General features: G+C 44.0%; 104 protein-coding genes, 1 tRNA gene and 1 pseudogene (1 of these 106 running past the window's edge). 51 read left to right on the top strand and 55 right to left on the bottom strand.

Going from position 1 to position 115,343, the window contains the following annotated elements:
* A protein-coding gene (locus H6G17_RS00520; RefSeq protein ID WP_192153581.1) for an ATP-dependent helicase crosses the window boundary here: on the bottom strand, nt 1-949 show its 5' portion. Its footprint begins 1,493 nt before the window's first position; 949 of the gene's 2,442 nt are visible here — the first part of the coding sequence; it begins with the start codon at nt 947-949; its stop codon lies off the left edge, out of view.
* A 284-nt stretch (nt 950-1,233) separates the two neighbouring features.
* On the opposite strand from H6G17_RS00520, the gene H6G17_RS00515 reads away from it, so the two are divergent.
* Nucleotides 1,234-1,377 (top strand): hypothetical protein, encoded by a 144-nt coding sequence (locus H6G17_RS00515; protein ID WP_192153421.1) that lies wholly within the window; start codon nt 1,234-1,236, stop codon nt 1,375-1,377.
* A 45-nt stretch (nt 1,378-1,422) separates the two neighbouring features.
* Here H6G17_RS00515 and drt2 read toward each other — a convergent pair whose 3' ends face one another.
* Nucleotides 1,423-2,691, bottom strand: a complete 1,269-nt coding sequence (gene drt2 / locus H6G17_RS00510; RefSeq protein WP_192153420.1) for an antiviral reverse transcriptase Drt2 — start codon at nt 2,689-2,691, stop codon at nt 1,423-1,425.
* Between the two features lie 419 nt (nt 2,692-3,110).
* Here drt2 and H6G17_RS00505 point away from each other — a divergent pair, with 419 nt between their 5' ends.
* The 3 genes from H6G17_RS00505 to H6G17_RS00495 all read left to right on the top strand — a co-directional run bounded on the left by H6G17_RS00505 (nt 3,111) and on the right by H6G17_RS00495 (nt 6,747).
* Entirely contained in the window at nt 3,111-4,595 is a 1,485-nt protein-coding gene (locus H6G17_RS00505; protein ID WP_192153419.1) for a TldD/PmbA family protein, read from the top strand.
* Between the two features lie 84 nt (nt 4,596-4,679).
* Nucleotides 4,680-6,020, top strand: coding sequence for a TldD/PmbA family protein (locus tag H6G17_RS00500; RefSeq protein ID WP_192153418.1), 1,341 nt, complete (start codon nt 4,680-4,682; stop codon nt 6,018-6,020).
* Between the two features lie 148 nt (nt 6,021-6,168).
* Nucleotides 6,169-6,747 (top strand): hemerythrin HHE cation-binding protein, encoded by a 579-nt coding sequence (locus H6G17_RS00495; RefSeq protein ID WP_192153417.1) that lies wholly within the window; start codon nt 6,169-6,171, stop codon nt 6,745-6,747.
* An 89-nt stretch (nt 6,748-6,836) separates the two neighbouring features.
* On the opposite strand, the gene H6G17_RS00490 is transcribed toward H6G17_RS00495, so the two are convergent.
* Nucleotides 6,837-8,276, bottom strand: coding sequence for a lipid-A-disaccharide synthase-related protein (locus H6G17_RS00490; protein WP_192153416.1), 1,440 nt, complete (start codon nt 8,274-8,276; stop codon nt 6,837-6,839).
* A 162-nt stretch (nt 8,277-8,438) separates the two neighbouring features.
* Here H6G17_RS00490 and H6G17_RS00485 point away from each other — a divergent pair, with 162 nt between their 5' ends.
* Genes H6G17_RS00485 through H6G17_RS34465 form a run of 4 tightly spaced genes read left to right on the top strand, consistent with a single transcriptional unit; the run spans nt 8,439 to nt 14,673 of the window.
* Nucleotides 8,439-8,687: a hypothetical protein gene (locus H6G17_RS00485; RefSeq protein ID WP_146149751.1), complete on the top strand. Its 249-nt coding sequence runs from the start codon at nt 8,439-8,441 to the stop codon at nt 8,685-8,687.
* A gap of 57 nt (nt 8,688-8,744) precedes the next feature.
* Entirely contained in the window at nt 8,745-10,643 is a 1,899-nt protein-coding gene (locus tag H6G17_RS00480) for a serine/threonine-protein kinase (RefSeq protein WP_192153415.1), read from the top strand.
* 17 nt (nt 10,644-10,660) lie between these two features.
* Nucleotides 10,661-13,828 (top strand): DEAD/DEAH box helicase, encoded by a 3,168-nt coding sequence (locus tag H6G17_RS00475; RefSeq protein WP_192153414.1) that lies wholly within the window; start codon nt 10,661-10,663, stop codon nt 13,826-13,828.
* 5 nt (nt 13,829-13,833) lie between these two features.
* A complete protein-coding gene (locus H6G17_RS34465) occupies nt 13,834-14,673 on the top strand; it encodes an SWIM zinc finger family protein (protein WP_192153413.1) in 840 nt (279 codons plus the stop codon).
* Nucleotides 14,674-14,745: 72 nt separating this feature from the next.
* Here H6G17_RS34465 and H6G17_RS00465 read toward each other — a convergent pair whose 3' ends face one another.
* The 6 genes from H6G17_RS00465 to H6G17_RS00440 form a co-directional block, all read right to left on the bottom strand.
* On the bottom strand, nt 14,746-15,447 hold the full coding sequence (locus H6G17_RS00465) for a Uma2 family endonuclease (protein ID WP_192153412.1): 702 nt from the start codon (nt 15,445-15,447) through the stop codon (nt 14,746-14,748).
* A 174-nt stretch (nt 15,448-15,621) separates the two neighbouring features.
* Nucleotides 15,622-16,014: an RNA-binding domain-containing protein gene (locus H6G17_RS00460; RefSeq protein WP_347276396.1), complete on the bottom strand. Its 393-nt coding sequence runs from the start codon at nt 16,012-16,014 to the stop codon at nt 15,622-15,624.
* Between the two features lie 476 nt (nt 16,015-16,490).
* Nucleotides 16,491-17,075, bottom strand: a complete 585-nt coding sequence (locus H6G17_RS00455) for a Uma2 family endonuclease (protein ID WP_192153410.1) — start codon at nt 17,073-17,075, stop codon at nt 16,491-16,493.
* A 215-nt stretch (nt 17,076-17,290) separates the two neighbouring features.
* Nucleotides 17,291-17,671, bottom strand: a complete 381-nt coding sequence (locus tag H6G17_RS00450) for a phosphomannose isomerase type II C-terminal cupin domain (protein ID WP_192153409.1) — start codon at nt 17,669-17,671, stop codon at nt 17,291-17,293.
* A gap of 223 nt (nt 17,672-17,894) precedes the next feature.
* A complete protein-coding gene (locus H6G17_RS00445) occupies nt 17,895-18,104 on the bottom strand; it encodes a hypothetical protein (protein ID WP_192153408.1) in 210 nt (69 codons plus the stop codon).
* Nucleotides 18,101-19,036, bottom strand: a complete 936-nt coding sequence (locus H6G17_RS00440) for an SPFH domain-containing protein (RefSeq protein ID WP_192153407.1) — start codon at nt 19,034-19,036, stop codon at nt 18,101-18,103. Before H6G17_RS00440 ends, H6G17_RS00445 begins: the two co-directional genes overlap by 4 nt.
* 230 nt (nt 19,037-19,266) lie before the next feature.
* Between H6G17_RS00440 and gatB the strand changes: the two genes are divergently transcribed.
* The 6 genes from gatB (at nt 19,267) to argJ (ending at nt 27,083) form a co-directional block, all read left to right on the top strand.
* A complete protein-coding gene (gatB, locus tag H6G17_RS00435; protein ID WP_192153406.1) occupies nt 19,267-20,751 on the top strand; it encodes an Asp-tRNA(Asn)/Glu-tRNA(Gln) amidotransferase subunit GatB in 1,485 nt (494 codons plus the stop codon).
* Nucleotides 20,752-21,116: 365 nt separating this feature from the next.
* Complete coding sequence (locus tag H6G17_RS00430) at nt 21,117-22,139, top strand: AraC family transcriptional regulator (protein WP_192153405.1); 1,023 nt, start codon at nt 21,117-21,119, stop codon at nt 22,137-22,139.
* 97 nt (nt 22,140-22,236) lie between these two features.
* A complete protein-coding gene (locus tag H6G17_RS00425; protein WP_192153404.1) occupies nt 22,237-24,831 on the top strand; it encodes a TonB-dependent siderophore receptor in 2,595 nt (864 codons plus the stop codon).
* Nucleotides 24,832-24,912: 81 nt separating this feature from the next.
* Complete coding sequence (locus H6G17_RS00420; protein WP_192153403.1) at nt 24,913-25,329, top strand: XisH family protein; 417 nt, start codon at nt 24,913-24,915, stop codon at nt 25,327-25,329.
* Nucleotides 25,317-25,652 carry a XisI protein gene (locus H6G17_RS00415; RefSeq protein WP_192153402.1) on the top strand — a complete coding sequence of 112 codons (336 nt, stop codon included), beginning with the start codon at nt 25,317-25,319 and terminating at the stop codon, nt 25,650-25,652. Before H6G17_RS00420 ends, H6G17_RS00415 begins: the two co-directional genes overlap by 13 nt.
* Before the next feature lie 96 nt (nt 25,653-25,748).
* Nucleotides 25,749-27,083 (top strand): bifunctional ornithine acetyltransferase/N-acetylglutamate synthase, encoded by a 1,335-nt coding sequence (gene argJ, locus H6G17_RS00410; RefSeq protein WP_192153401.1) that lies wholly within the window; start codon nt 25,749-25,751, stop codon nt 27,081-27,083.
* A gap of 34 nt (nt 27,084-27,117) precedes the next feature.
* On the opposite strand, the gene H6G17_RS00405 is transcribed toward argJ, so the two are convergent.
* Both H6G17_RS00405 and H6G17_RS00400 read right to left on the bottom strand, forming a co-directional pair.
* Entirely contained in the window at nt 27,118-28,209 is a 1,092-nt protein-coding gene (locus tag H6G17_RS00405; protein WP_192153400.1) for a response regulator, read from the bottom strand.
* A 135-nt stretch (nt 28,210-28,344) separates the two neighbouring features.
* Complete coding sequence (locus H6G17_RS00400; protein ID WP_192153399.1) at nt 28,345-31,719, bottom strand: PAS domain S-box protein; 3,375 nt, start codon at nt 31,717-31,719, stop codon at nt 28,345-28,347.
* Nucleotides 31,720-32,013: 294 nt separating this feature from the next.
* Here H6G17_RS00400 and murJ point away from each other — a divergent pair, with 294 nt between their 5' ends.
* Complete coding sequence (gene murJ / locus H6G17_RS00395) at nt 32,014-33,615, top strand: murein biosynthesis integral membrane protein MurJ (RefSeq protein ID WP_192153398.1); 1,602 nt, start codon at nt 32,014-32,016, stop codon at nt 33,613-33,615.
* 34 nt (nt 33,616-33,649) lie between these two features.
* Here the strand turns inward: murJ and H6G17_RS00390 are convergent, their stop codons facing one another.
* Both H6G17_RS00390 and H6G17_RS00385 read right to left on the bottom strand, forming a co-directional pair.
* Complete coding sequence (locus H6G17_RS00390; RefSeq protein ID WP_192153397.1) at nt 33,650-33,958, bottom strand: DUF3181 family protein; 309 nt, start codon at nt 33,956-33,958, stop codon at nt 33,650-33,652.
* 154 nt (nt 33,959-34,112) lie between these two features.
* A complete protein-coding gene (locus H6G17_RS00385) occupies nt 34,113-34,385 on the bottom strand; it encodes a 2TM domain-containing protein (RefSeq protein ID WP_192153396.1) in 273 nt (90 codons plus the stop codon).
* Between the two features lie 225 nt (nt 34,386-34,610).
* Between H6G17_RS00385 and H6G17_RS00380 the strand changes: the two genes are divergently transcribed.
* Nucleotides 34,611-36,236: a response regulator gene (locus H6G17_RS00380; protein ID WP_192153395.1), complete on the top strand. Its 1,626-nt coding sequence runs from the start codon at nt 34,611-34,613 to the stop codon at nt 36,234-36,236.
* A gap of 209 nt (nt 36,237-36,445) precedes the next feature.
* Nucleotides 36,446-37,996, top strand: coding sequence for a response regulator (locus H6G17_RS00375; RefSeq protein WP_192153394.1), 1,551 nt, complete (start codon nt 36,446-36,448; stop codon nt 37,994-37,996).
* A gap of 27 nt (nt 37,997-38,023) precedes the next feature.
* Here the strand turns inward: H6G17_RS00375 and H6G17_RS00370 are convergent, their stop codons facing one another.
* On the bottom strand, nt 38,024-38,263 hold the full coding sequence (locus H6G17_RS00370) for a hypothetical protein (RefSeq protein WP_192153393.1): 240 nt from the start codon (nt 38,261-38,263) through the stop codon (nt 38,024-38,026).
* 205 nt (nt 38,264-38,468) lie between these two features.
* Complete coding sequence (gene rpe / locus H6G17_RS00365) at nt 38,469-39,176, bottom strand: ribulose-phosphate 3-epimerase (protein ID WP_192153580.1); 708 nt, start codon at nt 39,174-39,176, stop codon at nt 38,469-38,471.
* A 138-nt stretch (nt 39,177-39,314) separates the two neighbouring features.
* Between rpe and H6G17_RS00360 the strand changes: the two genes are divergently transcribed.
* From H6G17_RS00360 to H6G17_RS00350, 3 genes are all read left to right on the top strand, one after another.
* Nucleotides 39,315-39,464, top strand: a complete 150-nt coding sequence (locus H6G17_RS00360) for a hypothetical protein (RefSeq protein ID WP_192153392.1) — start codon at nt 39,315-39,317, stop codon at nt 39,462-39,464.
* The gene (gene hslO, locus H6G17_RS00355) at nt 39,449-40,345 is read left to right on the top strand and encodes an Hsp33 family molecular chaperone HslO (protein ID WP_192153391.1); all 897 of its coding nucleotides are present in this window, start codon (nt 39,449-39,451) and stop codon (nt 40,343-40,345) included. Before H6G17_RS00360 ends, hslO begins: the two co-directional genes overlap by 16 nt.
* Nucleotides 40,346-40,502: 157 nt before the next feature.
* The gene (locus H6G17_RS00350; protein WP_242038170.1) at nt 40,503-42,644 is read left to right on the top strand and encodes a chromosome segregation ATPase; all 2,142 of its coding nucleotides are present in this window, start codon (nt 40,503-40,505) and stop codon (nt 42,642-42,644) included.
* A gap of 124 nt (nt 42,645-42,768) precedes the next feature.
* Here H6G17_RS00350 and H6G17_RS00345 read toward each other — a convergent pair whose 3' ends face one another.
* Nucleotides 42,769-43,014 (bottom strand): hypothetical protein, encoded by a 246-nt coding sequence (locus H6G17_RS00345; RefSeq protein ID WP_192153578.1) that lies wholly within the window; start codon nt 43,012-43,014, stop codon nt 42,769-42,771.
* Nucleotides 43,015-43,234: 220 nt separating this feature from the next.
* Here H6G17_RS00345 and ggt point away from each other — a divergent pair, with 220 nt between their 5' ends.
* Complete coding sequence (gene ggt / locus H6G17_RS00340; RefSeq protein ID WP_192153390.1) at nt 43,235-44,875, top strand: gamma-glutamyltransferase; 1,641 nt, start codon at nt 43,235-43,237, stop codon at nt 44,873-44,875.
* Here ggt and H6G17_RS00335 read toward each other — a convergent pair.
* Nucleotides 44,872-45,789 carry an isopenicillin N synthase family oxygenase gene (locus tag H6G17_RS00335; RefSeq protein WP_192153389.1) on the bottom strand — a complete coding sequence of 306 codons (918 nt, stop codon included), beginning with the start codon at nt 45,787-45,789 and terminating at the stop codon, nt 44,872-44,874. The genes ggt and H6G17_RS00335 overlap by 4 nt on opposite strands.
* 49 nt (nt 45,790-45,838) lie before the next feature.
* Nucleotides 45,839-47,251, bottom strand: coding sequence for an AtzE family amidohydrolase (locus tag H6G17_RS00330; RefSeq protein ID WP_192153388.1), 1,413 nt, complete (start codon nt 47,249-47,251; stop codon nt 45,839-45,841).
* Between the two features lie 191 nt (nt 47,252-47,442).
* Between H6G17_RS00330 and H6G17_RS00325 the strand changes: the two genes are divergently transcribed.
* On the top strand, nt 47,443-49,137 hold the full coding sequence (locus tag H6G17_RS00325; RefSeq protein ID WP_192153387.1) for an NAD(P)H-quinone oxidoreductase subunit 4: 1,695 nt from the start codon (nt 47,443-47,445) through the stop codon (nt 49,135-49,137).
* Nucleotides 49,138-49,325: 188 nt separating this feature from the next.
* On the opposite strand, the gene crtO is transcribed toward H6G17_RS00325, so the two are convergent.
* From crtO to H6G17_RS00310, 3 genes are all read right to left on the bottom strand, one after another.
* On the bottom strand, nt 49,326-51,017 hold the full coding sequence (crtO, locus tag H6G17_RS00320) for a beta-carotene ketolase CrtO (RefSeq protein ID WP_192153386.1): 1,692 nt from the start codon (nt 51,015-51,017) through the stop codon (nt 49,326-49,328).
* A 72-nt stretch (nt 51,018-51,089) separates the two neighbouring features.
* Complete coding sequence (locus H6G17_RS00315; protein WP_106167713.1) at nt 51,090-51,458, bottom strand: pentapeptide repeat-containing protein; 369 nt, start codon at nt 51,456-51,458, stop codon at nt 51,090-51,092.
* Nucleotides 51,459-51,719: 261 nt separating this feature from the next.
* On the bottom strand, nt 51,720-52,925 hold the full coding sequence (locus tag H6G17_RS00310) for an XRE family transcriptional regulator (protein WP_192153385.1): 1,206 nt from the start codon (nt 52,923-52,925) through the stop codon (nt 51,720-51,722).
* Nucleotides 52,926-53,258: 333 nt separating this feature from the next.
* Between H6G17_RS00310 and H6G17_RS00305 the strand changes: the two genes are divergently transcribed.
* Together H6G17_RS00305 and H6G17_RS00300 are read left to right on the top strand one after the other, a co-directional pair.
* On the top strand, nt 53,259-53,528 hold the full coding sequence (locus H6G17_RS00305) for a hypothetical protein (protein ID WP_192153384.1): 270 nt from the start codon (nt 53,259-53,261) through the stop codon (nt 53,526-53,528).
* Between the two features lie 105 nt (nt 53,529-53,633).
* Nucleotides 53,634-54,224, top strand: a complete 591-nt coding sequence (locus H6G17_RS00300) for a Uma2 family endonuclease (RefSeq protein WP_192153383.1) — start codon at nt 53,634-53,636, stop codon at nt 54,222-54,224.
* A gap of 13 nt (nt 54,225-54,237) precedes the next feature.
* Here H6G17_RS00300 and H6G17_RS00295 read toward each other — a convergent pair whose 3' ends face one another.
* Nucleotides 54,238-54,837, bottom strand: coding sequence for a hypothetical protein (locus tag H6G17_RS00295; protein WP_192153382.1), 600 nt, complete (start codon nt 54,835-54,837; stop codon nt 54,238-54,240).
* 97 nt (nt 54,838-54,934) lie between these two features.
* Here H6G17_RS00295 and H6G17_RS00290 point away from each other — a divergent pair, with 97 nt between their 5' ends.
* Nucleotides 54,935-55,423 (top strand): DUF2141 domain-containing protein, encoded by a 489-nt coding sequence (locus H6G17_RS00290; protein WP_192153381.1) that lies wholly within the window; start codon nt 54,935-54,937, stop codon nt 55,421-55,423.
* 1 nt (nt 55,424) lies between these two features.
* On the opposite strand, the gene purQ is transcribed toward H6G17_RS00290, so the two are convergent.
* Both purQ and purS read right to left on the bottom strand, forming a co-directional pair.
* The gene (gene purQ, locus H6G17_RS00285) at nt 55,425-56,099 is read right to left on the bottom strand and encodes a phosphoribosylformylglycinamidine synthase subunit PurQ (RefSeq protein WP_192153380.1); all 675 of its coding nucleotides are present in this window, start codon (nt 56,097-56,099) and stop codon (nt 55,425-55,427) included.
* A complete protein-coding gene (purS, locus tag H6G17_RS00280; protein ID WP_192153379.1) occupies nt 56,096-56,377 on the bottom strand; it encodes a phosphoribosylformylglycinamidine synthase subunit PurS in 282 nt (93 codons plus the stop codon). Before purS ends, purQ begins: the two co-directional genes overlap by 4 nt.
* A 143-nt stretch (nt 56,378-56,520) precedes the next feature.
* On the opposite strand from purS, the gene H6G17_RS00275 reads away from it, so the two are divergent.
* Nucleotides 56,521-56,916 (top strand): Fur family transcriptional regulator, encoded by a 396-nt coding sequence (locus tag H6G17_RS00275; protein WP_192153378.1) that lies wholly within the window; start codon nt 56,521-56,523, stop codon nt 56,914-56,916.
* Between the two features lie 31 nt (nt 56,917-56,947).
* Here H6G17_RS00275 and H6G17_RS00270 read toward each other — a convergent pair whose 3' ends face one another.
* Both H6G17_RS00270 and H6G17_RS00265 read right to left on the bottom strand, forming a co-directional pair.
* A complete protein-coding gene (locus H6G17_RS00270; RefSeq protein WP_015157116.1) occupies nt 56,948-57,904 on the bottom strand; it encodes an SPFH domain-containing protein in 957 nt (318 codons plus the stop codon).
* 142 nt (nt 57,905-58,046) lie between these two features.
* Entirely contained in the window at nt 58,047-58,481 is a 435-nt protein-coding gene (locus H6G17_RS00265) for an NfeD family protein (protein ID WP_106166717.1), read from the bottom strand.
* A gap of 274 nt (nt 58,482-58,755) precedes the next feature.
* Here H6G17_RS00265 and H6G17_RS00260 point away from each other — a divergent pair, with 274 nt between their 5' ends.
* The gene (locus H6G17_RS00260) at nt 58,756-58,980 is read left to right on the top strand and encodes a ferredoxin-thioredoxin reductase variable chain (RefSeq protein WP_039715191.1); all 225 of its coding nucleotides are present in this window, start codon (nt 58,756-58,758) and stop codon (nt 58,978-58,980) included.
* A gap of 163 nt (nt 58,981-59,143) precedes the next feature.
* On the opposite strand, the gene H6G17_RS00255 is transcribed toward H6G17_RS00260, so the two are convergent.
* Entirely contained in the window at nt 59,144-59,668 is a 525-nt protein-coding gene (locus H6G17_RS00255) for an SRPBCC family protein (protein WP_192153377.1), read from the bottom strand.
* 404 nt (nt 59,669-60,072) lie between these two features.
* Here H6G17_RS00255 and hemF point away from each other — a divergent pair, with 404 nt between their 5' ends.
* Together hemF and H6G17_RS00245 are read left to right on the top strand one after the other, a co-directional pair.
* The gene (gene hemF, locus H6G17_RS00250) at nt 60,073-61,104 is read left to right on the top strand and encodes an oxygen-dependent coproporphyrinogen oxidase (protein WP_192153376.1); all 1,032 of its coding nucleotides are present in this window, start codon (nt 60,073-60,075) and stop codon (nt 61,102-61,104) included.
* Nucleotides 61,105-61,172: 68 nt separating this feature from the next.
* Entirely contained in the window at nt 61,173-61,496 is a 324-nt protein-coding gene (locus H6G17_RS00245; protein WP_192153375.1) for a hypothetical protein, read from the top strand.
* A 23-nt stretch (nt 61,497-61,519) separates the two neighbouring features.
* Here the strand turns inward: H6G17_RS00245 and H6G17_RS00240 are convergent, their stop codons facing one another.
* A complete protein-coding gene (locus H6G17_RS00240) occupies nt 61,520-62,098 on the bottom strand; it encodes a chromophore lyase CpcT/CpeT (RefSeq protein WP_192153374.1) in 579 nt (192 codons plus the stop codon).
* 197 nt (nt 62,099-62,295) lie between these two features.
* Complete coding sequence (locus tag H6G17_RS00235; RefSeq protein ID WP_192153373.1) at nt 62,296-62,793, bottom strand: GNAT family protein; 498 nt, start codon at nt 62,791-62,793, stop codon at nt 62,296-62,298.
* A gap of 233 nt (nt 62,794-63,026) precedes the next feature.
* On the opposite strand from H6G17_RS00235, the gene psb29 reads away from it, so the two are divergent.
* Nucleotides 63,027-63,779 (top strand): photosystem II biogenesis protein Psp29, encoded by a 753-nt coding sequence (gene psb29 / locus H6G17_RS00230; protein WP_192153372.1) that lies wholly within the window; start codon nt 63,027-63,029, stop codon nt 63,777-63,779.
* 74 nt (nt 63,780-63,853) lie between these two features.
* On the opposite strand, the gene H6G17_RS00225 is transcribed toward psb29, so the two are convergent.
* From H6G17_RS00225 to H6G17_RS00215, 3 genes are all read right to left on the bottom strand, one after another.
* Nucleotides 63,854-64,219 (bottom strand): phage holin family protein, encoded by a 366-nt coding sequence (locus H6G17_RS00225; protein WP_015157125.1) that lies wholly within the window; start codon nt 64,217-64,219, stop codon nt 63,854-63,856.
* Between the two features lie 171 nt (nt 64,220-64,390).
* Nucleotides 64,391-64,915: a biopolymer transporter ExbD gene (locus H6G17_RS00220; protein ID WP_192153371.1), complete on the bottom strand. Its 525-nt coding sequence runs from the start codon at nt 64,913-64,915 to the stop codon at nt 64,391-64,393.
* 80 nt (nt 64,916-64,995) lie between these two features.
* Entirely contained in the window at nt 64,996-65,835 is an 840-nt protein-coding gene (locus tag H6G17_RS00215) for a MotA/TolQ/ExbB proton channel family protein (protein ID WP_192153370.1), read from the bottom strand.
* A gap of 240 nt (nt 65,836-66,075) precedes the next feature.
* Between H6G17_RS00215 and H6G17_RS00210 the strand changes: the two genes are divergently transcribed.
* Nucleotides 66,076-66,372 carry a YkvA family protein gene (locus H6G17_RS00210; protein ID WP_192153369.1) on the top strand — a complete coding sequence of 99 codons (297 nt, stop codon included), beginning with the start codon at nt 66,076-66,078 and terminating at the stop codon, nt 66,370-66,372.
* Between the two features lie 220 nt (nt 66,373-66,592).
* Here H6G17_RS00210 and H6G17_RS00205 read toward each other — a convergent pair.
* Nucleotides 66,593-66,665, bottom strand: a tRNA-His gene (locus H6G17_RS00205).
* 118 nt (nt 66,666-66,783) lie between these two features.
* Here H6G17_RS00205 and H6G17_RS00200 point away from each other — a divergent pair.
* The 4 genes from H6G17_RS00200 (at nt 66,784) to cobA (ending at nt 70,171) form a co-directional block, all read left to right on the top strand.
* Nucleotides 66,784-67,164 (top strand): DUF4359 domain-containing protein, encoded by a 381-nt coding sequence (locus tag H6G17_RS00200; RefSeq protein WP_192153368.1) that lies wholly within the window; start codon nt 66,784-66,786, stop codon nt 67,162-67,164.
* Between the two features lie 272 nt (nt 67,165-67,436).
* Entirely contained in the window at nt 67,437-68,132 is a 696-nt protein-coding gene (locus tag H6G17_RS00195) for a manganese catalase family protein (RefSeq protein ID WP_192153367.1), read from the top strand.
* 433 nt (nt 68,133-68,565) lie between these two features.
* Nucleotides 68,566-69,360 carry a sirohydrochlorin chelatase gene (locus H6G17_RS00190; RefSeq protein ID WP_192153366.1) on the top strand — a complete coding sequence of 265 codons (795 nt, stop codon included), beginning with the start codon at nt 68,566-68,568 and terminating at the stop codon, nt 69,358-69,360.
* Nucleotides 69,361-69,400: 40 nt separating this feature from the next.
* Nucleotides 69,401-70,171 (top strand): uroporphyrinogen-III C-methyltransferase, encoded by a 771-nt coding sequence (gene cobA / locus H6G17_RS00185; protein ID WP_192153365.1) that lies wholly within the window; start codon nt 69,401-69,403, stop codon nt 70,169-70,171.
* 30 nt (nt 70,172-70,201) lie between these two features.
* Here cobA and H6G17_RS00180 read toward each other — a convergent pair whose 3' ends face one another.
* The 4 genes and pseudogenes from H6G17_RS00180 to pruA form a co-directional block, all read right to left on the bottom strand.
* Nucleotides 70,202-72,928 (bottom strand): phospholipid carrier-dependent glycosyltransferase, encoded by a 2,727-nt coding sequence (locus H6G17_RS00180; protein ID WP_192153364.1) that lies wholly within the window; start codon nt 72,926-72,928, stop codon nt 70,202-70,204.
* Nucleotides 72,929-72,932: 4 nt separating this feature from the next.
* Nucleotides 72,933-73,394: a GNAT family N-acetyltransferase gene (locus tag H6G17_RS00175; protein WP_192153363.1), complete on the bottom strand. Its 462-nt coding sequence runs from the start codon at nt 73,392-73,394 to the stop codon at nt 72,933-72,935.
* Between the two features lie 78 nt (nt 73,395-73,472).
* Nucleotides 73,473-73,628: pseudogene (locus H6G17_RS34460) on the bottom strand (Uma2 family endonuclease); the annotation flags it as partial.
* 113 nt (nt 73,629-73,741) lie between these two features.
* Nucleotides 73,742-76,792, bottom strand: a complete 3,051-nt coding sequence (pruA, locus tag H6G17_RS00165) for an L-glutamate gamma-semialdehyde dehydrogenase (RefSeq protein ID WP_192153361.1) — start codon at nt 76,790-76,792, stop codon at nt 73,742-73,744.
* A gap of 376 nt (nt 76,793-77,168) precedes the next feature.
* Between pruA and H6G17_RS00160 the strand changes: the two genes are divergently transcribed.
* Nucleotides 77,169-78,251 (top strand): class I fructose-bisphosphate aldolase, encoded by a 1,083-nt coding sequence (locus H6G17_RS00160; protein ID WP_192153360.1) that lies wholly within the window; start codon nt 77,169-77,171, stop codon nt 78,249-78,251.
* A gap of 51 nt (nt 78,252-78,302) precedes the next feature.
* Here the strand turns inward: H6G17_RS00160 and glgP are convergent, their stop codons facing one another.
* Complete coding sequence (gene glgP, locus H6G17_RS00155) at nt 78,303-80,495, bottom strand: alpha-glucan family phosphorylase (RefSeq protein WP_192153359.1); 2,193 nt, start codon at nt 80,493-80,495, stop codon at nt 78,303-78,305.
* Nucleotides 80,496-80,878: 383 nt separating this feature from the next.
* Here glgP and H6G17_RS00150 point away from each other — a divergent pair, with 383 nt between their 5' ends.
* Nucleotides 80,879-82,039 carry a pyridoxal phosphate-dependent aminotransferase gene (locus H6G17_RS00150; RefSeq protein ID WP_192153358.1) on the top strand — a complete coding sequence of 387 codons (1,161 nt, stop codon included), beginning with the start codon at nt 80,879-80,881 and terminating at the stop codon, nt 82,037-82,039.
* 59 nt (nt 82,040-82,098) lie between these two features.
* On the opposite strand, the gene gatA is transcribed toward H6G17_RS00150, so the two are convergent.
* From gatA to H6G17_RS00135, 3 genes are all read right to left on the bottom strand, one after another.
* Nucleotides 82,099-83,550, bottom strand: a complete 1,452-nt coding sequence (gene gatA, locus H6G17_RS00145; protein ID WP_192153357.1) for an Asp-tRNA(Asn)/Glu-tRNA(Gln) amidotransferase subunit GatA — start codon at nt 83,548-83,550, stop codon at nt 82,099-82,101.
* Between the two features lie 94 nt (nt 83,551-83,644).
* Nucleotides 83,645-84,082 carry a hypothetical protein gene (locus tag H6G17_RS00140; protein WP_192153356.1) on the bottom strand — a complete coding sequence of 146 codons (438 nt, stop codon included), beginning with the start codon at nt 84,080-84,082 and terminating at the stop codon, nt 83,645-83,647.
* 91 nt (nt 84,083-84,173) lie between these two features.
* Entirely contained in the window at nt 84,174-84,626 is a 453-nt protein-coding gene (locus tag H6G17_RS00135; protein WP_192153355.1) for a hypothetical protein, read from the bottom strand.
* A 211-nt stretch (nt 84,627-84,837) separates the two neighbouring features.
* On the opposite strand from H6G17_RS00135, the gene H6G17_RS00130 reads away from it, so the two are divergent.
* The gene (locus H6G17_RS00130; RefSeq protein ID WP_192153354.1) at nt 84,838-85,662 is read left to right on the top strand and encodes an alpha/beta hydrolase; all 825 of its coding nucleotides are present in this window, start codon (nt 84,838-84,840) and stop codon (nt 85,660-85,662) included.
* A gap of 11 nt (nt 85,663-85,673) precedes the next feature.
* On the opposite strand, the gene H6G17_RS00125 is transcribed toward H6G17_RS00130, so the two are convergent.
* Nucleotides 85,674-86,768, bottom strand: coding sequence for a glycosyltransferase family 1 protein (locus tag H6G17_RS00125; protein ID WP_192153353.1), 1,095 nt, complete (start codon nt 86,766-86,768; stop codon nt 85,674-85,676).
* Nucleotides 86,769-87,005: 237 nt separating this feature from the next.
* On the opposite strand from H6G17_RS00125, the gene H6G17_RS33810 reads away from it, so the two are divergent.
* On the top strand, nt 87,006-87,134 hold the full coding sequence (locus H6G17_RS33810) for a hypothetical protein (RefSeq protein ID WP_277875894.1): 129 nt from the start codon (nt 87,006-87,008) through the stop codon (nt 87,132-87,134).
* A 68-nt stretch (nt 87,135-87,202) separates the two neighbouring features.
* On the opposite strand, the gene H6G17_RS00120 is transcribed toward H6G17_RS33810, so the two are convergent.
* From H6G17_RS00120 to H6G17_RS00075, 10 genes are all read right to left on the bottom strand, one after another.
* Nucleotides 87,203-88,336: a glycosyltransferase family 1 protein gene (locus H6G17_RS00120; RefSeq protein WP_192153352.1), complete on the bottom strand. Its 1,134-nt coding sequence runs from the start codon at nt 88,334-88,336 to the stop codon at nt 87,203-87,205.
* A 98-nt stretch (nt 88,337-88,434) separates the two neighbouring features.
* The gene (locus H6G17_RS00115) at nt 88,435-89,682 is read right to left on the bottom strand and encodes a hypothetical protein (protein ID WP_192153351.1); all 1,248 of its coding nucleotides are present in this window, start codon (nt 89,680-89,682) and stop codon (nt 88,435-88,437) included.
* 27 nt (nt 89,683-89,709) lie between these two features.
* Nucleotides 89,710-91,587, bottom strand: a complete 1,878-nt coding sequence (locus tag H6G17_RS00110; protein ID WP_192153350.1) for a GtrA family protein — start codon at nt 91,585-91,587, stop codon at nt 89,710-89,712.
* A 233-nt stretch (nt 91,588-91,820) separates the two neighbouring features.
* The gene (locus H6G17_RS00105; protein ID WP_192153349.1) at nt 91,821-92,813 is read right to left on the bottom strand and encodes a methyltransferase domain-containing protein; all 993 of its coding nucleotides are present in this window, start codon (nt 92,811-92,813) and stop codon (nt 91,821-91,823) included.
* Between the two features lie 174 nt (nt 92,814-92,987).
* Nucleotides 92,988-94,145 (bottom strand): methyltransferase domain-containing protein, encoded by a 1,158-nt coding sequence (locus H6G17_RS00100; protein WP_192153348.1) that lies wholly within the window; start codon nt 94,143-94,145, stop codon nt 92,988-92,990.
* Entirely contained in the window at nt 94,102-96,471 is a 2,370-nt protein-coding gene (locus tag H6G17_RS00095; protein WP_192153347.1) for a glycosyltransferase, read from the bottom strand. Before H6G17_RS00095 ends, H6G17_RS00100 begins: the two co-directional genes overlap by 44 nt.
* On the bottom strand, nt 96,468-98,009 hold the full coding sequence (locus H6G17_RS00090; RefSeq protein ID WP_192153346.1) for a class I SAM-dependent methyltransferase: 1,542 nt from the start codon (nt 98,007-98,009) through the stop codon (nt 96,468-96,470). The genes H6G17_RS00095 and H6G17_RS00090 overlap by 4 nt, the downstream gene beginning before the upstream one ends.
* A 59-nt stretch (nt 98,010-98,068) precedes the next feature.
* A complete protein-coding gene (locus tag H6G17_RS00085) occupies nt 98,069-98,587 on the bottom strand; it encodes an acyltransferase (protein WP_242038167.1) in 519 nt (172 codons plus the stop codon).
* 47 nt (nt 98,588-98,634) lie between these two features.
* Nucleotides 98,635-100,014: an ABC transporter ATP-binding protein gene (locus tag H6G17_RS00080; RefSeq protein WP_192153344.1), complete on the bottom strand. Its 1,380-nt coding sequence runs from the start codon at nt 100,012-100,014 to the stop codon at nt 98,635-98,637.
* Nucleotides 100,015-100,033: 19 nt separating this feature from the next.
* Nucleotides 100,034-100,852, bottom strand: coding sequence for an ABC transporter permease (locus H6G17_RS00075; RefSeq protein WP_347276395.1), 819 nt, complete (start codon nt 100,850-100,852; stop codon nt 100,034-100,036).
* A gap of 468 nt (nt 100,853-101,320) precedes the next feature.
* On the opposite strand from H6G17_RS00075, the gene H6G17_RS33805 reads away from it, so the two are divergent.
* The 4 genes from H6G17_RS33805 (at nt 101,321) to chlG (ending at nt 104,131) form a co-directional block, all read left to right on the top strand.
* Nucleotides 101,321-101,455: a hypothetical protein gene (locus H6G17_RS33805; protein ID WP_277875893.1), complete on the top strand. Its 135-nt coding sequence runs from the start codon at nt 101,321-101,323 to the stop codon at nt 101,453-101,455.
* Nucleotides 101,456-101,647: 192 nt separating this feature from the next.
* Nucleotides 101,648-101,839, top strand: coding sequence for a DUF2862 domain-containing protein (locus H6G17_RS00070; protein WP_015157157.1), 192 nt, complete (start codon nt 101,648-101,650; stop codon nt 101,837-101,839).
* An 80-nt stretch (nt 101,840-101,919) separates the two neighbouring features.
* Nucleotides 101,920-103,014, top strand: a complete 1,095-nt coding sequence (locus H6G17_RS00065) for an ArsA family ATPase (protein WP_192153343.1) — start codon at nt 101,920-101,922, stop codon at nt 103,012-103,014.
* A 64-nt stretch (nt 103,015-103,078) separates the two neighbouring features.
* The gene (gene chlG, locus H6G17_RS00060; protein WP_192153342.1) at nt 103,079-104,131 is read left to right on the top strand and encodes a chlorophyll synthase ChlG; all 1,053 of its coding nucleotides are present in this window, start codon (nt 103,079-103,081) and stop codon (nt 104,129-104,131) included.
* 30 nt (nt 104,132-104,161) lie between these two features.
* Here the strand turns inward: chlG and H6G17_RS00055 are convergent, their stop codons facing one another.
* Nucleotides 104,162-104,707: a DUF4385 domain-containing protein gene (locus tag H6G17_RS00055; protein ID WP_199316274.1), complete on the bottom strand. Its 546-nt coding sequence runs from the start codon at nt 104,705-104,707 to the stop codon at nt 104,162-104,164.
* A 207-nt stretch (nt 104,708-104,914) separates the two neighbouring features.
* Between H6G17_RS00055 and speB the strand changes: the two genes are divergently transcribed.
* From speB to H6G17_RS00030, 5 genes are all read left to right on the top strand, one after another.
* Entirely contained in the window at nt 104,915-105,832 is a 918-nt protein-coding gene (speB, locus tag H6G17_RS00050; protein WP_192153575.1) for an agmatinase, read from the top strand.
* A 129-nt stretch (nt 105,833-105,961) separates the two neighbouring features.
* Entirely contained in the window at nt 105,962-106,507 is a 546-nt protein-coding gene (locus H6G17_RS00045) for a thioredoxin family protein (protein WP_192153341.1), read from the top strand.
* Between the two features lie 63 nt (nt 106,508-106,570).
* Complete coding sequence (gene pyrH / locus H6G17_RS00040; RefSeq protein ID WP_192153340.1) at nt 106,571-107,299, top strand: UMP kinase; 729 nt, start codon at nt 106,571-106,573, stop codon at nt 107,297-107,299.
* Nucleotides 107,286-107,834 (top strand): ribosome recycling factor, encoded by a 549-nt coding sequence (gene frr, locus H6G17_RS00035; RefSeq protein ID WP_192153339.1) that lies wholly within the window; start codon nt 107,286-107,288, stop codon nt 107,832-107,834. Before pyrH ends, frr begins: the two co-directional genes overlap by 14 nt.
* A 149-nt stretch (nt 107,835-107,983) precedes the next feature.
* Complete coding sequence (locus H6G17_RS00030; protein WP_192153338.1) at nt 107,984-109,117, top strand: geranylgeranyl reductase family protein; 1,134 nt, start codon at nt 107,984-107,986, stop codon at nt 109,115-109,117.
* A gap of 42 nt (nt 109,118-109,159) precedes the next feature.
* Here the strand turns inward: H6G17_RS00030 and H6G17_RS00025 are convergent, their stop codons facing one another.
* Both H6G17_RS00025 and H6G17_RS00020 read right to left on the bottom strand, forming a co-directional pair.
* Nucleotides 109,160-109,945, bottom strand: coding sequence for an RDD family protein (locus tag H6G17_RS00025; protein WP_192153337.1), 786 nt, complete (start codon nt 109,943-109,945; stop codon nt 109,160-109,162).
* A 60-nt stretch (nt 109,946-110,005) separates the two neighbouring features.
* On the bottom strand, nt 110,006-110,848 hold the full coding sequence (locus H6G17_RS00020; RefSeq protein ID WP_192153336.1) for a hypothetical protein: 843 nt from the start codon (nt 110,846-110,848) through the stop codon (nt 110,006-110,008).
* Nucleotides 110,849-111,074: 226 nt separating this feature from the next.
* Here H6G17_RS00020 and H6G17_RS00015 point away from each other — a divergent pair, with 226 nt between their 5' ends.
* The 3 genes from H6G17_RS00015 (at nt 111,075) to H6G17_RS00005 (ending at nt 115,268) form a co-directional block, all read left to right on the top strand.
* Nucleotides 111,075-112,028, top strand: a complete 954-nt coding sequence (locus H6G17_RS00015) for a stage II sporulation protein M (protein ID WP_192153335.1) — start codon at nt 111,075-111,077, stop codon at nt 112,026-112,028.
* Between the two features lie 239 nt (nt 112,029-112,267).
* The gene (locus tag H6G17_RS00010) at nt 112,268-114,271 is read left to right on the top strand and encodes an amylo-alpha-1,6-glucosidase (RefSeq protein ID WP_192153334.1); all 2,004 of its coding nucleotides are present in this window, start codon (nt 112,268-112,270) and stop codon (nt 114,269-114,271) included.
* Between the two features lie 295 nt (nt 114,272-114,566).
* Nucleotides 114,567-115,268: a hypothetical protein gene (locus tag H6G17_RS00005; RefSeq protein ID WP_192153333.1), complete on the top strand. Its 702-nt coding sequence runs from the start codon at nt 114,567-114,569 to the stop codon at nt 115,266-115,268.
* Nucleotides 115,269-115,343: the final 75 nt, after the last annotated feature.

Below are 115,343 nucleotides of genomic sequence, written 5' to 3'. Positions count from 1 at the left end.
GAATTAAATTTGGTGGTAAATCTGGGTTTTCTGGATCTTGCGCCAGAATTTCTAAGAGTTTGGTTTGCAGGGGTGAAGAGTCTTGAGCTTCGTCTTCAAATACGGCAAAAACTTGCTTTTGTTCGTTGCGTCTGGCGCTAGGATTTTCTAGTACCCGTAGCGCTGCCAAAATCATGTCGTCGTAGTCGATTAAATCGCGCGATCGCATTAGATTCTGATACTGTTCGTACAATCCGGCAGCGATGGTCAAAATTTCATATTCATCTATTGCCTGTTCGCCCAACACTCGCAACTGTTGCGGTTGATATCCAGAGCTTTTCGCTTCGTGAATGACTAAATAAGCTAAGGCTGGTAGTACTTCTGTCCGCAATACCGACTGTCGCCGCAAGCGTTCTGTTTCTTCGCCGTCAAATTGCCTACCTTCGAGTAACCGAGAATACAAGCGGGGATTAGCAGCAATCCACTGTTCTACACAAGTCCGAATCAGGCGATGGCTCTGATTGGGCGTAATTAACGTCGCGCTATCCAAGGGCAATCCCGACAAGTCAGGATAGCGGCTGGCAATATTCAGCGCTAAACCGTGTAGGGTATTGACAGTGAATCCTCTTGGTGGTAAAAATAACTCTTCTCGTAAATATCTGCGAATCTTACCTTTAATATTTGCTGCCGCAGAACGAGTAAAGGTAACAACAACAATCGCACGTTTAGCGTGTAACTGATAGCGGGCGATCGCAATTGCCGTTGCTGCTGCCATTCCCGTCGATTTGCCTGCCCCTGGCACTGCCGAGACTGCCAACTGTCCCCCCTGCCAATCTGCCATCTGTTGCTGTCCTGGGCGCAAGCTGTTGCGGATCTGTTCCCAGTTATTTGTAGGGGCGCACAGCTGTGCGCCCGTACTAGAGTCGGGAGTCGGGATGGATAATTGGTCGGTGAGGTTGGCTTCTGGCATCGGGAATTTTGGACTCAATCTAGATATCTAAATCTAAAAGAGAATTTATGTTTTCAGCGTAATTTTTCAATATTAAGCCTAGATTGTCGTTGGATGACAAGTGAGACTACAGTATTTGTACAGGATAAAGCGATCGCCCTTACCATGTGGGGAGAGTGGGAGAGATGCGATCGCTTTTTGTCTTAAGTTGAGAGCGATCGTATTTCATTGAAATGCCGATTGGGAGCATTAGTCTGATTCATAACTTCGCAGGGTTAAAATATAGGGTATATTCTTGGAAGCTTATGACACTAACCCTTAACCTGCCGCTAGAGTTGGAGCAGTACCTTTTACAAGAAGCCGAGCGGGGGGTTTCCGATAGAGACTGTGGCATTGTAGCTTTTGACAAATTCTATTTTGCTGAAGCAGTTAACTTACTTCAGTCTTAAATAGGTGATGAGGATGGGGAGGAACAGCAGGAGATAGGTCAGTTTTTAAGTAGATGACTCATCAATTGCATCATGAAGCTGCTTCCAATGACTGCGAACTTGACGGCGAATTGCATCTGACTCCATAATTTCAGCAGCTCTCATGGCATAGGTAATAAAATTGCGTCTACCTAAGTGAGTATATTTTTCATACAGCGTTTTTCTATAAACCTGAGATTTTTCAGATTTTAAAGCTACTTTCACTGTTGCACGAACACCTGCTTTCATTTTGCGGTAGTAACGAGCAAGAGCCTGAGAACGTATCAAGCGACGCTGACCATCAAATGTAAAGCCTAGATATTGTAGAGGAGGTAATCCTACAACGTAGCCATGACTATCTCTTCGGAACTCACAGATTTCTGTTTTGTTATGGTTGAGAAATAATTTTTCACTATACTTGCTTATTTCTTCAGCAACGAAGGTTTTTATATCTTCTGTATTATCTGGCTGGCATATTAAAAGAATGTCATCGCAGTATCGGCGATAAATGCCACCTGTATCATTCGCTATCTGCGTCATTAGCCGATCAAACTCAATGAGGAACACATTGGACAAAATAGCACTGATTGGAGAACCTTGCGGAATTCCACATGCAGTCTTATTGGTTTGAATTAGACCTTTACCCCTGATTCTTTCTCGAAATTCTTGCGAAGAACAAATCCGCTGCTGCAATGCTAGTTGCTTATTCTCAATTTTAAATTCTTGAAAAACTGTATCTCGATCGGCGTAAGCATATTTAGTAATAGATTTGTATACTTTATAGTGGTCTAGTGGCAGCTCAGTTACTCCAAGTAGACTGCACCAAGCATTTTTTAGTATTTTATGGTCAATGCTATCAAAAAAGCTAGATATGTCAAACGCTATTGCAGTACATGGTGTTCTCTTAGAAGCCTCATCAAATACTTCTTTAGAAAAATCAATATTACATCTACCTAAAGTTCTATAGGCTAAAACGCACTCATTTAATGATTGCTTCTGGACAGTTTGTTCATACTGCTGGCTCAGACAGTATGAATACCATGCATAAATATGAGAATCAAGGTGACTAGCATAAAGAATCTTGCGTTTCTTCTGCTCTGTCTTTCCATCTTTGGATTTGTATCGACACGCTTTCTTTTTGTAGGACAAGAAAGGAAGAAATGAATGAGTTTCTATGTTTTTTATTTGCCATACATATTTCTCAGCAAAGATACGAGAAACTCTACTATCAAAATGAATATAACCACGAGTTTTGAACCATTTTTCTGATGGTTCAATAAAAGAATTGGATATCATAAAAGTAAGTATGTTACCAAAGCTAAAGAAGCAAGATTGACGGCATCCATGTGACTTCCTTAGCGCACGATAAGTATCCACTCATTAAAGAGTGCCCGTCTTTAAAACTATGTGAGAAGAACTGTTATGCAACACTTCGTCCGTTGGCTTCTTGCGGTAATATTACGCGCTGTGTTATACACCATACCCTGCATACTTTTATACAGGCTACTATAGTATATTTATTTAGAGGTTTTACTGTCAAGATGAAGCTGAGCGCTCGTAAAGTAAATCATCTATCTAACAGCAGTAGTTTGTAGTGCTTGAAATAACGCACCCTACTTTAACGTAGCGATACCCCTACAGCTTGAGCTGATGGTAGTTTGTTAGACTGAAAGTCTAAAGTGTCAGTAAATCCTCAACAAGGACGCTCAAGCCCGATGATGCTATCGACGTATCCGAGTAGCCTACTGCTATCGAGAGAACTGCCTAACCTGGACTATAAATTAAAACGCGATCGCTTTGATGAAACTTGGGAAGCACCCCTTGCTACCCTACTAGGTTTGGGAAGAGCAGCAGGTGCAGATTTTGTAGAATTCTTCTTGGAACGAGTTAACTATATTAACTGTTTAGCAGAAGACGACACGATCGCCAGCATCTCCCCCAGATTATCGACTGGTGCAGGGGTGAGAGTGTTTCGCGGTAAGGCTGATTGCTATGTCAGCACCAACGATTTAACATTTAACGGACTCAAAGCCGCTTTAGAAAAAGGACTTTCCATTCTAGGGTTGCAACTTCCAGCACCCAACGCCTACATCCCTGCGATTAATTTAGAACTACTACGCGACTACGCTACCACTAAAGGAAAAGATAGCTGGTTTGCTAGCTGTAGTTCGATTCGCGAAATGGGAGAAGTGCTGCTAGATGCCAACCAACAGTTACAACTCAAAGCACACCACGTCCAATCGAGACGCGCTACCTATTTCCGCGATTGGCAAGAAGTCTTAGTTGCTTCCAGTGATGGCACATTTGCTAGAGACATTCGCTTGACACAATCGGTAGGATTTAACTTGTTGTGTGCGGATGGCATCCATCGGACTTCCATCGGACAACGGGCAGGTAGTACTAGCGCTCCTAATTTTCTCAGAGCTTGGGATTACAAATCAACCGCTGAGGAAGTGGCAGAATCGGCAGGTAAGATGTTGTATGCCGATTATGTAGAATCGGGTACGTATCCAATCGTGATGGCAAATCAATTTGGTGGCGTAATTTTCCACGAAGCTTGCGGACACCTGCTGGAAACTACCCAAATCGAACGCAAAACCACTCCTTTCGCTGACAAGAAGGGTGAAAAAATCGCTCATGAAAGCCTGACTGCATGGGATGAAGGACTTTCCGACAGTGCATTCGGCACGATTGATATGGACGACGAGGGAATGCCAGCCCAACGGACATTATTGATCGAAAATGGCATTTTGAAAAACTTCTTGAGCGATCGCGCTGGTTCCCTACGTACCGGACACCCTAGAACGGGTAGCGGACGCAGACAAAGTTATACCTACGCCGCCGCCTCGCGGATGCGCAACACCTACATCGCACCAGGTAGCTATACCAACGAAGAAATCTTTGGTTCGATTGATAAAGGGATCTATTGCAAGAAAATGGGTGGTGGTAGTGTTGGCGCGACAGGACAATTCAACTTTGCGGTTGAAGAAGCTTACTTAATTGAAAATGGCAAAATTACCAAACCCCTCAAAGGTGCTACTTTGATTGGTGACGCACAGGAAATTATGAATAAGATTTCTATGTGTTCCCAGGATTTGGGATTAGCGGCGGGTTTCTGCGGCTCTGTTAGCGGTAGTATCTACGTTACTGTCGGACAACCTCATATTAAGGTAGATTCGATTACGGTTGGCGGAAGATGAGAATTTTGTCACGCAAAGACGCAAAGACGCAAAGGATGCTTAGCGTCTTTGCGCGATCGCATTTTAAGTAGATAAGTAAAGAGTATGACGAATATTCAAGAACTTGCAAATTACGTTCGAGATAGTGCTGGTAAAATTGGCGTTCAAAAATTTGATATTTTTGGTTCTTCTGTTGATGAAACTAGCGTGCAGGTAGATTCAGGCGAACCAAAACAAGTCAAAGCTTCAAATCGTTCTGGGGTGACGGTGCGGGTGTGGAATGAAAACAATACCGTAGGAGTTACTAGCACGACTGACGTGTATCCTGAAGGTATCGAACTTGCTTTGAAAACTGCCTATGAAGCGAGTTTTTTTGGGGTTAAAGAAAATGTACCAGATTTTAGCCCAGAAGCAATCGCGCCGATAACTGCTGATACAAAAACTACAGCACCTCAAGCACCTGTAGCTAAGTTAATTGAAACCCTCATCTCGGCTGAAAAAGAACTCTTGGCTGCTCACCCCGCGATCGCGGGTGTACCCTACAATGGTTTATCGCAAAGAGATTTAGATCGGTTTTATCTTAATAGTGAAGGTGCGACACGTCATGAAGCTCGTTCCTATGCTTCGATCTATCTTTACAGCAAAACTGATGCAGAAGGGAAAAAACCCCGTTCTGCTGGCGCATTTCGCGTTAGTCGCAATTTACAAAACTTAGACATCCAAGCTTGTCTGAAAGAAGCAGCCGAAAAAACTATCAGTCACTTGAATTACGAGAAAGTTAAGTCTGGTAAATATCGCGTTGTCTTTTCTCCCGAAGCTTTTTTAAGTCTGCTGGGTGCTTTTTCTAATCTATACAACGCTCAAAGTATTCTGGATAAACAAAGTCTGTCTACACCAGAATCTATCGGTAAGCAAATCGCTTCACCTTTGCTTTCGGTGTGCGATGATGCATTACATCCCGAAAATATCGCTGGAGAAACGTTTGACGGTGAAGGTACGCCTACCCGTCGCATCTCGATTATCTCTGATGGAGTATTAACAAATTTTCTCCATAGTGCAGGAACTGCAAAGCGCTTAGACGCAAAACCCACCGGACACGCTAATATTGGCGCAAAGGTGACGGTTAGTCCTCATTTCTATCACGTTTTTTCTAACCAGCCAGCCAGCCAAACATACAACTTAGATACGGCTGAAAATGTCATTTTTGTTGACGATTTACATGCCTTACATGCCGGAGTTAAAGCCTTGCAGGGTTCTTTCTCCCTCCCCTTCGATGGTTGGGTAGTCAACAATGGCAAGCGGACGAGTATCGAATCTGCTACCGTAGCGGGAGATTTCCTTGAAGTCTTGCAGTCGATTATTTTCGTCGAACCAGAGGCAGAATTAACCCCAGCAGGGGTTTGCCCTCGGATTTGGATCGATAATTTATCAATTACTGGGGAATAGTTGTTGGTTGCTAGTTGTTGGTAGGGGCGCACAGTGTGCGCCCTTATCGATTGCAAATTTCTTGAGAATATATCTCAAGTAAGATTTAAATAAATAGCTTTATATGAGAGCTTATAGCTTGACATAGCAATCGGAGGGAAAGTGAAATATGGTCGCAACTTTAGACGATACCAAGCGTAGAGCGATCGCAACGGAACTAGGAGATTTAAAAGCCCTACAAGAGTTGCTAATTAGCAATGAAGAGAAACTGATTCCTTCTGTCAGTAGCGATAAAGAAATTAGCGATCGCTTAAACGATTTTCTCAGAGACGACAGGCAAAATTTGACTGTCATTAACGAAGTTATTGCTAAGTTTGGTGGTAGTTCTGTCGGGCATAGAGATACAACGGGGCAATATGTAGAGCAAGTCAACCGTTTAATGGATGGCAACGAACTATCTTTGTATCAAAAAGTTTCTGCTCATGAGCGGATCAAACACCAAGCTGTTATGACTGGATTGATTATTCACAAAGCGTCTCAGGTGACAGGGGAAGATGTCAAGGATGCGATCGCGCCTCTTAACCAAGTCAACTTTGAAAACCGCGCTCATCAAGAGCAATTGAAAGGAATTCTAGAGGTTTTGGGAACCCGCGAACTAACGGGTAAAGATCCAGATCAAAGCGTTTGGGCAAGAACTCAAGATGCTGTCGCTGCTTTGCGAGGCGTATTTGATGGGTTGACGAAGTAGGCGATCCCCCAACCCCCCTTTAAAAGGCATATAGTTTGTTTAAATGTCTTGTGTAGGGGCGCACAGCTGTGCGCCCCTACAGGCATTTGCTATATATTATCAATTAAGCACTCGGCAATGCGGCGGGCTGCACCCGGTTTACCCATGCGGCGAATGCCGTTCTCAGCGATAGATTGTAGCTTTTCGGGGTTAGAGAGTAAAGCCGCGATCGCAACACCAACTTGGTGAGGATTTTGGAGGAAAGTAATCGATTCCCCAAAATGACGGCTTTGTGCCTCAGCAAAAGCATAGGTAAATTGCGGACCTTGACCAGGCATGATAATGGCAGGTTTGCCTAGCCCAATGAATTGTTCTGTCGCCGTTCCTGCCATCGCGATCGCAATTTGGGCTTGGTGTAAGCAGTCGTTGTAGGCGTGTTGAGTTAAGATAATAGACGCATTTTTTTGTTGAAATGTCAATGACTCGGGAAGATCCCCCCAACCCCCCTTGGAAAGGGAGGCTTTGGTATTGGGAAGATCTCCCCAACCCCCCTTGGAAAGGGAGGCTTTAGAAAATTCAAGATTTACGAGAGCTTGACAAAAAGGCTCTAAATCGAGATTAGGGACGATCGCAGCTAAAAATACCAATGGGCGATCGCCGAAAGTCACGATTAAATCTTTGACTGCTTGCAATATCAGTTCCCAATTTCGATAAACTTCGGGAGGACGAGAACCAGGAAGGAGTAGAATTTGCAAAACTTGGTTCGCCGCCTGCAAAACTGGTTGGGATGGTTCGAGGCGATCCATCATGGGATTTCCCAGATCGAAGGCAGGAACGTTATGCTGTTGCAAAATTTTAGCAGTCAGCGAGTCTCTAGGAAATACCGCTCGACAGCGGCGATGGCTCATAAAATAGCGTTCCCAAGGATGATAGATCGAACCCGACCAATGTTCTAAACGGGCAAAAGGCGATCGCCCAGGCAAAACACCATTTTCATCCCGCACGTAATATTCAGATTTAGCTGTCCCCACAAAAGCATAATTCGCTCCACTCCGCCAGGCAAAGAGTAATGGAACGATATCGCCTACGGCTAATACTAAAGAATGCGGAATTCGGAATTCGGAATTCGGAATTAATTTTGAATTTTGATTTGCTTCCTCAGCTTTCTCAGCTCTCTTCTCCCCTGCTCCCTGCTCCCTACTCCCTGCTCCCTTCATCCATTGACGTATCGCCCTCAACTGATGCCAAGTCAGTTGTAACAAGCCACCTTGAAGATCTCCTAGCAGTTGCCGTCCATCCATGTAAATGAAGCCACCAGAAGGCATGATTTTTACGCTACCAATTAGGGGAATACCCAGACAAGCGTAAGCTTTACCTTCACCGACAATTGGTAAAGCAGCAATATCGAGGTTTGGACAAAGCTGCTGGAGTTCTTGGACGATCCGAACTGCAATGATATCTTCGCCATGACCGTTACTTAGACAGAGTAACCGCGAATGAGGGGCGAGTATAAAGTCAGAACTGAAGCAGGAATGAGATCTATAGTCCATTTCAGTAATAAAAATTAATAAAAGAGCGAGGGAGTTGTTTAAATTTTTAGCATTGAAGAAGCGTTGTTACTAGGTCGCTAAGAAGCGATTTTGAGGCTTGTGGGTTAGTTAACAAACCATAACTTCTCAGCCAGACTAATTGGGACTAACTTAGACTGATAGATGTATGGCTTTGGATTTCATCGCTGTAGCCCTCACTGTTTCTCGTCTTTCATCTCTAAAGAAAGAATAAAACTGCACGTCACGCCGCGATCGCTTTCGCTACGCAGCAAGCAGATTGGACGACTGGATGAGTGTACGGCTGGTAGCAGTGGTTGGTATAATCCATACTGGTTTTTTGTCGCGTCGGAGGGTGACAGGTCTATAAGTGGAACCAAGTTAAAAATTCTACATAAAAGCGATTTAGCATAGGCAAGAGGCAGAAAAATTAAGCAAGCCTAAAGGTCGTGCATTAGTCTTGAGGGGAGTATGCTAGCTGGCAAAACATTACAGCGTGGGAAATATACCCTGGAACAAGAAATAGGACGGGGGGGATTTGGCATTACTTATAAAGCCACCCACCAATTTTTAGGGCAACCAGTGGTAGTCAAAACGCTGAATGAATTGCTCCGACAAGCGCCGCAATTTGCTAAGTTTCAGCGCCAATTTCAGGATGAAGCCCGACGCTTAGCAGCCTGCGTCCACCCCAATATTGTGCGAGTCAGCGACTTCTTCATTGAGGACGGCTTGCCATTCATGGTGATGGATTATATTCCCGGGCAAACTCTCGCCAAGGTGGTGTTTCCAGATCGTCCCTTGCCAGAAACGCTGGCAATTCACTACATCCGGCAGATTGGTGCGGCATTGGAAGTCGTGCATCAGAAGAACTTGCTGCATCGGGACGTGAAACCCCAAAACATTATTTTGCGCCAGGGAACTCAGGAAGTCGTACTGATTGATTTTGGGATTGCGCGGGAATTTACTCCAGGTTCAACCCAAACTCATACCAACATGGTTTCGGAAGGGTACGCACCCATAGAACAGTATCTCGCCCATGCCCCCCGTACTCCAGCCACAGATGTTTATGCCCTAGCAGCAACGCTATACGCGATCTTGACAGCCAAAGTACCAGTTGCCGCTAGCCTGCGCGATCGCATCCCTATGCCCAACGTGCGCCAAATCAATCCTCGGTTAAGTGTTGACGTGGAACGAGCGATTATTTTGGGAATGGAGATTGAAGCTGTTAATCGACCTGCTACCGTAGCCGATTGGCTGGAACTATTGCCTCATACTTATTCCCAAAGTTTCTCAGGTGGTCTGACAGGCGGCGGGCGATCGCAAACTCATAATTCTTCGATCCCAAGTTGGCTTTCTCCGTCCAGCCAACCTGGAGTATCGGTTATGGAACCCCCATCTGTCGAGAGCGAGGAGATCCCCGCCAAACAATCTTTTTTACGCGGTTTGTGGATTGGTGGTGGTTTAGCCGCGATCGCTGGCATTGTAACTCTAGCGATCGGCACAGTTTTTCCGAAGTCTGTACCTCAGTCACCTCAAAACTCAATCCCCACGCGCTCCAGCCAGCCTGCGCCTCAGCCTACATCGCCCACCGATGCTAGATATGAGAAGAACATTACACTTCCACAAAAAGAAAACTCGCAAAAAGCAAACTCAACCGCTCCCCTACCAACTCAACCTGTAAAAAATACTACCGAGCAACAGCCAGCAGCCAACACTTCTGGGCAAAGTGGGACGCAAAATCTCAGCAGCCCCGTCAACCCAACAATTCGATCTGGCACTCGCAGATGGAGACAAGAGCGGAACAATGCTGGGCAAGGTTTTAACCGTAGAACAAGGGCTACCTCGTCAACCAGAAATCGCTCAACTGTCACGCCTACTCAACCTAAAACCAATCCTCAACGTAACTCGATAAAGACAAATAAGAATAAATCACCTCAACCTGCACCATCCCCTACACCAAAACCAGAACAATCGCCAACATCTAAGCAGTCCCCAACCCCATCTTCGCCAACACCATCTCCATCCCCAGAAGCATCACCCTCACCCCAGAACGCTCAGCCATCCCCAGAAGCATCACCCTCACCCCAGAACGCTCAACCATCCCCAGAAGCATCACCCTCACCGCAAAACGCTCAACCATCACCAGAACCATCGCCCTCACCCCAGAACGCACCAGCACCAACACCAGAAGCCTCCCCAACAACCAACAACCAACCACCACCCTCACCAACACCAGAAGCACCAAGTCCAAATTCCCCGCCTACAAAAGGAGGAGAGCCAATGTTGCCTAGCGATTACGAGTCTGGTAGCATTGCACCATCACCAACGCCTACAGCTGCACAAACACCCCCTGTCAATCCACCACATTAAAAACCTGGTATCTATCCATGAAAATCATCCACGGTACTTGGATTCCATCTGCCGAAGCTGATTTCATTCAAGATGGTGCATTTTACCTGTGGGTAGAAACTTCAACTGTCCAAAAACGTCGCAACACCGATCGGCGCACCCATCCTTTTCAATTGGCTTCAGCAGATCTAGAAGCCTTCTTAACTGAGCAATTGGGAATTGCCTCAGCTACTTATGGCAAGACGAACGATCGCATTTCTACTAAATACTTTGCCCTGCCAACTGCAAGCGATCGCCCCCTTCCTTCACCAGAATTAGCCAGATATCTTGATGACATCGATCCAGAAAACGAAGGATTTGCATATTGGGCGATCGCTTGTTACCTAGTTAATACCAGCGTCAAAACAGGCAGTTACAGCTACAGTCAAGTCAGTCATATTATTAAACTGCTCAACGATATTCATTTTTTAGCTTTAAATAATGCTGATGAAATTCAATTTGGGTCGGATTTAGTATTTTGGTATCACTACACCCAAGCTTTTAAAGAAATTATCTTCAAAGACCAATATATCCCAGCACTAAAATATCGCGAACTGCAAGCAACCAAAAGTAAGCGCAAACAGACAGCTAATCCATTTGAAATTTATCCAGCTTGGGAAATAGTCTCAGAACAATACGATGCGATCGTCCAAAAATATGTTGATTATATGCCAGCTATCTGCACTGCGGGACGGGCAAATTCTGGCGATCGCGTGGAGTTTTTTACTCCAGAAACTTTGCTGCGACACTTTTCCGAATATCTACTGCGAGACATTATAACTCATACCCCTTCCACGGCTGCATTTGATAGCTTAATCTCTGATTCCTTGCTGCAAAAATGCTTTCAATCTAACAATACTCCTCAACAAAGCGATCGCGCTTTAATAGAATACAAACAGTGGTACGCCTGGAAAGAAAAAATTACCCGTACCCAAACTGCTACCGCTTTTGACCTCTGTTTTCAACTCCAGGAAGCGCCAGCCGATCGCGTAGATAATTGGAATATTGACTTGTTAGTAGCGCCAAAACAAGACCCTTCTTTAAAGCTATCGCTATCCGATTATTGGGGTATGAACCAAAGAGCTAAAAAAGCTTGGTTTAAACATTTGGGTACGGATTTTGAAGCCGATTTGTTATTGAATTTGGGATATGCAGCAAGAATGTATCCTTTGCTTTGGGAAGGATTAGAAACCGATCGCCCGATTGGTTTACAACTAAGTTTGACACAAGCTTTTGAATTCCTCAAAGAAAACGCCTGGGTATTAGAAGATGCAGGCTACAAAGTTATCGTTCCTGCTTGGTGGACTCCTGAAGGTCGTCGTCGCGCCAAGATTCGTCTCAAAACGTCTTCACGCGGCGCTAAATCTACAACTGCAAACCAGGGATATTTCAGTCTAGACTCTCTAGTACAGTATCAATACGAATTGGCAATTGGAGGTGAGGCTGTCACACAAAAAGAATGGCAGCAACTTGTTAATGCTAAAACCCCGTTAGTACAATTTCGGGGTCAGTGGATAGAATTAGACCAAGATAAAATGCGGCAAATGTTGGAATTTTGGCAATCGCAAGCCAAAGAACAGCCAGAGATGTCGCTACTCGATTTAATGAAATTAGCAGCTTCAGAAGATGAATTAGAAGTTGACCACGATGATGCTTTAGCAACAATGATGGCGAAGTTGCAGGACAAAAGCAAGCTAGAACCAATTTCAGATCCGCCGCAGTTGCAAGGTACTTTACGGGAATATCAAAAACGTGGTGTAGCTTGGCTGCAATATTTAGAAGCTTTAGGGATCAACGGATGTTTAGCTGATGATATGGGACTGGGAAAATCGGTACAGGTGATTACCAGAATCATCAATGAAAAAGAAGCGATTGCCACACCGCCAACTTTATTAATTGCACCTACATCAGTCGTAGGAAATTGGCTGCGGGAAATTGCTAAATTTGCACCACATCTACAAGCAATGGTACATCACGGTAGCGATCGCCTTAAAGATGAAGCTGAATTTAAAGCGACCTGTCTCAAATACGATGTGGTAATTACTTCATTTACTCTTGCTCGTAAAGATGAAAAACTTTTAAGTAGTATAACGTGGCAGCGCATAGTAATAGATGAAGCCCAAAATATCAAAAATCCGAAAGCAGCTCAAACTCGCGCTATTTTAAAATTACAAGCTAAACATCGACTTGCTTTAACGGGAACGCCTGTAGAAAACCGTTTATTAGATTTATGGTCAATTTTCAATTTTCTCAACCCAGGTTATTTGGGTAAAGAAGCACAATTTCGGAAATCGTTTGAAATTCCAATTCAAAAAGATAATAGCAAAGTTAAATCTACTAGCTTAAAGAAACTAGTCGAACCATTTATTTTACGGCGAGTCAAAACTGACAAATCGATTATTAACGACTTACCGGATAAAGTCGAACAAAAATTATATTGTAACTTGACAAAAGAACAAGCTTCGCTCTATGAAGCTGTCGTAAAAGATGTCTCGAAGCAAATTGAAGAATCTGAAGGAATTCAACGCAAAGGGTTAATTTTATCGACTTTATTGAAACTCAAACAAGTTTGCAATCATCCGGCACAGTTTTTACAAGATGGTAGCGAATTTTCTCCAGGGCGATCGCACAAATTTAGCCGTTTAATAGAAATGGTAGAAGAGGCGATCTCTGAAGGAGAAAGTATGTTAATCTTCAGTCAATTCAAAGAAATTTGCGACCCTTTAGAAAAGTATTTGAAGCACAATTGTCATTACAATACTTATTACATTCACGGTGGGACAAACCGTAATAAAAGAGAAGAAACGATCGCCGAGTTTCAAGACCCTGAAACAGAACCATCGGTATTTATCCTATCTTTAAAAGCTGGCGGAGTGGGAATCACTCTGACTAAAGCCAACCATGTTTTTCACTTCGATCGCTGGTGGAATCCCGCAGTGGAAGATCAGGCGACAGATAGAGCTTTTCGGATCGGTCAGAAGAAGAATGTCTTCGTACATAAATTCGTTGCAATGGGTACGTTAGAAGAACGCATCGACCAAATGATCGCCGACAAGAAAAAGCTATCTTCTGCGATTGTTGGCAATGATGAATCTTGGTTGACAGAACTCGATAATGAAGCATTTAAGCAACTAATTGCCTTAAATAAAACTGCAATATTGGAGTAGCGATCGTGGCTAAATTTAGTCGAACTTGGTGGGGTAAGCGTTTTATTGAAGCTTTAGAAGCATTCAGCGATTCAGGTAGGCTGGGGCGCGGACGTTCCTATGCTAGCAATGGTAAAATTATTGAATATAAAATTGACGGCAATAAAATTACGGCTAAAGTGAGGGGTTCGATAAATCCTTATTTTGGGGTATATAAAGAACCAAAATACGATACAAAAATCGAAATCAATCCAATTGACAAAGCGAGTTGGTCAAAGGCAATTAAATACGTTTCCTCTAAAGCAAGTTTTGTGTCAAGATTGTTAATGAATGAAGTGCCAGACAGTATTGACTCAGCTTTTGCCGACTTAGGATTGCATTTACTCCCGCATAGTAGAAAAGACTTTAAAACGAGCTGTAGTTGTCCCGATTATGCTAATCCTTGCAAACATATTGCAGGTGTTTATTACTTAGTCGCATCTCAACTCGACCATAACCCATTTCTCTTATTTGAATTGAGGGGTTTATCTAAGGAAGAATTGCAGTCAGAACTCGTGAAATCTCCTTTAGGACAAATTTTATCTGCCGAATTAACTACTAAAGAAACTCCTTTAGTAGCAGAAACATCTTACTATACAAAACTCGAACAAGTGCCTGTAACCGAGCAGATACATTCTAGAGAATTCTGGCTTGGAACTAAGCGCCTACCATCAAATATTGAAGTTGCCGAACCAGCAATTATTCCAGCAATTGTCGTGAAAAAACAGGGGGATTACCCTGCTTTTTGGCAAAAAGATACTTCCTTTATTACCGTGATGGAAGAATTATATCAGAGAGTGAGGACAAAAAACAAAGATGTTATGTAGGGCTATTCAACCCACATAGGTGAGTTTTGTTTGTGTGGTTCAGCGATTTCTAGTCGTCCAATACGAAATAAACTACACAACGTCAGGATCTATTCCCATCTCTCTTAATTTAGCAGCCATTCTTTCACTTTTCTGCTCTAATTGTTGTCTTTCAGCTTGTTCTTCTCTGATTAAATCTTCGATCGCTGGAGGAGATAAAACTTGCTCCACAGACAAAACAAATTCAGGAAATTGTTTAGATCTTATTTCCTGTTTCAGATTGAATTCAGTCCGAATGTAACCTTCTTCGCTTTCAGGATTAGTTAAAACCCATATTCGTACTTTTTTAGAATCGAAAATCCAATACTCAGGAATATTAATTAGAGCATACTCTGCACGTTTACGAATATAGTCTTCATGCCAATTTTTACTAACTACTTCAACAACTAATTGAGGGACTTCACTAAAGTCAAGTACTCCTAATCCTGGTCTATTACCAGCTTGTTCCCACACGCTTTGACTGCATACCACAACGTCAGGAATCCGAGATGAATTTTCCTCAGTTCTTATCCCAACAGTAGTTACTGCTACCAAGGCAAGATTGTGAGTTGCAAAATAGCGTTGGAGCTGATATACAAGAAATTGACAAATACGAACGTGTAAAATCGTAGGTGTCGCCATTGGAATTAAGTGACCTCGGAAGAGTTCGTAAAGAACATCCGGTTCTCCTTGGTAAAAAAGATACTCTTGAAAAGTCAAGATTTTAGCAGACTTGGGAATCGATGACTGAGACATACAATTTTTCTCTTCGATCGCAACTGCTATGTAAGTTTTATTATATTAAACGCGATCGCTCTAGCGGTAGTAAAGGATGCGATCGTGATCGTTTTGATTTCAGTTTGAGATAATGATTACAGTAGAATTCTAAGGTTTATTTATCTGAATAAGCTATAAACGGCTGCTATCTGCTCACCAGAGACTTCTTGCGGTTTTTTTTTCGTGTCCATCACGAATGTAAAGCTTGTTTCCATACCAAGCAGGTTCGTTACCAGCCTTTACCATTATCATTAATACTGTGTGTTCCATATATGTGATGGGAGTTAAATTTGTATTGACCGCTGTCTTTAACCATTCAGGTAATTGCGAATTACGAATTTTCCTACTAATATAAAGGATGTAATCGTCAATATTAGTACTTTTAAGGTGTGCTTCTCGCTCTAAGCCCACAATACCAAACGAGTAAAAACGAGGAGCAGTAATTTTATCTAACTGTTCAATACGTTGAGTATCTTGTTCTTTATCAGATACACCAACAAAAATATATCCTTTCTTTTCTTTACCCAAATTTGCCATTGCTGCAATATTTTGTCTAAACTTTTATCATCAAAATTTCGATTCCTGTTATCCAAGCTATATAGTCCCTGCTTAAAGTCATAATTAGCAGCTTCAGTTTTGGAGCGTCTTAAGTAAGTTTCAAAATCTACAGCATACGATCCACTGCTACGAGTAGGACTATATGAAATTTTAAAGTAATTTTGAATCAGTCCTTTGGTAAGATTAATATTGTAAATTCTATTCTCGATTTTCACAGTCGAACTCATTTTTATTGTACTAATAAGCCCTGATACAGCTTTAAATATTTCTTCAGATTCAAATGGCTCTTTAGCTTCTTTTATAATTAGTTCATAAAAAGTCATAAGTAATGTATAAAAAGGCTCTTTGACTGGATTGCCAACTCCCGCTCGGCGACTCAATGTATTTCTCAAAAAGGTTTTTTCATCTTCTCCAGCTACTGCTTTGATAGCATTTTTAATAGATGTAAAGTTATTGTCCCAACTCTACTTTCCAATTCCTGCAAAAATCTTGGATAAATCGAGTAATAAATCGGGAAAACAAGAAAGCGCGATCGCTCGATTAGGTAAAACAATTCGCTTTATCCCATACCCAAAATTACCCTGTAAATCGTGATAAGGTTCGCTGTAAACTTCGAGATGATTTTCTACTAAGTTAAATATCCAATATTCAGAAATTCTTGCTTCAGCATAAAGAGATAATTTAACTTCTTGGTCATATCTTAGAGAAGAATCTGAAATTTCAATTACGAGCAAAACATCTGCTGGCTCAGGATGAGAGCTAAGATAATCATCAGCACGATTTTGTACGATCGCAAAGTCTGGTTCTGGTGCGCTATCCGGTAGTAAAATCAACGGCGATTGACTGCGTAAAGTAGCACGATCGCCTAACAATCTTGGTAATTCTCGTAGTAACCGCGTAATACAAACTTCATGAGCGGTTCCTTTGGCTGACATTTTAATAATTTGTCCCTGAATTAACTCAATTCGGTCGTCTTCACCCAAAAATCCCAGTTCTGCTAAACGGTGATATTCAGCCAAAGTAAAGCGTTTGAGAGTAGGAGCATTCATAGGAGCGATCGCCTTCACAACTCTACTTGCATCATAAAACTTTGTCCATTATACTAACCAGTACTCGCCCCCTCGCTTGCGCTCGCCATGTAGGATTTCATAATGATTGATATTTGATTCTGGCTAGATAAGATACTCGTTATCTCTAGATAAAGAGCGCACTTTCTCAATATTGTCGCCAGCAAAGTTACGAATTGCCTCTCGCGACTTTCACATCAAGTCAATTCATAAGGACGTTCGGTATCGTCTTCACCCATATACTCGCCATTTTGAATTTCTAGTAAAATGAGTGGAATTGCCCCAGGATTTTCAATACTATGTAGCGTTGCTACAGGTACGTATGTTGACTCATTGCGATGTAGTAACTTCTCATCATCACCGCAACTAACTTTAGCCGTACCAGAAACAACAACCCAATGTTCGCTGCGATGGTAGTGAATTTGTGGTTTTATGCGGTGCTTCGGTTTAATTTCAATCCGATTAATTCGATAATTTTCTCCTTCTTCTATTACCTCAACCAAACCCCAATATCTCTGACCTGCATGTGGAGAGGATTCAATTAAATCTAGCGCAGTCTGGTTCCCGTTGTTAGTCATAAATAGCCTGAAAATAAACGTCAATCGCCATTGTTAGCAGAAGTATGGCATTTCAGCTCTGGAAGAGGAGGTTGGTTAACGAAATCTTCAAATTTGTTTAAACTGCAAAATGCACTCTTCACAATCTGCTTTTTAGGGATTTGTCTGAACTAGTTTCAGCACGAGCGAAACTTCGTTGCTAAAACTTCGATATTTTGAGCTACATATCTCGATATCTTCATCACTACAAATCTTCCGAGTCTGTATTTTCTTGGGAAGATTCAGAAAGTTTTTTGTGCCGATCTTCCTTCCATCTTCCAGTTTTTCTTGCTGCATCCGTGAGTAAGTATTCAATTTGAGCGTTGACACTTCTGAGTTCGTCAGCCGACCATTTTTCTAATACTTCATACAGTTTTAGATCTAGACGCAGCAAGAATCTTTTTTTTTGACTCATGTATACAAACTACCAGTATTGACTACAGGCTGAGCATTTTGTTCCGAGGTTAAAACCACGAGTAAATTATTCACCATCGTAGCTTTGCGTTCCTCATCCAATTCGACGATTTGTTCTTCGCTTAACCTTCTCAATGCTTCGTCAACCATCCCTACAGCACTATCGACAATCTGTCTTCGAGCATCGATGATTGCTTTAGCTTGTTGGCGGCGGAGCATTGCCTGAGCAATTTCTGGCGCGTAGGCAAGGTGAGAAAGCCTAGCTTCAATAATCTCTACTCCTGCGACTTCTAAGCGTGCCTGTAACTCTTGTTGAAGCGATCGCGCTACTTCGTCAGGAATGCCTCGCAGTGAGGGTATGCTGTCATCATCACCTGTGTCATAAGGGTAGCGGATCGCTAAGGCACGAATTGCCGTTTCACTTTGGATAGCAACAAATTCTTCGTAGTCATCTACTTCAAAATAAGATTTGGCAGAATCTACAACTTGCCAAACTACCACGGCTGCAATTTCAATTGGGCTACCTTGAGCGTCATTGACTTTGAGAATTTTGCTGTTAAAGTTGCGTACTCGCAATGAAATCTTGCGTTTGCGGGTAAAAGGGTTAGTCCACCAAAATCCTGCTTCTCTAACGCTACCAGCGTAACGACCCAAAAATGTTACTACAACTGCTTGGTTTGGTTCCACCGTAAAGAATCCCGAAAATGTGGGAACAACGACTGCAATTAGAGTTGCTCCCAGCCATGCACCAATTTCAGCAGTGGTGTCTTCTCCCAGAAAATCGGTAATTTTCAGAGTTCTACCTAAGATTACCTCCCATCCGTGGATAGTCGTCCACAGCCACCAAATAGCCAAAATTGCGATCGCACCTAATACTACCAACGCCACAAAACCATCAACCTTAAAGGCAGGACGCTCTTTTAATCGCTCCATAGATTTTTGTTACCTGATTTTAATGTGATATCACAACGATATAATTAGTTTGTTCGTAATGTCAATGTGATATTATTGCAGTATCACTTAGTTAAAGTTTGTCTGAGAAAATGTCGCGCCAAGACGCAAAGGCGCTAAGAATCTTTTGCGTCTTCGCGTCTTCGCGTGACCAAAAACCAGAGAAGTGTAAAGATTGGAAAGTATTACAATCACAGCGGCAAATAAAAGATATGACTACTGCTGCACCGACAAAAACTAAATATGAGGCGATTATTGGTTTAGAAACCCATTGCCAGCTGAATACGAATACGAAAATTTTTTCTAGCAGTTCTACAGAGTTTGGCTCGCCTCCAAATACAAATATCGATCCGATTTGTATGGGTTTACCTGGAGTGTTGCCCGTATTGAATGAGAAGGTATTGGAATACGCAGTGAAGGCGGGTTTGGCGTTAAATTGCCAAATTGCACCTTATAGCAAGTTCGATCGCAAACAGTATTTTTATCCCGACTTACCGAAGAATTATCAAATTTCTCAGTATGACTTGCCGATTGCCGAACACGGTTGGTTAGAAATCGAACTCGTCGATGCGGACAATAACCCCATCCGCAAGCGAATTGGGATTACGCGCTTGCATATGGAAGAGGATGCAGGCAAGTTGGTACATGGAGGTAGCGATCGCCTGTCTGGTTCGACTTACTCTTTGGTAGACTACAATCGCGCTGGCGTGCCTTTGGTGGAAATTGTCTCAGAACCCGATATGCGTTCTGGACAAGAGGCGGCGGAATACGCCCAAGAACTACGTCGGATCTTGCGCTATTTGGGTGTCAGTGATGGCAATATGCAAGAAGGCTCTTTACGTTGCGATGTTAATATCTCTGTGCGTCCTATCGGACAAAAAGAGTTCGGCACGAAGGTAGAAATTAAAAATATGAACTCGTTCAACGCCATTCAACGGGCGATTGAATACGAGATCGAACGGCAAATTGCGGCTGTAGAGTCTGGAGAAAGAATTGTTCAAGAAACCAGGCTATGGGAAGAAGGTAGCCAACGTACTGTTAGTATGCGGACTAAAGAGGGTTCTAGCGATTACCGTTATTTTCCCGAACCCGATCTAGCGCCGATTGAAGTTTCCAAAGCACAGTCAGAAAAATGGCAGGCTGAGTTACCAGAATTACCAGCCCAAAAACGCCATCGCTATGAAAGCGAATTAGGTCTTTCTGCTTACGATGCTCGCGTATTAACTGACGAGCGATCGGTAGCAGAATATTTTGAAGCGACGGTAGCGGCTGGAGCCTCGCCAAAACAAGCTGCTAACTGGATTATGGGAGATATTGCAGCTTACTTAAATAGCAATAAGCTCAACATAACCGAACTTGCCCTCAAACCAAATACTCTTGCCGAATTGATTCAGTTGATTGAAGGCAATACAATCAGCGGCAAAATTGCTAAAGATATCTTGCCTGAACTGCTAACTCAAGGTAGTTCGGCAAAGGAGTTAGTAGAACGTAAAGGATTAATTCAAATTTCCGATCGCAGCGCCATAGAAGCGATTGTAGAGCAAGTGATTGCGGCAAATCCCAAAGAACTAGAACAGTATCGTAACGGCAAAACCAAACTCCTTGGCTTCTTTGTCGGGCAAGTACTGAAGCAAACAGGCGGACGTGCAGATCCGAAACTAACAAACCAACTGTTAGCGGAAAAGCTGAATGGGTAATTGGTAATGGGTAGTTGGTAGTTGGTAGTTGGTAGTCGTGACTTGCTACTCTTCACTACTCCCTGCTCCCTGCTCCCTCATAAAAGCAATTCTTCATCGGATCTTTAAGAAAATCCCGTAGAAAGCCGTAAGATTCTTTACACACCACCTGTTATATTCTACTGAGTAGATGCACCCTGATGATTGGGAGAGTCACCGAACTGACTCTCTTTTTTTTTGTTCATTGGTCATTGGTCATTGGTCATTTGTTGACTGACAACTGTTCACTACTCCCTGATAACTGATAACTGACAACCGCGATCGCCTGAAACCGCAAAAAGAATTAATGAGATAATTTCTTATTAAGTTCTACGCGATCCGCTGTCATGACTATTACCATTTTCCAGCAAGCCTACGACGAACTGTTTCATCAGGAGACAGTAGAGCGATACCTTAGGTCAGCTTCGCTAACGCAACACCCCGATCCCGAAGATCCACTGGATGCAGTGTATCGATTTCCGCAAGCGTTGGGACAAGGATACTGGCGGAACATTCAACTGCGCCAAGGGTTGGAGTTGGAGATCGGAAATATCCAAATGCGCGATCGCCTGCTGATAACATACCCAGAACAGGAACATCCGTGGTTAGAGTATCATTTTCATTTTTCAGGCGAACATGAGGATAAATACACATTCATTAGTGGAGGACAATACATTTTCTCTGGCAGTGGACTAGAGCCGAAAAAGACAGTTGATGATTCAGATCGACAGCCCTACCTTGAGGTGATTATTTTCATGCAGCCCGACCTATTGTACTCTTTTGCTGGAGATCGAGACGGGCAATTAGCTTCAGAGTTACAACAGTGGATTCGGCAGCCGCATCAGCGGTGTTATTACGAATGCAAAACCGCAACACAAGCTATGCAGAGAGTAGCTTGGCAAATCTTACAGTGTCCCTATCGGGGAGTTGCCAAGCGGTTGTATTTGGAAGCCAAAGCTTTAGAGTTGATGGCGATGTTGGTTGGACAAGAATTGGAAATCCAGGAAAAGAAACCCAGTCCTCACCTGTTCAAGCCAGATGTGGTAGAAAGAATTCACCATGCTAGAGATATTTTGCTGAAACGATTGCACAACCCACCTTCATTAATTGAATTAGCAAGAGCAGTGGGCTTAAATGATTATCTGCTCAAGTTAGGATTTCGTCACTGTTTTGGCACAACAGTCTTTAGCTACCTGCATTGCTATCGGCTGGAACAAGCCCGTCAACTCCTAGAAACTGGAGAAATGAAAGTGTCAGAAATAGCTGAGCTTGTTGGGTTTCGCAGTCACAGCTACTTTGCCGCAGCCTTCAGAAAAAAATTCGGTCTTTGTCCAAAGCAGTATCAAATGCAACACAAAAAATCCGTCTAGCGACAAAAATAAATCCGTCTACCGATAAAAAAGGCTTCAAATCACATCAGACAGTTTGGTAATCTTTCTGACAATTCTTCTCATTTTGGTGTGAGCGATGTTGAAATTGTGGTGGCGATCGCTATTTCTAGCGGGTGTGTTTTCTGTTTCGATCGTTCCTGTAGTATGCGTAGAAGATCGGGTTTTTGCTCAGTCTGCCATCGAGATGCGATCGGCTATTACCATCACAGGCGTGCGGCTTTCCCAGACCGATAGCGGTTTAGAAGTCGTACTAGAAACGAATAGCAAGCAACCGCTATCTGTCGTCACTTCCAGCTATGGAAAAACTTATGTTGCCAACATTACCAATGCTCAACTATCCCTACCAGAAGGGAAAAGCTTTCGTCAAGAAAACCCCATAGAAGGAATTGCAGTGGTCAGCGTTACCCAACAAGGTGCAAATGGGATTAGGATAATTGCGATCGGCTCCCAAGATTTACCCACAGCTAAATTGCGACAGAGTAATGGCAGTACCATTTTCAGTTTAACGACTCCTACTACTGCCACAGCCCAAACGCCCACACCAGCGCCACCAACACCGGAAACCTCGCCGCCTCAAACTCCGCCTCAACCAGGGGAAACCGCACCAGAAGCACAAGGGGAAGCACCCGCACCACAAGCACCCACATCGCCAGATGGAACCGCACCAGCAGACGAGGAGCAGGAAATTGTGGTAACGGGGGAGCAAGAAGAAACAGGATATAGCGTCCCCAATGCCTCAACTGCGACCAAAACCGACACGCCGATTCGCGATATTCCCCAATCAATTCAAGTAGTGCCGCAACAGGTTCTAGAAGATCGCAACGTAAGAGATGTAACCCAGGCAGTGGAAACGGTTAGTGGCGTTGTTGATGCTGGTACGAGAAGCAGAATAATCAGAGGATTTCAGCAGGGTGGAAACTTTCGTAATGGCTATCAAGATGCTCCTAATGTTTACATCCTCAGCAGCCCAATTGGAACAATCGAGCAAGTGGAAGTGCTCAAAGGACCAGCCTCAGTTCTGTTTGGCGGTTTAGAACCAGGTGGAATTGTCAACCTGACCACTAAACAACCCCTAAGCGAACCTGTTTACGATCTCGAATTTGAAGTGGGAAACCGCAATTTTTATTGGCCTACCGTCGATCTATCAGGACCTTTGACTACCGATGAAAATCTGCTCTATCGCTTCATCGCCAGCTATCAAAGTACAGACGGTTTTCAAGATTTTGTCAACACAGACCAAACTACGATCGCACCTTCAATCGCTTTGAAATTAGGCGAGCGAACAAATTTGAATTTGTACTACGAGTACACGGACTTTTCTGGCAATCCTCCCGAAGGCTCCAGTGCGCTTCTGAGTGATGGTAGTCTGACCCCTCGAAATCGCTATATTGGCTATCCCGATTTTGCAGATGAGGATATCTCTGCTCAAAGGTTTGGCTACACCCTAACTCATGAATTTAATGACAACTGGCAAATTCGTAACAACTTTGCTGCGTTGGACGCTGATACGAAAGCAACATCAGTATACGCTACTGCCATCGAAGACGATCGCTTTGCCACCATAGAAGCTTATGACACTGACTACGGCTACAATATCTATTTTGGACAGATCGATCTGCTGGGCAAGTTTAATACAGGCTCGATTTCACATCAGCTACTTTTCGGCTTTGATTTCAATGATTTTACTGATGATTATCAGGGTCTTTTCAATACAAATCTACCAGTTCAAGATATTCTCAACCCCAATTATGATATTCTAGAACCCGAATACGAGCCATATTTTGAATTTGAGAACCAAGTTGATTCTTACGGGCTTTACCTTCAAGATCAGATCGCGCTTGGCGATCGCGTCAAACTATTAATTGGCGGTCGGTATGACTGGATATCCAGCTCACTTGACACTATCGACTTTAGCATATTAGGAAATCCAACGGATGAATCGGTAAGATATGACGGAGCCTTCAGTCCTCGGATTGGGTTAGTGTATCAGCCCAGCGATACGATTTCTCTCTACGCCAGCTACAGTCGCTCCTTTCGCGCCCAAACTGGATTTGCTTCCACTCCTTTAGGATTCGATCCAACCAGGGGAACTCAGTACGAAGTTGGCATTAAAGCGGACTTTCTAGACAGCAGACTTTCAACCACCCTAGCAGCTTATCATCTCACCAAGACAAATGTGATAACAGACGATCCGAATAACCCTCAGTTTTCCATACAAACTGGAGAGCAACGAAGTCAAGGAATTGAGTTGGATATTGCGGGGGAGATTTTGCCAGGGTGGAAGGCGATCGCTTCCTATGCTTATACTGATGCAGAAGTGACTGAAGATAACACCTTTCCAGTCGGTAATCGATTGCCTGGTGTGCCAGAGAATCAAGCTAGCCTGTGGACAACCTATGAGATCCAGAAAGGCAGTTTGCAAGGTTTGGGATTTGGCTTAGGGCTGTTTTATGTGGGCGATCGACAAGGCGATTTGGATAATTCGTTTGAAATTGGCGATTACTTCCGTACCGATGCGGCGCTTTACTATCGTAAAGGGCAGTTTAATGCGGCGATTAATATTCGTAATTTATTTGATACGGACTATATCAGCGCCTCCGATGGTGGAAGAACATTCCTGCAAAGAGGTGCGCCCTTTACAATTACTGGCTCTGTCAGTTGGGAGTTTTAGTGGCTGTGCTGGGGAGTGGCAACCTAGTTAAGCTGCAAAGTAGTACTAGTAGAATTGGTACAGAAATGACAGAAAGCAAAGATGGCAGCTAGAGATCGATTTCATGAAGCCGTTAAAGTTGCCTTAGAAAAGGAACAGTGGGTGATTACTGACGATCCACTAAAGTTGGAAGTAGGGGGTGCAAAATTGGAAATTGACTTGGGTGCAGAGAGACTATTGGCAGCACAACGAGCAGGTGAGAAAATCGCAGTAGAAATAAAAACGTTCTTGGGCGATTCTCCAATTAATGATTACCATGGAGCGTTGGGGCAGTTTTTAAACTACAAGCTCGCTCTGGAACTGAGTGAATCAGATCGTACTCTTTATTTGGCAGTTCCAGTCACAGTTCATGAAGCCTTTTTTCAACGAGAATTCGCCCAAATTTCGGTAGAACGGTATCAACTTAAACGGATTATCTACGATCCAGTGAAAGAGGTGATTGTACAATGGATAAGCTAGAACAATATCGCCAGTATATTCAAAAGTTGCTCGTAGAGTATGCTGCAACGCCAATCGCTAACGGTGACATTGAATCTCAAACCATTTTTGATACTCAGCAAGATCGCTATCAAGTGATGAATGTGGGTTGGGATGGATATCGACGGGTGCATGGTTGTGTAATGCACCTAGACATCCGAAATGGCAAAATTTGGGTACAGCATAATGCAACAGAAATGCGAATTGCCCATGAGTTAATGACTCTGGGAGTACCCAAAGAGGATATCATATTGGGCTTCCAAGCACCTTACATCAGAGCAGATACAGGATTTGGCGTAGCGTGAATCCAAATTGCTACTTCATCTCAGAAACCCTCACTTCTTACCCCTCACTCCTCGCCCTTCTGATATAATCGCAGGCTATGCGTTGGGAGAGAGAACATGGCATGGCATGAGATCGGCGGTGGAATTACTGCACCAAGGGGTTACAAAGCGGCAGGCATTAGAGCGGGGTTGAAGCCTTCAGGACTACCAGATTTAGCCCTAATTTTGTCAGATGTAGAAGCGATCGCCGCAGGTGTTTTTACAACATCTCAAGTCCGTGCTGCTTGTGTCGATTACTGCAAGCAAAGATTACAAGACAAACCCAGCGCTCGTGCGATTCTTTGCAATGCAGGGCAAGCTAATGCTGCAACGGGTTCTCAGGGCTGGTTGGATGCCCTAGAGTGCGCGATGGCACTAGGGCAAGCTTTAAGTATTCCTTCAGAATCGGTGTTGCTTGCCTCTACTGGGGTAATTGGCAAAAGAATTTTGATGGACAAGATGCACACAGGCATTCCTCAACTGGTTGCAGAGGCTTCCGAAACAGGTGGAGATGCGGCAGCACAAGCGATCGTCACTACAGATTTGGTGACAAAATCTATTGCTTTAGAAACAACAATGGGCGATCGCCCCGTGCGGATTGGTGGAATTGCCAAGGGTTCGGGCATGATCCACCCCAACATGGCAACGATGTTAGCTTTTGTCACCTGCGATGCGGCTGTCTCTCCCGCATTATGGCAACATATGTTGAGTCGAGCAGCCGATAAAAGTTTTAACCAAATCACCGTTGATGGCGATACCAGTACTAACGATTGTTTAATTGCTTTAGCCAACGGACAATCGCGCACCCCAGCAATTACCGAAATGGGTGCAGAGGCAGAAAAATTAGAAGCCATGCTTACAGCCGTGTGCCAGCATTTAGCCAAAGCGATCGCCCGCGACGGTGAAGGAGCAACTTGTTTAATTGAAGTGCAAGTATCAGGGGCAACCGACGAAAAAGCCGCGCGTCAGGTAGCAAAAACCATCGCTGGTTCTTCTCTAGTTAAATCAGCCATTTTCGGACGCGATCCCAACTGGGGTAGAATTGCAGCTGCGGCGGGACGTGCGGGAGTACCTTTCGAGCAGGAAAATCTCAGAATCCAATTAGGAGATTTTCTCTTAATGGAAAATGGTCAACCTCTAGACTTCGATCGCGCTGCTGCTAGTGCATACTTAAAGCAAAAAGCAGCACAAAAGTCTCAAGTAGAAACCGTTAGTACTGCCCAGAGCAACGAATTATTAGCGGTTAAAGATGGAGAACCAAAAGCTTTCGAGCGTCAAAGCGGAGGCGATCGCTTCCAAGACGAAACCGTTTTAATTGCCGTCAGCATTGGCAGTGGTTTCGGTTCTGGCGTAGCCTGGGGCTGCGATCTCAGCTACGACTACGTGAAGATTAATGCTGAATATACGACATGAAGATGCAGAGACGTTGCGTGCAACGTCTCTACATCTAACGTTGCAACAACACGCTGACAGTCGTTTTCAATTCTGTCCCGCCACTTTCAATAAATAATTTACCTCCATGTAATTCTGTGATGCGTTTTGCCAAGATTAAACCTAAGCCTAAGCCTTGTTGATCGTAGAATTTGCGCTCGAATTGCATATAACCGCCAATACTAGCAATTTGTTCGTTAGACATAGCGCGTCCGTAGTTAGTAATACTAATTTTAAATCCATCTTTTTCAGTGGCAGCTTTGACATGAATAGATGTGCCAGTTTCGGAGAATTTGAAAGCATTATCGATAATTTCTTCGATCGCTTTCTTCAAGTCCCGCTTAGCAATTTTGACGTTAGAATTAGCAACTTGTAAAATTAAATCTGCTTCTCGTTGATATTGTTTTGCCTTTTGAATTGCTATGGCAAAGATAATATCGCTAGGGTTGAGGGTTTGACAACTGCGTAAAGCTTGTAGTTCTTCAGGATTAGTTGCTAATAGTTCAATTTGAGCGTACATAATAAAATTCTCAATCATTCTTTGCAAGCGTTGAGAAGAATTATGTAAATTTTGGGCTGTTTCTAACAGTTCTTGAGGTTTAATTGTATCGTAACTTTCAACTAAGACTTTAGAAAAAGCTAGGACTTCACTTAAAGGTAACAATAGTTCTTGCGGTAGAGCATCGGTAATACTTCTGCGTAACTCGGCTAGCTTTTTTTCTGACTGTTGAGCAACAAACGCTTGCTTTTGCAATCTCGCCGCGATCGCCCCCAATAGTTCCGTGCGCGTAAATGGTTTGCTGATGTAGTCGTCTGCCCCCATTTCCATGCCTTGGCGCACGTCTAATTTATCAGCTTTAGCCGTTAAAAAAATAAATGGAGTTGATGCTGTGAGCGGATTTTGGCGCACCATTGTTAGTACTCCGTAGCCATCCATTTCTGGCATCATCACATCGCAAATAATCAGATCTGGCTTATGCGCTAATGCCATCTGATAGCCTTTCAACCCATTTTCTGCATCAAGAGTATCAAATCCTTCTGCTTCCAAACGGGCGAGTATATTCTCTCTTACTGATAATTCATCTTCAATCACTAAAATTCGGCTCATGTCGCTCTTTCCTAATTAATTTAGAGTTAAAAACTGTGTTTTAATGAGGTATTCAAGAATTAGCATTCAGAACTCAATCGTCAAAATGAAATACCTCGTACGCTCATGTCTTGATAAATGAATTTTTCGTGACTCCTAACTTTTTTCATAAGGAAGAGAAACTATAAAAGTCGTTCCGATTCCAACTTCACTTTCAACAGTAATATTGCCGCAGTGCAAATCGACTGCTCTTTTGACAATAGCTAAACCCAAACCCGTACCGGAGATCGTGCCGACATTGCTAGCCCGATAGAAGGACTGAAACAACTGTTCTCGGTCGATCTTAGGAATTCCAATACCTCGATCCTGCACTTGAAAGACAACTTTTTTTGCATCAACATTCAGATTGAAGCTGACGATACTGCTAGTAGGAGAATATTTAATTGCATTTGATAATAAATTAATTAAAATATGACGCAATAACTTTTCATCCAACGCTACCTCGCTAGATTCACATTGAGAATTCAAGTGAATTGTGTGGCTGTCAGCAATCATTTGCATCTCCTCTACTAGCTCGCGGCAGAACTGGACGATATCCAGTTCGATTGGGTTACACTCTAGTTTGCCCGCTTCGGCTTTCCCAATTAACAAAACATCATCCAAAAGTTGATTCATGTGCTTGACGGTGGTGACAATGCGTCGTAAGTGCAGAAGTTTCTTTTCTTCCGCCCATTGAGAGCCGAAATCTTCCATCAATTCGGCTGAAGACAAGATAGTGGTTAATGGCGTGCGGAATTCATGAGAAGTCATGGTGACAAAGCGAGACTTGAGTTCGCTAAGTTCTTTTTCTTTAGCCAGCGTGTGCTGCATTTCTGCTTCAGTTCGCTTGCGATCGGTAATGTTGCGGACGATCGCCATCACTTCATTTTCTGCGCTCACCACAATTCGCGCTTCGTAATCGCGCAATTCATCTTCGGTGTAAAGTTGGTATTCAAAGATTTGCAATTCTCCTGTAGCTAAGGCTTGCTGAATGTAATACATCGTTGGCTGAGCGATTTCTGGTGGCAGTACTTCATCAATTCGTCTGCCTAAAAACTGGTTTGGCGGAACAATTAACTCTTCTGCTTTAGAAACTTTGTAGTTGACAAAAATTCCATCACCGCTCATGCGAAACATTAAATCGGGAATCGCATTGATCAGAGCGCGGTTAGTAGCAAGGCTAGAACGGAGAGCCTCTTCTGCTCGCTTGCGCTCGGTAATATCGGTAGAGATACCTCCAACAGCGTAGGGTTCGCCAGCAGCATTGAATAGGGGAAACTTAACTGAAAGGTAAGTATGCAAACCGTCATCGTGGGGGAGTACCTCTTCCCAATCCAATGCCGATTTTGTCTCTAGCACCTGGCGATCGTTGGTTCGCAGCACCTCAGCAATTTCTGGCGGGAAGATCTCGTAGTCAGTTTTGCCAATTGCCTCAGTTCGATCTAAATGGAACAGAATCCCGTACCAAGAATTGATCGTGAGATATTTACCTTCTAAATCTTTGACGTAAATTAATGCCGTAGAGTTATCTAAAATTGCTTGTAACCGCTCCTCGCTCTGCCGCAGTGCCTCTTGTACTTGCTGGCGTTCTGTCACATCGTGGGCAACGATGCAAAAAACTTCTTTGCCACCATAAAAAATTGAATTGAGATGAACTTCTGCATAAGCCACGCTGCCATTGCTGCGGTGATGTGGCACTTCTCCTAAAAATAGATTTTTTCCCCTCAGCGCGCGCTGGGCATTGCGATCGATTGTCAGGCGATCGCCAGCGAAAATATCGTATAGCGTCAGTTGTAAAAGCTGCTCGGGAGAATAACCTAGGAAACGCGCAAAAGCATCATTTGCTTCCAAAATACGTTTTGTCTCGATATCGACGAGACAAATTCCTTCAGCAGTTTGCTTGACTACAGCACGATACCGAGATTCGCTCTCATGCAGTCCCTCCTGCGCTCGCTTGCGTTGCATTAATCCACCTAGCTGGGTAGCCACAGTTGAGACAATCTCGACTTGATGCTTGTCTTCAGCGCAAGATTCGGACATGAAAAAGGCGATGACAGCCAGTACTTCCGATTTGTCCGCAGCGCGATCGGCGACAATGGGAATGGCTAAACTTGCTTTGAGACCAGCAGCCCGTGCTAAATGGCTGCGGACGATCGCCATCTCGGTCTCGTCCTCTAGACTCGGAACCCAATGCGGTTGCTGAGAACGCCAAACATGACCGATCGAACCAACTCCAGGGGAGAATTTAAATTTCTTGCTCGAACTACGGAAGCTTGTGACGTTGTAATGCTTGCCATACCAAGCAGGGCTGCTCTGAAGGATATCGTTTTCCGCACTGGGTATCCACGCCTCACCATAACTCCAACCCGTAAATTCGCAGATCTGACGCAGTGCCACTCCCAGAGCAGCATGGAAGTTTTGAGCGTCTCCGATCGCCTGAGCGATTTTTTGTAACAGCCGGACTTCTGCCTCAGCGCGGTGACGTTCTGCCATTTCACTGTGAAGTTGCTGGTTGATGTTGACCAGTTCGGCAGTACGATCGGCAACTTTGGTTTCTAACTGACAGTAAGCATCATGCAGAGCTAATTCCGCAGCTTTGCGATCGCTAATATTACGAAAAATTCCGCGAGTCGCCGTTGGTTGAGACTCGACAAATTGACAGTTGATGCTACCTTCTACCCAAATTTTTTCGCATTGCTTGGTGACAAAAATTGTTTCAACTTGCGCGAATTTTTCGCCAGCCATGATGCGCCCAAAGACTTCGAGGCAGTGACACAAGCTATCGGGATGAATAATGTCGTAAATTTTTAGCTCGGCAAGCTCTGCTTCACTATAGCCAAGAGTTTCTTTCCAGGCGCGGTTGACATAGATAAATCTGCCATCTGGCGTGACCGATTGAATCAAATCGCTAGCATTTTCAAATAAATCTCGATAACGTTCTTGGCTCTGTCGCAGGGCAAATTCAGTTTGCCACTGCTGTTGATGTGCCTGCTGTAAATCGATGAAATTCCGTCTTAGCTCCAACTGTGTCATGACCTGACGCGCCAGAATTTCCAAAGCCTCCAATTGTTGGGGACTCAACTCACGAGGTACGTAGTCGATCGCGCAGAGAGTTCCCAAAGCAAAATTGTCCGATGTCACCAGCGGCGCACCCGCATAAAACCGAATTTTGGGTTCTCCAGTTACCAGGGGGTTGTCGGCAAAACGCTCATCTTGGTAAGCATCAGGCACGATCAGTAAGTGGCGTTCGGCAATTGCCCGATCGCAAAAGGCAACATGACGAGGAGTTTCTGGAATAGTTAAACCAACTTGAGACTTAAACCATTGGCGATCGGCATCGACCAAACTAATGAGTGCTGTAGGAGTCTGGCAAATTTGGGCAGCCAAACGAGTGAGATCGTCAAACGCCTGCTCTGGTGAAGTATCCAGAATATCGTATCTCTGTAGGGCATGAAGTCTATCTATTTCGTTGCTAGGCAGTGGATCTTTCACCGTCATCTTCCTACTATGATTTAGCGATCGCCTTTATCAGTTACCAGTTACCAGTTACCAGTTACCAGTTAATTCCGAATTCCCCAAAAGCTATTCTTAACAGTTAGTATTCCCAAGTTTTTGGATTGACTTACATTTTTACTGCTAGCAATGTGAAAGATCGAGAATTCTGGGTTTAAATGTTATTTGGCAAGCGAGTAGTAGTGCGTGGAAAGACAATGCTTCCGTTTGTTTCCCTGCACACAAAGCTCCCCTGCTCCCCTGCACACAAAGCTCCCCTGCTCCCTATTTTTTGTGTCTAATCAACAGAAATCTCGAACTTTAGCTGGAATTGCGGGGATTGTGGCGATCGCAACCCTGCTGAGTAAATTAGTTGCCTTGTTCCGCCAACAGGCAATCGCGGCGGCTTTCGGTACGGGTATAGCTGCTAATGCCTACAACTATGCCTATATCATTCCTAGTTTCTTTTTAATCTTGCTGGGAGGTGTGAATGGTCCGATCCACACCACGATTGTCAGCATCCTAGAAAAGCGTAGCAAACAGGAAGCCGCTCCCCTAGTGGAAAGCATCACGACTCTAGTTAGCGGAGTGTTGTTGCTCGTATCCATCGCCCTGTTCTTGTCGGCGGATGGATTAATTTATTTGGTGGGTCCGCAATTGAGCCAGACAGCCCACGCGCTCGCCGCCGAGCAATTGCGAATTATGTCGCCGATGATTTTACTATCGGGATTAATTGGAATTGGTTTCGGCACGCTCAATACTGCTAATCAATACTGGTTGCTGTCCCTTAGTCCCGTACTTTCTAGCATCACGATTATTTTGGGGCTGGGAATCTTATATTTATCCGTGGGAAGCCAAATAATTTCTCCTGCTTATGTGGCAATTGGAGGGCAAGTTTTAGCCTGGGGAACGCTAGCAGGGGCTTTGCTTCAGTGGATCGTACAACTAATCGTGCAGTGGCGGTTACGACTCGGTACGCTGCGCCTGCGGTTCGATTTTCGCTCTCCTGGCGTGCAGCAAGCAGTTAAGTTAATGGTTCCGGCTGTTTTTGCTTCTGGGATGCTACAAATTAATCTCATCACCGATTATTTCTTTGCTTCCGGCATTCCTGGGGCGGCTGCTGCTTTCAACTACGCTAACTTGATCGTTCAGACTCCCCTGGGCATCATTTCCAATGTCATTCTGCTCCCCTTATTTACAATTCTCTCTCGGCTTGCCGATCCGTTGGAGTGGCACAATCTGAAATCGCGGCTGCGGCAGGGATTGATTCTAACGGCTCTGACGATGCTACCTTTAGGCGCTTTGTTTGCGGCTCTAGCGATGCCAATTGTTCGCATTGTTTACGAACGCGGAGCCTTTCAACAAGATGATTCGCAACTTGTAGCTTCAATTTTAGTTGCCTACGGCATTGGTATGTTTGTCTACTTAAGTCGCGATGTCTTGGTACGAGTATTTTATGCTTTGGGAGATGGAGAAACACCCTTCCGCGTCGCTTTGTGGAATATCTCTCTCAACGCCTTCCTAGATTTTATTCTCGTCAAACCTTTTGGCGCGCCTGGAATTACACTAGCAACAGTAGGAGTGAATACTGTCTCAACAGTAATATTTTTGGTTATACTACATCGAAAACTCCACGGTTTACCATTGCGGCAATGGAGTTTACCCATTTTAGGTTTAATTGCCAGTGGTTTTACCGCAGGAGTCACTAGCTGGGGGACTCTTTGGAGTTTGCAATATTTCTTCGGTAGTCAGGGATTAGTTCTACTACTGCTGCAAACGATCGCTTCTGGGTTAGTAGGCATGGGCATCTTTGCCCTCCTTGCCACCCGGATGAAATTGCCAGAAATCGATTTATTAGTTTCTCGGTTGACGAAAAGGGGAGCCGGGAGTCAGTAGTACCAACCATTAACTACCAACTACCAATTACCAATTACATTTCATCTTGATACTTCTCCAAAATCTCCATCAAGTCAGTTTGACCTCGGGCTGGTATCAAGTCAATTAGGGGGATTTCTTTTTTCCCACCCCCAAGTTTAACGGGAATATTTTGTAAAACTTGCTGGACTCGATCTTCTGAGAGCGATCGCGCCGTCAAAATGGGATAGAGTTGTTCGGCAAGCAGGGTATGAAGTTTGGCATCGGCAAGATAAAGATGCCATTTGGCAATATCTATATACACGTTTTCGCCGATTTCAGCTGCGATCGCTTCAATAACTTCTGAAGTACTTTGTTTAGCCATAAAACTGAACTTCCTTCTATTTGAAAAGGGTAATGGATAAGTCGCAAGTCAAAAACTCGTTGCAAGAAAGCCTCTTTGCCTCACTCACCAATTACCCATTACCCATTACCACTCTTCACTAATAGCTGATAACTGACAACTGATAACTGGCTCTCTAGGTAGATTTGGGCGGTGTATCTGGCGCAGTTGACTCAGAATAGTTGGCGATCGCGGCAATGTAAATTAAATGTCCTAATAATACAGTTGCCCATCCCCCTGTTAACCAAGGCAACCACTCCCAAGCTGTGGTTTTGAGAATGTGGACGAACCACAGACCGGAATTCATGGCAGCGAAAATCGCTACGTGGGTAGCAAAATTCATGCGATCGTCTAAACGTCGATAGGCAGGATCGCGGCGGTCTGGTTTACGGGGCCAACGAGGAGGCATGTGTTTGCTGTTCACCGATTGAGTTGTTTATATTTTATCGACTTCTTGCTGCGGATAGTAAGTATCGATGCCAAACTGGGCAAACTAAACCTGAAGTACGAAACTCTCTCAAAATCAAATTTAAGTTTTATGGAGACAGTCATTTCTACAAAAATGCTCGTTTGCCGCTATTGACAATGAGCCAAATAAGAATTTATTGAATTTAGACAATTTAAGGTATGACCTATGAAAAAGATCTTAGTTATAGAAGACGAGCGTTTGGTTAGAGATAACATCCTAGACTGTTTGGAAGATGGAGGTTATGAGGTTGTCGGAGTTGATAACGGTCAAGTTGGTCTAGACTGGGCAAGCGAACACAAACCCGATCTGATTTTGTGCGACGTGATGCTGCCAGAGTTAGATGGATACGAAGTATTGCGATCGCTCCGTCAAGAACCAACCACAGCACTGCTGCCGTTTGTTTTTCTCTCTGCCAAGGTGGAAAAAGCGGAGATTCGTCATGGCATGAACTTAGGAGCCGACGATTACATTACAAAACCCTTCACTCCTGACGAACTATTAGATACAGTGGCGGCGCGGCTGAAAAGACGGGATGCGATCGTCCAATATGCAGAACTTTTGCAGGCTTCTCTATTCAATAGCGATCGCATTTCGCTCGCACCTCAACCCATAATTAATGCTCCTTCCACGCCTGCACCAGCTCAATATCAAGACTTCAACGCATTTGCTCAGGAACTAGCAGCACTCCAATCGGCTCAATTTACGGGCAAATTAAATGTTAGAAGCGCCACGGCTCAGTCTTGGGACTTTTACTTGCATCAGGGGCGCTTGTTGTACGCTACAGGAGGGATGCATTTAGCGCGGCGCTGGCAGCGACACGTCTCGACTTACTGCCCCCAAATTCAACTGACTCAATTAAACTTACCAGCAGAGCTTTTTACTCGACCTGCTTGGGAATATCAATTACTCGGCTTGTTACTGAAACAACAACAGATCGGTCGCGAACACATTGCCCCAATAGTGCGCGATTGTGTTGTGGAAGTCCTATTTGACATGATGCAGGCAGGGCAAGTCAATTATCAAAAATCAGAACAAGCCTTGCCTTTACAACTTCTTGCTTTAGAGTGGGAGCAAGTCTTCACACCAGCCCAAAAACTATGGCAAGCTTGGCAATCTAGCAATCTAACTTCGCTTCTACCCAACTATGCCCCCCTAGTCAAACAGCCAGAAGCTTTACAACAACAAACTTCACCAGCTGTCTACCGTCAACTGACAGCAGTACTCGATGGCAAGCGATCGCTGCGCGAACTGGCAGTATTGATGAAGCGTCAAGCTGCCGAAGTTGCTGTGTCTCTCTTACCCTACTTCCAATCCAAGATTGTCGAACTCGTCCAACTCCCTGACCTACCACTACCGCACGCAGCCACCGCACAACCTGCAACACCACCGACATCAGCTGCACCTGCCACATCAACAGCAGCCAAATCGCTACTGATTGCTTGTATCGATGACAGCCCTCTCGTCTGTCAAACTATGGATCAAATGCTGTCCAACGCAGGCTATCAGGTGTTGACAATTCAAGATCCCCTACGAGCAATCTCAACTTTATTGACGCGCAAGCCAGATTTAATTTTCTTAGATCTGGTTATGCCCAACTTGAACGGCTATGAAATTAGCTCGCGACTGCGTAAAATTGCAGCTTTCCGCGATACACCGATTGTCATTCTTAGTGGTAATGCGATCGATCGCGCCCAAGCACAAGCAGCAGGAGTCTCGGATTACCTAGAAAAACCCGTACAAACAGAAAAGTTATTGCAAATGATTGGCAAACATATTCCTGTAGGGAGCTGAAGAGAAAAGTCGTAAGTCGGGAGTTGGAGACAAGGGAGAGGGGGGAGACAAGGGAGAGGGGGGAGACAAGGGAGACAAGGGAGAAAACGACCAACTACCAACTATCAACTACCAATTCCCCACACCCTACACCCCATAACTTGTTCGCTGATAACTGATAACTGATAACTGATAACTGAGACTGGCATGAGATCCGCAGGTAGAGCGAAATGACAAAGATTCTGGTCATCGAAGACGAGCAGGCAGTTAGAGAAAATATTACCGAGCTATTAGCAACAGAGGGATACGAAATCGTTGCAGCAGAGAACGGTCACGTTGGTATTACCTGGGCTTGGGAACATAAACCCGATCTGATTTTGTGCGATGTGATGATGCCAGAATTAGATGGCTATGAAGTGTTGAAGTTGCTGCGCGAAGAACCAACTACAGCGCTGATGCCTTTCATTTTTCTCTCAGCCAAAGCAGATAAAACTCATTTGCGCCAAGGGATGGAATTAGGTGCTGATGATTACCTAACTAAACCGTTCTCAAAAAAAGATTTATTAGGGGCGATCGCCGCGCGGTTAAAAAAGCAAACAGCGTTACGCCAACCGGAACCATCCCACGACGAATATCATGGCGATCGCGACGATGTAAATATTTTTGTTGCTGAGTTTCTTTCGCTCAAGTCAGCTCAAGTGACTGGCAGACTATCTGTCACCTGTACTTCAGGAGATGAGTGGATTTTTTATCTGTACTCCGGTCGAGTTTTATATGCCACTGGTGGGGTGCATCCCATCCGTAGATGGCAGAGACATATAGTCACGTACTGCCCGCAAATTTCACTCAAGCAGATGAAGTTACCAACCGAGCTTGCTGGCTCGGCATGGGAGTATCAGGTGTTGGGTTTGTGGCTCAAGCAACAACAGATTAGCTCTAAGCAGGTGACGCAGATTTTACGCAGTAGCATTACGGAAGTACTCTTTGACATTCTACAGACTGGACAAGTCGTCAAGTACCAAGTACAGGTCGGCAATCCTCTCGGATGGCAATTGTTATTGGTTGATGTCGAACAAGCCCTAGCGATAGCTTACCAACAGTTGCACAGCTGGCAGCACGCCAATTTGGAGCATATTTCTCCCAATAAAGCACCAACACTCAAACAGCCAGAATTACTGCAACAAAAAACCTCTGCTACAACTTACCGTCAATTGACTGCACTGCTGGATGGAAGGCGGACGCTACGCGATTTAGCCGTACTCATGAAGCGTCAAGTTTTAGAATTATCCTACACTTTATTACCCTACCTTCAGGACGATATGGTGGAACTGGCAGACATTCCCGATCTGCCTATGCCTGCGGCTGAAGAGATTGTATTAGAACCACCAGTGACACCGATAGCACTGAAACCGACGATCGCTTGTATTGATGATAGTCCATTAGTGTGCGAGGTGATGCGGAACATTATTACGGATGCAGGATATCAGTTTATAGACATTCAAGATCCTTTGCGGGCGCTCGCAATTTTGTTAAGTCAAAAACCAGACATGATCTTTTTAGATCTCATCATGCCAAAACTGAATGGTTATGAAATTTGCACGCGCATCCGTAGGATTAATGCGTTCCGCGACACGCCGATCGTCATTCTCAGCGGTAATTTGATCGATCGCGTGCGGGCGATGGTTGTGGGCGCATCTGATTGTCTGGACAAACCCGTGCAAGCTGATGCTGTAGTGAAATTGATTCACAAGCATCTATCCGCGTCAGAGCGATCGACCTAGCTCGACTTTTGCTAGAATTTTGACAATTTAGGGTGAAATAACTTCTGCAACTTCGTCTTCTGCTAAACTCCAATCTTCAAAATATTCGTAAACTTCAGACAAACTTTCCAAACCATCAACCGCGCTTTCCAAAGCTTGAAAATAAGCTGCTGTAGCTTCTGCGGATTCAGTCGAAGTATTCCAGCTCAAAATTTCATCAGTTTTGGTTTGCAGCTTGGTAATCAAATGAAGTTGTTGAATCAGGATTTGCTCTAATTGGTCATTCATAAATTCGATCTAACGCGAGCAGTGAATAGCAATTTCAATCTTACAAGTATGGAATTAATACAAAGTTAAGAATAGGCAATCCCGAATATATTACTGATTTAGATATAGCCGCTTTCAAAAAGTATATATAGTAGCAGGGGCGCACGCTGTACGCCCCTACGATTGAAATGTATTGCAATTCTAATGAGAAGAAATGCTATGTTTTCTAAACGGTTGCCAACTCAGGTGCGGGACGCTTGCTGTTACGAATGCCGGCGATCGCCTCAGCATAATCTTTAGCTTTAAATACTGCCGAACCAGCTACGATCGCATTTGCGCCTGCTTCTAGGACTTGCCAAGTGTTGCTGCCTTTCAATCCACCATCAACCTCAATCCAGGGATCTAAACCGCGATCGTCGCACATTTGGCGCAGTTTGCGGATTTTGGGTACGACAGATGGAATAAAGCTTTGACCACCAAAGCCTGGGTTAACGCTCATGATTAGAACTAAATCGCAAAGTTCTAGTACGTACTCGATCAGTTCTAATGGTGTAGAAGGATTAAGGACGACCCCTGCTTGTTTCCCTAATTCTCTAATTTGACCGAGCGTGCGATGGAGGTGAGGGGAAGCATTATGCTCGGCATGAACGGAGATAATATCGGCTCCTGCTTTGGCAAAATCTTCAACGTACTTCTCTGGCTCCACGATCATCAAGTGGACATCCAGAGGTTTTTGGGTTACTGGGCGAATTGCTTCGACAATCAGCGGACCAATAGTGATGTTAGGCACGAATCGACCGTCCATGACATCAACGTGAATCCAGTCAGCTCCAGCCTCATCAACTGCTTGAATCTCAGCTCCTAGACGGCTAAAATCCGCTGATAGTATGGATGGAGCAATAACAGTTTGCTTTTTGGATGGCGTTTGGGTCATGGTTGGAGATTCTCCTGCTTCCTCTGTTGTCAGCATTTTAACAAAATGTTTAGTTTTCCCCCAAGTGTTATCTGAATTCGGAATTCGGAATTCGGAATTCGGAATTCGGAATTGCGACCGGGAGTAGTAGGGTGGGTAATGCCTACTCTACTTGAATTTGAGGAACCCGCGATCGCCAACCAGGAAAGCCGTACTTCACCCCTCAGCCTTTTACCGTATCGCCAACATAGAATAAATAGAGTAGCTTTCGTAAAGAATTGTAAGGTTTTCTCATGGCAGATCGGTTAATTCGTGCCACAGCCGCCGATGGGGGAATTCGCGCTGTCGGCGTTATCACCACCAAGCTGACTGAAGAGGCAAGAAAACGGCATGAACTTTCCTACGTGGCGACGGCAGCGCTAGGACGTACTATGTCCGCTGGGTTGTTATTTGCTTCTAGCATGAAACGCCCTGATTCGCGAGTCAATATTCGGGTCAAAGGTAATGGTCCGTTAGAGGGGATTCTAGTCGATGCAGGTTTAGACGGTACTGTAAGAGGTTACGTCGGCAATCCCGCGATCGAACTACCACCAAACGATCGCGGTAAATTGGATGTTGGCGGTGCTGTGGGTTCAGAAGGGTATCTCTACGTCGTACGCGATGTTGGCTATGGCTATCCCTACTCCAGCACGGTAGAGCTAATCTCGGGAGAGATTGGCGACGACTTGTCTCACTACCTAGCTACGTCAGAACAAACACCGTCAGCGTTAGTATTAGGCGTATTCGTCGGCGCTACAGGAGTGACAGCAGCAGGAGGATTGCTGATTCAAGTTTTGCCCAAAGCAGCCCGTGATGAAGCTTTAGTACAAACATTAGAATCAAGAATTGCTCAGCTAGCAGGATTCACGCCCTTACTCCAAGCTGGAAAGACCTTACCGCAAATCTTCGAGCAACTGTTAGGAGATATGAATTTGGAGATTTTTCCAGAATCTCAGTTAGTGCGCTTTCACTGTGGTTGCTCTTTCGAGCGCGTTCTAGGAGCGCTGAAAATTCTAGGTGAGGCAGAATTACAAGACATGATCGCCAAGGATGACGGAGCCGAAGCCACATGTCACTTTTGCGGACAAGTTTACAAAGCCAGCAGCAATCAGTTAGAGCAGTTGATTTTGGATTTACGGGCAGAGTCTTAATCAGTTATCAGTGACTAGTGACCAGTGACTAATTATCAATTACCAGTGACCAGTGACCAACTACCAATGACAAATGACCAATGACCAATATAGGATGACAATGAATGTGCTTAGCAGGCAAAATCAAGCATAGTACTTAAGATATTGGGTGCAAGCAATGAGCGACCGGAGTATGCCAGAGGATTGGTCTGTGAGTCAGCCGCCAGCAAAGGGGGACAATGGCAATCAGCCTCATACCCAACATTCTGTAGACTCCGCTTCTCAATATCCAACGGATCGCGAGCTGTCTCAATACCTGTCCCAGCAAAGGCACAATTCAGAAGTCATGCCACAATCACCATCGAACTCATCACAATCTGGTAGCGTTTCCCCTTCATCAGCTACAGACGGTAAGTTGTGGTCTAGCATACCTCCATCGGGAGAGCCGCCTAGTGTCGGACGCAAGCGGTGGTGGAAACACTGGATGCTTTGGGCAGCTCTGGCAGCATTGGGAGCTAATGGAGTGGCGATTGTCGCCATGACGATGTTATTTAAGTTACCATCTGCACCTAATTGTCCGGCAATTTTTTGGCCTTTGGCTTCAGGGACGGTGCGGTTGCATTGCGCTCAAGTCGCAGCGGCGAAACGAACTGTACCAGATTTAATGGCAGCGATCGCCTTAGTAAAGCCTTTGCCACAAAATCATCCTTTAAGTCAAGAAATCGAACGGGGTTTAGCAGAGTGGTCGCAAGATTTACTCGCCTTAGCTGAGGAAAAGTTTCAAGCCGGACAGCTATCGGAGGCGATCGCGATCGCCTCTGATATTCCGTCAGATATCTCTACAGCTACCACCGTCCCAACGCAAATTGAAAAATGGAAATCGATTTGGGCGGAAGCAGAAAAAATTTATGCTGAAGCTGAGTCCCAGATCCCGAAAGAAAACTGGTATCGGGCTTCGATGGCAGCGGTACGTTTGCTCAATGTCGGTAACAACTATTGGGCAAATACAAAATACGAAGAATTAAAATATGCGATCGCCACCGCCAGAGAAGATGGCGGAAGATTGGGGAAAATTCAAAATTTGGTCAATCGAGGCAGAGCCGACGATTTTCTAGCTGCCATACAGCAGATTCAAGCAATTGAAGCAGGTAGCTATTTCTATCAGAAAGCTCAAGCATTGATTCCCGATATCGGGCGCAAAATGCTCGATTTAGCCCAGGAAACTTTAGATAAAAGAGATGTAGACAAAGCGGTTGAAATTGCTAATCAAATTCCTGCTGTTGCCAAATTAGAAACAGAAGTCCAAGATTTTACCGTCCTGGCTGAAGCACATCGGAGTGCTTTTGTCGGTACTGTTTCTAGCATAGAAGCGGCAATTGCCGAAGCGCAAAAAATTGGACTAGACCGACCGCTTTACTATAAAGCCCAAGATACGATCGCCCGTTGGCAACTAGAAATTGAAGACGTACAGCATCTAGCCAAAGCACGCAGCTTAGCTCAACCAGGGGCAGTTGCCGACTTAAACGCGGCGATCGCTGAAGCTTTGATGATTCCAGACTCGAATCCCCGCGCTGCTGAAGCCAAGCGAGAAATTGACGGCTGGCGGCGACGGATACAGACATTTGAAGACCAACCTTACCTTAACCGTGCTGACGAGTTAGTGGTTGAAGGCGATGTCGTCGCTTTACAAGCAGCAGTTGATGAAGCGAGTAAAATTGTTGAAGGACGGGCGCTTTATGGCGAAGCCCGTAAGCGAATTCGCAACTGGACGCGCCAGATCCAAACGATTGAAGACCAGCCATTCTTAGACCAAGCGCGAGACTTGGCAAATAACGGCAATCTACCAGCGGCGATCGCTGCTGCTGGGCAAATTGGTGCGGGACGGGCGCTACACGCTACAGCGCAGGCAGAAGTTAAGGAATGGCAAACTCAACTTCAGGCGGAACAAGATTGGCGCGAAGCACAGCAAGTTGCTTTGCAGAATACTCCAGATGCATTGGCACAAGCAATTCGGCTGGCGGATCGAGTTCCTAATAGCAATTCCTTACGATTGGATGTGAATCCAGCCATTAATGACTGGGGCGATCGCCTGTTGCGGTTGGCGCAAGACCAAGGGACGTACAACCCACAAGCAGGGATCGATATAGCCCGTAAAATTCCGCGCAGCAGCAGCGCCTACGGAGCCGCTCAAGCGCAGATAGGCGAGTGGCAGAGGATTTTGAACCCTCCTCCTCCCGAGCCGCTTCCCAGCCTCGATAATACCGCACCGAGTCCGACAAATTCCGAGCCTATTCCTAGTGCTAGTCCTGATGACAACTAGTCCTGACGATCGTAAAATTTAACGGTTTTGGTTAGCCATCATAATAAATAGCAGCAAAACGTTATTATCGCTCTTATGGATTGCCGACAAAACCAAATAATTTAGCCAAACCACCAAGAATAGCTCAAATCAAACCGACTAAAATTCCTCGATTGATAAAATCTTGGCTCTTAACTCGTTCATCTAGTCCATTTATTCTCTCACTCAGAGCTTTAATTTCTCCTTTGATTTCGGTTTGCCCTACTTTTAGATCGACAACATCTTTTTGTAGACCATCTAATTTCTGGTTAATATCTTTTTGTAAACTATCCAATCTCTGGTCAAGCTTAGCTAAAATTTCCTTTAAGTCTTGCTCTATTGTGACTGACATAGGCAAAATTCCTATTTGTGAGAAATTTAGTATAGATTCTTTTAGCATAGTTGCGATCGCATTTCCGCTGGAGCGGTAGCAGCGATTCCCTTCAATCAAGTTTTTTACCTTATAAGGTATAGTTTATACCCTGTAATATATAAATGGTGACTCAGCACAGAAGACGGTAAGGAAACTCAAGAGTCAACGCGATTCGCGCTTTTTTCACCTAAAAATAGCTATGTCTCATTTGACAAACAAAGCAGCCATTTCTACTAATGGTATAGTCACAACCCCTCACTACCTAGCTTCCCAAGCGGGTTTAGAAATACTTCAGCAAGGGGGAAATGCTGTTGATGCTGCGATCGCTGCTGCTGCTACGCTAACAGTAGTTTATCCCCATATGAATAGTTTGGGTGGCGATAACTTTTGGTTGATTTATAATATCAAAAAACGAGAATTAAAAGGTTTGAATGCTAGCGGTCGAGCGGGAGAAAAGGCAACAATTGGTTTTTATCGGTCTCTAGGTTATGACAGAATTCCTTTTAGAGGTTATTTAGCTGCAAATACCGTACCTGGAGCAGTATCCGGCTGGGATTTAGCATATAAGTACGCTCGAACAACTATAAATAATTCTTTGCCTTGGCAGCAACTTTTTGCTTCTGCAATTAAGTTTTCTAAAGATGGTTTTTCGACTTCTCACAATCAAGAACGCTGGACTCAAATAAGTATTGATGCAGACGAAGAGTTTTTTAATTTACAAAGATTTTCTGGTTTTCGTCAAATCTATTTGAAATCAGATGGAACAATTTATCAAACAGGTGAAATATTTAATCAACCGCACTTAGCTCAAAGTTTAGCAGCGATCGCCTCTCAAGGTGCAGCCGAGTTTTATCAAGGGGAAATCGCTCGAAAGATAGTTGCAGATTTACAAGAGAACGGGGGAATTTTAACTCTGCAAGATTTTGCGGAACATACTGCTAACTGGGCAGAACCAATTTCAGTCAATTATCGTGATTATATCGCTTATAATTTGCCACCCAACACTCAAGGAATTGCTTCTTTATCAATTTTAAATATCTTAAATAATTTCGATTTACACAAATTAGGAGAAGGAACGACAGATTACTATCATTTGATTGTAGAAGCAACCAAACAAGCATTTAGCGATCGCGATAAATATGTGAGCGATCCTGACTTTGTAAATATCCCTTTAAATTGGCTATTATCTTCAGAACGTGGTAAAGAACTAGCAACAGAAATTAACTTGCAGCAAGCCGCTAACCAAGTACAACCTCTCGATCCAAAAGGCGATACAATTTGGCTGGGAGTTGTAGATAAAGATGGTAACGCTGTCTCTTTAATTCAAAGTATTTACTACGAATTTGGTTCGGGTATAGTTGCAGGCGATACGGGGATTTTATTACAAAATCGAGGGTGTTTTTTCTCCTTAGATCCGCAACATGTAAATTGTTTGCAACCTAAAAAACGTACTTTTCACACGTTAAACCCTGCCATGTTATTTCAAAACGGCAAACCGTATTTAGTCTACGGTACGATGGGAGGAGAAGGACAACCTCAAACTCAAGCGGCGATCGCAACTCGAATTGTCGATTTTGGTTTTAATGTAGAAGATGCAATTTCTGCACCAAGATGGTTGCAAGGACGTACTTGGGGAGTCGCTACCAACGAACTTAAAATTGAAGGCAGAGTTTCAGCAGATATTGTTCGAGAATTAAGCGATCGCGGTCACTCTGTTAAAGTTGTTGAAGATTATACAGATGTGATGGGACACGCTGGGGCGATTTTAATCGACGCTGAAACTAATATGAAATACGGCGCTGCCGATCCGAGAAGTGATGGCGCTGCTGCAGGGTATTAATAAGTCGCCTGCAAGCGGCTAATCAAGTAATCTTTGGCAGAAATAGAAGGATATATTGCTACTCGATCCGTACAACAACCAGGAAGACAAGCAACCTCAGTATCATCGTTAGGATGGCAGAAAAAAGCTATTGAATAACGCGATCGCTTCATTTTTTCATTTGTTGGAATCGCCACCCGATGTTTAGTAGAACAAAAAACATGATTCGTCCATCGTTGCATTAAATCTCCAGTATTTACAATTATCGTATCAGGAATTGCTGGAGCTGCAATCCATTCTCTATCTTTAGTTTGTACTTCTAATCCACCCATATCATCTTGAAATAACAAAGTAATACTACCGTAATCAGAATGTTCTCCCGCTCGCACTTGTCCTTGTTTTGGAGGTTGTTGTAATGGTGGGTAGTGTAGTAATCTCAAAGTATGAGCTTGCTCGTTATGATTGGCAATAAAAAAGTCTTCTGGAATGTGTAAAGCCAAAGCAAAAGTCTGTAATACTTTGTTTGTTACTTGTACGCAAACTTCCCAAAAATTCAATACACAACTACGAAATTCAGTACCAAAGTCTGGATTTTGAGTGATAGATTTTAAATTCAGATTTAATGCTTCTTTTAAATCTCCTGGCTGCTTCGGATCGAGGCGTTCCCTTTCTATGCCTACATAACCGCTATTATGAGATTCATCTAACCAAGCCATCTGAGCTTTCAGATCGGATGGTAGATTGAAAAATTGCTGAGAGTGAACGAATAACTGTTGGATTAAATGAGAAGAAATGCCTGAATTTTTGATATATAAAAATCCGATTTCATGACAAGCTTGATAAACTTGCTCAACTAGAGTTTGTCTTTGTGAGCGATCGCCACTTCTAAACGCTTGCAAATCGATAGTGGGAATTTGCACTACTGGGTTAGTCATAGGTATAATTTGCACGTAAATGTTGGTAATTGATAATAAATAATTAGTATTAATCAACAACAGACGCAGCAATAACACCCTCAGCCTCCAACATTGCAGCCACCTGTAAAATTTTCCCCTCATTGTAAGGTGCGGCAATCAACTGTACCCCCAAAGGTAAACCATCCGGGCGCGCAACTGGTACAGATAAAACAGGTAAACCAATAAAAGATAACGGCTGAGTAAACAATCCTAAATGGGGACGAACTAAAATTTCCCGTCCATCTATCTGAATCGTTTGTTGTCCGATGAATGGCGCAACACAGGGTGTAGTAGGGGCTAGAATCAAATCGACGTGTTGAAAAATTGCGCGGACGCGATCGCGAAACCACTGTCTAAATCTCTGCGCTTGCAGATACCAACTCGCCGGAATCATCGCCCCAGCCAAAAAGCGATCGCGGGTAGCCGGATCGAAGTCTTCAGGACGCGATCGCAAGTTTGCTAAATGCAGATTTGCCCCTTCACAGGCTGTAATCGTAAAAGCCGCTGCCCTAGCGCGGTGCGCCTCTGGGATAGTGACGTATTGCGTCGCACCTAAAGCTTGGGCGACTCGTTCCACAACAGCTAAAGCTTCCGGTTCTGCACCCGTACGAAAATAATCTTCAGCAATGGCAATGCGTAACCTATCAATATTGTATGCAGACTTACCGTTATTTTCCGCAGATACGAGATTTTGTGTCTCTTGAGGAGGGCGTTGCGTACAAACCGGATCGCGACTGTCCCATCCTTGCAGCACGTCAAAGGCGATCGCCGCATCTCGTACAGAACGGGTAAACGTGCCAATGTGGTCGAAACTACTGGCAAATAAAAACGCTCCCGCCCGCGATAATCTGCCATAGGTGGGTTTAAGTCCGTAGACACCACATAAAGCCGCAGGGACGCGAATAGAACCGTTGGTATCGGAACCCAGCGTCAGGGGAACCATTCCCCCAGCTACCGCCGCCGCCGATCCTCCAGAAGAACCGCCAGCAATGCGATTTGTGTCATGGGGGTTGCGGGTTGCACCGTAGTGAGTATTTTCCGTGACAAAACCATAGGCGTATTCATCCATATTGAGCGCCCCGACTAAAATTGCTCCGGCTTGTTTCAGTCTGTCAACAGCAGTCGCATCTTGGCTAGCGGGAGAATTGTCAGCATTGATTTTCGAGCCAGCGAGGGTCGTTATCCCAGCAATATCAAATAAATTTTTGACCGCAAAGGGAACGCCAGCTAGAATGCCTGGATCTTGCCCAGAGGCGATCGCCCGGTCGATCTTCGCTGCATCTGCTAAAGCTGTTTCAGTTGTAACGGTGGTGAAACAATTCAGTGCTGGATTCCGTGCGGTAATTCTGTCGAGGGTAGCGATCGCCACTTCTGTTGCGCTTACCTGTTGCGCGCGCACGGCTGTTGCTATGGTTACGGCATCAGCAAGGTTTAAATTCATGCTTTCATCTTAAGGCAGGATAATCTAACGCGATCGAACAAGGGCGATCGTCATTCACTAATGAGTGCTTTTGTCAATTGCCTCCATCTATAGACTTGTTTAGATAGTTAACTGGGATAAAAATTTATTCATAAACCTTTACAAAGTTTAGTAAAATGATTTGTAAGAAATAAGTATTTATTCTTATCGTCATGATGACGGAACAATTTCCCTGGCTAACCGCGATTGTCCTGCTACCCCTTGTAGCTTCCCTACTCATCCCCGTACTGCCTGATAAAGATGGTAAGCGCGTGCGGTGGTATGCCCTTGGCGTGGCGATCGCGGACTTGATTCTGATGTGCTACGTTTTTTGGCAACACTACGATGCAGGCATCGCAACTTTTCAATTAGCGGAAAAGTATGCCTGGGTTCCCCAATTGGGTCTAAATTGGGCTGTCTCAGTTGATGGTTTATCTGTCCCGCTCGTACTGCTAGCAGGATTGGTGACGACACTTTCAATATTTGCGGCGTGGCAAGTCGATCGCAAGCCCCGCTTATTCTATTTCCTGATGCTGGTGCTGTATTCTGCCCAGATTGGGGTGTTTGTTGCCCAAGATATCTTGCTGCTATTCATTATGTGGGAGATCGAGCTAGTTCCCGTTTACCTGCTCGTCTCTATTTGGGGTGGACCGAAACGACGCTACGCAGCGACAAAGTTTCTCCTCTATACCGCACTGGCTTCTATATTTATTCTCGTTGCAGGGCTAGCGTTGGGTTTCTACGGTGGCAACCCTACCTTCGATATGGCAGCTCTAGCTGTGAAAAACTATCCACTAGCGCTTGAATTGCCGATTTACGCCGGATTGCTGATTGCTTTTGGCGTGAAGCTAGCGATTTTCCCCATGCACACTTGGCTACCTGATGCCCACGGTGAAGCATCTGCTCCCGTATCGATGATTTTAGCGGGTGTGCTGTTGAAAATGGGCGGATACGGGTTGATTCGCTTGAATTTGGAAATGTTACCTCATGCACACGTTTACTTTGCCCCAGTGTTAGCAATTGTAGGCGTGGTTAATATTATTTACGGTGCGTTGGCTTCCTTTGCTCAGTCCAACATGAAACGTCGCCTTGCCTATTCGTCCATTTCTCACATGGGATTCGTCCTACTAGGTATTGCTTCATTTACGGATGTTGGCATCAGCGGCGCACTCCTGCAAATGCTGTCTCACGGTTTGATTGCGGCAGTCCTGTTCTTCCTCGCAGGCGTAACTTACGATCGCACTCATACGTTATCAATGGACGAAATGGGTGGTATCGCTCAGGTTATGCCCAAAGTCTTCGCTCTATTTACCATAGGTGCAATGGCATCGCTGGCACTTCCTGGGATGAGTGGTTTTGTCAGCGAGATTTCAGTCTTTGTGGGCGTGACTACAAGCGATATTTACAGCTCAACCTTCCGCACGGTGACGGTATTTTTAGCCGCCGTAGGGCTGATGCTCACTCCAGTCTACTTACTTTCGATGCTGCGTCAGGTATTCTACGGTTCTGGTATCGCTCCCGCGTGCGTTTTAACGAGTACTCAATTGCGGACGGATTACCAGGATAGTCAGGAAGCAGTCTGCTTCGGGACTGACTGCGTGTTACCTGGCGAGGCAAGATTTGGCGATGCTAGACCGCGTGAAGTGTTCATTGCTGTCTCGTTCCTAGTGCTGATTATCGGTATCGGGTTATATCCTAAGCTGGCTACGCAGATGTACGATGTTAAGACGGTTGCGGTGAATGCCCAGATCCGCGAATCTTACGTCCAAATTGCTCAGAGCAATCCTCGCATTTATGCTAGCGGCTTCTTGACTCCTCGGATCGATAAGCCTGAACTCGCTACTGTGCCGACGGGTGTTTTAAAGTGATTTGATTTTGTACTCCTGTTTATAAGCGATCGCTGGTGAGGCGATCGCTTTTTCATGTTGAGTTGTAGTTTATGATTTTGTCGCGCATCAGCCGTAGGCGAAGCGTAGCGTTAGACGCGAAGGCGCAAAGAAGAGAGGGCGCTAAGGGTTTTCCCGATTTTATCTGCGTTTATCTGCGTTTTAATCGCTCATCCCGTAAACACCGATTTTACTGCTGACTGAACTGAGTTTTTAGCGTCTTTCAGGGTTTCAGCGATGGGATGCTGTTCGTGTAAGAAAATTCTGGCACAGTTGCGTCCCGGCATTCCTGAGATAGAGCCGCCTGGATGGGTTCCTGCTCCTGTGAGATATAAGCCTTGAATTGGAGTTTTGTAGTTAGCTATTTCTGGTAGGGGACGGAAGCAAAGCATTTGTTCTAAGGTCATGTCTATGTGGTAGTAGTTGCCTTTGTAGGTTCCTAAGCGTTCTGCTAGTTCGGCTGGGCTTTCGACGTGACGGGCAATAATTGAGTGCTTGAGATTGGGTGAGTATTGGGTTAGTTTATTGAGGACGCGATCGGCTACTTTGTTTTTCAGCTCGTCTGTCCATCCCGTACCTTTTAAGCCTGTACCCTCTGCACCAGCAATTTGATAGGGGGCAAAAAATTCAATCCAGAGTGTATGTTTGCCTTCAGGAGCCATTGAAGGGTCGAGTGCTGTAGGCATGACTAGATACATTGAAGGGTCTGCATCGGGAATTTTGCCTAGAGTAATCTCGCTATGGGCTTGTTCTACATGGTTGACGGAATCGGCAATTAAGACCGAACCCATGAGATATTCGTCTCGGTGGTCGTGGTTTTCAAAGCGCAGGGGTTCTGATAGGGCGCAGTCAATTTTGAGAATTGTTTCGTTGTTATTGACAATGCGGCGGTCTAGTCTCTCGCGTAAGTTAGGATCGGCACTATCGACATCGCCAGCATCCATTAGTTGCAGAAATAGCCGTTTGGCATCAATGCTAGAGATAACAGCTTGATGGGCGCGATATTCTTTGCTACCGCGAACTCGCACGCCCACAGCGCGATCGCCATCGATTAAAATTTGTTCTACACTTTGCTCTGTAAGGATTACGCCGCCTAAACTTTTGACCAATTTAACTAATGCTTCGGTTAGCGCTCCCGTACCACCTCGCGGACGTGCCATTCCAGGTTCGTGACGCAACACAGCCATCATTGCTCCAAATGACATGGCTTTTTGAGAGGGAGGCGAACTTAATTCTGCCGAGAGTCTGGCGAGGGGTGCTTTGACAAATTCAGCGTCAAAATATTCGTTAATATTATCTACTGGGCTAGATAATAGAGTACGCAGGAGATCTAAAGTCTCGTTGGGACCACCCAGCACTGAGAACAACTCTTGCAGGTTTTTCAAGCCGTAGTTACCGGAGATGTCAACTAGCGATTTAGGGGGAGCGTTAAAGAAGGGTGAAATACCACGCACGAAGCGCAGCCAAAAGTCTGCATATTCAGCATATTTTTCGGCATCGCGTTGGCTGAAACGGGCAATTTCCGCACAAGTCTTTTCTACCGATTTATGGGCGAGAAAATATCTTCCGTCAGGATGGGGACAAAAGGCAACCGGATCGCACGTTAGATATTCTAAGCCGTATTTTTCTAGTTCTAATTCCTGAATCACCGATCCGAGAAAAATAAATAGGTGATTAATAGCACAGGGGTTAAACTTAAATCCAGGTGCTTCTTGGGGCATGAGTTCTTCTGTTGTAGCTCCACCCCCTGGAATCGGTTGTTTTTCTAAGAGTAAGACGCTGTAGCCTGCTTTAAGCAAGTAAGCAGCACAGACTAGTCCGTTATGACCAGCACCAATAATAACAACATCGTAAGCTTGCATGAGAGAGAATTTGGAAACACGCTATCTTCTCTGATGCTAGAGAGCAGTTAACAATTCTCAATCTCTCAACGGTTATACCTTACGCATATTTTGACTGTTCGGATCGAATCCACGGGAAAAGCGGGTGCTGTTGTCGTAGCAAGCGCCACTTAAGTTAGCTCCGTACAGTTTGGCGTAGTTGAGTTTGGCTTTGCGTAAATTTGCCTCAGTTAGTTTCGCACCGCAGAGGTTTGTGCGCGTCAGGTTGGCATTAATCAGGTTTGCGCCAGTTAGGTTAGCTCCCCACAATTTCGCTTTGGCTAAATTTGCTCCTTCTAAGTTGGCTCCCCACAGGTTAACTCCTACCAAGTGAGCGTTAATCAGCTTAACGTTGGCTAAGTCAGCTTTAGTAAAGTCTCTTTCTCCTGCTGCATAGCGTTTCAGCAGTTCTTCAGCATTCATGGTGGTTTATGGGTGTAGGCGATCGCATCCTACTTTAATCTTGCCTCATAGCTAAGAGACGCGATCGCATTTATCTACTGTGAGGATCGCATCCTACTTCAATCTTGCCTCATAACTAAAAGCCTGGGGGAATTCCACTCGCGAAACCACACAAACAAAGTTTGCCTGCGCGGACTGACTCAATTGTGCCTGAGTTTAAGGAAGAGTGCGATCGCGTCTCGGTTATCTTTTATTTTTTAAGTTTTATAGATCTTCGGTACTTCAAAATTCATCTTCATATTCATCTTCATTATTCCAATCGAATTCTGCCGAAGTCTTACGAGTATTCAAATATGCTTTTGCTTCTTCTAGTGATGATTTATTTAATAAGTCTGGTAACTGCTCCGATTCGATATACCCTCGATCGTATGCTTCAGCTACCATTTGTTCATACTCTTCAGGGAATTCATTTATGGCAAAGTGTGGGATAGATCGCCCAAGTTTAGCAAGTAGCTCTCTCACTTTTACTTTCTCTAGCCTTTTACGAGTCTCTGAATCAATTAGCTCTATTCCTTTACTAGTCATACGATTTAACATGGCTGTATAGCTCACGCCAAAATCAAGAGCTAGGTTCATCACTACTGTATCTGTAATTGCTCCATTGCCACTCTCTTGTTTCAAATACTCTTGTAACCGCGGTACTAATGCTTCCTCTGGCATCAGGAAATTAGCAGCAAACCATTGAGCAAAATACTCTTCTGGCTTTCGATAATTTTGATTAGGGTTACAAGTAATACCTTTAAGCTGACGATGAATTAAATGATGGCAATATTCATGTGCCAGTACAAAATTGATCTTGTAAGCCGAATATTGTTTCAGATTGCGCTTGACTAAAACAAATGAGCCAAGAGTTTGTGAAAAAATAAAGCACCCTCCTAATTTTGCAGTTCTTAAATCCCATGCCATAACTCTAATTCCCTGGCTCAGTAAGATACTATGCATATCTCTAACTGGACTGCAAGAAGGCAAACCTAATCGAGCACGCTCACAATTAGCCATCCATCTAGCAGCTCCTGGAGTTAGCTTATAGACATCGTGAAGAGGTTTATTAGGATATGGATTGGGTAGACGATTAAGCATCCGAGCTAAATGGGCAAAGTCACGATGAAACTGACGGAATCGCTCAATTTGCTCCCGATCCTGAGAAATATCAACAACCTGATTTGCACTGAAAAGAATTTGAGTTGGATCGTCGTCTTCTAAAATACGTGTATCTACAGGTATTTCTTCTTCAAGAAAAAAATCTATACTTTTACCTACTAAATGAGAAAAATTACGTAGTTCTAAGCTATCGAGTTTACGTTTGCCGCTCTCGATTAAGGATATAGCAGAACGAGGAAGTCCAAGATGCTGAGCAACAACATCCTGGGGCAGGGCAGCCTCTTCCCTTGCTTGACGAATGCGGCGACCCAGTTCTGCGTAATTCATGCTACTTCCTTCACATGTTCTATCAGACACTTAACAGCATTCTGAACAAAAGCAAAAATAAGAACTTTATTAATCATTAAATAACTCTTTAGATTCAATACAAAGACTAGCAAATTCCCTTAGAACAGCATCCGAGTTTTTACTGAGTTTATCATCTGAACTTTTATTCAATTGCGTGTCATCCAAATTTTTACTGAAATCTCGTTAATTTCACTGAAATACCTATTGTCCAAACTTTTACGGAAGACGTAAGCTATTTGTCTTTGCTAAAGTTCGATTATCGAATACGAAGCGACCTGTCTTTAAGGAATTTCTAACCTAAAGGATCTAAAAATGGCTAATAAAGAAGTAACTCCTAGTCAAAAAAATTCTTATCCTCATATGAAGAAAGATAAAAAATTAACTGTTGACGATAAATCTGATACATCAGAGCAAGAAAAGGTATCAGTCGAAGTACGTCACAGGCATAAAGAAGGAATGATACAAATTTCGATCAAAAAAGTGTTTGTAATTACAAAACTCACGTTTGCTGTGTTGCACGCTATAGCCAAATTAGTTGTAGTCTATAAAGAACTTCTACCTTTAATTGCTCAGTTATTCTAGTTAGGATAAACAAAATGTGTTTAAAGCTGAATAGAGCTTTGCAAATGACTACGATTGCCAAGTTCTATACTAGACTAAAGCATATGCTATATCTAGGAGCAGTTTATGAATGAGGCTGCACTTACTTTACCTTCTCCCCTCAAATTACACATGGAATTGACGGACGAGCAATTCTTCCAATTGTGTCAGCACAACCGCGATTTGCAATTTGAACGCACAGCCAACGGAGAAATTTTGATTATGCCACCAACTGGAGGGGAAACCAGCAATCGCAATATTGAATTAGCATTTCAAGTTCAAGCTTGGAGCCGTCAGAATAAACTAGGTATAGCTTTCGACTCTAATGGTGGTTTTATCTTACCTAACGGTGCAACTCGCGCACCAGATGCTTCTTGGGTGAGAATAGAACGATGGGAGGCTTTAACCACCGAACAACGAGAGAAATTTGTGCCTCTGTGTCCCGATTTTGTGGTTGAGTTACTTTCTCCCAGTGATTCTTTAAAAGAAACTCAAGCAAAAATGCAGGAGTACATCGACAATGGTACTAGGCTGGGTTGGTTAATTATTCGGAAAACTCAGCGAGTGGAAATTTATCGTCCTAATCTGGATGTAGAAATTCTAGAGAATCCTACAAGTTTGTCAGGAGAAGATGTTTTACCAGGATTTGTACTAGATCTTAGACCAATTATTTCGTAAATTGCTATTAATATCACGCGACTTGTTTAATCCAAATAGCTAATCCACCACCGCGACCACGAGCTGCAATATAATCTTCAGTAATTAAGAAAAAGGCAAAAAAGGGTAGTTTAGAAATAGGTTGTTCTTCAAAATTTCCTGTTCTTTTACCACTATTAAACTTTCCCTGATAAACTGTACGATTAAATAAACACAGTTGCATTTGGGTGAAGTCAAAAGCAAGTAAATTTTTTTTACCTAAATACCGTGCTGGACCAGTCAGTTTAAATAGTAAGGAACCAAATTGGACTTGATTGCCAATTTCTAGCCGTTCCCTGGCATGAAAGGAAATCTGTGCGGGTGCAATTTGAGGAATGTAAAAGCCATTTCCTTGAGCCACACCATTTTGTAATTTGGCATTACGTGGTGCTGTGAAGTATAACCGCCAGTCACCCAATAAGGATTCGAGGGGGTATATTAAGCGTTGCTGTTTGGCTGCTCTTTCGGCTTGTAATAAAGCGCTAACAACTACTTTAGCAGCAGGAAGATCGCGATTTCCCGATCGAGCAGCGATCGCCACTTTTGAAAGTATCTCAGTATAATCGGGTACGGTTGTAGAGAGTTCGCCTATCATATATTTTAAGCTTAGCTCTATTAGCTTGAATATTCGGTCATGCAATTCCAAAATTATATCAATATTTATGAAAATTATTGAATGTAGCCAAGCGCCAATGAAGATAAGATTTTGCCAAAAGTCTCAAATATTGAAAACTTGTCTGTTACTATCATTTCTTGGAATTTCGCTTGATATTTCTCATAGTAGAGTAGATGCTAATAATAGCTTATCTGGCAATTTAACTGTAGAAATCAATGGTTTTAGAAACCGTGAAGGGCAAGCTTGCGTCAGTTTATTTGCCAGCAGTCAAGGTTTTCCTAATAATAGAAAAAATGTCGTACAGCGTCAGTGTAATAAGATTACTTCTGTTCCCCTGATAGTCAATTTTAGGAATCTCAAAGCTGGAAATTACGCTGTTGCCATTATTCACGATACTAATGGAGATGGTACGCTCAACCGTAACGATATAGGAATGCCAATTGAGGGATATGGATTTTCGAGAAATCCAGAAATTCGTACAGCCGCACCTAAGTTTAACGATGCAGCTGTTTTAATTGCTGGTCCAAATACAAGCGTGCAGGTTCAGTTGAAGTATTTGGATTGAATTATGCGATCGCCGCGACTCGTTCCAACAATCCCTGAAACAATTTCAAACCATCCGTACCACCTAAAATTGGGTCGGAAGCGCGTTCGGGATGCGGCATCATGCCTAAGACGTTACCCTGACGATTACAAATTCCCGCAATGTTGTTAACGGAGCCGTTAGGATTGTCGCCGGCATAGCGAAATAGGACTTGATTATTTGCTTCAATTTCCGCTAAAGTCTGTTTATCGGCATAGAATCGACCTTCTCCGTGCGCGATGGGAATAGTTATAACTTCCCCGACTGAGTAGGCTTGCGTCCAGGGTAAATCGGTACGCTCTACTTTTAATTCCACGCGATCGCAAATGAAATGTAAATCGCGATTTCGGACTAAAACACCAGGTAACAAACCCGCTTCAGTCAAAATCTGAAATCCATTACAAATTCCCAATACAAATTTACCTTGTTGAGCGCAATCGACCACTTGCTGCATTACAGGAGAAAACCTGGCGATCGCACCACAGCGCAAATAATCCCCGTAGCTGAAACCTCCAGGCACGACGACAACATCGAGATCGGTTAAATCGGTGTCTTCGTGCCACACCATGCGCGTCGGCTGCTTGAGGATGTCGCGAGTCACGTAGGCAACATCGCGATCGCAATTCGAGCCAGGAAAAACTACAATCCCAAACTTCACGTCGATGCTCCCATCTCTACAGCAACTTCTTTCAAATCGAAGCGATAATTTTCAATTGTCGGATTAGCCAGGAGGCGATCGCACATCCGATTCAGCTGTTCTGTGGCTATTTTTTCATCTACTGCCGTCAGTTGCAACTCGATATACTTGCCAATTCTGACATGTTCCACGTTATCGTAACCCATATGACTCAAACCAGACTGGACGGCTGTTCCTGCTGGGTCGAGAACAGAGGGTCGTAGGGTGACATAGATACGAGCTAAATACTTTCGTAACACTTGACTTGATTCCCAATCCCACAAAGGCTATAATAACTCCTTCTGGAGACAGCTTGACGGAATAAACAGTATTCGCTTTGAGCTAGTTTAGAAAGCAAGGGAAGTGCGATCGTCTCTTCAGTCATCAAACTAAGATACTGTCTATGAAAGCCGAGAAAGCTGAACGTACTCGCAGTCAAGAACGAATCTTGCATTTACTAAAAAACTCCAATAAAGCAATATCTGCCCAAGATATTTACGTAGAACTTCGCAGTCGCAATCAAAGCATAGGTCTAGCTACGGTTTATCGCGCCTTAGAAGCATTGAAACTCGAAGGAGTCGTGCAAGTCAGAACGCTTGCTTCTGGCGAATCTCTCTACAGTTGCGTTCAGCAAGATAAACATCACCTAACATGCCTGCAATGTGGCAAATCGATTCCGATCCATCAATGTCCCGTCCACGAGTTAGAAAATCAGCTGAATAAATCGCACAAATTCAAAATTTTCTACCACACCCTAGAGTTTTTCGGCTTGTGCGATCGGTGTCAGGTTAGTTTGTAGAGACTTTACATGTAAAGTTCTCTACAAAGTCTCACTCCCTACTCCCATCCGAGATCATAGAACGCATACCCTCGATCGTCCCAGGAATGCTACGCGGATCCATGAACATGACTTTGCTGCTGTCACTGCTGCCAATTTGCTTGCCCATGTCTAAATAATGTTGGGCAATTAAAAATTGTAAAGCTTCAGCAGCGTGCGGTTCTGTTTGCAGAATCTTGGCAATAATTTGCAGTGCTTCCGAGGTAGCTTGTGCCTGCAAAATTTGTTGTTGGCGTTCGGCTTGCGCCTGCATGATAATCGTCTTCTGTTGCGCCTCGGCTTGCAGAATTGTGGCTTTTTGTTGGGCTTCAGCTTCGAGTACCTGCGCTTCCGCTTTTCCTTTGGCGCTGTTAACTGCCGATTCGCGATCGCCTTCCGAAGTCAAAATCGATGCCCGTTTGCGGCGTTCTGCTGCCATTTGCAGTTCCATCGACTCTTGCACCGCCTTGGAAGGAATGATATCGCGCAATTCCACCCGCGTTACTTTTACGCCCCAAGGATCGGTAGCAATATCTAAATCCTGTAGCAAAATTTCGTTGATTTGCGTTCGCGCTGTGAAGGTTTGATCTAACTCCAGTTGTCCCATTTCCGCCCGAATTTGTGTCAGCACCAAATTCACCATTGCCGATTGGAGATTTTCTACCTTGTACCAGGCTTTTTCCATATCAACAATCCGCCAGTAAACCACAGCATCGACTTCAATGCCTACGTTGTCGCGGGTGATGCATTTTTGGGGTGGAATATCTAAAACTTTTTCCCGAATTGTCTCGCGAAAGACAATGCGATCGAGAACGGGAACGACAATATTTAGCCCTGGTTGTAGTTTTTTATGATAACTACCAAATCTCTCTACCAAAGCTTCATTGCCTTGATTGATGATTTTGACGGAGCTAGCTAGGGTAGAACCACCACCTAGCGCTAGTACTATCAGTAAAAATAATTGTTCCATAGCAGTGAGTAGTGAGTAGTGAGTAGTAGGGGCGCACAGCTGTGCGCCCGTACAAAAATTCAGATAGCGCGCCCGTACAAAAATTCAGATAGCACGCCCGTACAAAAATTCAGATAGCGCGCCCGTACAAGCAGTATTAGTCTTAATGATGAATCAGGCTTTCTGGCATCACGATCAACGTAGTTCCCTCTCGACTGACAACATAGACTTTTTGTTGTGGCAGTATGCTGAGCTTTTCGTCAGCACATTTTGCCCGCCAAGAATTCCCTTCATATAACACCCGTCCCTCTTTACCCGCAGTAATTTCGGTTAAAGTTTCCGCTACTGTAGCATCTCGAATTTTTGAATGTCGTTGTGGTGCTGGGATTAAGCGTCGCGACAGAAAGACAAAAGCTGTAGATAAGGCAAGCCATACGACGACTTGCAAGCCTAGATGAGGCAAAATTGGCACTGCTATGGCAACCACAACGGCACTAACTCCCATTGCGAAGCTCACAAAGGCTGTAGGTAGCACGAGTTCGATCGCACAAAGAGCGATACCGATAAGCAACCACAGCCAGACAAGATTGATTGACATTTTTTACATTTTGCGCTTTCTATTTTAATTTTTACTCTTTTCTACCACTGACTGTCACTTAGAAGTCGTAAGTCGTAAGTCGTAAGTCAGAATTAACTGGTCATTGGTTACTGGTTACTGGTCGCTGCTCTCTACTCCCTGCGCCCTGATAACTGATAACTGAAACTTAGGGGACGAAATTATGCAAAGATAAAAGATTGTGACAAGTAAGCACTGATATAGAGGACGAGCAGTGGTGCAAGTCTGTGGAGAGGAAACACTAGGTTCAAAGGTTATGAAAGTTGGCGATCGCGTTCGTGTTAAAGAATCCGTTATCGTATACCATCACCCAGAACACCGCAACCAACCCTTTGATATTAAAGGTTTGGAAGGAGATGTGTTGGGTATTGTCAATGAGTGGCATGGCAGACCTGTAAGTGCCAACTTACCTGTTTACGTGCAGTTTAGTAAAAAGTTCAAAGCACATTTACGGGAGAATGAAGTCGAACCCATATCGTAGAAAAGCACCAAATTGGTGCTTTTCTACAAATAATGGCTGCGGCGAAACCAACTTCTGAATGTTGAGTTCGCCCTGCATTTGTGGTAGTTCTTGGCAATGTCTCGATATGATAGTGTTTGCGTCTTAAACGCTCGTGACTCCTCAGCTATTACCCATTCCTCTTTCAAAAATCAAAACAGCTATTCTTAAAAGGTTTTGGCTTTCCTGATAAGGCTGAGTTAGCAGCTTGTTCGGCGGCTTTGGCTAAAGCTGCTGCAACTTGTTCGGCGCGGTGACGAGTCAACGACCAAATGAGCGGCGATAGCCAGCCATCTAAAGTAACGGAATAAGAAACGCACGTACCGCAAACGGTAGATTCGACTTTGTAGGTAATGTGTTCTTCCACTCCTGGGATAGCAAGTACGCGCACGCGCAATAATTCTCTAGGACATACGCTTTCAACAAAGATCCGAATTGGGAAGGGTCCCATCCGGGTGACGGCTTCAAAGATTAATCCTGGCTTCGGAACTAAGCCGTAGGGTACATTAGTTTTGGTCAGTAATGGATGCCATGAAACGTCTGCTAAGTCAACTACCTTTTGCCATAATTCATCTACCGAAGCCGAACTAATTTGTCTATAAGTACGTACTAAAGAACACTGAACGCGACGACCCTTGCGCTGAATCAATCTTGATATGTAGCGTCGCATTTTCTTCTTCCTCCTTTTGCCTGTTGAGCTTAGCAGGCATTCTGACTTCGGCGGCAACCAGGGCAAGTATTGATGATTATTTTGGGCAAACTTTCTCTAGAATACTCAATTAGAGTTTAGTATTTCACTGAAGATTTTCGCTTCGCTGTATTATGGGGTGTTAATTTGAGGGACAATATGTTCAGTGGTCTATTATCTGTATTGACTCAACGGATAATGTTAAGTCATTTGCAATTGATGCGATCGCAGTTTGAAATATGACTCGATTGTGACTGAGTGATGTAAAGCATTTTTAAGTTTTGCCAGTTAAGTACTGCTTTCGCTGCTCAAAGCTTTCAGACTTACACAAAATTGTAGATGTTCCTTGCCACAAAATAAAAATTTAACAGAATTTTATTGACAACATGACGACTGCTTCTACAGCTCAACCAACTTCCTCCCAACCATTACCCCCAACTGACGCGAAAGAACGAGTCAGCCAGTGGATGAAACAGCTACAAGATAAGATTTGTCAAGCCCTCGCATCAGCTGATGGTGCGGGGAAATTTCAGCAAGACGAGTGGGAACGGGAAGAAGGCGGCGGCGGGCGATCGCGCGTGATGCGCGAAGGTAATGTATTAGAACAAGGAGGAGTCAATTTCTCCGAGGTATGGGGTTCTCATTTACCGCCGTCGATTTTAACCCAACGCCCAGAGGCAGCAGGACATAAATTTTATGCCACGGGTACTTCAATGGTGTTACATCCCCGTAACCCTTACATCCCGACAGTTCACCTGAATTACCGCTATTTTGAGGCTGGTCCCGTCTGGTGGTTCGGTGGCGGGATAGATTTAACCCCCTATTACCCATTTGCTGAAGACGCAGCTCATTTTCACAAAACACTGAAGCAAGCTTGCGATAACCATCATCCAGAATACTACCCAGTCTTTAAGCGCTGGTGCGATGAGTATTTCTATTTGAAACACCGTCAAGAAACTCGCGGTGTCGGCGGAATCTTTTTTGACTACCAAGATGGTAGGGAGGGACAGTTATATCGCGGACCCCATTCTGATAGTCCGGCGGCTGTTTATAGCAACCAACTGGGTAATCAACCCTCTCGTAGCTGGGAAGAAATCTTTGCTTTCGTGTGCGACTGCGGCGAGGCGTTTTTACCATCCTATTTACCTATTGTCGATCGCCGTAAGAATATAGAATATGGCGATCGCGAACGCAATTTTCAACTCTATCGACGCGGACGTTACGTAGAATTTAACTTAGTCTACGACCGAGGCACGATTTTCGGGTTACAGACCAACGGACGCACGGAATCAATTTTAATGTCTTTACCCCCCTTGGTGCGTTGGGAATACGGTTACACGCCAGAACCCAACACTCCCGAAGCCGAGTTGTACGACACATTCCTCAAACCCCAAGATTGGGCGAATTGGAATTCTTAAGCAAATATGAGTTGTAGAGACATTACATGTAACGTCTCTACAACTCATCAAACATTTAGCAGAAAGCTATGTCTGAGTCATTGCAATACATCACGAACCAAGAGGGCGAACAAGTCAATGTACTTCTAGATATGGAAACTTACCGTAGACTAGTTTCCCTTCCATCTGATGCAGAAATTCTATCAGGATTAAGTCTAGATGAACTACTAGCCTTAGCAGATAGTATGCTAGCTTCTACTGCTCAAACTCAACTAAGTGAATTACTGGCTCGAAATGCCGAAAATCAGCTTTGTACTGAGGAAATAGCAGTTCTAGATCGTTTGTTGATGCAGGTTGACCAACTTAACATTCTCAAAACAAGAGCTAGATACGCTCTAAATTTACATTCATAGTCAGGACAGAAAACTCTAAAAATTTACTTTTTGCGGAAACGATACGCACCCATAATCGCGCCCCACTTGGCTGCACCTGTATTCATATCTATGCCTTTGTCATAACTTAAAAACTCTTCCGGGGTGGCTTCAAAACCAAGATTAACTTGTTGAGTATTACCTTGATAGGTAAAGCAACATTTTGCATCTGGTGGGATTGCGGCTTTAAAGTGGTAGCTATTGGAACCTAATTGTTGCCAAGTCACAATTAATAAACAACCAGGTAATAATTCAAAATCGTCAGGAGTAAATTGTTGCAATCTCTCAGGATTTGCCCCAGCACCACGCACGGCAGTAAAATCTTTAGGAATATAATACTGTACTTGAATTTTTCCATCCTCATGCGCCTGCATTCGCATCAATCGCGGACGATAGGGTTTATCTAAATACAAAGCATTGGCTTGTTCGGCAAATAGGGTAATACTGTCTGCTTGAAATAGGGGGACGGGTTTTTGCCACAGCCGTAAGTGGACGAACCAAGCAGGATCGGCGATCGCCTGGGCTTTATTTTCAAATTCACCTGCCATATAATCGGCGAGGGCAATTAATTCTGTTGGTATCATAAGAAATTCAAAAGTAAAAAATTTGTAGGGGCAGGTTTAGCGAGAAGCTGCGTCAAAGTCTGAAGTTCATCGGACAAAACCTGCCCGTACCAGAATTCATCGGGGCAGGTTTAGCAAACAACTACATCAGTTATGAAGTTAATTGAACAAAACCTGCCCTTACCAGAATCCATAGGCGTATTCGCCCATAAACACATTCAAATTTTTTCAGAAAGTTGCTGAAAGTATTCCTGCTCCAAAATCGACATCACCACTTGAGAGGCATACTTATCTTGCTGCTTCACGACTTCTCTTAGCAATCCTTCCTCACGAAAACCTACCGATTGATATACGTGTCTGGCGCGGTGGTTATCCTCAAACACATCTAACCAGAACCGATGAGCTTTGTATTCCGTAAAAACCCAATCTAACAGCAAACGTAGTGCCTGCTTACCATAGCCTTGTCCTGGCTTTGCCATAACGATGCGTACCAAGCAAATATTGCCATGAAGTGATGTAAGACCAGATAAAATTGCATACCCGATCGCAGCTTCAATTTCATCATTTTGGAAGATGAAATATTGACAATCTTGTGAATTCATGTATTGCTGGTGTTGCTCTCGGCTAGAGGAAAAAATAAAGTTTTGAAATTCTGCTCTAGCTTCCTGAGCCAGAAAAAAATCAATATCTTCAGGACGTGCAGTTCGCGATCGCATTATTCAGTTATCAAGTGACTAGTGGAACTAGTGGCTGGTGGCTAGAATGCTTCCTCTGCTCCTGGAACTTCCTTGTCTCTCTTGTCTTCCATATCCCCATTGTTTCCATACCTTACATCCTATTTTCCCAGTAACTAAAGATTGTAAATCGTTGAGACCGATCGGCTTTGGCTTGGCAAAAGTCACGTTAAAGCGAGACAATAATCTAATAAGTCTTCCCGTTATGTTTAATTGTGAATAACCTGCGTACTGTCTCCGATACCAAGCGAAATTTCTACAATCAACACACCCGCCCGATTAACACGATCTATCGGCGGGTGGTAGAAGAACTAATGGTAGAAATGCATTTACTCTCAGTCAATGCTGATTTTCGCTATGACCCCATCTACGCTCTAGGTGTCGTTACGGCATTTGAGCGGTTTATGCAGGGCTACCAGCCAGAACGGGATAAAGAACCGATCTTTGAGGCGCTGTGTCAGTCTATCGAAGATAATCCCCAGAGATATCACCAAGATGCCGATCGTCTGCGTCAACTCCTTCAAAACGTATCGGCGCAACAACTGCTCGACTGGATCGAGGGTAAAGCTTCCTTGCAAGGTGCAGAGGATTTGCAAGCACAAATGCAGGCGATCGCCCAGAACTCCAAGTTCAAATATAGTCGCCTATTCGCAATTGGTGTCTTTACCCTGTTAGAACTAGCAGATGCGGAACTTGTCAAAGATGAGAAGCAGCGAGTGGAAGCGCTCAAGCAAGTAGCAACTGCTCTGCACGTACCAGAAGATAAACTTAACAAAGATTTAGAGCTATACCGTTCTAACCTCGATAAAATCGAGCAAGCGCTGATTACAATGGCAGATATTCTTTCAGCCGATCGCCGAAAGCGCCAACAACGCCTGCAAGAAAAAGAAGCTGGTGTTGCTACCAGCAACGGTGATAGCAGTTCTGCTTCTGGCTCGTCCCAGGATAAAACTCCGTCTGGTTCCTAGTCATGTAGTACAAACGTCTGTGGGGGCGCACGGACGTGCGCCCCTACAAATCAAATATGCAAACAAGGTCAATTCTAATAAGCTGGAGCTACAAAGGCATAAATCAGATGGCTGACAACGGAAAGCGCCAGCGCCCCCAGTAGAACGCTCCAAATTCCTGCTCGGAGGCGGAAACCTTGGACTACAGAAGCTGCAATCCCAAGGGCGATCGCCGAAATCGCAAAGGTGACAAATCCTGATAATAAACCGAACGTGAGCAAATTAGGGATAAAAAATAGCGCTCTTAAAATTGGATTAACAACAGCAGCGACTACCCCTAGTACAGCTGCCGAAAGATATGCTTTAGCGGGGCTATCTACTTCCACACCAACTGGAAGTTTGCTGACAATCAAAAGACTGGAAGCACTTACTAACCAAGCAATTAATAAGTCGATTAGCATACCTACAACTCCTTGAGTTTGAGATTGAGAATAACTCACTTATAGGAGTAGGCTAGCGAATCAAATGACTAGAATTCATCTATAAATTGACAGAAAACAAGCTGTATCCTACTGCTTTTCTACCTCCTTTGCAGTCTACCGTTGGAAAATTGTCTTCGTATGACTTAGAGTTCATGGCGATTGGGGTGCGATCGGCGCAGTAGAATTCAAACGGGGGTCGGTATTAGGATTAATCGGAGCCAAGGGCGTAAGATCTGGCGATGATAGATTAGAACCAGATGGTAAATCGGGGGAGCCAGGAGTCGTGGCTAAAGCAACGCGATCGCCTCCAATTTGCCGCATGACATCTAATAACTGAATCACGTCGTTGTAGCTCGACGACCGTGAAGCATTTAAAATAATTGTCCCGAGGGGATTAGCTTGAGTGTAAGCTTTGAGCGTTTGTGTCAGCTTATCTATTTGTACTGGCTCTTTCTCGACATAAAGCTGTCCCTCTTTGAGAGTTACAATCAACCGCGATTGGAACATTGGTGCTGTACCAGTACTCGCCTTGGGTAACTGAATTTCAATCGCTTGCTGGCGTGTAAATTGCAGTGCTGCCAAGAGAAAAAACGTCAAAATGCAAAAAATGACATCAATTAGAGGAATAATTTGAACTTGAACTTCTTCAATTGGTGAGTGCAGGTTGATTTTCATGAGATTGCTAGCTTTAACAGATGAAAATTACGACAGGAATTACTCTTGCTTTTGACTTTTGACTTTTCACTTTTGACTTCCTAGACTTCTGGTGCAGTAGAATCTTCTCGCTGACTGGGAGATTGAGGCGGAACGCTGTAACCAGGATTTATGTTTGTTTGCGGATTTATTGGTGGTTCGGGATTAACAGCCCTTCTATTACCTAAGTCAAAGCTAAAACGCCGATCGGCACCGCCTCCAGGGATAACTTCTGGTGTTGTCATGGCAGAAGCAGGAGGAGCAGTGGGAGAATCTTGCAGGTTAACCCAATACTGACGGTATAGTAATTCTAATTCGCTACCTGCACGGCGAAATACTTTAATTTGATTGACAGCAAATCCTTGAAATAAGCGATAAAAAACCAAACTGACGATCGCTACAATCAATCCTGTTGCCGTACTAATCAAAGATTCACCAATACCAGTGGTCACGCCAGCGGAAGAAGCCGAACTGATCTGTCCGAGTGTAATCGAACCTAAAGATTGAATCAGTCCCAGTACTGTTCCCAACAATCCTAACAGGGGTGAAAGCGCGATCGCTGCTTCTAAAATCTTCTCCCCTTGACGCATAGAGGCAATTTCATCTTCTGCGGTTGACTCTAGTGCCAGCCGAAATACTTCCGGATCGGGCGTAGACAAACGTAACGGTGCGTATAAGAACCTACCCGCAGGTTGATAGGAAAATTTTCTGGCTAATTCCGTAGCACTTTGCCAATTTTGTTGAGCCGCATCTAGAACGCGCTCGACAATTTCCCGTTCTTGAGAAAAAATCTTAAACCAAAACCCCAGCCGCTCAACGATCACGCTCAAAGCTAAAATAGACAGTGCTAGCAGAGGCCACATGGCGGGTCCGCCTTTGCGGAAAACATCTATAACATCCACTGTTGTTCCATTCCTCCTTTGATTCTTTCGGCACAGCATACCACTGGATTGGATTGCTGCCCACTGATAAGCAATTTAATTTTAAGCGTCTTAACTGTTCATCTCGTGTTTTGTCACCCATCGCGAGAGCGAAAAGATCGCAATCTCTTTATCGTATCTTCCCAACTTTTTAGCGACGGTTTTTCCCACTTCTATAAGCTAAGTTATTTGTCAAGATAAAAGAGAGCTGGAGGTACATAAATGAACTTTTCAATCCAATCTGTTTACGGCTGGTATCGTAACACTCTACGCAATCCTAAATACCGTTGGTGGATAATTCTCGGTACGGCATTGTATTTCGTCATGCCATTTGACATTGCTCCCGACTTCTTGCCGATTGTAGGACAATTAGATGATGTCTTTTTATTGACGCTATTGGTCTCAGAAGTTTCCCAAATGGCGATCGAAGGCTACAAAACCCGTAGAGGTAAAAGCACGGCTAACGCCACCGATACCACTGATAGTACAGTCGATGTAGATGCAGTATCTGTAAAGTAGTCGCCTACAAAATTTAATTTAATTTAATCTAAACAATTATCCTTTCCGTGGCGCTTGCACAATAATATTGCCATGGGAAGGATATATTTTTACAGGCTGATTTGGCGCAAAAACATAAAAGTTGTGGCAAAATTGTGGCGGTCGCGCTCTCAAAAGTCTACAACTGGCAACAACTTTGCTTTAACTTAAGTTTGCTTTAATTTCGTTTGTTCTATTTGAGGGCGAACGATGGGACTCGAACCCACGAGTGGAGGAACCACAATCCTCTGCCTTAACCACTTGGCTACGCTCGCCATTGTATATACCAGTATACTATCTTATCAGCTATTTCTCAATATCGATCGGGACTGGAACCGAGCTAACCTACATTTAGTCCAGCAACAGAGTCAGAAGTAACATAAGATATGCAGCATGAAGCGATCGACAAGTATTAGTTATATAGGATTAGCAGTTCTTGGCGGGCTGGGAGTGGTAATGGCATTGACTAATCCCGATCGCTCTGCCTACGAGATTTATGCTGGCGAACGGTTAGGAACTTACATCAAGGATGAAGTTTGCCCGCAAGCGCCGAACGTCTTCGGTCTGGCTTTGCAGCAAAACTGTAGTGACTTAGTTGATTCTAGTTCGCCTGTCATCCAACGTATTGTAGCTAATAACACCAAGCGACAAAACTTTCTTTTATTCAGCATCTACACTACAGATCTTGCCGTTGGTGGCGTAATTCCGTCATATCGGTTTCAAACGGTCGGTGCAATGCAAAACTTTTTTACATACTCTGCACAGAAGCAGTAGTTAAATCATAACTTTTGATATAGATAAGTTAACTGACAACTCTTTCCTCAGACGCACCCGCCACTGTGGTTGCTGGGTTTACACTAATCTTGGTGGATGTAACACCAGTAATTTTAGCCTGTAGTCATGGCGATCGCAGATTTTACAAAAAACTAAATCAAATCTCAGTTGTTATGGATTTTTTGTGACAAGGAGATTTCGTCACTGAGAGAGCCAAGTTTTTTCAGGAAGAGCGATCGCTAATTGTGAAAAATTGAGAGAGGAGAATTTGCATGTTTTTTCATAAAAAAGAACCAATTCACGTTGTAAACATTAAAGAACCAAATCCTCGCTTTGCTCAACTTTTGCTAGAACAATTTGGTGGTGCGACAGGCGAACTATCGGCGGCTCTACAATACTGGGTACAGTCTTTTCATGTAGAAAACGCTGGGATTCGCGATATGCTGCAAGATATCGCGATTGAGGAATTCGGTCACTTAGAAATGGTGGGCAAAATGATTGAAGCTCACACTAAAAATGTAGACCAAACCGATGCATATAAAAGTACTTTGTTTGCCGTGCGTGGGATGGGACCTCACTTTTTAGACAGCCAGGGGAATGCTTGGACGGCTAGTTATCTCAATGAAGGTGGCGATGTCGTGCGCGACTTGCGGGCTAACATTGCTGCGGAAGCTGGAGCAAGACAAACCTACGAAGAATTAATTAAGCTGTCAACTGATGAGGGTACAAAGAATGCTTTAGTGCATTTGCTAACAAGGGAAATTTCCCATACGCAGATGTTTATGAAAGCACTAGATTCTATGGGCAAGCTGACCGAACCTTTCTTTGGTAATATTCAGCCTGACGAAACAGTTGATATTTACTACAATCTATCTACCAACGGTAAGCAAGACGAACGCGGTCCTTGGAACTCAGAACCATCATTCCGCTATATTGCCGACCCAGTGAATGAAGTGACTAAAGGCTAGGAATTCAAATTAGAGACAACGTAGGTTCGTAACTTCTAGTTTGATAATACAATCAATGCAAGATAAGTTAGTGGATGTTAAATCTACTAACTTATTTTTATCGCAAGACTTCACGAGCGATCGAACTTTTCGTTATAACTGCTGTTAGTCATTGGTCATCGATCGTTTGTTCCACGACAAGCAGGCTAGAAATGTTTTCCGCTCGTTTAAGACTCAAGCAGAAATGCTATATTTGTAGAATTGTAAAAATGTAAAAAGCAGATATGGTTCGTTAGAAGGCGATCGCGGCAGAAATCGGCAAAAATCAAAATCTATTGCGATCGGTTCGTAGCTGAAATAATAGCAGCAATTGATACAGAAAATCTTACCTTAAAGTCATTTGCTAGATAAATCACACGATGAAATCGAGCTACTGTTAAATTCCCAACTATCGATGCGCTCTGCTTATTTACTGGTATCTCACGGCAGTCGAGATCCGCGCCCGCAGTTGGCGATGGAACGCTTGGCGCGGCTTTTGCAAACGAGCAGGGAGCAATTACCAAGTCACAAGTCACAAGTCACAAGTCGTCAGCCGCAATTAATCCCGAATTCCGAATTCCGAATTCCGAATTCTTCCCCAGTCCCTCTAATAGGTACTGCTTGTTTAGAGCTAAGTCAGAAGCCACTGCACCAGCAGATTGCAGAGTTTAGCGCTCGCGCCTTATCTTGCGGATATCAGCAAGTGCAGATCGTGCCTTTGTTTCTCTTGCCGGGAGTTCATGTCATGGAAGATATTCCAGCAGAAGTGGAGCAGGCGCGACAAGCCTTGAAAGTTAAGGTAAAGCTGGAATTACGCCCTCATTTAGGTTTCCATGCTGGCTTAGCAAGGCTGTTAAAACAGCAGCTAGACCAAACGCAAGCAGAGCAAACAATCTTGCTAGCGCATGGGAGTCGGCGTAAAGGTTCTGAGCATCCTGTAGAAGCGATCGCCCAACAAATAAGTGCTGTAACGGCATATTGGTCAGTTGCTCCTAGTTTAAACCAACGAGTGCAAGAGTTGGCGCTCGCAGGATGGCGACGAATTGCGATTGTACCGTATTTCTTGTTTGCTGGAGGTATTACCGATGCGATCGCGGAAGTTGTAGGACAATTACAACAACAGTTTCCCGCGATCGAGTTTTGTCTGATGCAGCCACTAGGGGCAACTCAGGAATTAGCCGATCTGATTTGGGATCTGATCGAGACGTAAATTCATTGACATATAAACTGCCAAAACGCCAAGGAAGAGAATGAACGAGTTTGTGGGTAAAGTCTACTTAGTGGGTGCGGGTCCAGGCGACCCTGGTTTATTTACACTCAAAGGTAAGGCATTGTTGGAATGTGCCGATGTTGTGGTTTACGATGCCCTCGTAAGTCCGGCAATTCTATGCATGATTAACCCCTTGGCAGAAAAAATCAATGCAGGAAAGCGGCGGGGAAAGCATTCGTTGGTGCAGGAAGATACGACCCAGTTATTGCTCGAAAAGGCACGAGATCATGCAGTGGTGGTGCGATTAAAAGGGGGCGATCCATTTATCTTCGGGCGTGGCGGCGAAGAGATGGAAGATTTGGTAGCAGCTGGGGTATCAGTGGAAGTCGTGCCTGGTATTACCTCCGGTATTGCAGCTCCAGCTTATGCAGGTATCCCATTAACCCATAGAGATTATAGTTCTTCAGTCACGTTTGTTACGGGACACGAAGCAGCAGGAAAGTATCGCCCCAAAGTCAATTGGACAGCTGTAGCCCAAGGTTCGGAGACGATCGCAATTTATATGGGAGTCCACAATTTACCCTACATAGTCGAGCAGTTATGCGAGGCAGGGTTAAGTGCAGATACACCAGTAGCTCTAGTACGTTGGGGAACTCGACCGGAACAAGAGGAATTGATCGGCACTCTAGCAACAATTGTGGCGCAAGTAGAAACGACAGGTTTTAGCGCCCCCGCGATCGCCGTTATCGGTAAAGTGGTAAACCTACACAGTGTACTAGCAGGCTGTCGCCCTGTTTTGGTGTCAATCTAAGGACTACTTCTCTCGCACCACACTCTTTCCCTACTCCCTGCTCCCTACTCCCTGCTCCCTAAAAGTAGAATAATCGTGCCACGCTTGGATGAGGTTGCCTTGCATTAATGCAGCAATACCGTGTAGGGCGTGTAATTCTGGAATTTCGGAGTTGAGTGCTAAAGCAGGTTTAAGGGCAGTTTGGGCGGCGGCTCCATTCCAGTTATATAAATGGACAAAAGCAAGGTAGGCGTAAGCATAGGGATTTTGCGAGTCTAGCTGCGTCACTCGTTCTAGTGCCGCGATCGCACCTTGTACTTTTTGCTGTAATATTTGAGCTAACGTCAGAGCGTAAGCCCAATCTAAATTTTGTGGTTCCTGTTTCAGCCTGTACTCCATTGCCAATTGTACCTGTACTAAATAGTCTTGGATCGGGTCGTATTGATTAATCCGTCCGACTTCCGCAAAGACACGATCTAATGCCTTAATTCCTTGAGGTAAGGTTGCTGCTAAAAGTCGTTCTTGCGTAACTAAATCTAATTCCGGTGCAGGTGTGGCTGTAGCCCCAGGGTCAATTTGTAAAGCTACTGGTGGTACGGTGATGGGATAAGTTTCACCTGTATTGCGGTTGAGATATGTCGCCTCCAAAGTGTAAATTCCCGCAGATAGATCGGATGGAGGCATCATTGCTGAATGTTCTGTTACAAAATTGGTAATTGGTAATTGGTAATTGGTAATTGGTAATTGGTAATTGGTAATTGGTAGTTGCTCTGTTGCCACTAAAAGACCAAGACCAAGACCGCGATCGTGGATCCAGCGATCGCTTTGTTTGTCACTATCCTGATTTTTCCATGTGAGTAACACAATACCAGGTTGCAACTGCTCCCACGTCCCAGACCACTCATAAGTCACCGGAATCGGCTTTCCGGGCGGTGCTACTGACGGTACTGTAACTCTTGATAGTGTTATGTGAGTGGTTGGTTGTTGGTTGTTGGTTGTTGGTGACAGAGTGGTGTGTGGTGTGTGGTGCGTGGTGCGTGTTTTTTCTCCCTTGTCCCCCTTGTTCCCCTTGTCTCCCCCCTCTCCCTTGTCTCCCTTGTCTCCCTTGTCCCCTTGTTCCCTCTTCCTCCGACTCCCGACTTCTATCTGCGGCACACGGCGATGATACAGTTTCAAGGTGCTGCGATCGGGTAAAGTCCAAGTTTTTTGTAAATTGAAATCAGGGGACTGTTCCACGTACTGCACCATAGCACTTTGAGCATCTGGAACCGAACCTTGTTCGCCTGTTTTCGTGACAAACCAATCGAGCGATCGCCCGTCTTGGACAATTTGCTGTTGGCGCGTCCCTACTTGCCGTCCGTAAACCTGAAAGTTTCGTAATGCCCCAAAATAATTTAAGCTGTGCTGATTGACTTCTAACGTTGAAGGCAATACACCCAAATTGGATCTGATATAAGGTGCAGTTTGGACGATCTCTTCAATGACTCGCTCGTGAGGATATTCTGACTCCATGTAAGCATAATGTTTGGCATTAGGACTGAGAATTGAAGCAATACGACTACCTAATATTCCTCCTATAGGAAACAAATTTAACCCCATGACTAACACTGCCAAACCTACCGTACTCCAGCGAACTTGCTGTCCCCAGCGCCCGCGCCAGCACGTCATACCATAGGCAAGAAACAGCGCGACTCCAGGTAAATAAGGCACGACATAGCGACTATCTTTATTGATGTTCAGCGAACAGAGTAGATACGCACCGATGAGGAAGATTGATAGCCAAACGAGGGAGTCGGGAGTCGAATTCTTATTTTGACTTTTAACTTTTAACTTTTGACTTTTATAAAGTAATAGTCCTACGATTGGTACGAGCAAAAGTACCCAAGAAATATGCTCTGGCAGTAGTTTCCAGTAGTAAGTCCAAGCATCGAGGGTATTGAGGGCTGGATCGCCTTCAGCTAGGGCAGAATCTATCGTTGCTCGTTTTCCCCCAGTTAGAATCAGCAACCAGTTTGTCCGATACCACGGCATAAACACGATCGCAGATAATAACAGGGCGATCGCAAATTGGCAGATCCGCCCAATATTGCGTTTGCGAATCGCTTCAACCCCAGTCCAGACAATCGGCACGAATAGAAAAAACAATGCCGTCTGCTTGACTAACAACGCTAATCCTAGAGAAATGCCGAATGCAATTGCCCAAATCCAATCGGTGATTATTGTAGGTGTAGGGGCGCACATCTGTGCGCCCCTACCATATTGCATTTTCCCTTGTCCCCTCATCTTCCAAACCGTCAGACACCAAAAGCATAGCGTCACGACAGCCGTAAGGGGATAATCAAGTAAGAAATCTAGACGTAACTTATATAATCCAGGGATAAGCTGGCATATCCCAGCTGCCCATAATCCAACTTCAGCGCTAAATAGTTGTACCCCCAGTCCGTAGACGGAAACCAGCAGGATAGCACTGAAAAATGAATTTACCAATGTAGCGCGATCGCCGCCAGTGCCAAAAATCAGCTGGGTAATAGCCGCAGCAATCTGCGTTAAGGGAGGGGCTTTTGTGGAAAGCTGCCAAAAGTCAGTCCACCAATCGCTACTGAACCACTGGGGCTGTTGTAGTGCTTGCCAGTAATTCAACGAACTCGTAAGATATTCTGCTCGATCCCAATCTGGAACGGAACGATCGCAGGCAAACCAGATGCGATCGACTACGACTCCTGCTAACCATATCAGTAGGAGAATGAGTAGATGGCGATGTTTGAATTTAGCTAACACGAAATCAATAGGTTGAGCCTAATTTCTTCCTCATTTTGACATGGGGAATGCCAGCTTCTTCAAATACTGCTCCTTCTGGCTCAAAACCTAATTTTTGATGCAATCCCTGAATATATTCTTGGGAGTGGAGGACGACTTCTTGCATCTTTTTTTGGGCTGCCAGCTCAATCGCTTTTTCCATAATTAATTTACCAATGCCTTTCCCTCTAGCAATTGGTAAGACGGCTAGCCTCTCAATTTTTGCCGCGCGATCGTCTAAATACCTAATTCTAGCAGTACCGATAGGTTGAGCATTCATGTATGCAAGAATTTGGTCTGAGGTTTCATCTTTGCCATCAAAATCTAATTCTGGCTCTATTCCCTGTTCTAATTGAAAAACTGCCGCTCTCACCGATCGCATGGCTGAAAAATCTTCAGGTAATTCAGCAACTTTAATTGTTAAATTTTTATCAAAATTCCTTGACATCTACTCAAGATAATTTCATTTACTATAGATTATCTTCAATAACTTTGTGTCTTTGCGACTTTGCGCGATCGATTTATTTTAAGCAAATAACGATGCGATCGCACAGGTAAAACCAGGTAATAAAGGTGAATTCAACACATTTCCACTCATCAGAGTAGCAACTAAATTTAAAACCGCTTGTTCCCTTCGATAAACTTCAACCTGTTGCTTGCGCCAATCTACAATCCAATACTCTATATTGGAAATTACAATTTGGGACAGGGCGGGTTTATCAATATTGTTGAATGGAAACAGAAATTTTTGGTGAACCCGCCCATACATTATTTGGGTAAATTACCCATGTCGATTTATTCTGCACCTTCGATGGGGGCAAAACCCTGACGCTGAACGTTCTCCGTGACTGTACGCGGCTCCAAAAATTGTAATAAATAATCGGGACCACCCGCTTTGGAACCAACTCCAGACATTTTAAAGCCGCCAAAGGGTTGTCTGGCAACGATCGCCCCTGTTATCGTGCGGTTGATATACAAGTTACCTACTTCAAACTGTTCCTGTGCCATCTGGATATGAGATGGGGTACGAGAATACAGTCCCCCCGTCAAGGCGTAGTCAGTCCCGTTAGCAACGGCGATCGCCTCTTCAAAGTTGTTCACCCGAATTACCGCCACTACGGGACCAAAAATCTCTTCTTGGGCGATCGTGGCTGTGGGAGGCACTTCGGTAAAAATCGTAGGGTTGACAAAATAGCCGTTATCTGGAGAGGGAATTTCTACAGCGATTTTTGCTTCTCGCCGCCCTTGCTCGATATACTCGCGAATACGGGCTTGAGCGTTACTATCAATCACGGGACCAACTTGAGTGCTGGGTAATTCCGTTACACCGATGTTGAGCGATCGCGTCGCTTCTACTAAGCGGTGAATGAAAGTATCGTAAACCGAATCTAAAACAATTACCCGCGATGCAGCCGAACACTTTTGTCCGCTGTAACCGAAAGCCGATTGCACCACACCCACCACGGCTTGGTCTAAGTCGGCACTTTCATCGACAATCATCCCATTCTTACCACCCATCTCAGCAATGACGCGCTTCAGATGCTTTTGTCCTGGTTGGACTTTTGCCGCTTCCGCATAAATTCGACAACCCACTTCGCGGGAACCTGTAAATGCAATTAAATGCGTGTCGGGATGGTTTACCAAGTGCGCCCCAACTTTAGAACCTTTCCCAGGAACAAATTGATAGACACCTTTGGGAAATCCGGCTTCAACCAAAATTTCAGTTAATTTTGCCGCAATAACTGAAGATGTTTCCGCAGGCTTGAGGAGAGTACAATTTCCTGCTACCAACGCCGCTACAGTCATGCCAGTGGCGATCGCTAAAGGAAAATTCCAGGGAGAAATCACCACCGCAATTCCCCTCGGTTGGTAAAGGTAACGGTTTGTTTCTCCTGCCACGTCGTAGTTATAACCCGCATCTAATCTTTCCATTTCCGCCGCATAATAACGACAAAAATCGATCGCCTCTGATACTTCTGCATCGGCTTCTTTGACAGGTTTACCAACTTCTAACACGATCCAAGCCGATAGTTCGGCGCGGCGTTGTTCCATCAAATCGCCAGCTTTGCGCAAAATACTTGCTCTTTGTTTCGCTGGGGTATTTTTCCACCCAGGAAACGCCGCCTTCGCCGCTTGCATTGCCTGTTCTGCTTGTTCGATGCTGAGGAGTCCGACTTTTCCCACCACCTCGCTGAAGTTTGATGGGTTTACAGAATCAATGATTTCCTCAGTAGAAACGTACTCGCCATTAACCAGAGGCAAATAGGTTTTGCCAAATAGCTGTCGCACTTGTTGAAAAGCCTGTTGTGACATTTCTCTCGCCTCGACTGCGGCATAATCTGTATCGGCTGCTGGTTGAAACGTGGTGCGTGGTATTGTTTCCGACTCCCCTGTACGGGCGGGTTTTGAACCACGATTTGTTGATGGAAGCCGTGAATCTTTTGCTAAACCCGCCCCTACGACTCCCGACTCCCTCAAAATAGGTGGCGCGATCAATTCCTCAATCGGACGTTCTTCCAAATTTTGCCGCAGGAAGGAACTATTTGCGGTATTTTCCAACAAACGGCGAATTAGATAAGCCATTCCAGGTAAAAGTTCGCCGTAGGGACAGTACACCCGTACCCGATAACCGCGATCGCTCAACACTTTTGCCAGTTTATCGCCCATGCCGTACAGAACTTGCATTTCAAAGCGACGACGAGGAATGTTGAGAGTTTCAGCGATCGCGATTGCATGGGCTTGCGATCGCACGTTATGACTACCTATTGCCGAATAGACGTATTCGTGATTTTCTAGCAACAACTGGGTAATTTTTTCAAAGTTAAGATCTGTAGTTGCTTTGTCGTTAAATACGGGTTGCTGCCAGTGCTTTTGTTCGGCTTTAATTGTTTCCTGATCCCAGTAAGCACCTTTAACCAGTCTGACGGTTAAAGGATAGCCTCTTTGTTTTACCCAAGCGATTAAATCTTGCGTATCTCGTTCGCTATCGCGTAAATATGCTTGAACTGTGACACCAACATCTGTACGACTGCGAAATTCTTCTTCTTGCAGAACTTGTTTTAAAATAGAGAAAATCAGGTCTTTGTAAGCGTATTGTTCCATATCAAAATGGATCGATACGCCTAATTCTTTAGCTTTTCTTAATACAGTGCGGATGCGATCGCTAACTCTTGCTGCACTACCCGCCGCATCCAACGGATCGAACTGAGAGTAAAATGCTGTCAGCTTTACCGAAACTTGTACCTGTGGCAAAGCTTCCCCATCAGCTTCATCAATCTGTGCAACTGGTTTCCAATTCTTGCTAGCTGCTGCTAGCTGTGCCATTAAATCTAAATAGCGTTCTAAATATGACTGCGCTTCCGCTTCAGTAATGACTGCTTCACCCAAAATATCGATGGTGAACGCCATTTTTTCCTTCCGCAGCCGTTCGATTGTCTTTAATGTCTGCTGAATATTTTCTCCAGCAATATATTTATGCGCTAAAGTTTCTACAGCTGTCGATACAGTCGTTGCGGCTACCTGCCCAGGCATAGAATCTGGGTTAGCAAAATTGAGCATTCCTTTTAAGGCAGTAGGAAGTTCTACTGACTCATCACCAAGGTATTCTTGTAAATGGCGGGCAATTTCTGGCTTACTCCGTAAAGCAGGCAAACAGTCAATAAAACGAAATAGCTGCACCCGCAACCCAGGATTACTCATTGCCCAGGCGAGTAACTTGTCATCCCAGCGCATTTGGTCGCGAATTGAGGCAAAAAACGAACGATTTTCTCGCGTCGCCGCTAACAGTTGTTTGGCGATTTCTTGCGTTTTTGGTTCGTAGGTGGTTGGTTGTGCTTGTAATACCACAGATGGCAGACTCCCTGTTTAAGGCATTGAGGCAATTCGATTGCAATCTAGGTGCGATAACTTGAGTGCGATCGCTCCCCTATTGAAAGGTTTTCACTCCCTCTTAACTTGATTTGTAGCATAAATAACTTTTTTCAGTTATGAGTCATTATGTTGGCTCTATTGACCAGTCATTTATATTTGTAGCCCTTGATAAGTTACGTTTTAATAACTATATTTTGACAACAAATAAATTCTGACTGTCTTAAGGGTAAGTAACTGAAAACTAAAAATAAAAAGTAAAAGCTAAGAAGATGGGAAACCGTCCAACTGGAACAGCGCAACAAATATTTATTCTTGTCAGAATGGGAGTTGAAACTCATTAAGGGAAAATGCTATGACTGCTACGCTGTCTGCACCCCAAGCGATTGAGTCTTGGTTGGGTCAAGAAGCAGAAGACCTCCTCACGTACAAAGCTAAGGTTCCCAAAGATTTATTACATTTACCAAGCCCAGATGCAGTAGACCGAACTTTTAGCATTAGCGATCGCAATCCGCAAGTATTGCGCAGCCTTCAGCAACTCTACTCTCACGGGCGATTGGCAAATACGGGTTATCTTTCAATTTTGCCAGTAGACCAAGGGATCGAACACTCCGCAGGGGCTTCGTTTGCACCCAATCCGATGTATTTCGATCCAGAAAATATTGTTAAATTGGCAATGGCAGCCGAGTGTAACGCCGTTGCTACCACGTTAGGCGTTTTGGGGATAGTTTCTCGCAAGTATGCCCACAAAATCCCCTTCATTGTCAAAATCAATCACAACGAGTTACTCACTTTTCCCAATCAATTCGATCAAGTTTTGTTTGGTTCGGTCGAACAAGCTTGGAATTTAGGCGCTGTAGCAGTTGGGGCTACAATTTACTTCGGTTCGGAAAACTCTACGCGCCAAATTCAAGAAATTAGCCGCGCTTTTGCCCGCGCCCACGAATTAGGAATGGCAACTATTTTGTGGTGCTATTTGCGTAACAATGCCTTTAAACAAGACAAAGATTATCACCTAGCTGGCGACCTCACCGGACAGGCAAACCACCTGGGTGTCACGATTGAAGCCGATATTATTAAGCAGAAGCTACCGGAAGTCGATCGCGGTTACGAAGCTGTTGCTAAAGCTAGCGGCAAAAGCTACGGCAAAACCAACGAAAGAATCTACACCGATTTAACGAGCGATCATCCAATCGATCTCACCCGCTACCAAGTTCTCAATTGCTATAACGGACGAGTGGGATTAATTAACTCTGGTGGTGCTTCCGGTAAAAATGATTTTGCCGAAGCCGTGCGTACGGCTGTAATTAACAAACGGGCTGGCGGTTCTGGCTTGATCTCCGGTCGCAAAACCTTCCAGCGTCCGTTTGAAGAGGGAGTCAAGTTATTCCACGCGATTCAAGATGTTTACCTCTCTCCAGAGGTAACGATCGCGTAACATCCTTGTCTGTAGGGGCGCACTGCTGTGCGCCCCTACTTTTGGAACTACCTACTGATTTCTTAAGATCGGCGCAGCATTGTTTGCCGTCGATAAATACATTTGATCCACGTACTCCATTACCATCCGGTCAGTATTAAACCTTGGGATTGCAGTTTTGATGGAAGCTTTCATCATGGCAATCCAGCGATTGGGTAACTCTGGCGAAGTGCGATCGTAAAACAAAGGAACGATCTCTCTTGTCAGAAGATCGTAGAGAGATTCTGCATCTTTTTGCGCCTGGACTTCAGAATCGTCTAAAGAACAATCTTCGCCAATTGCCCAACCATTGACACCTTTACCATCTGTTCCCTGCTGATATGCTTCGCGCCACCAACCATCGAGAATGCTACAATTAATTCCCCCATTAAAACAGACTTTCTGCCCGCTAGTCCCTGAAGCTTCTTGAGGTCTTAGAGGGGTATTGAGCCAAAGATCGACTCCTTGAACTAACTTTTTGGCTGTAAGAATGTCGTAGTCTTCCAAAAACACAATTCGCTGTTGTAATTCTGGGCGACGAGTCCACTCAATTAGATTTTGAATAATCTGCTTGCTTTTGTCGTCAGCCGGATGCGCTTTGCCAGCAAAAATTATCTGTACGGGTTGGGCTGGGTTACTCAAGATTTGCAGAGCGCGTTGCGGATCGCGAAAAATTAAATCTCCACGTTTATAGGAACTAAAGCGCCGAGCCAATCCAATTGTTAATACATTAGGGTCAAACAGGCGATCGCATTCCTCTATTGCTTGAGGATCTTCACCTCGTCTTTGCCTTGTTTGTTTTACCCAAGTTCTGACATGAGCGATTAAATCTTCCTTAAGTTGTTGATGTCGTTGCCAAATCTCTGCATTGGGAATATTATCTACTTTTTCCCAAAGGTGGCGATCGCTCATCCGTTTTGTCCAGTCTCGATCCAAATATTTTGCATATAATTCTGAGATCGATGGTGCAGTCCAAGTTCCCGCATGAACGCCATTGGTAATCGCCCCAATTGGCGCTTGTTCTATTTCTGGTGGATAGAGTTGCGCCCACATTTGTCGATTCACTTCACCATTGAGCTGACTCACGCCATTAGCTGCTTTTGATAGCCGCAAAGCTAGCGCCGTCATACTAAATTTCTCAGCCTCTTGTTCCAATGCTCCTAATGCTAAAAATTGCTCTTTTGTTAGTCCCACCTGCTGCCAGTAATTGGCAAAATACTCGGTCATCAAATCAATTGGGAAAGTTTGATGTCCCGCCATTACGGGTGTGTGAGTGGTAAAAACGCATCGCTGTTGTACGGCAGTTTTCACTTGCTCGAAAGGTTCGCCCAGTTGTACTGACTGACGGGCTACTTCCAGCAGTGTAAAAGCAGCATTGCTTTCATTCAAATGATAAATTTTGGGGTCAAGCCCTAAATGTTGTAATAGCCTGACTCCGCCAATACCTAAAATCATTTCTTGGGCAATACGAACGTTGTCATCTGCCTGATAGAGACGATTGGTAATTTGGCGATCGCTCTTTTGATTATCCTCCAATCCCGTATCTAATAAATAGAGATTTGCCCTACCGACTCGAATGCGCCAAGCTTGCACTTTAACCGAGCGATCGCACATTGTCACTTTAATTTTTAGCGGTTCCCCACTTGAATCTCGCACCAATTCCAAAGGTAATGTTTCTAGCTCTTGCTCTGGATAAGTTTCCTGTTGCCAACCAGAGACATCTAACTGTTGTTGAAAATAGCCTTGGCGATATAGCAATCCTACACCCACCATTGGTAAACCTAAATCTGAAGCAGACTTTAAGTGATCGCCTGCTAAAATTCCCAAACCGCCAGCATAAATATGTAGAGTCTGATGCAAGCCAAATTCCACGGAAAAATATGCTACTGGTTGTTGAGGCGTAATCTCAGGAGCAGTCTGCCTTGCCCATGTGGAATGAGAAGATTGCATGTAGCTTTCAAATTTGGCAGCTACGGATCTAAGGCGTTCTAGGTAAGTTGGTCGTGCAGCTAGCTGTGCGAGTTTTTCTTCTGACAGAGTTGAAAGAAATTGTATGGGGTTATGCTGGGACTGCTCCCATGCTGTTGCGTCAATATCGCGAAAAATAGCTACACCCTCCGGTGTCCAGCTCCACCAAAAGTTTAGCGCTAGCTGACCGAGCGAATCTAGATTTGAGGGCAGCTTGGTGGTTAGGCGAGATGCCAGAGATTGTAGAAGTTCAACCATTCGAGTGAAGTGAGTAACTTTACTAGAGCCAGTGTATGAGGAAGCACTTCTATTTCATCATCCAACTACAGGTAGAAGTCGTTCAAGAAAGCAGAAGAAAGGAGTTGACGGGGCGGGTTTTGTCCCCGAATTTCTAGCCCAAGTGGAGAATCTTTAGCAAAACCCGCCCGTACAGGAGTTGTAGGGGCGGGTTTTGTCCCCGAATTTCTAGCCCAAGTGGGGAATCTTTAGCAAAACCCGCCCCTACACAAATTAGCCGTCGCAAATCTGACGCTAAACTCGCCCGTACACAAATCAAAATTCTTAGCAGTAAAAGACACAAATTCAGACGTTTACTTTAAGATATGCTTAACTGAATTGGAGTTTTGCAATCGGTAGAGACCATGAAACTGGCAGCACGAGTGGGTAAGGTAACGCCTTCTTTGACCTTGGCAATTTCCGCCAAAGCCAAAGCCATGAAAGCTGAAGGAATAGATGTTTGTAGCTTCAGCGCCGGAGAACCAGACTTTGATACTCCAGAACACATCAAAGCAGCCGCAAAAAAAGCCCTCGATGAAGGTAAGACAAGATATGGTGCGGCGGCTGGGGAACCCAAGTTAAGACAAGCGATCGCCCACAAGCTGAAAACAGATAATGGTCTAGACTACCAAGCTGAAAATATCATCGTTACCAACGGTGGCAAACACGGTTTATACAATTTAATGATGGCGCTGATTGACGTGGGAGACGAGGTAATTATTCCCGCCCCCTACTGGTTGAGCTATCCTGAAATGGTTATTCTCGCTGGCGGAACACCAGTTATCGTCCAGACGGATGCAAGCTGTAAAATTACTCCAGACCAGTTGCGCTCTAGCATTACGCCTCAAACTAAGCTATTTGTTCTCAACTCTCCTTCTAACCCTACAGGTGTCGTCTATACGCCAGAAGAATTGCAGGCACTCGCGGAGGTTATAGTTGAGAAGGATATTTTAGTTGTCTCGGATGAAATTTACGAGAAATTACTATATACAGATGTAAAACACGTCAGTATCGGTTCTCTAGGTAAAGAAATCTTTGACCGTACAATTATCAGTCACGGTTTTGCTAAAGCTTACTCGATGACGGGTTGGCGTGTCGGCTACTTAGCGGGTGCGGTAGAGTTAATTAAAGCTGCGAGTACGATTCAAGGTCATAGTACATCTAACGTGTGTACCTTCGCTCAATTTGGCGCGATCGCGGCTTTAGAGAGTTCTCAAGAATGCGTCGAACAAATGCGTCAAGCTTTCGTCAAAAGGCGAGAAGTCATGATGCAAAGATTAGATGCAATTCCAGAAGTGACTTACGCCAAACCCGATGGAGCTTTTTACATTTTTGTCGATATCAGTAAAACTGAGAAGACATCAATGGATTTTTGTCAAGAACTTTTAGAGTCTTATCAAGTTGCGGCAATACCTGGAATTGCATTTGGATCGGGCGATCGCATCCGTCTTTCCTATGCTACTGACATGACATCAATTGAAAAAGGCATGGATCGCTTAGACAAATACATCCGCTCTTTGTTTTAGCTGAAGCTACGTAGAGTGCGTTACGCCAAAAGCTAACGCACCCTACCAATACTATAAAACTATAGATTTGGCTTGGATTTATGCCACTCTGTAGCTTGTTCGTAAGCGTGAGCCACTTGAAATAATTGGTCTTCCCGCAACACATTTCCAATCAATTGCATCCCAATTGGCATTCCTTTCTCGTCAAAACCGCAGGGAATACTCAATCCTGGCAAACCTGCCAAATTTACCGTAATTGTCATCAAATCGGTTAGATACATACTTAGCGGATCGTCAGTTTTTTCCCCAGCTTTAAATGCTGTCATGGGAACTGTAGGCGTAACTAATACATCCACTTGCCCAAAAGCAGTTTCAAAGTCTTGTTTAATTAAAGTCCGAACTTTTTGTGCTTTTAAGTAGTAAGCATCGTAGTAACCAGCAGATAAGGCATACGTTCCTACCATAATCCGACGCTTGACTTCCTTTCCAAAACCCATTGCCCTAGTCCGAGCGTACATATCAATTAGATTCTCAGCATCAGGAACGCGCAAACCATATTTTACGCCATCGTAACGTGCCAAATTAGCTGAAGCTTCGCTAGGGGCAATGATGTAATAAGTTGGCAAACCATAGCGGAAACGCGGACAGGAAACTTCTTTAATTTCCGCGCCGAGTTGCTTTAACTGTTCGATCGCCTTATTAACAGCTTGTTCTACAGCCGGATCTAAACCCTCAGCAAAAGTTTCTCTCACGATCCCAATTCGCATCGATTTGAGATCGGGTTTGAGAAATTGGGTGTAGTCAGGGATTTCGACCTTCAAACTCGTAGAATCTTTCGGATCGTAACCCGCGATCGCGCCTAATAAAATTGCCGCATCTTCTACCGTGCGTCCAAAGGGTCCAATTTGATCCAAAGAGGAAGCAAAAGCCACCAAACCATAACGCGACACTAATCCATAAGTTGGCTTCATGCCCACAACACCGCAAAAAGATGCAGGTTGGCGGATCGAACCACCTGTATCGGAACCCAGGGAAACGACACACTCATGCGCTGCTACAGCCGCCGCCGAACCCCCAGAAGAACCGCCAGGAACCCGTTCCAAATCCCAAGGATTAGCCGTGAGTTGAAATGCCGAGTTTTCGGTGGAACTCCCCATCGCAAACTCGTCTAAGTTGGTTTTTCCCACTGTCACCGCCCCAGCATCCGCTAATTTTTGCGTTACCGTTGATTCGTAGGGTGGGACGAAGTTTTCTAAAATCTTGGAGGCGCAAGTCGTGGGAATCCCCTTGGTACACATATTGTCCTTCACACCCACGGGAATCCCAGCCAATAACCCAATCTCTTCTCCAGCCGCAATTTTGGCATCCACGGCTTTCGCTTGTTCCAGTGCTTTATCCGCTGTCACGCACAAAAAGCTGTGGATCTTTGGTTCTAGTGCTTGAATTCGATCCAGCACCTCTCGCGTAATTTCCACCGCCGAGCGTTCTTTTTTCACTAGTTGCCCGTGCAACTCGCGGATGATGGATGCCATCTCTCGCTTCCTCTTTGCTTCACAGTCCAAACTATAAGTATAGAGCGTCTGGGCAGAAACTAGGGGCTAATTTTATAGAGACGCGATCGCGTCTCTATAACTCTTTCACCGAGTCCGAAATATGTCCTGGAAAGAAATCTATACCGACTGCTGATTTAAATAAGTAAGCAAATAATAAAATTACGCCGCTAATAACTAAGTTGGCTCCCAAAAGGAGCATAACAACCGCGATCGCATTACCGATTCTGGCAAGTCTTTCAGGTATATATTGACGTTTGCGTTTTCGACGGTCTTTACCAACAAAGAGAACTAAATAAAACCGAGAAAATATCAGGTCGATATTAAATCTAAAATCTACAATTTTGGGTGAGGCTTGAGGAATTGCTTGAGTTAAAATATTTATTATAACTTGTAGCTGTTCTGTATTAAAACTTGCCAAAATATTTGGTTCGATCTGCTGTAAGTAATATTCTGGAGTTCTAGTTCGATAATTAGGCAGATTAACTTGCTCTTTAATAGGTGAGTTTTTCAAAAATACCTCCAGTTATAAATTAAAACATATTTCCTAAATTAAAAATTCAAAAAAAATTTAGAGATGCATTGTTCTATTAACCCTCATTCGCTTAATTTAGGAATAATTCTGTGTTTAATATTCTGCCTATGCCTAGACCTACCGAAGTAAAAATTGCCAAAAACCAAAAGGCGAAATGTTTATTTAACCCCGCAGATAGTAACGCATGTTTTACTTGAGCTAAGGTCAAAATTAATCCTAATGCCATAATCCAAGTCATAGCTAAACCAAATGCCCAAGGCGGAATTCCTGCCCAAGGAATGCTCTGAGGCCAAGTCATGGCGAAAGCTCCAGCCCAGACTAGTAAAACAATCCAAGCTACAGCCAAAGCGACAGCATCAAAACCAACCCAAGCTAAATGCACGGTAATAACTTGCGTGCCTGTCCAAGTAAACCAGTTCGCATTACAATCGGATAATAACCAACCAGTGCCTATATATCCAAGCAATAATACTAGTAAATAGAGCCTTGAAATTCCATTTAACCGTGATACTTTTACGTTCATTTCAAACTAAATTCAAAGGTTTTGCGCGCTTACTTGTTCTGACAAATGACAAATGACAAATAACAGCCATAACGGTAGATATAATGAACCATTTAGAATCTGCGATATTATAAGTATTCCTATAGTTGTAGCGATCGCAAATCGGGAAAATTACTGATAAATAGGCGATCGCAATAAAGAGACGATAAAGTAGTAAAACTAAAAAATATTGATGGCAGCTTCTGTTGTGAATTTGCATGTTTACGTCCAAGGCAAAGGCTTACCGATCCTCTGCTTGCACGGTCATCCTGGTTCTGGTTTGAGTATGTCCGTGTTTACTCAACACCTATGCCAACGCTTTCAAACAATAGCCCCCGACTTACGAGGATACGGCAATAGTCGCACGCAGACTGATTTTGCCATGACCGATCACCTGTGTGACTTGGAAGCACTCCTCGATCGCTATCAAATTAGTGAATGTCTGGTTTTAGGTTGGTCTTTGGGTGGAATTTTAGCGATGGAATTAGCTTTAAGGCTTCCAGAACGAGTTAAGGGACTCATTTTAATCGCTACAGCCGCTCGTCCTCGCGGTAGTCATCCAGCAATTAGCTGGCAAGATAACTTGTATACTGGCTTAGCAGCGATCGCAAATGCTATACAACCTGGCGATCGATGGCATATAGATACTTTTGCTAAGCGATCGCTCTTTCGCTATTTGATTCAACAGCACACTCCCGCTACTTACGAATACATTGCTAAATATGCTATGTCAGCGTATTTGCAAACTTCTTCTCCTGCCCAACGCGCTCTTTTTACGGCGCTTAAATCTGGTTACAATCGCCTTCAGGATTTATCGCAAATTCAGTGTCCTAGTTTAATTATGGCGGGAGCAGCCGACCGTCATATTACTCCAGAATCGAGTCAAGAAACTGCACAACATTTACCCAATTCTGAATGGATTTGTTACCCGAATACCGCACATTTGTTTCCTTGGGAAATTCCCGGTCGCGTTTTGAGCGATCTCGATCGGTGGTTGGCATTACATTCATTTGTTTAATTCACGTCTCTCTATAAAAACCTCTTTAACACCTCAACTGTAGCAAGTCCGGTTTTTTCCCAACTAAATTGACTGGCTCTGGTTAAACTTAAATGAGAAAGGCGCGATCGCAGTTGACTATCAGTAACTATACTTTCCATAGCAGCAGCAATTTCTTCAATACTATAGGGATTCACTAATAAAGCCGCATCGCCTGTAACTTCAGGTAAAGAGGAAAGATTAGACGTAATTACAGGAGTACCGCAAGCCATTGCTTCAAGTACAGGCAAGCCAAATCCTTCCCACAAACTAGGAAAAACTAATCCGATCGCCCGATTGAGTAAAATTGGTAGTTGTTCGTAAGGAACGTAATCTAAAAACTTAACGCGATCGACAATTCCTAATTCTATAGTTTGCGCTTTGAGCTTTGGAGTATAGCGGCGATCGCCTGTTCCAGCTAGTAGTAAATCGCAATCTTGACAACTCGGCATTTTTGCAAAAGCTGCAATTAATCGGTGTAAGTTTTTGTGCGGATCGTGACGACCAATATAAATAAAATAAGGACGAGTTTCATTCTGCCGATCTAAGTTAAGCCAGCGGAAATGGCTTGCATCATATGCCAGGGGTATGGGAGTAATTTTAGCGGATGGAATGTGGAAAAAGTCAATAATATCTGAAGCTGTCGCAGTAGAGTTACAAATAACGTGTTGTGCTTGGCTGAGAACTTGGGGGATGTAATAGCGGTGATAGGGAGTTAAGGGTGAAAGCCTGGGAAAGCGCAAGGGGATGAGATCGTGAACTGTAACGATGTAGCGACAGCGCGTGTAAAGAGGTGCTTCTGGAACGGGAGAAAATAATAATTGCGATCGCAATTGGCGATAAATTTGCGGTAGTTGCAATTGCGTCCAGAATAAACGCCGCAAATGTCCGACTGTCCCTTGTTCTGGGGTTAAGTTAGCGGGAATGGGATAATATGTGTCTTGAGTCTGCGGTGTGGGTAGAAGACGAGCAGCAACAGGCGAAATTAGGAAGGTAGGATCGAGCGATCGCAAGTACGGAATTAAATTCAGAGCGTAGGTTGTAATTCCTGTCGGTTTATTGATGAGAAAAGATAAGTTAACTAGCATTTAAAGGGAGCAGGGAGCAGAGAGCAGAGAACTTACGTAAAAAACGTGCAAAATTGCAGTATAAGCTTATTCGGTTTCTTACTACATACTCTTGACCGAACTATTTTTCTTGAATAAAATTTAGAGGAGTTTGAAAGTTAACATATCTAAATTGACAATTCTCGCCCATTGCTTATCTCTCGCTTCAAAAATGAAGTTAGAAGCAATAAAATCTAAACTATTAGTTAGTAACAATGTTTGCATCTTACTATAGAAAGGATTAGCAGCCCCGATCGCGGCGCGATCGCCAAGCCAACAATGATGCAGTTTAAACCAAATTCAATCGATACAGCTATTTTCAATTGGATAAGGTACATAGATCTGTAGGGGCGCACAGCTGTGCGCCTCTACGAATGCATTTAACCTACGTAGGAAACGCTATAACCAGAATATTGCTATACCAACAGACTGCGATAAGCCTTTAATGTTTCCCGTGCATTGTGCTGCCAGGAGTATTCTTTTGCTCTTGCTTTACCTTTCTGAATTAATTCATGTCGCAATTGAGAGTTATTAATAACTTCCCAAATTGCCTCGGCTAAGCTATTTGAATCGTTTGGGTCGATTAATATAGCTGCATCTCCCGCGATTTCTGGTAATGATGAAGTGTTAGAAGCGACTACCGGAGTGCCTAATGCCATGGCTTCTAGTACGGGTAAACCAAATCCCTCATAATAAGAAGGATAAACAAATACATCGGCTCGGGCATAAAATAGTGCCACTAATTCATCAGATAAATAGTCAAGATGGTAAATGTCTTTTTGATAAGGTGATGCCTCGATCGCAGAAAAAATGCTTTGATAATTCCAACCTTTGCGTCCAATTAATACGAGATTGTGGTCGATATTATACTTTTGTTTTAATTCATTAAATGCCAATACAATAGAAATGATGTTTTTTCTAGGTTCTATGTTACTAACAAATAATAGATAAGGTTTGGAAAAATCGTAGTTAACTGACTGGCTGAGCTGTTCGATATTTTGAGATGATAAGTAATTAGAACAGTAGCGACTTGCTAATGGTGTAACAAGAACTCGTTCGGCAGCAACATTGAGATATTGAATAATATCTTGCTTAGAACTCTCTGATATCGTTAAAACTAAGTCCGTCCACCGCAGACATCGTTTAATTTTATCTACATAACTTTTAGCGACTGCATTAACATATTGAGGATATTTAAGGAAAGCAACGTCATAAATATTCATGACTTTGAAGCTGCGATCGCAAGGATAAACCGAATAGTTAGTTCCGTGCAATATGTCTGGATTTCCCCAAGATTTTGCCAAGGATGACCAAATTGATTTGTAAGTAGGAAATAATAACAAATTAGAAACTCTAACTGGAATTGGTAGGAAATGAACTGAAGAATATTTCGTTAACACTTCAGGGACACTCCAATTACCGCGCAGCCAGTCTTTAATTCCAGGTTGATAGACAATTCCTAACTCAAAGTTTTCCTCTGCTTGCAGGGAGTAAAGCGATTGAATTAAGTTTGCTACCTGCAACCCGACTCCACTAGGCTTGGGAGTCATTGGAGTAGCATCAATGATAATTTTATGAACTGACACTGAAAAACCATGAATCAGAATAGTTATTTCATTTTAGTCAGTTGTGTAGTACATAGGTAAGCTTAAGCAACCCATTCCATATTAGTAAACATACCCACAAATTTCATTTGGAGTAAAAATGAAGGAGTCGCCATCAGTAATAGTAGGAAAACAATCCATTTTCGCTCGAACAACCTATAAAATTGCGTCCTAGATATAAGGTGGATTGTAGCTAGTACAAGCACCACATGTACGCAGAAAGTGTAGCGAATCATGCTCGTCATGGATAGGCTACTCATACCGCAGGCAGATAGATAAAACATGAGCCAGCCAGCTACATAAAATTCAGCTCTTTGTTTCCAGCTACCCTCTGTCAGAAAAGGTACTGCTTTCCGTTCAAGTAAAAAGACGATGAAAAAACTTATCAAAGCGAACGGTACTGAAATAGCATTAATTACACCAGGTAAATTCAAAATTTTAGGGTCAAGGAAAGCAAAATAACTTTCTGGCTTGAAAATGGCTAAATAGTTAGGTTTGACTCCCCATCCTATCGCTTGCGTTTGCATGTAGAAATTCCAAGCGCCAAACTTGAAATAACAAAAAGCAAAGAACAACAGAGAACCCAGAATAGAAACGGCACTGACTAACAAATATTTGCTACTCTTTTGCCAAAACCGAAATGGTTTTGCTTTTCGATCTTTAGTGCTAAATAGCCAAAAATGAAATAGGGGATAGATGGCTATTGGTAGACCAATAACCCGAGTTGCAGTCATAACAAAGCCATGTGTGGCAGCAAGAATCCAGGCAACACGCTTTTTTGATGCAGTCCAGTAGAGAAAGCCAAGCAACATCATCAAAAACAGCGATTCTGAGTAACCAGCGACTAAATAAAAAGCGGCTGGATGTACTAAAATTGCGATCGCCCCGCAAAGGGATAGTCGATCGGAAATCTGCCAACGTTGAAACAACAAAAATACATATGTCCAAAATCCCCAACAGGCTATCTGTGCGGCTAGTAGCAAAGCAGTTTGCGTTGGTAAATTGAAAACCTGCTTAATCGCCCCAGCAATGACTGGATAGCCAGGGAAAAATGCCACATTTGACAGATCGGGATTTTGCGGCGTGGGCGGAATTGTACTTCGATAGCCATGTTCGATGATATGCGTATACCAGTCACAATCCCATCGGCAAAGCTTAGAATAGCCCTCTACTAAATTTTGAGAATTTGAAAACAAACACCCGAAGAGAACTTGGATTAACGTAAATCCTAATCCTAAGCAGATAGCTTGGTAGATTCGCGGGTAACGTTTGAACCCAATGATATTTAGCACTGGCAATATCTTTTGAAGTACGACAATTTATTCAGGCTTGCGAACAAACTCCTGTTGACTTGACGCAAAAGAATACATCTTGTGTCCCGTAAAGCTAAGTAGAGCTACACAAGCAGCACTGACCAAACGGGCAGCAGTAGCATTCCAACCAGCATCGTCCATCAACAGTTGTAACAATCCTAAATTTGCCAGCAAGCTGTTGAGGGCAACTGTGGCAAACACGGCGTACTGAATTAGCCAGTTCTTCCAATAGATCCCGAAAACGAAGCGACGGCTCAGCCAGAAATTAGTCGTCAATCCCATAAAATAGCTGATACACAGGGCTGAGACAGACCAAACGCCAGACTGAACGAGCAGTGAAAAAATTAGGACATCAACGACTGTTGCGGCTCCACCTGTAAAGACGTAGCCACCGAATTCTTTCAAAACTTTGAGTGCCTTTTGTTGGCGAGGTTTTTTCACCGTCTTATGTGTGGTGGTCTTAGCGGTAGCACTAGCTTCTTCTTGGTATTCACTATCTGAATTGACCGACCAAAGATTGTGCTTGCCGGGACTCAAAACATTTTCTGCTGCTAGAATCCCCATCAATAAGCTATGGTCTTGATTGTTATATTTAAATGCACCGTATCTTCCGACTAATTGAAGATTCGGAAATTGCTGCAAATACGACTGAATATCGCTTAGTGCTTGTTGATAGTTACCTGCATAAATTGGGTAAGTGCGGGGTAGGCGAACGACAAATCCACCAGAAACTTTTTCGTGATGTAAAAGCCCAATTTTTCGTAGTTCTTGTTCTGCTCGCTCTAACAATTCTGCTTCTGGTTGCTGCCACATTGGTTCGTCGTAGTTGCACCAATACTCGCAGCACAATGGGGTTTGATGCTGGTTTGGCAACAACTCAGGCGACCAATTCGCAAAATTGGTGACTCGTCCTAATTGCACGCTTGGTTCGTTAATGTACAGCCAGTTATCTGGGAATAAGTTATTGCCTTCAACGATCAAATAGACCAAAATTGTATTGCGAAATTTGAGAGACTTGGCAGCCGCGATCGCCTCTGATGGAGCAGGTGGATCTATTTGCTGCACCAACAAACTAATGGGTACGGAAGAAATTACGCCGCCGCAGCCAACTGTTGACTCCTCTCCTGTCTGGCGATTTCTTAATGTGATTTGGGTAACTTGAAAGTTATCGTGGTGAACCTGTACGACTTCTGTATTTAACAACACGCTTTGATTGTGCTGGCGCAGGTATTCACCGATTTTTTCATACAATTGACCCGAACCTAATCGCGGAAATTCAAAGCGATCGATCAGTGTTTTGACTTTACCATCGTTACCCAATAAAGCACTGCGAGCTGCTTTCAACAAGGATAAGCCTTTAATCCGTTGTGCAGCCCAATCTGCACTTATTTCCGTACAGGGTATGCCCCAAAGTTTTTCCGTGTAAGCCTGAAAAAATATTTCAAATAGCCGCCGACCAAATCTACTTGTCACCCATTGGGCAAAATTGCGGGGATGGCGATTGGGAAATAACTGAGATTGAGCATATGAAACGAGAATCTTGACGCTCTCAATCGGTCCCATCGTCAGTAGAGCTTCTTTAGCTTTGAGCGGATAGCTGAAATACTTTCCCCCATAGTAGATGCGTGTCAGGCGATTGACAGTGACTCGATCTTTTCCTAAGACTTCACCCCAAAGTTTGAGTACGGGAGCGAGTTTGGTGAAAAAGCGATGCGGACCAAAATCTAGAATAAAGCCTTGATATTCAATACTTTTTGCTAATCCGCCCACCCTCGTATCTCTTTCTACTACTACGACTGGCTGACCTTTTTGAGTTAAGGTGTAAGCCGCTGCTAGTCCTGCTGGACCTGCTCCGAGAATATAGATTGGATTAGCTTTACTCATGTCACACCACACTACACTAGACTACATGTCTAAACTTTTATAAAGTTTCAGACAATATACATTCATAGCGATCGCCTTGACAACCGCTATTTATTGTCAATATCTACAAATATGTCGAGTAGCTGAGCGTCAGCGTTAGCAAATCCACCAACTCTCTCTTATACCATTGTTTAGCATCAAGTATGCCTTCGTGACTTTATATATGGAACGTATAAAGTCGCATCTTTCGCTATCTAAAGATCGCAACTCCGCATACAGCATAGATAAAAACAATATGACTTTTCTGGTCGATCGTTCAAAGCCTCACTCCTAATAGCCTCCTCACAAAAATGTTTCATATCTAAGTTCTTATCAATAGTTTTAGACAGATCGATCAGACCTTTTGTTTCAACAATCTTGAAGTTGTGTCTCTCTAAAATTTGGCACAAGTCACTGTAAAAGTATTCAATTTTATGTTCTGGATGAATATAACCTTTAGGACACTGTATTTGAGTTGCAGAACGATTTGGGGTATCTAGTGCCAGCTTGCCTCCTGGTTTCAATAACTTGTATGCTTGAGCAAACACTTTTTCAGCATCTTCTGTAGTCACATGTTCGATCGATTGTCCTGACCAAATTAAATCGAAAGAACTTTCCTCAAATGAGGATAGATCGCTCATGCTTGTATAGATATAATTAATGTCGCAACTTTTGTATCTAATCTGTTGTGTCAACTCAGAAGCATTTAACATCCTTTCATCGGGAGGTAAGTCGGCAATATATATTTTTTCCGGTAGATATGGATAGCCAAAGCTTAACAAAGCACCGCGATCGTCACCTGTAGAAGCTCCCCCTAAGTCTAGAATAATTTTTGCTTCTGGAAGCACCGTTCTAATCAGTTTAAATCTAGCGTGATGAAGTTTGGCATTGAGCAGATGCCAATAGTCTTTCCCACTCAATGGACGTAGTTGAAATTCAATAGAATCGACTAACATTCTCACTAAAGCAGTTCGACTCATACCCCTATCAAGCGCGTTCAACCAGTTTGCTAACCCCTCCGAGTCAATTTCGCGCTCAAATATGACTTTATATGCCATTCTTAAATAGCTTTCGTCAGAGAGCGTCTCCATTTCAGGTAAGCTTTCATGAGAGCGAGTTTGGATATTGAATTCGGGTTTAGCTAACTTTTTAACGATTGTTTTTACGGACTTGGGAGCTACTTTGGCAAAAATGTTTTTGGCATTCATCTTGCTAGCTTTGAGTTTTAAAATTTTCAGATGATTTTTTCAAAAAGTATCGCCTTTTTTATCTACCTTAAGGCAGATATTATACTATTTCTTACTATGAAATTCTGACAATAAAAAAACCTAATTAGAGTAGCAATTACGCTACTCATATTTTGACCGAGCTTCTGATTGAACTCACAAAACTTTTGACGATCGCGAGCTAATACGATCGGCGATCGCTTCTGTTTTTTGCTGCTCTCCACATTTAGAAAAAACAAAGTATGACTTTCTCGCGATCGATGTTTTTTCCATGTAAGCATCATACTTTTTGTGCAGAACTTTTTCAACTTCTACTTCTCGTTGAAAACCATGCTGCTCAAATTGTTTTACCCACCAGTGCCAATCAGCCCAAATTAAATGTCCGTTAATCGGATAGCCGTCTTTATCAACGTGAAGCAAGTTAAAAGGCTTTTCTTCAGCAATATCTTGTTCCCACTCTTTGATATAAACAGGAAAAACCGTTCCAAAAATTGGATCTTCACCAAATGCCGGAATATTGCCAAATAAGTAACCGCCATCAACTAATATTCGATCTATGCGATCGAGATAGTCGTGCAGTTTGTTGGGGTTTAAGTGTTCAAATATATCCAACCCAAAAATGAGATCGTATTTTTCCGAAAGCTCCAGTTCTAACAAGTCTCCATGATGGATATTATTTTTGATGTCAGGAAAAGCTTTATCTATTGCCATCGAGCTAATTTCTATTCCTTCGCAATGGATGTTCATCTCATGCAAACATTGCAGAATAGTTCCATTAGCACAGCCTATTTCCAAAGCTCTTTTGGGTTGGAAGGCTGACATAATTTCAGCCATGACTTGCTTATCTTTATCAATTCTAAAACCCCATACACCCGGTTTTTCATAATAACCGTGTTTGAGAATCATGGCTTCTAGCCAATCAAAATCATTGAGGCTTTCTACAGAAAATACTAAAGCATTATTAGGCTGTAAAAGATCTTCAACTGCGTAATAACGTTCTGGTCTGAGTTCTCGTAAATTTTGGATTCTAATATTGTCTTTTAAAACTTTATTAATAAACTCATCTGACTGAACTAAGCTCATGAGAATATCAGTTCTACTATAACCAGTTTGGAGAAGCTTAATGTAATGTTTTAACCCATCTTCATCAGCCTCTCGTCCTAAAAGTTTGCGATAAGCATCTACTAAAAATTCTCGGTCTGATAATGTTTCTGATTCTAAGGTGGAGCGTTTAGTTGAAAGCGAATCAGAGATTTCCCCAATTTTTTTGCTAGCTTTGCTTGAGAGATTTAAAAGTTGACTCAGATAGCTCATGACTAAAATTTTCCTCCATCATTAGGACGATTTTATTTAACTTTTCAATAACTGCGGCAGGCGAAAACTTGTTTCGCTGTTGGCGCTGAGCAGTTATCACCTTTTCTCTCAGCGATATATCTTTAACCAGAATCTTTGCTAGTGCTGCAATTTCAATCAAGTTTTCCTTATTGGTAAACATCAACCCAGCTTTACCTAATGTCTCAGGAATAGCACTGCTTTTATACGCCAGAATCGGCACGTCAAACCACATCGCTTCAACTAAAGGAACGCAAAATCCTTCATGTTCGCTCATCGACCAAAAGAGGTGGGCAGTACGATAAAAAGCTAAGAGTTGGGCATCGTTGACTTGCCCTGGAATCATCACGTAGTTTGTGACGTGCAACCGATGTATCAAGCTCGTGACGTGGTGATAGTATGGATCGTTGATGTCGCCGCCACCGATAAGAATCAATCTTGCCTCTCGATCCATTGTCAAGTAATGGGCAAAAGCCTCTAAAAGGTGGTCTTGGCGCTTGTGAGGCGAGACACGCCCGACAAAGAGGAGATTAGTTTTCCCATCCTGTAACTGTTGCATTAACTGTGGATCTGCTGCCATATCCCATTTTTTTGGGTCTACGGGTATGGGAAGTATACCTGGTGCGGTAAATCCAGATTCCGCCAGTTCAGAGGCGTTATATGTGGAAACGCCAACGGAGAGGGGAAAATGTTGGGCAAGTTGGTTTAATTCAGCCCGACCTTGTTCTAATAATTGGGCAACGTCGGGGCGATACGACCGGAAAAACTCAGCAGGCGTGATGTTGTGGTAAATCAGACACTTAGAACTAGGATGAGCGATCGCATATTCTGTGACTTCGCAGCCAATCGAGTGATGATAGATCAATCCAGCATGTTGACCGATACTTTTAGCATGAGGTCTTTTGGCTTCGTGAGCGGCGCGTGGGTCTAAATGTTCGGCAAAAATCTCCGACTTGTAACCAAGGGCTTGTAAATAATTTCTAATCCATCTAGCATGATTAGAAATGGCATCCCCGTAGGAAAAACCAGCCATCAGTTGATGAATTTCTTTCAGCTGCTTCTGTTGTGGTTGTGGGGGAGAGGGTGGAATAGTTGCCAGTCCTAAAATAGTTTCGTAGCGATCGATAACTCCATCCCAACTCGCATTTTTTCTAGCATAGTTTTGACCGTTTGCACCGGATTCTGCTAGCTGTTCCATTCCAGCGCGACCGATTTGGGCAAATTTGTCTGCCCATTCAATTTCTGTTGCTGCTAGCCAACCTCCCTTGGCACTCTTGACAGCACTTGCGGTTGCCAAGCAATCTTGATGTACAACTACGGGTCGTCCGTAAAACCAAGCTTCCATCATGACGCGAGAGTAACTTTCATTCCGACTGGGTTGAAATAAAGCTAAGCAATTTGCCAGCAGTGCTTCTTTCTCGCTTTCTGACACCAAACCAAGGTCAGTCAACCCTGGAGTAGCATCGTGAAATGATGTTTCTCCCGAACCAGCTAAAATCAATTGCAAACTAGAGTCTGGATACTTCTGCTTGAAAATAGCATAAGCTCTGACTAAGAAATCTGTATTTTTTGTTGCATCTCGGCGACCGAGATAGAGAATATACCGATCTTTTTTGAGTGCTAAATTGCCAATGTGAGTTAGAGTCGGATCGTCATGCTGTCCGACCTCTATTCCCTCCCCAACGACATAACTTTTGGGAATAATCCCAGCACCGTAGAGCTTTCTAGCAAGTTGTTCTTCACCTTCGCTATTGAATAATAACCCGCGTGCTAGATGAAACATCTGCTCGACTTGCGGCAAATAAGCATAAGCTTCGTCATGCAAACAGGGTTGTAAAAAAGCGCGATCGGCAACAAGTGACAGTCCATTTAAAATTGGACCGTATAGATAGGGGATGAATAAAAATGCTTGATATTGATGGTGATGAGTTTTGAGAAAGTGTAGTAGTTGAGGAGAACTGATACTCTCCGCACAAAATATTGCCGCATCATCTAAGCTGACTGGACTGACTCCTGGCTTGAACTGCGCAGTCGGTACTCTCAGCATCAGATGATTGACTTGATTAAAAGCATCGTGATCGGTGCGGATGACCTTGAACCGACGAATTGCAATCCCTTCCTCTTGACTCAATCCAGGCTTGTGATGATTCTCTGCCCAGTTGCGATCGAAGGCTTGGCAGCAAGTTGTTATAATTTCAACTTTGTGTCCTCGTCGCACTAAACGAGAGGCGATCTGCCAAGCCTGTTGTTCTGCGCCGCCTTTTAAAGCTTTACCAAACCAAGGGATTACAATCGCCAGTGGCTTCATACTTTATATCCAATAAGGGCATAATCACGGGGACCAAAAAACCAGTTATGCAGGATTCGCATTTCTGGCTCTTCGCGATCGAAAGGACTAGATTCTACTGGGTTTAAGTGTAGGAGTTGGACGTTATGCAAGCCTTGATAGGTAAACAAGAATTGCATACTTTCTGGGTAGAGAGGTCTTTGGTGAGTTGGATCGGAATAAAAGTCACAAGCACCTACGAGTAAATTTTGCGGATTTGGCGTTTCAAAAATAGCGATTCCATTTGGTTGTAAGACTCGCAAGACTTCTGCAATTAAGTTGAGCAACTGTGCAAAAGACAAGTGTTCGATAATATGAAAACCAGTCACGGCTCCCAAGCTATTTTCTGGTAGCGATCGCAGGTAAGTAATGACATCGGACTCGATCGCCTCCAGTCCCCTAGACTGACATTGTTCGATCGTGACTCGGTTAATATCGAGTCCTTTTGCCGTATATCCATTGTCACGGAGAAGTTCTAGCCATTCACCCCGTCCGCAGCCTACATCTAAAATTGGTGCGTCTGGCGTGCCTACGTTGGCTGCGGCAATCTTCGGCAAGTAAACTTTGAGTTTATTCGTAATGTCTTCCCGCGAGCCGCGAAATCGTTCTTCAAAAGCAGCATAAAAAGCATCTAACGAGTGCTGGTTTTCATCGAGAAAGTTGGTCAAATGCTCTTGACTAAAAGCTCCTGGTAGGCGTTGCCGTGCTTCTTCGAGAAACAGAGTAATCAATCGCTTCTGCTGTGCTAAGTCGTTTTTGAGATAGCTATCGTTTCGGTTGTGACGGTCTTCGATCGCCAGCAAGTGAGCGTCCATGCTACTAATACGAATACCAATACCATTCAATCCTTCTTCAGTCAACTTGAGGCGATCGCTAAAATGCTCTAAGTTGAATTCACTCGCATGGATGCGAGCGCTATTTTGACTGACGCGCTCCTCGCTGGCGTTTAAGCGTTCTCGGTTTTGCTTGACTTGCTCTTGAGTAGCGTTAATCTGAGTCACTTGCTCTTGGGTGACGCTATTGAGCCGCTCTCTAATCCGAGCCAGCTGCGATTCACTCGAACCGAGGCGATCGCCTAATTGAGCTATCCGCGCCTCTGTAGAACTGAGGCGATCGCTCATGCTGCTCATTTGGGTTTTTAACTCAGCTACCTGTTCGCTCAGTCGTTGCTCGATTGCCGCGACTTCTCTTAATCCTTGACTAAGAGAAAAATTAACGACTCGCTGCTCTTTCTGAATAAAGTTGTAAATTTTGAGGCTGTACTTTTTTAACCAACCTACATTAAAGGGAAAGCGATCGAACTTCTTGGGCCAATGAGTGCGAACTTGCGCCTTGAACTCAGCATTACTCGCTAATGCTTCTATGTGGCTGATATTGACAACTTCTTTAGCGATCGCCCCGTTGATATGGCGATCGTGCTGTAATACCGTCAGCAAATCTGGCTGTCGTCGAGAAACTTCCTCTGTAATTTTTTGTTTTAATTCCTCAATATTTATTTCTGGATTATTCGCTTCAATCATTGCGGACTAACTCTGAGATTAACCTACTATTTCTAGCTTAATTTTTTTCGATGCAACAACTAATCCGTAGGCACGATTGTTTTGACTATTTTTGCCGGAACTCCCGCCACAATTTGATAGCTGGGAACATCGCCTTTGACAACTGCACCTGCTGCAACTACAGAATGCTTGCCAATCTTGCAAGGACCAATGACTGTTACGTTACTTGCTATCCACACTCCCTCCTCGATCGCAATATCATTTCCTTCAGTCGGAAAATCATACATTCTGGCTTTACCAAACTTGTTGTAATCGTGGGTTCCAGTAATCAAGCTCACGTTATGACCGAAAAAAACATTTTCTCCTATGCATATAGTGCCAGAAGATAAGTTAAATAGAGCATTATTGACCACACACGATACTGAGAGTTTAAGTCTTTGGGGATCGCCATAAACTAAATAATGATTCAATTGCACTTGTTCGATGCGTTTCTCTAAATCGGCTTGAGATAACTTTCGATCCAAATAACTATCAATCTGTTCTTGCCAATTACCTTGAGCTAGCTTTTGATTTAAATAATTATCGACCCACGCTTTCATCCAATTTTCTAATCTAGATTTTAATAATTTAGAATTTAAAAAATAATTTAAAAATTTATCGATTGTCCCGTACATGCGAGTTCCTCACATAGTCTGATCTGCCTACCTGCGACTTGGAATACACCATCGACGAAATCATTGACTGCTGCTTGGATAGTAGTTGCATTTTGAATCCAATCGAGCATCTCTAAATTTTCGTGAGGACCATCGCCAAATGCAATATCAAAGGCATAGCTACCTCCAGCGAGGTGAGGCCAAATAAACTCGAATTCGACTGTAGCCCTACCAATTTCCGATTTTGATAACCAGTAATCGGCAAATTCTTTATCTAAAAGTTCGGTACTCCAACCTGAAAGTACGGTTCGTAATCGATCTAATAGAGCAATGCCAACGTTAGGTTTTCTGACGATATCGTGTCTAAATGTGGTAATTCTGACTTTAACAATGTCACCAGGATAAACTAATTGAATCGGGCGATCGTTTGCTCCTAACAAACAAACATCTTCTATTTCTGCTCGTCCCGTACCAAATCTTTCGTAATTAGCAAACGATAGAAATTTTTTATTAGTAAAAGGATTAATTTCTTTAATTGTTATTTTCTTGATGTCGATATTTTCATCATTCTGATTGTTAATAGCTATACTATGGGGAACATCTGGGCGATCGTGGAGGTGTGAAGCAGTCCGCTTGTTCACTTCTTCGTGTACCCAAGCTTGATAATGCTTGCAGACTTCCGCTGGTTTACCGCTATCGACAACGATCCCTTGATTCATCCAAAGCGCTTTTGTGCAAAGGCGCGAGACTGCCCCCACGTCGTGAGATACATATAAAATTGTCCCACCATTATCTTGAAATTCCCGAATTTTTGCCATACACCGATGTACGAACACGCCATCTCCTACAGCTAGTGCTTCATCCACAATTAAAATTTCGGGATTGACATTAATCGCGACCGCAAAAGCTAAGCGGACAAACATGCCACTAGAATAGGTTTTGACGGGTTGTTCCATAAACTCGCCAATCTCTGCAAAAGAGACAATCTCATCAAACTTAGCTTCTATTTCTGTTCTACTTAAACCTAGAATCTGTCCGTTGAAAAAGACATTTTGCCGTCCGGTAAACTCTGGATTAAACCCACTCCCTAACTCAAGTAAAGCTGAAACTCGACCGCTAACATAAACTTCACCTGTTGTAGGTGTTAGTGTTCCAGCAATAACTTGCAATAACGTACTTTTACCAGAGCCATTTTGACCGATAATTCCTACAGTTTCTCCTTTTGTTACCTCTAGGCTGATATCTTTTAACGCCCAGAATTCTTGGGCGCGGCTCTTGCCAGGTAATAAAATCTCTTTGAGTCGATCTATCGGGCGATTGTAACACCTGTAGCACTTCGAGACCTGTTTTACGGAAATTGCAATCTCACTCATCACACGCTGCTAGGCAAAACTAGAGGACATCGGCAAAAGCTGGGCGTAACTTCTTGTATATCCAGAAGCCGCCTGCGAACACAACCAGAGAAACTATGCCAGCAATTGCCCACTCTCCCCAATGCTTTACTTCTCCCACTAACACCAAGCCTCGATAAGTTTCTGCGATCGTTGCCATTGGATTTAACCAGAATACCCAATCTCTAATTTGAGGTGGAATGAGAGATTCGGGATAAACAATTGGCGCTAAATATAACCAGATATTTAGAATAACTGCTAGAGTTTGAGGAATATCTCGCAAAAATACTGTGAGTCCTGCGGCGATATATGCCAATCCTGATGTAAATAGTATTTGAGTCAACCAAAGTAGAGGTAGCAGCAATAACGTGATGTGAATCGTTTTTGTGGTCACTGCTACCAAAAAGATCAATGCCATTAAACCAAACGTACTTTCCACAAATGCAGATAGCACTGGTACTAAAGGCAGGAGAGACAAAGGAAAAACAACTTTCTTAACTAGGTTAGTATTGCCTACAACTGAGTTTGAAGACTGTAACAGTCCGTTGGTAAAAGCTATCCAAGGCAACAATCCGGCAAACAACCACAAACCAAATGTCAAGCTATTATTTTCTGGTAGCCCTTTTAAATTAAGCCTGACCTTCATCACAATTGAAAATACATAAGTGTAAATTAGTAATTGTGACAGTTGGTTTAACAAAGGCCATATGTTCCCTAAAATCGACCCTTTATACCGCGAATCTAAGTCGCGCTGTACTAAAGTCCTAAGTAGGTAGAGCTTTGTCCATAATTGAGGCTTAACTAACAGCGATCGCTTGATATCTCTAACTAGATGAATAACTTCTTTTACCGAACGCCGATGGATGTTTCCTTGCAGCAAGCCTGTAGCGATTGGTAGGAGTCCCACAACGATGAGCGCAATCCTAATCTGGCGTAATAGAGGAGCATTAATTAGGTTAAAGTAACCTAACATGCCGATCGCGAGAGCGATGGCGATCGCAACTTTGCCGCTTGCCAGCAAAACATGGCTTTTTTTCCTGCTAGCAATTGGCGGGAGCAGGAACAAATAACCTCCTCTGTAGGCTAAAGTCGCCTCTAGTAAGATAGCTATTCCTAGAATCAAACCGAGCAGTGGAGTTAGCATTAAGCCCAAGCTATAGAAGTTTTGAGAACACCAAGATCAAAAATGTGCTTGACAGCAACATTCAGCCTTTATATGGCGTTAGTTACGCTCAAAGCAAAAGTTGCCTTCGCCGAAATCGCTTTGATGGCTAACGAATAAGACCAAATGAAGCATGAATTAGTTTCCCACAAAAAGTTACAAGATACTCTTTCACACCGTCGTTTCAAAGTCAAGTCAGTTGTCAGGGAGCAGGGAGCAGTGAAGAAAGGGTGTGGGGTGTGGGAAATTGGTAGTTGGTAGTTGGTAATGGGTAATTGGTAGCTCCCTTGTCTCCCTTCTCCCCCTAATTCCCACTCCCTTCGGTCGCGGGGACCCCGAGTTCCCCCTTGTCCCTCCCTGCTCCCTACTCCCTGCTCTCTGCTCCCTTATGTCCCAGAAAGCGCCCAATTCAGCTACACTGATTCATGGTTCGTGACGAATTGCAGTACTGGAATGGAAATCGGACAGAAAGTTAAAGTATATCGCCTGAGAGATAGAGTATCTCCCCCCGTTGTCAAGCGACTCGGACAAGTCGGTACTGTCAAGGGTTTTAGAATGACTGACGGTAGCGGCGTTGGTGTTGTAGTGCAGTTTGATGACAACTATAGCACCTGGTTTTTTGAAGACGAAATTAAACCTACGTGACTGGGAAGATGTCTGGAAGGGTTTTCGTGAGGGAAACTTGACCAGACATAACTTATTTGCACTCATCAGGAAAGCAAACAATGCCCCTCATTTTGACATTTTTGGGCAAGGGTGGGACTGGACGCACGACGATCGCGATCGCAGCTGCCAAGCGTCTAGCAAGTCAAGGACAGCGCGTTTTATTGGCAACGGATGACAATCAACCAGGATTAGGGTTGTTATTAGATACATCCCTAGCAGCTGAACCCCAAGAAGTAGCAACAAACCTGCAAGTCGTCCAATTAAAAACTTCGACTTTGTTGGAACGCAACTGGGATGAGGTGAAAAAGCTAGAGGCGCAATATCTTCGCACGCCCATAATTAAGGATGTCTACGGACAAGAATTGGTCGTGTTGCCAGGAATGGATAAAGCATTAGTACTCAACGCTCTGCGAGAGTATGATGCTAGCGGCAAGTATGACGCGATCGTTTTTGACGGTAGCGGTGACTCGTCGATGCTGCGGGTTTTGGGAATGCCAGAAAGTCTCAGTTGGTATGCCCGTCGCTTTGGTAAGTTGATAACAGATTCCGACTTGGGCAGAACGGTATCGCCGTTTCTCCAGCCCCTCCTAGCCAGTATCTTTAATGTCAGTTGGACTGGTGACACCTTTTCCCAACCGACGAGTAAAGTTACGAACATCCTAGAGCAGGGAAAAGCCGCCCTTGCCGATCCGAAACGCCTTGCTGCTTATTTAGTTGTGAATGACAATCCGGCGAGTATGGCAACGGCACGTTATTTGTGGGGGAGTTCTCAGCTAATCGGTTTAACTATAGCAGGTGCAATCGCCAATCAAACAACTGCGACAGAAGCCCTCAAATCTGAGTTTTCGCCTTTGCCAGTCAGTAGCGTTCCGACTGCGACTCCTGGCGACTGGCAACCCCTCATGGATGCTCTCCCAGATTTTACCCAACCCGCACCTGCTCCCAAACCGTTAGAAATTGACGTAGCAGCGCGTCAAGTCCGCGTCTTTTTACCAGGATTTGATAAAAAGCAAGTCAAGCTGACTCAATCGGGCGGTGAAATTACCATAGAAGCAGGCGATCATCGTCGCAATATTATCCTTCCCCCAGGTTTGAGCGGCAAAACTGTAACTGGTGCAAAATTCCAGCAGGGCTATTTGATCGTATCTTTGTAATTATGAGTAATAAGGGCGCACAGCCGTGTGTCCCTATTACCACGACTCCCTACTCCCTATTTTTATGTCAGATCCAACTCCCTCTTCTGCGTTTCCAAATAGTAATTCAGAGCAGGCTGCTGAGCAAATTGGGTCTGCTACCAATCCTGTTGCTAGTTTACAAAGCGATCGCAGCGGCAGAACTAGGCAACTGCTGGGCATGAAAGGTGCAAGTCCTGGCGAAAGTTCAATTTGGAAAATTCGCCTACAATTGATGAAGCCGATTACCTGGATTCCCTTGATGTGGGGTGTCATTTGTGGTGCGGCTTCTTCGGGACAGTATACTTGGACGTTGGAACATGTTTTGATTGCTGCTGCTGCCATGTTACTAGCGGGACCGCTGTTGACGGGTTATACCCAAACCCTAAATGATTTCTACGATCGCGAAATCGACGCAATCAACGAACCCTATCGTCCGATTCCCTCTGGAGCAATTTCTGTTCCCCAAGTCGTGAGCCAAATTCTCGTGCTGCTGGTGGCTGGTTTGGGAGTTGCTTTTGCTTTAGATCTATGGGCAGGACATCAGTTTCTCACAATTACAGCCCTGGCAATTGGCGGTTCTTTCCTAGCCTATATCTATTCAGCTCCACCACTCAAACTGAAGCAGAATGGTTGGTTAGGTAATTATGCTTTGGGAGCGAGTTATATTGCCTTACCTTGGTGGACTGGTCATGCTTTGTTTGGCGATCTCAACTGGACGATCGCAATTTTGACGCTGATCTACAGCATGGCAGGCTTGGGAATTGCTGTGGTGAATGATTTTAAGAGTGTAGAAGGCGATCGCCAATTAGGGTTAAAGTCTCTACCAGTCATGTTTGGTATTTCTACAGCGGCTTGGATTTGCGTTTTGGCGATCGACATTTTTCAGATGGGAATTGCAGCCTACTTAGTCAGTATTGGTGAAAACTTGTACGCGACCATTATCATCTTTTTAGTCATTCCCCAGATCGTATTTCAGGACATGTATTTCTTGCGCGATCCGCTGAAAAATGATGTTAAGTATCAGGCAAGCGCTCAACCATTTTTGGTATTAGGAATGCTCGTGACTGGCTTAGCATTGGGTCATGCTGGTATTTAATCTAGTAGGTGGGCAATGCCCACCCTACGACTAGCGATCGTACATCTGTTTGTGCTTTGCCATTAACTGTAAGTACTTCTCATTTGTTTTAGCTTGTACCCATTTTTCCTTAAAGATTGCCGCAGATTCAGCTTTAATTGGATCGACTTCATAAGGTAAAATATCTTTTCTTGCCTGAAGTTGTGCGGCTGGAGCAGTTATTTTTTGAGGATTGCTTTTATATTTTCTCCCACTTTTATGATTCGCATAACGACGCGATCGCGTGTAGCCCATTTGTAAAAACTTTCGCGCCATATCCGCACCAACAAAATCATCTGCTGCTAAATAATTTAGAAATAATTCATATATTTTTTGGCTGGATTCTTTAGCGATATCGGGAGTCTTAAATCGCCAGTACGGTAAGATTTCTGATTTATATGGTTCAACTAAAAGAACTCCTTGTTCGCCTTTACCCACTCGATATAACTCTGGATGCTGGCGAAAATCAATGGTTTTAAAATCTAGAGAATAATCGAAAGCAGTCATATTTCGATTTTTATAAATGACTTCATGTAAGTTATAGCTACCATGTGTCATTTGTCATGAGTCATGAGTAAGGCATGGCGTTGCTTTTAGCTAAAGCCAGGCATAGCCCAACACCTCGATTGCGTGCGTGACATTTGTAGGGGCGCATAGCTGTGCGCCCCTACAGATCGTTTTACCCAATCGAAAACCGCTATCAAATCGCTACTTTTAGCGGGAGTGTGTCAGGATCGTGATGTTGCAATTCCTCGATCGCCGTTTATGCTAACTCAAATAGATACTTCTGTCATTCCCTTTCTCGGTGCTGATGTCGCAGTAAGTTACGATACTGCTAAGGTCGTTATCCTACCGATTCCCTACGAAGCAACAACAACCTATCGCCGTGGTTGCGAAAATGGTCCCGATGCCATTCTGGAAGCTTCCCAGCAAGTGGAATACTACGATGAAGAACTCGACTGGGAGATCGGCTGCGATGTCGGTATTTATACGTACCCTTCAATTGCCGATACCCGCGATCGCCAAGTTTCAGCAGAAGAGATGCTGAAAGCCACTCAAGAAACAGTTTACCAGCTAATTCAAGATAAAAAATTTGTCATTGCTTTGGGTGGCGAACATAGCATTACAACAGGTGTTGTCGAGGCATATCGCCAAGCGTATCCAGACGAACCTTTTACCGTAGTGCAAATTGACGCTCACGGCGATCTGCGCCATGAATATGAAGGCTCGATCCACAATCATGCTTGTATTATGCGGCGAGTGGTTGATATGGGTTTACCAACCGTCCAAATTGGGATTCGAGCAATTTGCAAAGAAGAAGCCGAACTGATTAAAGCAAAAAATCTGACTGTATTTCGCGCCAGAGAAATTGCTAATCAACCCGATTGGATTGAAAAAGCGATCGCCGCTATTCCAACTCAAAAAGTCTTTTTGACTATCGATCTAGACGGTATCGATCCAACTTTGATTCCAGGGGTTGGCACTCCCGAACCAGGTGGCTTGAATTGGTATGCTTTACTTTCCTTCTTGAGAAAAGTCATTGAAAAACATCAAGTCCTTGGCTTGGATATTATGGAATTAGCACCAGTTGCCGATTCAGTAGTTTCACAGTTCACGGCAGCGAAATTAGCGTATAAACTGATCGGATATCAAGCATTAGTCCAGGGCTGGAAAAATACTTAATTTTTTGTCATTTGTCGTCGGTCATTGGTCATTTGGTCGTATCGATTGCCAATGACTAATGACAAGCGATCGATAACGTATAACCAATAGTTTTGAGTTAAACATAAGATATATTCCTATTCCCAACATATGGCTATTCAAACTCACATTCAACCCTCTAGAGTGCGTTATGCACCCGATTTTGAATTACGTGGTATAGATACTCAAGTCCACCACCTGGCTCGCTATTTAGAAAAATTTCAAGCTGTGGGTGTTGTATTTATGAGTCATCATTGCGATTACGTGCAGTCATATATTGAAAGATTAAAAACAATCCAAATAGAATTGCAAGACCAAGGGTTTACTTTAATTGGGATTAATGCCAATCAGAATCTCGAAGATCGTTTCGAGCAGATGAAAAACTTTGCCAACTGCTATCAACTGAATTTTCCCTATCTCTGGGACTCGACGAGAGACGTAACGGAAAGTTTCGGGGCAAAAACTACACCAATGTCTTTTTTGATCGATACCGCAGGCTGCATTCGCTACCAAGGGGCGATCGACGATCGCCCCGCAGAACCAGCAGCAGTAAAACAGCCTTACTTACGCAAAGCTATTTCGGAATTGCTGCAAGGACAACCCATTTCAATTGCTACTACAGAGACTATTGGCTGTACTCTGCAATGGGGAAACTAGAGACAGAGTTGCCCTCTACTGCTATCTTTAATGGGAGGCGAATATGAATTAAATTTCAGTTGTATGTTGAAACCTTACAAACGAGTTTTGCTCAAGCTCAGTGGCGAAGCTCTGATGGGTAACTTGGGTTATGGGATTGACCCAGGTGTAGTCGAAGGAATCGCAGGTGAAATCGCAGAAGTTGTTGCCCTTGGCGTGCAAGTCGCTGTTGTCGTAGGTGGTGGCAACATTTTTCGCGGTGTCAAAGCATCGGCATCTGGTATGGATCGAGCTACCGCTGACTATATCGGGATGATTGCTACCGTGATGAATTCCCTTACGTTGCAAGATTCGTTAGAACGTAACGGGGTACAGACGCGGGTACAAACTGCGATCGCCATGCAAGAAGTTGCAGAACCATATATTCGCCGTCGCGCCATCCGCCATTTAGAAAAAGGCAGGGTGGTGATTTTTGGTGCGGGTTCGGGTAATCCTTTCTTTACTACCGATACGACTGCTGCTTTGAGAGCAGCAGAAATAGATGCTGAGGTAATTTTTAAAGCAACGAAGGTAGACGGGGTTTACGATGCCGATCCGCATCTTAATCCAAACGCCAAACGCTATCAAACCTTGACATACGGTCATGTCTTGGCTCAAGACTTACGGGTAATGGATAGTACCGCGATCGCCTTGTGCAAAGAAAACAACATCCCTATTCTGGTATTTGACCTTACGGTGAGAGGTAATATTCGCCGCGCTGTGATAGGAGAATCTATAGGGACGCTTGTGGGAGGTTTCTGTGAAGTTAGCTGAAGCTGAAAGTACAATGCAAAAAACCGTTGAGGCAACTCAACGATCTTTTAATACTATCCGTACTGGTCGTGCTAATGCCAGTCTGCTCGACCGCGTGATGGTGGAATACTACGGTTCCCCTACATCTTTAAAATCGCTAGCTAGCATCAGTACCCCTGATGCAACTACAATTACGATTCAACCTTTCGACCGCAGTACTCTTAATTCGATTGAAAAAGCTATTTCCATGTCAGATGTGGGGTTAACTCCTAATAATGACGGTTCGGCGATCCGATTAAATATTCCGCCACTGACTAGCGAACGCCGCAAGGAATTTATCAAACTGGCGGCGAAGTACGCTGAAGAGGGTAAGGTTGCCATTCGTAATATTCGCCGCGATGCGCTGGAGACGATTCGCAAGCAAGAGAAAAGTAGTGAAGTGACTGAGGACGAAGCGCGAGATCTACAAGACCAATTGCAAAAGTTGACCAATAAGTATATCGAGCGCGTTGAGGAGTTGCTAGCAGAGAAGGACAAAGAGATTTCAACCGTGTAGCCTCGAACAGACCAGGCTGTACCTGGTCTGGCTGCTTATTTTGATTTTTATGTGAGTTTTTGTATGGGAAGCGGGCAAAATTAGGTAAAGTTTTGTAAGGCTATCCGCCTTGATGTAGAGATAACCCATAGGAGTTAAATTGTAGTCTTATGTACGATTGCATCATCGTTGGTGCTGGTCCGGCTGGAGGATCGGCAGCCTATCATCTAGCGAAACAGGGGCGTTCGGTTTTAGTGCTAGAGAAAGAATCGCTCCCACGCTATAAACCTTGTGGGGGAGGCGTATCGCCTGAAGTTGCCAAATGGTTTGATTTTGATTTTTCTCCGGCGATTTCGGTAAAAGTTAATACCATTCGCTACACCTGGAAAATGGACGACCCCGTACAGGCTGAGTTACGCACGCCAGAACCGATGTGGATGGTGCGACGGGACGTATTCGATCGCTTCTTAGTTCAGCAGGCACAAAAACAAGGGGCAGAACTACGAGATAGTACGGAAGTTAACGGGATCGAATTTAAAGGCGATCGCTGGTACGTCAAAACTGCAAACCAAGTGTTTGAAGGACGTTATCTGATTGCAGCTGATGGCGCAAAAGGTCCAATGGCGAAGTGGTTGGGCTTCAAAGAACGCAAGCGCCGTTTGGGTGGTGCTTTAGAAGCAGAAGCCCCCGCCAAGGTGGATGATAGTAATATTGCCCATTTTGAATTCGGTATGGTCAAAAACGGCTATATCTGGAATTTCCCTAAAGCTGACGGCTATTCCATTGGTATCGGCACGTTTCGAGGTGGAGAAGGACAGGACTTTAAACAAATTTTGAGCGAATATGCCACTCTATTTGGCATTGATGTCAAGACTTGCAGACAATACGGTCATCCTCTCTGTTTGTGGGATGGAACGCAAAAACTTCATACTCAAAATGCCATTCTCGCTGGGGAAGCGGCTTGTGTCGTCGATCCATTCACGGCTGAAGGAATTCGTCCCTCAATCTTCACCGGAGTCAAAGCCGCAGCTGCGATCGATCGCGCGCTTGCAGGCGATATCAACGCCTTAGAACAATATACCGACACCATCAACGAAGAATGGGGCAGCGATATGGCTTGGGCGCAAAAACTAGCAGGTGTATTCTACCGCGTTCCTGGTATTGGCTATAAAGTTGGTGTCAAGCGCCCCTCCGCAACTCAGCGCATGGGACAAATTTTGTGTGGCGAGTTAAGTTATGGCGATGTAGCAAATCGTGCCTTAAAGCGTCTCAGTGGTAGTCTGATCCCTGGTATGGGTGGTTAATATTTTGATGTGATTTACGAAGGGGCGCACAGCTGTGCGCCCCTACTGGCGATCCTGCTGGTATGCTAAATACACTGCTTCTAAAAATGTGTCAGGCTTGACAGCTTGAGGTAGTTTTTCCAGGGCGATAATTTTCTTGGTTTGTTTGGCAAGTTCTAAACTAAGTTGTTCTTTAGCCTGTTTGGACATTGCTTTGCGTCGTTGCAAATATTCGCGAATCACCGCAAAATCATCGGGTAAAAGCTGGGAAAAATCGGCTTCAGATTGCAACAATTGCGACATCAGAGCGTGGGCTGCATCTGAAATGGGAAAGTTTACAGATGTCTGGAAAGTTTCAGTTTGAATTACAATTGTACCTGCAACTAGATCGCCTAAACGTTTCTCGCGCCGACCGAACATAATTAAAAATGCACCGAGAAATAAGGTATCGTCAAAAGGTCGCAGGAGCGATCGCAATACTGCTTGTTGAATGCTGACAAGTCTACCATCATCTCTGACGACGCGAATTTTAGCAAAACGTTTGCCTGGGGTTTGTCCTTGCCATAAAGTTTCAAATAGGACAAAATAACCCGTATATAAAAAGAATGTTACTAAAAAGGCGATCGCTAGCATCCATAAGCCAACATCTATATTCTGAAATATTCTGTTCCAGGCTTCTACAACTTGATAAGCAATAAAGCTCCAAATAAATAAGAATCCAACTATGAGAAAGGTGAGGATGTGATAGTCGATTAACAATGCCCAGGCGCGGCTACCAATTCCTGCTAAAGTGAATTCTAGCTCGACGCTTTCGGGGGTTTGGTGGGTAATGCGGTTGAAGAAATGCATATTTGGTAATAGGTAATGGGTAATAGGTAATGGGTAATTGCAACTACCTATTACTCAAAATTAGATGTCGCGATCGCGCAATTTCAATCCTAGCCCTTCTTTGCGCGTGCGTAAGTCATAGTACACAACAGCTTTAATAACTTGCCAAAACGGCATAATTAAAATTCCTCCGGCAAAGCTCAGAATCCAAGAAATTAAATACACAATTGTGTAGGCAGTGGAGCCTTGTTCTAGACGTAACAAAAATATTTGAGGAATGTAGTTAGACACAGCTAAAATTGGAAATGTAACAATAAAAGTTATTAGAACAATTCCTTGAATGCGCCATATAGATGTTTGAGTTAAATCCCAACTTCTGCTGATACTCTGTGCGCCATTAATACTTTCTTCAACTGCTAGCGGTACTTCAGAGATAAACCAACGAGAGTATAACCATACCAGTCCGAAAAATAAACTGCCAAGAAGAGCAACTACCACTAAACCAACAGCAATTGTAATACCTAGTTCGCCAAGGATTAAACGTAACAAAAATCCTAAAAACAAAACAGCTATAGTACCGATAATTGTGCCAACAATAGCAAATCCTATATAAGCTAACAACACTAAAATACCAACTCGAAGACCAACGAAAAAGAATGACCAAGTACGCGACTTAATATAGTTACGAGCAGTGCTAATACTTTCAGGTTGGTTTACGAGTTCGCCAAAAGCCAAACGCGAAATTAGTCCGGCGATCGCGGCAAATTTTGCCCAGCCATAGATTGGGACTAAGACCCATAAATAAGCTTGTAAGGCTAACCTGAGATATCTTTTAAAATGAGATCTATACAACCGTACTCCCGCAGTCACAACATTGCCGACATTCAACGTTTGCATCGAACTAGAAGAACTAAATTGAGACATGATGACATTTTCCCCGATTTAAAGGTGTGATCTATAGCAATTCGTGCTGTTATGAATTTTTTCTAGTTGATTATCATTTACCAATATCCATCGATCGCATCTACATCCCAATGACAAATGACAATTTTCACGAGTATTTCATGATTCAAACAGAATTACCATCTATAGTCTGCCCAAATTATTGCAGTTATCTTAAAGTAGCCAAGCTCAACCTAGTTTAAAATTTATGAATATTCAACGATGGATTGCTCGCCGAGAACCAAACTGGAAGCGTTTAGACGATCTGTTAAATCAAGTTGAAAAAAAGGGGATAAAGGCACTTCGCTCTGGTGAAATTAAAGAATTAGCTAGTTTGTATCGCTCTGTAGCCGCAGATTTAGCCCGCGCCCGGACTCAACAAGCTAGTCATATGATTATTCAAAATTTACAATCTTTAACAACTCGTAGCTATAACCAAATCTATCAAGGTTCGCGGCGACAAGAATGGCAAGCAGTACTAGACTTTTATCGCTGGGGTTTTCCTACCGCAATTCGGCATAATTTTGGTTGTATTGCTTTAGCTACAGTACTCTTTTTATTTGGTGGAATTGTAGCGTGGTGGTATGCATGGCAAGACCCGACATTTCTATCATTAGTCGTACCCGACTATTTGATTAGAAAAGTACAAGAAGATCGTCAATTGTGGATGGGTTCGATTGTCGGTGTCGAGCCACTAGCATCTACAAACATTATGACGAATAATATATCTGTTTCTTTTGCTGCTGTCTCTGGAGGAATTACCGCAGGGTTATATACAACATTTTTACTAGTTTATAACGGTCTAAGTATAGGAGCAGTTGCAACTTTAGTCGGACAAAATAATTTAGCTTATCCCTTTTGGGCATTTGTATTTCCCCACGGCGCTTTAGAGTTACCCGCAATATTTTTTGCTGGTGGAGCAGGGTTTTTAATTACTAGAGCAATTATATTTCCTGGTAAATACAAACGGGGAGATGCATTAAAATTTTATGGCACTCAAGCCGCCCAGTTAGTACTGGGAATTGTCCCGATGTTGGTCATTGCCGGAATCATTGAAGGATTTTTCTCTCCCAGTCCAATTGTTCCCTCACCTTTAAAATATTTAGCTGGAATTGGTTTATTTACGTTGTTGGTGGTGTATTGTCAGCGGAAAAAAACATGATGATATTTGTAGGGGGCGGGGCGGGTTTACGGGAAAATTCTGTTTGAGTCAAAGTTAGTTGGTGAACCCGCCCCTACAACGTCTGCTCTCTAACACTCTTGTGTTCTTGTCTCAGCGATTTCTCAACAATTTATTATCCCTCACCCCTAACCCCTAATCCCCATCGACGATATATTATGGTTGCGGTACATACTCAAACATAGTGGCGATCGCGCTTCAGTAGCAAGCAGTAGGTTGATATGGCGATTCAATTCGGGCGGGAAATCTGCGGTAACCTGGATATCGCGGAAACGCGGGAGTGGCTGGTGACAAACGGGATTGGCGGTTATGCCTCTGGTACGGTAGCGGGATTGCTGACTCGACGCTACCACGGGTTATTAGTCGCAGCCCTCAAACCGCCTTTGGGTCGCACGTTAATGTTAGCAAAGTTGGATGAAACGATTTTATATGGCGATCGCTTCTATCCTTTAAACACGAATCGCTGGGGGGATGGAATTGTCAGTCCTGAAGGTTATTTGTGTGTTGAGCAATTTTCTCTAGAAGGGACAGTCCCCGTTTGGCGATTTGCCTATGCTGATGCCCTGTTGGAAAAGCGGGTATGGATGCAGCAGGGAGCCAATACGACTTACATTCAGTATGCCTCAGTTCGCGCCACTGCACCGCTACAGTTGGGACTGAAAGCGATGGTTAATTATCGCGACTATCACGGCATTACTCAAGGTAACAGCTGGCAAATGGCTTTAGATCCAGTCGATCTGGGAATTTGCGTTACTCCCTACCCTGGTGCTACACCCCTTTACTTGCTAGGTGATGGTGCAACAGCAACAATCGTTCACAACTGGTACTATGGCTTTGACTTAGCAGTAGAACGCTACCGAGGACTGAGCGATCGCGAAGACCACTTGCACGCAGCAACTTTTCAAGTGACGCTCAACCCTGGGGAATCCTTTACTTTTGTGGCGAGTACGGAAAGCCAACCAAATTTAGATGGTGCAGCAGCCTTGAAATTGCGTCACACCCAAGAACAAAAGCTAATCGGACAGTGGAAAGCCAGTCGTTCGATTAAAGCGAAAGAACCGCCGCAATGGATACATCAACTAGTTCTAGCTGCCGACCAGTTTATCGTCGATCGCCCCCTTGCCGACGAACCGCAGGGCAAAACGATTATTGCTGGTTATCCTTGGTTTAGCGACTGGGGACGCGACACGGCGATCGCCTTACCAGGTTTGACTCTTTGCACGGGGCGATCGGAAATTGCCCGTTATATTCTCCGTACCTTTGCTAAATATGTCGATCGCGGCACGATTCCCAACCGTTTTCCAGATGTGGGGGAAACACCGGATTACAATACTGTTGATGCGACTTTGTGGTACTTTGAAGCAATTCGTGCCTACCACAGTGCTACAGAAGATGATGCCCTCATCCAAGAACTATTTCCAGTTCTAGCAGATATTATCGATTGTCACTGTCGCGGTACGCGCTACAACATCCATCTCGATGCCGCTGACGGACTGCTTTATGCTGGGGAAGAGGGATGGCAGTTAACCTGGATGGATGCCAAAGTTGGCGATTGGGTCGTCACACCTCGAATTGGTAAACCGATTGAAATTAACGCACTTTGGTATAATGCCGTGCGGAGTATGGCAAACTTTGCCCGTCGTTTAGGTAAACCGCACCAAGAGTACGAGGCGATCGCCAACCGCACGCTAGCGAGGTTTTCTCGTTTCTGGAATCAAGATTTAGGCTACTGCTACGACGTACTAGATGGTCCTGATGGAGACGATCTATCCCTACGTCCCAACCAAATTTTTGCCGTCTCCTTACCCTTGGTGGGGGCGCAAGGCATTGCACCTCTACTCAACCCTACGCAGCAAAAAGGTGTTGTCGATGCTTGCGGACAGACATTATTGACTTCTTTCGGCTTGCGATCGCTTTCTCCCGAACATCCCCAATATCGAGGACGTTATGGTGGCGATCCACTGCAACGAGATAGCGCGTATCATCAAGGAACAACCTGGGGATGGTTAATTGGTGCATTTGTCTTTGCACATTTGCGCGTTTATAAAAATCCCGTGCAGGCGCGTCAATTTCTCGAACCGATGGCAAACCACCTTTGCGATCGCGGTATTGGTAGTTTAAGCGAAATTTTTGACGGCGATGCGCCCATGACTCCACGCGGCTGCATTGCCCAAGCTTGGACGGTTGCAGAAGTTTTGCGGGCTTGGTTTGCTACTGAAGAATAGGGAGTCGGGAGTCGGGGAAGAGAGCTGAGGGAGCGATCGGGAGCAACTACCAATTACCAACTACCAATTACCAATTACCAACAACAGTAATAGTAAACGTGTAGCTTAGCGATCGCTGCGTGATGTTAAAGTAAAGACATTGAAACAATAGCAGCAATATTCACCGATTAATGATGAAGTTCTTGTCCCGCGATCGATCTCGCTCGGCGAACGGGATCGATCGCGGTTGAGGGCTAACGGGTGTGTTATTCGTTTACGAATTCCTAACTTTACTGATGAAATGGGGTGCCTTCATATGCTCATCAGCTCAGATATTTCACAAAACCTAACCACTCAACAGCTCGTCAAAATTTGGGCAGAGCGATATAAACCTCAAATCTCCTTCTCCACGCAACATCATTTTGCCTCTGATGCTCTGCTTCACCTGATTTCGCCGGAGGGCAGACGTGAAACTGTTGCGAAGTTGCATCGATCGCTGATCGAGCTGAACTGCGAGTATGCTGCTAGTAAAGCGAGCGAACTGTATGAATGTATTCCATCGGCTACAAGTCCGAGTGAAATTACCAGCATTGTGCAGTGTACGGTTGAAATCTACTTAAATCTACTGGAGTTTTACAAGCAGCCATCATACCTTCTCACCGACACATTGCAGAACAGCAAGGGCGATCGCGATCTGCGATTGGTTGGCTTGAGTAATACAGATCTCATAAAGCTAGCTAGCTTTATAGAACCACTGCTGTTAGAGTATCAAGAGCGTCACCAAATTTCTGATGATTGGGCGAAGCTAGGGTTTCTCACGACTCACTTCAACTTTAGCAATGTGGCACTACTGGAAAATTTGAATGCTGCCGAGCAAATTTTTGTCAGACCTTACTTCAAGTTTCTAGAAGAGCAGGTAGCGTTGCCGTGGCTGCGCGTTTGCGAGGCAGCAAGTATGCACGAGCTGAGTTCGCCTGCGTTTCAAGTCGTTCCTGGTTCTACTCTAGTTTGTGTTTGACCGGTTTTCCGGTTCCACGACCATTCAGGGACGAGGCAATCAGAAAATTTCGCAACCAGTTGTCGTGGTAGCGAA

It is taken from the genome of Chroococcidiopsis sp. [FACHB-1243], assembly GCF_014696895.1.
Lineage (GTDB): Bacteria > Cyanobacteriota > Cyanobacteriia > Cyanobacteriales > Chroococcidiopsidaceae > Chroococcidiopsis.
The sequence above is the reverse complement of the archived record's forward strand: the minus strand, read 5'-3'. Positions and strand labels throughout refer to the sequence as shown.

Coding starts and splice junctions, on each gene's coding strand:
- H6G17_RS00515 (WP_192153421.1), top strand. CDS start 1,234: ATGACACTAACCCTTAACCTGCCGCTAGAGTTGGAGCAGTACCTTTTA.
- drt2 (WP_192153420.1), bottom strand. CDS start 2,691: ATGATATCCAATTCTTTTATTGAACCATCAGAAAAATGGTTCAAAACT.
- H6G17_RS00505 (WP_192153419.1), top strand. CDS start 3,111: ATGATGCTATCGACGTATCCGAGTAGCCTACTGCTATCGAGAGAACTG.
- H6G17_RS00500 (WP_192153418.1), top strand. CDS start 4,680: ATGACGAATATTCAAGAACTTGCAAATTACGTTCGAGATAGTGCTGGT.
- H6G17_RS00495 (WP_192153417.1), top strand. CDS start 6,169: ATGGTCGCAACTTTAGACGATACCAAGCGTAGAGCGATCGCAACGGAA.
- H6G17_RS00490 (WP_192153416.1), bottom strand. CDS start 8,276: ATGGACTATAGATCTCATTCCTGCTTCAGTTCTGACTTTATACTCGCC.
- H6G17_RS00485 (WP_146149751.1), top strand. CDS start 8,439: ATGTATGGCTTTGGATTTCATCGCTGTAGCCCTCACTGTTTCTCGTCT.
- H6G17_RS00480 (WP_192153415.1), top strand. CDS start 8,745: ATGCTAGCTGGCAAAACATTACAGCGTGGGAAATATACCCTGGAACAA.
- H6G17_RS00475 (WP_192153414.1), top strand. CDS start 10,661: ATGAAAATCATCCACGGTACTTGGATTCCATCTGCCGAAGCTGATTTC.
- H6G17_RS00465 (WP_192153412.1), bottom strand. CDS start 15,447: ATGTCTCAGTCATCGATTCCCAAGTCTGCTAAAATCTTGACTTTTCAA.
- H6G17_RS00455 (WP_192153410.1), bottom strand. CDS start 17,075: ATGAATGCTCCTACTCTCAAACGCTTTACTTTGGCTGAATATCACCGT.
- H6G17_RS00450 (WP_192153409.1), bottom strand. CDS start 17,671: ATGACTAACAACGGGAACCAGACTGCGCTAGATTTAATTGAATCCTCT.
- H6G17_RS00445 (WP_192153408.1), bottom strand. CDS start 18,104: ATGAGTCAAAAAAAAAGATTCTTGCTGCGTCTAGATCTAAAACTGTAT.
- H6G17_RS00440 (WP_192153407.1), bottom strand. CDS start 19,036: ATGGAGCGATTAAAAGAGCGTCCTGCCTTTAAGGTTGATGGTTTTGTG.
- gatB (WP_192153406.1), top strand. CDS start 19,267: ATGACTACTGCTGCACCGACAAAAACTAAATATGAGGCGATTATTGGT.
- H6G17_RS00430 (WP_192153405.1), top strand. CDS start 21,117: ATGACTATTACCATTTTCCAGCAAGCCTACGACGAACTGTTTCATCAG.
- H6G17_RS00425 (WP_192153404.1), top strand. CDS start 22,237: ATGTTGAAATTGTGGTGGCGATCGCTATTTCTAGCGGGTGTGTTTTCT.
- H6G17_RS00420 (WP_192153403.1), top strand. CDS start 24,913: ATGGCAGCTAGAGATCGATTTCATGAAGCCGTTAAAGTTGCCTTAGAA.
- H6G17_RS00415 (WP_192153402.1), top strand. CDS start 25,317: ATGGATAAGCTAGAACAATATCGCCAGTATATTCAAAAGTTGCTCGTA.
- argJ (WP_192153401.1), top strand. CDS start 25,749: ATGGCATGGCATGAGATCGGCGGTGGAATTACTGCACCAAGGGGTTAC.
- H6G17_RS00405 (WP_192153400.1), bottom strand. CDS start 28,209: ATGAGCCGAATTTTAGTGATTGAAGATGAATTATCAGTAAGAGAGAAT.
- H6G17_RS00390 (WP_192153397.1), bottom strand. CDS start 33,958: ATGGCTAAACAAAGTACTTCAGAAGTTATTGAAGCGATCGCAGCTGAA.
- H6G17_RS00385 (WP_192153396.1), bottom strand. CDS start 34,385: ATGCCTCCTCGTTGGCCCCGTAAACCAGACCGCCGCGATCCTGCCTAT.
- H6G17_RS00380 (WP_192153395.1), top strand. CDS start 34,611: ATGAAAAAGATCTTAGTTATAGAAGACGAGCGTTTGGTTAGAGATAAC.
- H6G17_RS00375 (WP_192153394.1), top strand. CDS start 36,446: ATGACAAAGATTCTGGTCATCGAAGACGAGCAGGCAGTTAGAGAAAAT.
- H6G17_RS00370 (WP_192153393.1), bottom strand. CDS start 38,263: ATGAATGACCAATTAGAGCAAATCCTGATTCAACAACTTCATTTGATT.
- rpe (WP_192153580.1), bottom strand. CDS start 39,176: ATGACCCAAACGCCATCCAAAAAGCAAACTGTTATTGCTCCATCCATA.
- H6G17_RS00360 (WP_192153392.1), top strand. CDS start 39,315: ATGCCTACTCTACTTGAATTTGAGGAACCCGCGATCGCCAACCAGGAA.
- hslO (WP_192153391.1), top strand. CDS start 39,449: ATGGCAGATCGGTTAATTCGTGCCACAGCCGCCGATGGGGGAATTCGC.
- H6G17_RS00350 (WP_242038170.1), top strand. CDS start 40,503: ATGAGCGACCGGAGTATGCCAGAGGATTGGTCTGTGAGTCAGCCGCCA.
- H6G17_RS00345 (WP_192153578.1), bottom strand. CDS start 43,014: ATGTCAGTCACAATAGAGCAAGACTTAAAGGAAATTTTAGCTAAGCTT.
- ggt (WP_192153390.1), top strand. CDS start 43,235: ATGTCTCATTTGACAAACAAAGCAGCCATTTCTACTAATGGTATAGTC.
- H6G17_RS00335 (WP_192153389.1), bottom strand. CDS start 45,789: ATGACTAACCCAGTAGTGCAAATTCCCACTATCGATTTGCAAGCGTTT.
- H6G17_RS00330 (WP_192153388.1), bottom strand. CDS start 47,251: ATGAATTTAAACCTTGCTGATGCCGTAACCATAGCAACAGCCGTGCGC.
- H6G17_RS00325 (WP_192153387.1), top strand. CDS start 47,443: ATGATGACGGAACAATTTCCCTGGCTAACCGCGATTGTCCTGCTACCC.
- crtO (WP_192153386.1), bottom strand. CDS start 51,017: ATGCAAGCTTACGATGTTGTTATTATTGGTGCTGGTCATAACGGACTA.
- H6G17_RS00315 (WP_106167713.1), bottom strand. CDS start 51,458: ATGAATGCTGAAGAACTGCTGAAACGCTATGCAGCAGGAGAAAGAGAC.
- H6G17_RS00310 (WP_192153385.1), bottom strand. CDS start 52,925: ATGAATTACGCAGAACTGGGTCGCCGCATTCGTCAAGCAAGGGAAGAG.
- H6G17_RS00305 (WP_192153384.1), top strand. CDS start 53,259: ATGGCTAATAAAGAAGTAACTCCTAGTCAAAAAAATTCTTATCCTCAT.
- H6G17_RS00300 (WP_192153383.1), top strand. CDS start 53,634: ATGAATGAGGCTGCACTTACTTTACCTTCTCCCCTCAAATTACACATG.
- H6G17_RS00295 (WP_192153382.1), bottom strand. CDS start 54,837: ATGATAGGCGAACTCTCTACAACCGTACCCGATTATACTGAGATACTT.
- H6G17_RS00290 (WP_192153381.1), top strand. CDS start 54,935: ATGAAGATAAGATTTTGCCAAAAGTCTCAAATATTGAAAACTTGTCTG.
- H6G17_RS00275 (WP_192153378.1), top strand. CDS start 56,521: ATGAAAGCCGAGAAAGCTGAACGTACTCGCAGTCAAGAACGAATCTTG.
- H6G17_RS00270 (WP_015157116.1), bottom strand. CDS start 57,904: ATGGAACAATTATTTTTACTGATAGTACTAGCGCTAGGTGGTGGTTCT.
- H6G17_RS00265 (WP_106166717.1), bottom strand. CDS start 58,481: ATGTCAATCAATCTTGTCTGGCTGTGGTTGCTTATCGGTATCGCTCTT.
- H6G17_RS00260 (WP_039715191.1), top strand. CDS start 58,756: ATGAAAGTTGGCGATCGCGTTCGTGTTAAAGAATCCGTTATCGTATAC.
- H6G17_RS00255 (WP_192153377.1), bottom strand. CDS start 59,668: ATGCGACGCTACATATCAAGATTGATTCAGCGCAAGGGTCGTCGCGTT.
- hemF (WP_192153376.1), top strand. CDS start 60,073: ATGACGACTGCTTCTACAGCTCAACCAACTTCCTCCCAACCATTACCC.
- H6G17_RS00245 (WP_192153375.1), top strand. CDS start 61,173: ATGTCTGAGTCATTGCAATACATCACGAACCAAGAGGGCGAACAAGTC.
- H6G17_RS00240 (WP_192153374.1), bottom strand. CDS start 62,098: ATGATACCAACAGAATTAATTGCCCTCGCCGATTATATGGCAGGTGAA.
- H6G17_RS00235 (WP_192153373.1), bottom strand. CDS start 62,793: ATGCGATCGCGAACTGCACGTCCTGAAGATATTGATTTTTTTCTGGCT.
- H6G17_RS00225 (WP_015157125.1), bottom strand. CDS start 64,219: ATGCTAATCGACTTATTAATTGCTTGGTTAGTAAGTGCTTCCAGTCTT.
- H6G17_RS00220 (WP_192153371.1), bottom strand. CDS start 64,915: ATGAAAATCAACCTGCACTCACCAATTGAAGAAGTTCAAGTTCAAATT.
- H6G17_RS00210 (WP_192153369.1), top strand. CDS start 66,076: ATGAACTTTTCAATCCAATCTGTTTACGGCTGGTATCGTAACACTCTA.
- H6G17_RS00200 (WP_192153368.1), top strand. CDS start 66,784: ATGAAGCGATCGACAAGTATTAGTTATATAGGATTAGCAGTTCTTGGC.
- H6G17_RS00195 (WP_192153367.1), top strand. CDS start 67,437: ATGTTTTTTCATAAAAAAGAACCAATTCACGTTGTAAACATTAAAGAA.
- H6G17_RS00190 (WP_192153366.1), top strand. CDS start 68,566: ATGCGCTCTGCTTATTTACTGGTATCTCACGGCAGTCGAGATCCGCGC.
- cobA (WP_192153365.1), top strand. CDS start 69,401: ATGAACGAGTTTGTGGGTAAAGTCTACTTAGTGGGTGCGGGTCCAGGC.
- H6G17_RS00175 (WP_192153363.1), bottom strand. CDS start 73,394: ATGTCAAGGAATTTTGATAAAAATTTAACAATTAAAGTTGCTGAATTA.
- H6G17_RS00160 (WP_192153360.1), top strand. CDS start 77,169: ATGACTGCTACGCTGTCTGCACCCCAAGCGATTGAGTCTTGGTTGGGT.
- glgP (WP_192153359.1), bottom strand. CDS start 80,495: ATGGTTGAACTTCTACAATCTCTGGCATCTCGCCTAACCACCAAGCTG.
- H6G17_RS00150 (WP_192153358.1), top strand. CDS start 80,879: ATGAAACTGGCAGCACGAGTGGGTAAGGTAACGCCTTCTTTGACCTTG.
- gatA (WP_192153357.1), bottom strand. CDS start 83,550: ATGGCATCCATCATCCGCGAGTTGCACGGGCAACTAGTGAAAAAAGAA.
- H6G17_RS00135 (WP_192153355.1), bottom strand. CDS start 84,626: ATGAACGTAAAAGTATCACGGTTAAATGGAATTTCAAGGCTCTATTTA.
- H6G17_RS00130 (WP_192153354.1), top strand. CDS start 84,838: ATGGCAGCTTCTGTTGTGAATTTGCATGTTTACGTCCAAGGCAAAGGC.
- H6G17_RS00125 (WP_192153353.1), bottom strand. CDS start 86,768: ATGCTAGTTAACTTATCTTTTCTCATCAATAAACCGACAGGAATTACA.
- H6G17_RS00120 (WP_192153352.1), bottom strand. CDS start 88,336: ATGACTCCCAAGCCTAGTGGAGTCGGGTTGCAGGTAGCAAACTTAATT.
- H6G17_RS00110 (WP_192153350.1), bottom strand. CDS start 91,587: ATGAGTAAAGCTAATCCAATCTATATTCTCGGAGCAGGTCCAGCAGGA.
- H6G17_RS00105 (WP_192153349.1), bottom strand. CDS start 92,813: ATGAATGCCAAAAACATTTTTGCCAAAGTAGCTCCCAAGTCCGTAAAA.
- H6G17_RS00100 (WP_192153348.1), bottom strand. CDS start 94,145: ATGAGCTATCTGAGTCAACTTTTAAATCTCTCAAGCAAAGCTAGCAAA.
- H6G17_RS00095 (WP_192153347.1), bottom strand. CDS start 96,471: ATGAAGCCACTGGCGATTGTAATCCCTTGGTTTGGTAAAGCTTTAAAA.
- H6G17_RS00090 (WP_192153346.1), bottom strand. CDS start 98,009: ATGATTGAAGCGAATAATCCAGAAATAAATATTGAGGAATTAAAACAA.
- H6G17_RS00085 (WP_242038167.1), bottom strand. CDS start 98,587: ATGAAAGCGTGGGTCGATAATTATTTAAATCAAAAGCTAGCTCAAGGT.
- H6G17_RS00080 (WP_192153344.1), bottom strand. CDS start 100,014: ATGAGTGAGATTGCAATTTCCGTAAAACAGGTCTCGAAGTGCTACAGG.
- H6G17_RS33805 (WP_277875893.1), top strand. CDS start 101,321: ATGAAGCATGAATTAGTTTCCCACAAAAAGTTACAAGATACTCTTTCA.
- H6G17_RS00070 (WP_015157157.1), top strand. CDS start 101,648: ATGGAAATCGGACAGAAAGTTAAAGTATATCGCCTGAGAGATAGAGTA.
- H6G17_RS00065 (WP_192153343.1), top strand. CDS start 101,920: ATGCCCCTCATTTTGACATTTTTGGGCAAGGGTGGGACTGGACGCACG.
- chlG (WP_192153342.1), top strand. CDS start 103,079: ATGTCAGATCCAACTCCCTCTTCTGCGTTTCCAAATAGTAATTCAGAG.
- H6G17_RS00055 (WP_199316274.1), bottom strand. CDS start 104,707: ATGACACATGGTAGCTATAACTTACATGAAGTCATTTATAAAAATCGA.
- speB (WP_192153575.1), top strand. CDS start 104,915: ATGCTAACTCAAATAGATACTTCTGTCATTCCCTTTCTCGGTGCTGAT.
- H6G17_RS00045 (WP_192153341.1), top strand. CDS start 105,962: ATGGCTATTCAAACTCACATTCAACCCTCTAGAGTGCGTTATGCACCC.
- pyrH (WP_192153340.1), top strand. CDS start 106,571: ATGTTGAAACCTTACAAACGAGTTTTGCTCAAGCTCAGTGGCGAAGCT.
- H6G17_RS00030 (WP_192153338.1), top strand. CDS start 107,984: ATGTACGATTGCATCATCGTTGGTGCTGGTCCGGCTGGAGGATCGGCA.
- H6G17_RS00025 (WP_192153337.1), bottom strand. CDS start 109,945: ATGCATTTCTTCAACCGCATTACCCACCAAACCCCCGAAAGCGTCGAG.
- H6G17_RS00020 (WP_192153336.1), bottom strand. CDS start 110,848: ATGTCTCAATTTAGTTCTTCTAGTTCGATGCAAACGTTGAATGTCGGC.
- H6G17_RS00015 (WP_192153335.1), top strand. CDS start 111,075: ATGAATATTCAACGATGGATTGCTCGCCGAGAACCAAACTGGAAGCGT.
- H6G17_RS00010 (WP_192153334.1), top strand. CDS start 112,268: ATGGCGATTCAATTCGGGCGGGAAATCTGCGGTAACCTGGATATCGCG.
- H6G17_RS00005 (WP_192153333.1), top strand. CDS start 114,567: ATGCTCATCAGCTCAGATATTTCACAAAACCTAACCACTCAACAGCTC.